Annotated in this window: 111 protein-coding genes and 4 tRNA genes (2 of these 115 cut by a window edge); 38 read left to right on the top strand and 77 right to left on the bottom strand. The window is 44.0% G+C overall.

All coding sequences use genetic code 11. The annotated features are described in order from the left end of the window. Window positions 1-388 carry the 3' end of a polyprenyl synthetase family protein gene (locus QNI24_RS10730; protein WP_283708708.1) on the top strand. 563 nt of this gene lie to the left of the window's left edge, so only the last 388 of its 951 coding nucleotides appear in the window; its start codon lies beyond the left edge, outside the window; the stop codon is at window positions 386-388. A gap of 66 nt (window positions 389-454) precedes the next feature. Here the strand turns inward: QNI24_RS10730 and QNI24_RS10725 are convergent. From QNI24_RS10725 to fur, 5 genes are all read right to left on the bottom strand, one after another. Further along, window positions 455-530, bottom strand: a tRNA-Glu gene (locus tag QNI24_RS10725). Window positions 531-594: 64 nt separating this feature from the next. Continuing rightward, window positions 595-670, bottom strand: a tRNA-Glu gene (locus QNI24_RS10720). A gap of 60 nt (window positions 671-730) precedes the next feature. Further along, a tRNA-Ala gene (locus QNI24_RS10715) sits at window positions 731-806 on the bottom strand. Window positions 807-980: 174 nt separating this feature from the next. Continuing rightward, entirely contained in the window at window positions 981-1,334 is a 354-nt protein-coding gene (gene queD, locus QNI24_RS10710; RefSeq protein ID WP_267177127.1) for a 6-carboxytetrahydropterin synthase QueD, read from the bottom strand. After that, window positions 1,335-1,733 (bottom strand): ferric iron uptake transcriptional regulator, encoded by a 399-nt coding sequence (gene fur / locus QNI24_RS10705; protein WP_267177126.1) that lies wholly within the window; start codon window positions 1,731-1,733, stop codon window positions 1,335-1,337. It lies immediately after the preceding gene. A gap of 71 nt (window positions 1,734-1,804) precedes the next feature. On the opposite strand from fur, the gene QNI24_RS10700 reads away from it, so the two are divergent. Next, window positions 1,805-2,137, top strand: coding sequence for an outer membrane protein assembly factor BamE (locus QNI24_RS10700; RefSeq protein ID WP_267177125.1), 333 nt, complete (start codon window positions 1,805-1,807; stop codon window positions 2,135-2,137). Here the strand turns inward: QNI24_RS10700 and QNI24_RS10695 are convergent, their stop codons facing one another. Both QNI24_RS10695 and QNI24_RS10690 read right to left on the bottom strand, forming a co-directional pair. Then, a complete protein-coding gene (locus QNI24_RS10695) occupies window positions 2,138-2,416 on the bottom strand; it encodes an RnfH family protein (protein WP_267177124.1) in 279 nt (92 codons plus the stop codon). Beyond that, window positions 2,409-2,849 carry a type II toxin-antitoxin system RatA family toxin gene (locus tag QNI24_RS10690; RefSeq protein ID WP_267177123.1) on the bottom strand — a complete coding sequence of 147 codons (441 nt, stop codon included), beginning with the start codon at window positions 2,847-2,849 and terminating at the stop codon, window positions 2,409-2,411. The genes QNI24_RS10695 and QNI24_RS10690 overlap by 8 nt, the downstream gene beginning before the upstream one ends. A 103-nt stretch (window positions 2,850-2,952) precedes the next feature. Between QNI24_RS10690 and smpB the strand changes: the two genes are divergently transcribed. Further along, a complete protein-coding gene (smpB, locus tag QNI24_RS10685) occupies window positions 2,953-3,426 on the top strand; it encodes an SsrA-binding protein SmpB (protein WP_267177122.1) in 474 nt (157 codons plus the stop codon). Between the two features lie 6 nt (window positions 3,427-3,432). Here the strand turns inward: smpB and QNI24_RS10680 are convergent, their stop codons facing one another. The 12 genes from QNI24_RS10680 to murJ form a co-directional block, all read right to left on the bottom strand. Then, window positions 3,433-3,828: a type IV pilin protein gene (locus QNI24_RS10680; protein WP_283708707.1), complete on the bottom strand. Its 396-nt coding sequence runs from the start codon at window positions 3,826-3,828 to the stop codon at window positions 3,433-3,435. Window positions 3,829-3,830: 2 nt separating this feature from the next. Further along, window positions 3,831-4,184, bottom strand: coding sequence for a hypothetical protein (locus QNI24_RS10675; RefSeq protein ID WP_267177120.1), 354 nt, complete (start codon window positions 4,182-4,184; stop codon window positions 3,831-3,833). A gap of 13 nt (window positions 4,185-4,197) precedes the next feature. Further along, window positions 4,198-7,779 carry a pilus assembly protein gene (locus QNI24_RS10670; RefSeq protein WP_267177119.1) on the bottom strand — a complete coding sequence of 1,194 codons (3,582 nt, stop codon included), beginning with the start codon at window positions 7,777-7,779 and terminating at the stop codon, window positions 4,198-4,200. Window positions 7,780-7,792: 13 nt separating this feature from the next. Beyond that, window positions 7,793-8,416 carry a pilus assembly PilX family protein gene (locus tag QNI24_RS10665; protein WP_267177118.1) on the bottom strand — a complete coding sequence of 208 codons (624 nt, stop codon included), beginning with the start codon at window positions 8,414-8,416 and terminating at the stop codon, window positions 7,793-7,795. Then, the gene (locus QNI24_RS10660; protein WP_283708706.1) at window positions 8,413-9,726 is read right to left on the bottom strand and encodes a prepilin-type N-terminal cleavage/methylation domain-containing protein; all 1,314 of its coding nucleotides are present in this window, start codon (window positions 9,724-9,726) and stop codon (window positions 8,413-8,415) included. Before QNI24_RS10660 ends, QNI24_RS10665 begins: the two co-directional genes overlap by 4 nt. Beyond that, window positions 9,726-10,250, bottom strand: coding sequence for a type IV pilus modification protein PilV (pilV, locus tag QNI24_RS10655; protein WP_267177116.1), 525 nt, complete (start codon window positions 10,248-10,250; stop codon window positions 9,726-9,728). Before pilV ends, QNI24_RS10660 begins: the two co-directional genes overlap by 1 nt. Beyond that, a complete protein-coding gene (locus QNI24_RS10650; RefSeq protein ID WP_267177115.1) occupies window positions 10,247-10,732 on the bottom strand; it encodes a GspH/FimT family pseudopilin in 486 nt (161 codons plus the stop codon). The genes pilV and QNI24_RS10650 overlap by 4 nt, the downstream gene beginning before the upstream one ends. Before the next feature lie 108 nt (window positions 10,733-10,840). After that, window positions 10,841-11,791 (bottom strand): 4-hydroxy-3-methylbut-2-enyl diphosphate reductase, encoded by a 951-nt coding sequence (gene ispH / locus QNI24_RS10645; protein WP_267177114.1) that lies wholly within the window; start codon window positions 11,789-11,791, stop codon window positions 10,841-10,843. After that, complete coding sequence (lspA, locus tag QNI24_RS10640) at window positions 11,788-12,291, bottom strand: signal peptidase II (RefSeq protein WP_267177163.1); 504 nt, start codon at window positions 12,289-12,291, stop codon at window positions 11,788-11,790. Before lspA ends, ispH begins: the two co-directional genes overlap by 4 nt. A 5-nt stretch (window positions 12,292-12,296) precedes the next feature. Next, window positions 12,297-15,098: an isoleucine--tRNA ligase gene (gene ileS, locus QNI24_RS10635; RefSeq protein WP_458368008.1), complete on the bottom strand. Its 2,802-nt coding sequence runs from the start codon at window positions 15,096-15,098 to the stop codon at window positions 12,297-12,299. Beyond that, a complete protein-coding gene (locus QNI24_RS10630; protein ID WP_267177113.1) occupies window positions 15,095-16,033 on the bottom strand; it encodes a bifunctional riboflavin kinase/FAD synthetase in 939 nt (312 codons plus the stop codon). Before QNI24_RS10630 ends, ileS begins: the two co-directional genes overlap by 4 nt. After that, the gene (murJ, locus tag QNI24_RS10625; RefSeq protein ID WP_267177112.1) at window positions 16,024-17,574 is read right to left on the bottom strand and encodes a murein biosynthesis integral membrane protein MurJ; all 1,551 of its coding nucleotides are present in this window, start codon (window positions 17,572-17,574) and stop codon (window positions 16,024-16,026) included. The genes QNI24_RS10630 and murJ overlap by 10 nt, the downstream gene beginning before the upstream one ends. Before the next feature lie 93 nt (window positions 17,575-17,667). Here murJ and rpsT point away from each other — a divergent pair, with 93 nt between their 5' ends. The 4 genes from rpsT (at window position 17,668) to QNI24_RS10605 (ending at window position 20,820) form a co-directional block, all read left to right on the top strand. Continuing rightward, window positions 17,668-17,931, top strand: a complete 264-nt coding sequence (gene rpsT, locus QNI24_RS10620) for a 30S ribosomal protein S20 (protein ID WP_267177111.1) — start codon at window positions 17,668-17,670, stop codon at window positions 17,929-17,931. A 231-nt stretch (window positions 17,932-18,162) separates the two neighbouring features. Continuing rightward, window positions 18,163-19,467, top strand: coding sequence for a cyclic di-GMP phosphodiesterase (locus QNI24_RS10615; protein ID WP_267177110.1), 1,305 nt, complete (start codon window positions 18,163-18,165; stop codon window positions 19,465-19,467). Window positions 19,468-19,537: 70 nt separating this feature from the next. Then, on the top strand, window positions 19,538-20,332 hold the full coding sequence (locus QNI24_RS10610) for a thymidylate synthase (RefSeq protein WP_283708705.1): 795 nt from the start codon (window positions 19,538-19,540) through the stop codon (window positions 20,330-20,332). After that, window positions 20,329-20,820 (top strand): dihydrofolate reductase, encoded by a 492-nt coding sequence (locus tag QNI24_RS10605; protein ID WP_267177108.1) that lies wholly within the window; start codon window positions 20,329-20,331, stop codon window positions 20,818-20,820. Before QNI24_RS10610 ends, QNI24_RS10605 begins: the two co-directional genes overlap by 4 nt. On the opposite strand, the gene rapZ is transcribed toward QNI24_RS10605, so the two are convergent. The 9 genes from rapZ to QNI24_RS10560 form a co-directional block, all read right to left on the bottom strand. After that, window positions 20,813-21,673 (bottom strand): RNase adapter RapZ, encoded by an 861-nt coding sequence (gene rapZ, locus QNI24_RS10600; protein ID WP_267177107.1) that lies wholly within the window; start codon window positions 21,671-21,673, stop codon window positions 20,813-20,815. The two genes, QNI24_RS10605 and rapZ, sit on opposite strands and share 8 nt — an antisense overlap. After that, a complete protein-coding gene (locus QNI24_RS10595; protein ID WP_267177106.1) occupies window positions 21,655-22,122 on the bottom strand; it encodes a PTS sugar transporter subunit IIA in 468 nt (155 codons plus the stop codon). The genes rapZ and QNI24_RS10595 overlap by 19 nt, the downstream gene beginning before the upstream one ends. Window positions 22,123-22,189: 67 nt before the next feature. Continuing rightward, window positions 22,190-22,516, bottom strand: a complete 327-nt coding sequence (gene hpf / locus QNI24_RS10590) for a ribosome hibernation-promoting factor, HPF/YfiA family (RefSeq protein ID WP_267177105.1) — start codon at window positions 22,514-22,516, stop codon at window positions 22,190-22,192. Between the two features lie 300 nt (window positions 22,517-22,816). Further along, window positions 22,817-23,536 carry an LPS export ABC transporter ATP-binding protein gene (lptB, locus tag QNI24_RS10585; RefSeq protein WP_267177104.1) on the bottom strand — a complete coding sequence of 240 codons (720 nt, stop codon included), beginning with the start codon at window positions 23,534-23,536 and terminating at the stop codon, window positions 22,817-22,819. After that, window positions 23,529-24,014 carry an LptA/OstA family protein gene (locus QNI24_RS10580; protein WP_267177103.1) on the bottom strand — a complete coding sequence of 162 codons (486 nt, stop codon included), beginning with the start codon at window positions 24,012-24,014 and terminating at the stop codon, window positions 23,529-23,531. The genes lptB and QNI24_RS10580 overlap by 8 nt, the downstream gene beginning before the upstream one ends. Then, window positions 23,995-24,555: an LPS export ABC transporter periplasmic protein LptC gene (lptC, locus tag QNI24_RS10575; protein WP_267177102.1), complete on the bottom strand. Its 561-nt coding sequence runs from the start codon at window positions 24,553-24,555 to the stop codon at window positions 23,995-23,997. Before lptC ends, QNI24_RS10580 begins: the two co-directional genes overlap by 20 nt. Continuing rightward, window positions 24,552-25,082, bottom strand: a complete 531-nt coding sequence (locus QNI24_RS10570; RefSeq protein WP_267177101.1) for a KdsC family phosphatase — start codon at window positions 25,080-25,082, stop codon at window positions 24,552-24,554. The genes lptC and QNI24_RS10570 overlap by 4 nt, the downstream gene beginning before the upstream one ends. Continuing rightward, window positions 25,082-26,062: a KpsF/GutQ family sugar-phosphate isomerase gene (locus tag QNI24_RS10565; RefSeq protein WP_267177100.1), complete on the bottom strand. Its 981-nt coding sequence runs from the start codon at window positions 26,060-26,062 to the stop codon at window positions 25,082-25,084. The genes QNI24_RS10570 and QNI24_RS10565 overlap by 1 nt, the downstream gene beginning before the upstream one ends. After that, window positions 26,059-27,027, bottom strand: a complete 969-nt coding sequence (locus tag QNI24_RS10560) for a calcium/sodium antiporter (protein WP_267177099.1) — start codon at window positions 27,025-27,027, stop codon at window positions 26,059-26,061. Before QNI24_RS10560 ends, QNI24_RS10565 begins: the two co-directional genes overlap by 4 nt. A 114-nt stretch (window positions 27,028-27,141) precedes the next feature. Between QNI24_RS10560 and QNI24_RS10555 the strand changes: the two genes are divergently transcribed. The 3 genes from QNI24_RS10555 (at window position 27,142) to QNI24_RS10545 (ending at window position 31,026) form a co-directional block, all read left to right on the top strand. After that, window positions 27,142-27,384 (top strand): BolA family protein, encoded by a 243-nt coding sequence (locus QNI24_RS10555; protein ID WP_267177161.1) that lies wholly within the window; start codon window positions 27,142-27,144, stop codon window positions 27,382-27,384. A gap of 18 nt (window positions 27,385-27,402) precedes the next feature. Beyond that, complete coding sequence (murA, locus tag QNI24_RS10550; protein ID WP_267177098.1) at window positions 27,403-28,656, top strand: UDP-N-acetylglucosamine 1-carboxyvinyltransferase; 1,254 nt, start codon at window positions 27,403-27,405, stop codon at window positions 28,654-28,656. A gap of 90 nt (window positions 28,657-28,746) precedes the next feature. Beyond that, window positions 28,747-31,026, top strand: a complete 2,280-nt coding sequence (locus tag QNI24_RS10545; RefSeq protein WP_267177097.1) for a M20/M25/M40 family metallo-hydrolase — start codon at window positions 28,747-28,749, stop codon at window positions 31,024-31,026. Here QNI24_RS10545 and QNI24_RS10540 read toward each other — a convergent pair. The 7 genes from QNI24_RS10540 to QNI24_RS10510 form a co-directional block, all read right to left on the bottom strand. Beyond that, a complete protein-coding gene (locus tag QNI24_RS10540) occupies window positions 31,003-31,902 on the bottom strand; it encodes an SdiA-regulated domain-containing protein (RefSeq protein ID WP_267177096.1) in 900 nt (299 codons plus the stop codon). The two genes, QNI24_RS10545 and QNI24_RS10540, sit on opposite strands and share 24 nt — an antisense overlap. A 13-nt stretch (window positions 31,903-31,915) precedes the next feature. Continuing rightward, on the bottom strand, window positions 31,916-34,480 hold the full coding sequence (locus tag QNI24_RS10535; protein ID WP_267177095.1) for a M14 family zinc carboxypeptidase: 2,565 nt from the start codon (window positions 34,478-34,480) through the stop codon (window positions 31,916-31,918). Window positions 34,481-34,508: 28 nt separating this feature from the next. Beyond that, entirely contained in the window at window positions 34,509-35,603 is a 1,095-nt protein-coding gene (locus QNI24_RS10530; protein ID WP_267177094.1) for a Kelch repeat-containing protein, read from the bottom strand. Then, window positions 35,596-36,090: a GNAT family N-acetyltransferase gene (locus QNI24_RS10525; RefSeq protein WP_267177093.1), complete on the bottom strand. Its 495-nt coding sequence runs from the start codon at window positions 36,088-36,090 to the stop codon at window positions 35,596-35,598. Before QNI24_RS10525 ends, QNI24_RS10530 begins: the two co-directional genes overlap by 8 nt. Before the next feature lie 13 nt (window positions 36,091-36,103). Next, window positions 36,104-37,300: a pyridoxal phosphate-dependent aminotransferase gene (locus tag QNI24_RS10520; protein ID WP_267177092.1), complete on the bottom strand. Its 1,197-nt coding sequence runs from the start codon at window positions 37,298-37,300 to the stop codon at window positions 36,104-36,106. A gap of 88 nt (window positions 37,301-37,388) precedes the next feature. Continuing rightward, entirely contained in the window at window positions 37,389-37,940 is a 552-nt protein-coding gene (locus tag QNI24_RS10515; RefSeq protein WP_267177091.1) for a PadR family transcriptional regulator, read from the bottom strand. Window positions 37,941-37,949: 9 nt separating this feature from the next. Next, window positions 37,950-38,678, bottom strand: coding sequence for a hypothetical protein (locus tag QNI24_RS10510; protein WP_267177090.1), 729 nt, complete (start codon window positions 38,676-38,678; stop codon window positions 37,950-37,952). Window positions 38,679-39,145: 467 nt separating this feature from the next. Between QNI24_RS10510 and uvrB the strand changes: the two genes are divergently transcribed. Then, entirely contained in the window at window positions 39,146-41,167 is a 2,022-nt protein-coding gene (gene uvrB / locus QNI24_RS10505) for an excinuclease ABC subunit UvrB (protein WP_267177089.1), read from the top strand. 276 nt (window positions 41,168-41,443) lie between these two features. On the opposite strand, the gene QNI24_RS10500 is transcribed toward uvrB, so the two are convergent. Continuing rightward, entirely contained in the window at window positions 41,444-41,908 is a 465-nt protein-coding gene (locus QNI24_RS10500) for a hypothetical protein (protein WP_267177684.1), read from the bottom strand. A 452-nt stretch (window positions 41,909-42,360) separates the two neighbouring features. On the opposite strand from QNI24_RS10500, the gene QNI24_RS10495 reads away from it, so the two are divergent. Beyond that, complete coding sequence (locus tag QNI24_RS10495) at window positions 42,361-44,316, top strand: RecQ family ATP-dependent DNA helicase (protein ID WP_267177002.1); 1,956 nt, start codon at window positions 42,361-42,363, stop codon at window positions 44,314-44,316. Between the two features lie 9 nt (window positions 44,317-44,325). Here the strand turns inward: QNI24_RS10495 and QNI24_RS10490 are convergent, their stop codons facing one another. The 7 genes from QNI24_RS10490 to QNI24_RS10460 all read right to left on the bottom strand — a co-directional run bounded on the left by QNI24_RS10490 (window position 44,326) and on the right by QNI24_RS10460 (window position 55,947). Further along, window positions 44,326-47,901, bottom strand: a complete 3,576-nt coding sequence (locus QNI24_RS10490; protein WP_267177001.1) for a fibronectin type III domain-containing protein — start codon at window positions 47,899-47,901, stop codon at window positions 44,326-44,328. Between the two features lie 147 nt (window positions 47,902-48,048). Further along, window positions 48,049-51,303, bottom strand: a complete 3,255-nt coding sequence (locus QNI24_RS10485) for a S41 family peptidase (protein WP_267177000.1) — start codon at window positions 51,301-51,303, stop codon at window positions 48,049-48,051. A 58-nt stretch (window positions 51,304-51,361) separates the two neighbouring features. Beyond that, window positions 51,362-51,679, bottom strand: coding sequence for an EthD family reductase (locus QNI24_RS10480; protein WP_267176999.1), 318 nt, complete (start codon window positions 51,677-51,679; stop codon window positions 51,362-51,364). Between the two features lie 143 nt (window positions 51,680-51,822). Beyond that, window positions 51,823-52,500 carry a type 1 glutamine amidotransferase domain-containing protein gene (locus QNI24_RS10475; RefSeq protein WP_267176998.1) on the bottom strand — a complete coding sequence of 226 codons (678 nt, stop codon included), beginning with the start codon at window positions 52,498-52,500 and terminating at the stop codon, window positions 51,823-51,825. Between the two features lie 91 nt (window positions 52,501-52,591). Continuing rightward, entirely contained in the window at window positions 52,592-54,766 is a 2,175-nt protein-coding gene (locus QNI24_RS10470) for an AsmA family protein (RefSeq protein WP_267176997.1), read from the bottom strand. A 103-nt stretch (window positions 54,767-54,869) separates the two neighbouring features. Then, window positions 54,870-55,568: a Sir2 family NAD+-dependent deacetylase gene (gene cobB / locus QNI24_RS10465; protein ID WP_267176996.1), complete on the bottom strand. Its 699-nt coding sequence runs from the start codon at window positions 55,566-55,568 to the stop codon at window positions 54,870-54,872. Further along, window positions 55,558-55,947, bottom strand: a complete 390-nt coding sequence (locus QNI24_RS10460) for a GFA family protein (protein ID WP_267176995.1) — start codon at window positions 55,945-55,947, stop codon at window positions 55,558-55,560. Before QNI24_RS10460 ends, cobB begins: the two co-directional genes overlap by 11 nt. A 203-nt stretch (window positions 55,948-56,150) precedes the next feature. Here QNI24_RS10460 and ccmA point away from each other — a divergent pair, with 203 nt between their 5' ends. The 11 genes from ccmA (at window position 56,151) to QNI24_RS10405 (ending at window position 64,305) form a co-directional block, all read left to right on the top strand. Further along, window positions 56,151-56,789: a heme ABC exporter ATP-binding protein CcmA gene (gene ccmA, locus QNI24_RS10455; RefSeq protein ID WP_267176994.1), complete on the top strand. Its 639-nt coding sequence runs from the start codon at window positions 56,151-56,153 to the stop codon at window positions 56,787-56,789. Then, window positions 56,786-57,451 carry a heme exporter protein CcmB gene (gene ccmB / locus QNI24_RS10450; protein ID WP_267176993.1) on the top strand — a complete coding sequence of 222 codons (666 nt, stop codon included), beginning with the start codon at window positions 56,786-56,788 and terminating at the stop codon, window positions 57,449-57,451. Before ccmA ends, ccmB begins: the two co-directional genes overlap by 4 nt. Window positions 57,452-57,463: 12 nt before the next feature. Beyond that, window positions 57,464-58,234, top strand: a complete 771-nt coding sequence (gene ccmC / locus QNI24_RS10445; RefSeq protein ID WP_267176992.1) for a heme ABC transporter permease CcmC — start codon at window positions 57,464-57,466, stop codon at window positions 58,232-58,234. Further along, the gene (gene ccmD / locus QNI24_RS10440) at window positions 58,231-58,386 is read left to right on the top strand and encodes a heme exporter protein CcmD (RefSeq protein ID WP_267176991.1); all 156 of its coding nucleotides are present in this window, start codon (window positions 58,231-58,233) and stop codon (window positions 58,384-58,386) included. Before ccmC ends, ccmD begins: the two co-directional genes overlap by 4 nt. Further along, complete coding sequence (ccmE, locus tag QNI24_RS10435; RefSeq protein ID WP_267176990.1) at window positions 58,383-58,853, top strand: cytochrome c maturation protein CcmE; 471 nt, start codon at window positions 58,383-58,385, stop codon at window positions 58,851-58,853. The genes ccmD and ccmE overlap by 4 nt, the downstream gene beginning before the upstream one ends. A gap of 2 nt (window positions 58,854-58,855) precedes the next feature. Next, window positions 58,856-60,799: a heme lyase CcmF/NrfE family subunit gene (locus tag QNI24_RS10430; protein ID WP_267176989.1), complete on the top strand. Its 1,944-nt coding sequence runs from the start codon at window positions 58,856-58,858 to the stop codon at window positions 60,797-60,799. Further along, a complete protein-coding gene (locus tag QNI24_RS10425; RefSeq protein ID WP_267176988.1) occupies window positions 60,796-61,326 on the top strand; it encodes a DsbE family thiol:disulfide interchange protein in 531 nt (176 codons plus the stop codon). Before QNI24_RS10430 ends, QNI24_RS10425 begins: the two co-directional genes overlap by 4 nt. Beyond that, window positions 61,323-61,709 carry a cytochrome c-type biogenesis protein gene (locus tag QNI24_RS10420; RefSeq protein WP_267176987.1) on the top strand — a complete coding sequence of 129 codons (387 nt, stop codon included), beginning with the start codon at window positions 61,323-61,325 and terminating at the stop codon, window positions 61,707-61,709. Before QNI24_RS10425 ends, QNI24_RS10420 begins: the two co-directional genes overlap by 4 nt. Then, window positions 61,702-62,838 (top strand): tetratricopeptide repeat protein, encoded by a 1,137-nt coding sequence (locus tag QNI24_RS10415; protein WP_267176986.1) that lies wholly within the window; start codon window positions 61,702-61,704, stop codon window positions 62,836-62,838. The genes QNI24_RS10420 and QNI24_RS10415 overlap by 8 nt, the downstream gene beginning before the upstream one ends. A 1-nt stretch (window position 62,839) precedes the next feature. After that, window positions 62,840-63,784, top strand: a complete 945-nt coding sequence (locus tag QNI24_RS10410) for an isopenicillin N synthase family dioxygenase (RefSeq protein ID WP_267176985.1) — start codon at window positions 62,840-62,842, stop codon at window positions 63,782-63,784. A gap of 158 nt (window positions 63,785-63,942) precedes the next feature. Next, complete coding sequence (locus tag QNI24_RS10405; RefSeq protein ID WP_267176984.1) at window positions 63,943-64,305, top strand: response regulator; 363 nt, start codon at window positions 63,943-63,945, stop codon at window positions 64,303-64,305. Between the two features lie 35 nt (window positions 64,306-64,340). Here QNI24_RS10405 and orn read toward each other — a convergent pair whose 3' ends face one another. Next, complete coding sequence (gene orn / locus QNI24_RS10400; protein ID WP_267176983.1) at window positions 64,341-64,919, bottom strand: oligoribonuclease; 579 nt, start codon at window positions 64,917-64,919, stop codon at window positions 64,341-64,343. A 100-nt stretch (window positions 64,920-65,019) separates the two neighbouring features. On the opposite strand from orn, the gene rsgA reads away from it, so the two are divergent. The 5 genes from rsgA to QNI24_RS10375 all read left to right on the top strand — a co-directional run bounded on the left by rsgA (window position 65,020) and on the right by QNI24_RS10375 (window position 68,385). After that, window positions 65,020-65,898 (top strand): ribosome small subunit-dependent GTPase A, encoded by an 879-nt coding sequence (gene rsgA, locus QNI24_RS10395; protein ID WP_267176982.1) that lies wholly within the window; start codon window positions 65,020-65,022, stop codon window positions 65,896-65,898. A gap of 14 nt (window positions 65,899-65,912) precedes the next feature. Then, the gene (locus QNI24_RS10390) at window positions 65,913-66,482 is read left to right on the top strand and encodes an NUDIX hydrolase (RefSeq protein ID WP_267176981.1); all 570 of its coding nucleotides are present in this window, start codon (window positions 65,913-65,915) and stop codon (window positions 66,480-66,482) included. Beyond that, a complete protein-coding gene (locus QNI24_RS10385) occupies window positions 66,479-66,697 on the top strand; it encodes an RNA-binding S4 domain-containing protein (RefSeq protein WP_267176980.1) in 219 nt (72 codons plus the stop codon). The genes QNI24_RS10390 and QNI24_RS10385 overlap by 4 nt, the downstream gene beginning before the upstream one ends. A gap of 10 nt (window positions 66,698-66,707) precedes the next feature. Then, window positions 66,708-67,616 (top strand): histone deacetylase family protein, encoded by a 909-nt coding sequence (locus tag QNI24_RS10380; protein WP_267176979.1) that lies wholly within the window; start codon window positions 66,708-66,710, stop codon window positions 67,614-67,616. Window positions 67,617-67,701: 85 nt separating this feature from the next. Then, the gene (locus tag QNI24_RS10375) at window positions 67,702-68,385 is read left to right on the top strand and encodes a spondin domain-containing protein (protein WP_267176978.1); all 684 of its coding nucleotides are present in this window, start codon (window positions 67,702-67,704) and stop codon (window positions 68,383-68,385) included. Here the strand turns inward: QNI24_RS10375 and QNI24_RS10370 are convergent. From QNI24_RS10370 to grpE, 5 genes are all read right to left on the bottom strand, one after another. Continuing rightward, the gene (locus QNI24_RS10370; protein WP_267176977.1) at window positions 68,369-69,478 is read right to left on the bottom strand and encodes an ADP-ribosylglycohydrolase family protein; all 1,110 of its coding nucleotides are present in this window, start codon (window positions 69,476-69,478) and stop codon (window positions 68,369-68,371) included. The genes QNI24_RS10375 and QNI24_RS10370 overlap by 17 nt on opposite strands. 179 nt (window positions 69,479-69,657) lie before the next feature. Then, window positions 69,658-70,431: a 4-hydroxy-tetrahydrodipicolinate reductase gene (gene dapB, locus QNI24_RS10365; RefSeq protein ID WP_267176976.1), complete on the bottom strand. Its 774-nt coding sequence runs from the start codon at window positions 70,429-70,431 to the stop codon at window positions 69,658-69,660. Window positions 70,432-70,440: 9 nt separating this feature from the next. Beyond that, window positions 70,441-71,592 (bottom strand): molecular chaperone DnaJ, encoded by a 1,152-nt coding sequence (gene dnaJ / locus QNI24_RS10360; RefSeq protein ID WP_267176975.1) that lies wholly within the window; start codon window positions 71,590-71,592, stop codon window positions 70,441-70,443. A 166-nt stretch (window positions 71,593-71,758) separates the two neighbouring features. Further along, window positions 71,759-73,687, bottom strand: a complete 1,929-nt coding sequence (gene dnaK, locus QNI24_RS10355; RefSeq protein WP_267176974.1) for a molecular chaperone DnaK — start codon at window positions 73,685-73,687, stop codon at window positions 71,759-71,761. A 69-nt stretch (window positions 73,688-73,756) separates the two neighbouring features. Further along, the gene (gene grpE, locus QNI24_RS10350) at window positions 73,757-74,392 is read right to left on the bottom strand and encodes a nucleotide exchange factor GrpE (protein ID WP_267176973.1); all 636 of its coding nucleotides are present in this window, start codon (window positions 74,390-74,392) and stop codon (window positions 73,757-73,759) included. 98 nt (window positions 74,393-74,490) lie between these two features. Here grpE and recN point away from each other — a divergent pair, with 98 nt between their 5' ends. The 3 genes from recN (at window position 74,491) to katG (ending at window position 79,733) form a co-directional block, all read left to right on the top strand. Beyond that, complete coding sequence (gene recN, locus QNI24_RS10345) at window positions 74,491-76,158, top strand: DNA repair protein RecN (RefSeq protein WP_267176972.1); 1,668 nt, start codon at window positions 74,491-74,493, stop codon at window positions 76,156-76,158. An 8-nt stretch (window positions 76,159-76,166) separates the two neighbouring features. Beyond that, window positions 76,167-77,384, top strand: coding sequence for a hypothetical protein (locus tag QNI24_RS10340; protein WP_267176971.1), 1,218 nt, complete (start codon window positions 76,167-76,169; stop codon window positions 77,382-77,384). A 186-nt stretch (window positions 77,385-77,570) separates the two neighbouring features. Continuing rightward, on the top strand, window positions 77,571-79,733 hold the full coding sequence (gene katG, locus QNI24_RS10335) for a catalase/peroxidase HPI (RefSeq protein WP_267176970.1): 2,163 nt from the start codon (window positions 77,571-77,573) through the stop codon (window positions 79,731-79,733). Window positions 79,734-79,861: 128 nt separating this feature from the next. Here the strand turns inward: katG and QNI24_RS10330 are convergent. The 5 genes from QNI24_RS10330 to lolA all read right to left on the bottom strand — a co-directional run bounded on the left by QNI24_RS10330 (window position 79,862) and on the right by lolA (window position 83,247). Beyond that, a tRNA-Arg gene (locus QNI24_RS10330) sits at window positions 79,862-79,938 on the bottom strand. Window positions 79,939-79,950: 12 nt separating this feature from the next. After that, entirely contained in the window at window positions 79,951-80,868 is a 918-nt protein-coding gene (locus QNI24_RS10325) for a hypothetical protein (protein ID WP_267176969.1), read from the bottom strand. Further along, complete coding sequence (gene crcB, locus QNI24_RS10320) at window positions 80,865-81,227, bottom strand: fluoride efflux transporter CrcB (protein ID WP_267176968.1); 363 nt, start codon at window positions 81,225-81,227, stop codon at window positions 80,865-80,867. The genes QNI24_RS10325 and crcB overlap by 4 nt, the downstream gene beginning before the upstream one ends. Next, entirely contained in the window at window positions 81,224-82,537 is a 1,314-nt protein-coding gene (locus QNI24_RS10315) for a replication-associated recombination protein A (protein ID WP_283708704.1), read from the bottom strand. Before QNI24_RS10315 ends, crcB begins: the two co-directional genes overlap by 4 nt. A 5-nt stretch (window positions 82,538-82,542) precedes the next feature. Beyond that, a complete protein-coding gene (lolA, locus tag QNI24_RS10310; RefSeq protein ID WP_283708703.1) occupies window positions 82,543-83,247 on the bottom strand; it encodes an outer membrane lipoprotein periplasmic chaperone LolA in 705 nt (234 codons plus the stop codon). A gap of 249 nt (window positions 83,248-83,496) precedes the next feature. On the opposite strand from lolA, the gene QNI24_RS10305 reads away from it, so the two are divergent. Genes QNI24_RS10305 through QNI24_RS10285 form a run of 5 tightly spaced genes read left to right on the top strand, consistent with a single transcriptional unit; the run spans window position 83,497 to window position 85,915 of the window. Then, a complete protein-coding gene (locus tag QNI24_RS10305) occupies window positions 83,497-83,997 on the top strand; it encodes a phage tail protein (RefSeq protein WP_267176965.1) in 501 nt (166 codons plus the stop codon). A gap of 9 nt (window positions 83,998-84,006) precedes the next feature. Then, complete coding sequence (locus QNI24_RS10300; RefSeq protein WP_267176964.1) at window positions 84,007-84,525, top strand: phage tail protein; 519 nt, start codon at window positions 84,007-84,009, stop codon at window positions 84,523-84,525. A gap of 11 nt (window positions 84,526-84,536) precedes the next feature. Continuing rightward, window positions 84,537-85,049: a phage tail protein gene (locus QNI24_RS10295; RefSeq protein ID WP_267176963.1), complete on the top strand. Its 513-nt coding sequence runs from the start codon at window positions 84,537-84,539 to the stop codon at window positions 85,047-85,049. A 1-nt stretch (window position 85,050) separates the two neighbouring features. Further along, on the top strand, window positions 85,051-85,398 hold the full coding sequence (locus QNI24_RS10290) for a hypothetical protein (RefSeq protein WP_267176962.1): 348 nt from the start codon (window positions 85,051-85,053) through the stop codon (window positions 85,396-85,398). Next, the gene (locus QNI24_RS10285) at window positions 85,391-85,915 is read left to right on the top strand and encodes a GNAT family N-acetyltransferase (RefSeq protein WP_267176961.1); all 525 of its coding nucleotides are present in this window, start codon (window positions 85,391-85,393) and stop codon (window positions 85,913-85,915) included. Before QNI24_RS10290 ends, QNI24_RS10285 begins: the two co-directional genes overlap by 8 nt. A gap of 11 nt (window positions 85,916-85,926) precedes the next feature. Here the strand turns inward: QNI24_RS10285 and QNI24_RS10280 are convergent, their stop codons facing one another. From QNI24_RS10280 to ald, 4 genes are all read right to left on the bottom strand, one after another. Next, on the bottom strand, window positions 85,927-86,202 hold the full coding sequence (locus QNI24_RS10280; RefSeq protein ID WP_267176960.1) for a DUF6916 family protein: 276 nt from the start codon (window positions 86,200-86,202) through the stop codon (window positions 85,927-85,929). Window positions 86,203-86,241: 39 nt separating this feature from the next. After that, window positions 86,242-86,793, bottom strand: a complete 552-nt coding sequence (locus tag QNI24_RS10275; protein ID WP_267176959.1) for a DsrE family protein — start codon at window positions 86,791-86,793, stop codon at window positions 86,242-86,244. A 5-nt stretch (window positions 86,794-86,798) separates the two neighbouring features. Further along, window positions 86,799-89,096: a DNA translocase FtsK gene (locus tag QNI24_RS10270; RefSeq protein WP_267176958.1), complete on the bottom strand. Its 2,298-nt coding sequence runs from the start codon at window positions 89,094-89,096 to the stop codon at window positions 86,799-86,801. 72 nt (window positions 89,097-89,168) lie between these two features. Next, on the bottom strand, window positions 89,169-90,230 hold the full coding sequence (gene ald, locus QNI24_RS10265) for an alanine dehydrogenase (protein ID WP_267176957.1): 1,062 nt from the start codon (window positions 90,228-90,230) through the stop codon (window positions 89,169-89,171). A 521-nt stretch (window positions 90,231-90,751) separates the two neighbouring features. Between ald and trxB the strand changes: the two genes are divergently transcribed. After that, the gene (gene trxB / locus QNI24_RS10260; protein WP_267176956.1) at window positions 90,752-91,708 is read left to right on the top strand and encodes a thioredoxin-disulfide reductase; all 957 of its coding nucleotides are present in this window, start codon (window positions 90,752-90,754) and stop codon (window positions 91,706-91,708) included. A gap of 57 nt (window positions 91,709-91,765) precedes the next feature. After that, on the top strand, window positions 91,766-92,419 hold the full coding sequence (gene aat / locus QNI24_RS10255) for a leucyl/phenylalanyl-tRNA--protein transferase (protein ID WP_267176955.1): 654 nt from the start codon (window positions 91,766-91,768) through the stop codon (window positions 92,417-92,419). Here aat and QNI24_RS10250 read toward each other — a convergent pair. From QNI24_RS10250 to sdhC, 19 genes are all read right to left on the bottom strand, one after another. After that, a complete protein-coding gene (locus QNI24_RS10250; protein WP_267176954.1) occupies window positions 92,404-93,336 on the bottom strand; it encodes a peptidylprolyl isomerase in 933 nt (310 codons plus the stop codon). The genes aat and QNI24_RS10250 overlap by 16 nt on opposite strands. 46 nt (window positions 93,337-93,382) lie before the next feature. After that, entirely contained in the window at window positions 93,383-93,889 is a 507-nt protein-coding gene (locus QNI24_RS10245) for a hypothetical protein (protein ID WP_267176953.1), read from the bottom strand. A 107-nt stretch (window positions 93,890-93,996) separates the two neighbouring features. After that, window positions 93,997-94,602, bottom strand: a complete 606-nt coding sequence (locus QNI24_RS10240) for a peroxiredoxin (protein ID WP_267176952.1) — start codon at window positions 94,600-94,602, stop codon at window positions 93,997-93,999. Window positions 94,603-94,706: 104 nt separating this feature from the next. Then, entirely contained in the window at window positions 94,707-97,982 is a 3,276-nt protein-coding gene (locus QNI24_RS10235) for an efflux RND transporter permease subunit (protein ID WP_267176951.1), read from the bottom strand. 2 nt (window positions 97,983-97,984) lie between these two features. Continuing rightward, window positions 97,985-101,212: an efflux RND transporter permease subunit gene (locus QNI24_RS10230; protein ID WP_267176950.1), complete on the bottom strand. Its 3,228-nt coding sequence runs from the start codon at window positions 101,210-101,212 to the stop codon at window positions 97,985-97,987. Then, window positions 101,209-102,276: an efflux RND transporter periplasmic adaptor subunit gene (locus tag QNI24_RS10225; protein WP_267176949.1), complete on the bottom strand. Its 1,068-nt coding sequence runs from the start codon at window positions 102,274-102,276 to the stop codon at window positions 101,209-101,211. Before QNI24_RS10225 ends, QNI24_RS10230 begins: the two co-directional genes overlap by 4 nt. 124 nt (window positions 102,277-102,400) lie before the next feature. Next, window positions 102,401-105,115 carry a hypothetical protein gene (locus QNI24_RS10220; RefSeq protein WP_267176948.1) on the bottom strand — a complete coding sequence of 905 codons (2,715 nt, stop codon included), beginning with the start codon at window positions 105,113-105,115 and terminating at the stop codon, window positions 102,401-102,403. A gap of 15 nt (window positions 105,116-105,130) precedes the next feature. Continuing rightward, on the bottom strand, window positions 105,131-107,296 hold the full coding sequence (locus QNI24_RS10215; RefSeq protein ID WP_283708702.1) for a type IV pilus secretin PilQ: 2,166 nt from the start codon (window positions 107,294-107,296) through the stop codon (window positions 105,131-105,133). Window positions 107,297-107,310: 14 nt separating this feature from the next. Further along, window positions 107,311-107,835, bottom strand: coding sequence for a pilus assembly protein PilP (locus QNI24_RS10210; RefSeq protein ID WP_267176946.1), 525 nt, complete (start codon window positions 107,833-107,835; stop codon window positions 107,311-107,313). Further along, window positions 107,832-108,470 carry a type IV pilus inner membrane component PilO gene (locus tag QNI24_RS10205; protein WP_267176945.1) on the bottom strand — a complete coding sequence of 213 codons (639 nt, stop codon included), beginning with the start codon at window positions 108,468-108,470 and terminating at the stop codon, window positions 107,832-107,834. The genes QNI24_RS10210 and QNI24_RS10205 overlap by 4 nt, the downstream gene beginning before the upstream one ends. Further along, window positions 108,467-109,051, bottom strand: a complete 585-nt coding sequence (locus QNI24_RS10200; RefSeq protein WP_267176944.1) for a PilN domain-containing protein — start codon at window positions 109,049-109,051, stop codon at window positions 108,467-108,469. The genes QNI24_RS10205 and QNI24_RS10200 overlap by 4 nt, the downstream gene beginning before the upstream one ends. 1 nt (window position 109,052) lies before the next feature. Further along, window positions 109,053-110,111, bottom strand: a complete 1,059-nt coding sequence (locus QNI24_RS10195) for a pilus assembly protein PilM (RefSeq protein ID WP_267176943.1) — start codon at window positions 110,109-110,111, stop codon at window positions 109,053-109,055. Between the two features lie 329 nt (window positions 110,112-110,440). After that, on the bottom strand, window positions 110,441-111,649 hold the full coding sequence (ispG, locus tag QNI24_RS10190; RefSeq protein ID WP_267176942.1) for a flavodoxin-dependent (E)-4-hydroxy-3-methylbut-2-enyl-diphosphate synthase: 1,209 nt from the start codon (window positions 111,647-111,649) through the stop codon (window positions 110,441-110,443). Continuing rightward, on the bottom strand, window positions 111,642-112,106 hold the full coding sequence (locus QNI24_RS10185; RefSeq protein ID WP_267176941.1) for a hypothetical protein: 465 nt from the start codon (window positions 112,104-112,106) through the stop codon (window positions 111,642-111,644). Before QNI24_RS10185 ends, ispG begins: the two co-directional genes overlap by 8 nt. After that, window positions 112,060-112,332, bottom strand: coding sequence for an FAD assembly factor SdhE (locus QNI24_RS10180; RefSeq protein ID WP_267176940.1), 273 nt, complete (start codon window positions 112,330-112,332; stop codon window positions 112,060-112,062). The genes QNI24_RS10185 and QNI24_RS10180 overlap by 47 nt, the downstream gene beginning before the upstream one ends. Further along, window positions 112,332-113,120 (bottom strand): succinate dehydrogenase iron-sulfur subunit, encoded by a 789-nt coding sequence (locus QNI24_RS10175; RefSeq protein WP_267176939.1) that lies wholly within the window; start codon window positions 113,118-113,120, stop codon window positions 112,332-112,334. Before QNI24_RS10175 ends, QNI24_RS10180 begins: the two co-directional genes overlap by 1 nt. Window positions 113,121-113,128: 8 nt before the next feature. Then, complete coding sequence (sdhA, locus tag QNI24_RS10170) at window positions 113,129-114,916, bottom strand: succinate dehydrogenase flavoprotein subunit (protein ID WP_267176938.1); 1,788 nt, start codon at window positions 114,914-114,916, stop codon at window positions 113,129-113,131. Window positions 114,917-114,920: 4 nt separating this feature from the next. Next, complete coding sequence (sdhD, locus tag QNI24_RS10165; RefSeq protein ID WP_267176937.1) at window positions 114,921-115,298, bottom strand: succinate dehydrogenase, hydrophobic membrane anchor protein; 378 nt, start codon at window positions 115,296-115,298, stop codon at window positions 114,921-114,923. 10 nt (window positions 115,299-115,308) lie between these two features. After that, window positions 115,309-115,343, bottom strand: partial view of a succinate dehydrogenase, cytochrome b556 subunit gene (gene sdhC / locus QNI24_RS10160; RefSeq protein ID WP_267176936.1) — the 3' end only. Its footprint extends 343 nt past the window's final position; only the last 35 of its 378 coding nucleotides appear in the window; its start codon lies beyond the right edge, outside the window — the gene reads right to left on this strand; its stop codon occupies window positions 115,309-115,311.

Genomic DNA, 115,343 nt, shown 5'->3' with positions numbered 1-115,343 from the left:
GCAACTGGGTGATTTTGGCATGTTGCTAGGAACGGCCTTTCAGATTGCTGATGATGTATTAGATTACACCGCTGACGATGCAGCTTTGGGAAAAAATTTAGGCGATGATTTCAGCGAGGGCAAATTAACATTGCCTCTGATTTACTTGCTCAAACACGGTAATGACGGTGAAAAATCAGCCATTATCAATGCCATCAAAAACCCAGATAAGACTGACTTTATGGTTATCAGGAATTTAGTAACCGATTCAAATGCCATTGAATACACCATGAAACAAGCCCAAATCAAAGCTGAGGAAGCCAAAAACAAACTATCAGGGCTGCCCACATCAGAAGCCAAAGAAGCACTTATGTTTTTGTGTGATTATGCGTGGAAGAGAGGCCAATAAGCGACAAACTTGAAGCAAAAAAACTGTCTTTGCTGACTTGATTGATCAATTTTGGCATAAAGATAATGGCGTCCCATAGGGGACTCGAACCCCTGTTGCCGCCGTGAAAGGGCGGAGTCCTAGGCCACTAGACGAATGGGACGCAAAGGACATTACTTGATCATGGTAACTCTTGCCTGACTCATGCTTCTGATCAACAGCATGAATGGCGTCCCATAGGGGACTCGAACCCCTGTTGCCGCCGTGAAAGGGCGGAGTCCTAGGCCACTAGACGAATGGGACGCAAGGACATTTCACTTTCTTTGCTTGAACAAGTTATTTGCCTGAACAAAGCCTCTTTGTTGGTGGAGCTAAGCGGGATCGAACCGCTGACCTCAACACTGCCAGTGTTGCGCTCTCCCAGCTGAGCTATAGCCCCACAAAGAGGATGCGTATTATCGGCATTTATGCAGTCATAGTCAAATAGTTTTTGTTACAAAAACACAAGATTTAGACTGACTGTGCTTTTGCTTACAGAAATAAGCGGGCGATGGATATATTTATCATTAAAGCCAGGTTTGAATGATATTCATTACACGCTATTTTACTCTGTCTAGCCACGATAAACGCAACCGGAGGTACAGGTTTCACAGATTTCTATTTCCGATAACAGTGGTAATTCCGGCTTAAGCTTCTGCCAAATCCAAATGGCTAAATTTTCACTGGTTGGATTTTCTAGACCAGCCACTTCATTCAGGCAGTGGTGATCCAATTGCTTATAAATAGGTTGAAAGGCTGCTTTTATCTCTGCAAAATCAATGATCCAGCCAGTGGTGGCATCAGGTTCCCCGGTCACTTTGATAATCACTTTGAAGGAATGGCCATGCAGATTACCACATTTGTGACCGTCTGGCACATTGGGTAACCAGTGAGCGGACTCTAAATAAAACTCTTTGTAAATATCCATTTATTTCTTTTTCACGTACAAGACCATTTTATGGTCAATCAACTCAAAACCATGCTGCTCGGCTATCTTCAATTGCAATTGCTCTAACTCCTCATCATAGAACTCCATGACTTTACCACTGTCAACATCAACCATGTGATCGTGATGCTCACCAGTGTCTAGTTCATAGACAGCCTGAGTGTTTTCAAATTGATTTTTACTGACCAATCCAGCAGTCTCAAATTGGTTTAATACTCGGTATATAGTTGCCAGTCCAATGTCATGGTCGGCACTCTTCATTTCATCGTATAACTCTTCAGCGGTGAAGTGTTTACCTTTGTTTTTACTTAAAAATTCAAGAATTTGTAAGCGCGGTAAAGTGACTTTAAGGCCCGCTTCTTTGATTTCTTTTTTACTCATCTGAAGAATTAACTGTTATTTAATAAAATTTATTGTATCATTCTGGCTTCAATTTTAAACACCTTATTAGAATGAAAATTGTTGTAATTGCAATATTTGCTTTGTCGCTGAGTTTATCTGGATGCTATAAAGTTCCGGTCCAGCAAGGAAACATCCTTAAACAAGAGGACATCGATGAAATCAAACCAGGTATGACCAAACAGCAAGTGGCTATCGTACTGGGAACACCCACCATCGCTGACCCATTTAATCAGGACAGATGGGATTACATCAATACCACCAAGAGCAAAGGCGAATTTAAAAAACTGAAAAAATTCAGTTTGTATTTCGAAGACAATAAATTGGTTAGAACCGAGGGCAATTACTTTCCCGATAAAGGTGACGGCACCACAGAAGTAGAATAATTATTTTTTCAACTGCTCTGCTCGCTTGCGCCTTACTGCTTTTGGATCAGCAATCAACGGGCGGTAAATTTCTATACGGTCTCCGTCTCTGACCTCAAAATCAAGGGTTTTAACTTGGCTGAAAATACCTACTTTCATGGTCGCCAAATCTATCTCTGGATAATCTGACAAAATATCGGACTGCTCAATGCATGTTTGGATGGTGGCTCCCTCTTCAACCTGTATGCAATACAATTTTTGAGACTCTGGCGTGGCAAAAATCACTTCTAAACTAAGCATAAACAACCCCTGCCCTGGTGACAAAATCATTGACTAAATGACCAGCAATTTGATCAAAACTCTTGGTAAACATGCGTCCCAGCACCTGGGATTTAACTTCATACTGCAATTGCAACTCAACTTTAGAGCCAAACTCAGGAAACTGTAAAAAATGCCATTCACCAGTCATGCGCCTGAAAGGGCCTGAGACCAATGACATGTACATAATTGTTAAATCACCGTCACGCTCTATGGTATTTTTGGTAGCAAATTCCACTTTGATACCGCTGACTTTTATTTTCATTCCTGCCACGTACTGTTGATCAGAACGTTCAGACACATAGCCATGTTTACACCACTTGAGAAACTCAGGATAGCGCTCAACGTCATTGACCAGGTTAAGCATTTGCTCACTGGCATGAGGGACTATGGCGGACTTGATGATTTCAGACATGATTAGGGCGGCCCTCTAACTGAGCATATTTAGGCTGATTGCTTGGTGCAATTTGCAGAGAAATTACATAAAATTCAGACTCTGGTAAATGATTCACTGATAAATGGCTAAAACAAAGAAAAAGGATAATACCATTGTCGTCAATAAAAAAGCATCCCATGAATATCATTTTATTGAAGATTTTGAAGCTGGCATTGAATTACAAGGCTGGGAAGTTAAATCTATTCGTGAAGGCAAAGTTAATTTGGCTGAAAGTTATGTGTTCATCAAAGATGGGGAAATTTATCTGACCAACTGCCACATCACACCGCTGAATACCGCATCAACTCACATCACAGCTGAGCCCAATCGGTTGAAAAAGCTGTTGTTGCACCGCCATCAAATCAATTACCTAATTGGTGCCGTTGAAAGAAAGGGTTTAACCTTGGTGGCCAGAAGCCTCTATTGGATCAAAGGCAAAGTTAAACTCAAAGTCATACTGGCACAAGGCAAAAAGCTGCACGACAAGCGCGCAGCTTCTAAAGAAAAGGATTGGAATCGTCAAAAACAACGCATCCTTAAATCCGGACAACTTTAACTATTTTTATTCCCAGCACTGAGCCGGTGTCTTATTACCTAAATTGTCTATTCTGATTCTTGTACATGCCGTATCACTGGTGGCTTGACCACCACGCGCATTGGCCTGTAAACGCCACCCATTGTTGGGCCTGTCCTGATGCACAATGCGGTAATCATCCCAACGCAAGAATGCATTGGTTAAACTCAGTGCAGAACCGCCACCAGTTACATTGGTTGGATAGGTGTTGGTGTTGGCATAGAATTTTTCATACATGCCAGCCACCTCTAAAAGTTTAGCATGTGCCTCAGCCCGTTTGCTTTCAACCACATATTGTCGATAACTAGGCAGCGCAAAAGATGCCAGTAGGGCAATGATTGCAATGACCACCAGAAGCTCAATTAAAGTAAAACCTCTATTCATTCTCATTCTATCTCCATCGGTTTTGTGTCTGTTATAAAAGTGATCTCCCTAAATTTAGGGTTGGCACTTTTCATATCAAAACTTATCTTATCAAAATAATAATTTTCACCAACCTTTAATTGATTGATCTTCAAGGGTTGTGGCTCGGACTCATCGATGGCTAAAGTACTGGCTTTGGTATTCAATACGTATTTGTATTTGATGCCATTAAACACCACTGAATCATCTGCAGTAACCACAGCATCCAACACACCTGAACCGGTTTCAGTCACAAACGCACCATTTTGGGCTTGAAGCGCCAAGGTTGTTGACATCATGATTAACAAAAATACACTTTTACTGATTCTATTTTTCATATTCATTTCTCAATTATTCAGTTAATAAGTTAGTCCAGTTTCTGCGACGCCAAGTAAATTTCTGGATAGAGGTAGTTATGACTTGATTCACACCCTCTGTGTTGATGTCCAAAGTACCACCACCTGGTGATTCGGTGAACGTCGGTGAACTGATCACAAAGTCCGAAATAAATGTACCTACGCCATCATCAAATATAGATTGAGGTACACCGTCTATGATAACTTCAGGGTTCTCAAAAATTTCACCCACATTTGGGATGCCGCCTGTGAGCGGATTAAGCGCCATCAACCAGCTTCTACCACCCGCTTCACAGGGGTCAGTACCAGCAGTGATATTAGAAGTCACAAACAAGGCTTCTCGTCCAATTAAAGATAAAGGGTTAAACACACGTTCACCATTTTCAATCAATTTGACTTTCCAACCGCTGTCAACGGCATGATTGACTTCATTGGCAGTAATGTCTCTCAAAAAGCCACCGCCTGCTAAAGTCAAGTTCTGCTCAACAAAATCACCCGTTTCAATATTTTGGCTGATTTCTGTAGAAGCCAAACCATCAATCACACCGACTACATATTGATCAGCTGGCAGAGTTATAGAACGATCAGAAGGCTCTAAATATTTACCTGTGGCATACATCACAATCACGTCGTTTTCAGCCGATTGAATACCATCAGGCACTGCAATCACTCTTGGTTTAACAGTGATGGGACGTTCTTTGGTGCCGTTGGCATTGATCAATTTTGTGGCTGACCAATTGGCATAATTTGTGTCTGAAAAGTCGAAGCGCCATAAATTACCATACAAATCACCGGCATACCCGTAATCTGCACCGTAATCGACCCTTGGGTTTGATTCGCCTGGTGGTACCTGGAACTCTGAATCAACAGCCACAATACTGCCTAAACCATTGGGCGTACCTACACTGCCCACGCCGGTATCAATTTTCGTTAACAATTGACCATCACTGAGGCGAACCACATAAAGCACGGCATTACCAGATGTACTGATTCGATTGCGTGGATCTGCTAATAATTCAAAGTCTTGTTCTGAATTATTATAGCCATTAGGTAACAACGCCACCCACTCACCGGTACTGGAAATTCGAATGATGGTTGCTTCACCATAACTGAAACCCATATCAGCATCATCAGTATCAGAGAATTCCCACAATACAGTCGGCTCCGTGCTGTCACCATCGGTCACATCCAAGGCGAAGAAAGATTGGCCGCCATAGCGCATGCCTGAAACCAAAACACTGCGCCAACTGCCATTAATAAATGCGTCTCTAACCACAGGTGTGTTATCCACATATGACCAATGGTCAGCGGTTGGATCAGGTAATCGGTGGATGTTATTCAATGCTTTAGATGGCATAAAACCCCAGCGCTCCTTGCCTTCATCTGCACCTTCAGCATTGAACGCATGTAACATGCCACCATTAGATCCTACATATACGGTGTTATTGCGGTCTTTTTGTGCTATCTGAAATTCCAAATAACCATTATCAGCATCCGCAGCATCTCGCTCATCTGTGCCCTCGGCCCACAATGAGTCTTCATAACCAGCACTTGGCCCCCTAACAATGTAAGGGCTGGCGTGTACGATGTCAGCCAATACACTGACCCGATCTTTGAGCACACCAGAATTGGCTTGTTCTAAGCCTTGATCACCAATCACATAATTAATGATGTCATTGGTGGTAACGCTCAGATTAGTGATTAACTCTTCTGCGTTGAGTTCGATGATACTTTTCAGTGCTGTGCTTAAACTGGTATCGAACCGTTCTTTGGTTTTTGATAACGGGTTGTAAGTGTAGATATTACGATTGGTTTGCTTGGGCACTGTTTCTCCAGTGGCCTCACAATTACCGCCAGTAAGGATACACGAGGCATCCCAAACAGGGTCACCAAAGGTTCGATCATCATTGATCTCTCTGGCAATTAAATTACCCGACCAAGTGGATGAATCAAAAGCAGGCGAGTAAGCCCTGGTATTGTCTGTGATCACACCTGATGAAATGGTCGATGAGGCACCTCTGGAAACACGCTCCAGAATGTTATTGACCACGTTATTCAAGGCATTAACCAACTCATTGGGGTTGTTGGCGCTGAAGAACTGTCCTCTGCTGTTAATCGATGAATGCCACACATCGTCTATTCGTCTGTTTTCGTTACTGGCATCAGGCCAGCCACAATCGCCGGTTCTTAAACCCAAATAAACGGCTTCTTTGGCATCTGTGATGGTGGGTTGCTCGGAGCAGTTATCCCCGTCAAAGTCACCAGCTTCATAGGCCTGTACCCTTGTCGCCTCCAAGCCCATTCCCACATTATAAGTGACCAAATGCTGCCAGTAGGCCGGATCATTTTTTGGGTTCCAAACAAATTCAGGACTTTCCCACTCATCATCAAACGGTGTCATATCAATCAGTGTACCGTCGCTTTTGCGGTAGTCTTTTTTAAACCGCTTGACGTTATTATTGAGGTTTGGGTTAAGATCTCTGGCCCAAGCATCAAATGCAATGTCTGACAATGAGGTCCGGCCCTCTGTTTTTGAGTAAATTTCTTGCTCACCGTTACCGGTGTAGTTGGTATACAGGCCCATATCATCACCTGGTAGGCCGTTACCGTTTTCATCTAAAAGTACTGTACCGCCGCCCCAAGCACCGTTCCAACCACCGTCTGAGATGGCGATGTGAAAGTTCTGCTGACAAGAAAGGTTGGTGTTAAAGTCTTCGTTAAAATAACTGTCGTCATCTTCAAACAACTCACCTGCACGATTAAAAGCGTTCCTCAAAGGTGTGCCGCCTGATGTGGGCGCCCTGAACAACCAATTAAAAAAGTCATTGCGGTGGTTACCATCAAACTTGCTTAAGTCACTGTAAGTAGTCAATCGATTCAATTCTTGCCACGCAATTTTAAAATCGGGACCAAAACCAGAAAAAGCCCGACTGATGGCAGCTCTGGATAATTTGGCTCGCGAGTTATAATAGGAGTACCAGTTAGCAAAATTATCTAAATCATCGCCGAAAAGAAACACAGTGTCCCAACCGGTGTCGGTTGCATTGCGCACACTGTAATAAGCACGGTCACCTTCCCAGTCAGGATGGAAATTTTGATACAAAGCATTGATGTTACCAATATCTCTCTCTTGGGTATCGACAAAACCAATCCGTACGTTGTTATCAAAACGGTTGTATACGATGCGCCTGATGGCAATGTAGTCATCGGTTAAATCAACCGTATCGTTCATGTTATTGGGGTAGCCATCTACCCAAGCATTCTCAGGGTCGGCATCAGGCATTTGTGAACCATCAGCGCGTAAAGGCGGCGAATAAGTGATACTGGGATCGAAATACAAGGTATTCAATGTTGGGTCGGTAAAATCCGTACCATTGGATCCCGATGGACCCATGAACGACCAAAACATACTGCCAGAATCATCCAAAGTCACCGCGATCGCTGGTGGCACTGACTGATCTAGAAACAAGGGATCATGCGACAATTGCAGCAAAGATGCCTTACTGGAGCCTGAAAAACCTGCCACAAAAACAAAAGCAGCAGTGATCAGAAATTGGGGACTTTTACTTATATTCATAATATATACTCTATCAATTGGTAGCATCGCTACCAGTAACAACTGTAAACATGGATTGTGCCAAAGAAATGGTATTACCATCACCACTCTGGCTTTTACCGGTGACCATAAATGACCTTTGTTTGTTTTGGCTGCCCGCTTTGGCAGGCGCCTCGGCATCTCCAGAATCGTTGGTCTCATTACCATAAACCACTTCGTGAATCAGGTACTGGGGTCTTTGTTTCAAACCCGCATTACCGGTCAAACCGGTAAAATCATATTCGTGTTCGGTGCCATCGGTACTGTTCCAATTGCGTCTAAAGAAATCTTCAAGCACTGGATTTTTCGCCGAATTGGGATCATCAGGGTCAAGTAATAACGTGTATAGGTCATTGAATTCGCCGGTCGGTGTGCCTCTGACGTTGACACCGTTGGTGACCTCGACCAAGTTATAAAGAAAGAACTCGCCTTGTCGGATGGCGCTGTTGGCACCGGAATTGGCTAGGTTTCTGTTGTGCAGACCTGCAGCCATTTTTTCTTGTAAGATGGTGCCTTTCATACCGGCATACCCCATCAAAGTAATGATAACCAGCAAAATAAGGCCGATGGCCAAGGCGGCACCTTGTTGCTTGTTCATTGGGGAAAATTGATTTCTCATAACGTGTAACTCCTTACTGGAACTATGGCGGTGAACTCTCTGCGGTACATGCGTTCAGCCGGCAGACCTGAGGGCAGCGCCGCGCCTGGGGTCTGTGGCGTCATGCCATCGGGGGAATAAATGTATGGTTCGGTTTCATTGGATGCGCTGTTATTCACAGTATTCAATAACAAATGAACTTCCATAGCGTAAATTGAACGCCACAAACAACCAGCGCCATTGGCCAATGAAACATTGCCACCTAAATAATCTATGCTGGGAGGGATGATGCATCCTTGGATGGCATCAACAGCACCGTTGCCATCAACATCACCGCCACCTTGAATGCTTTGGACTTCATCGGCAGTCATGCGAACCACATGACCGGTCTGAAGTTGTGCCAAATAAAACACATCAAAACGCTCCACCCCTTCAACCAACTGCTGTACCAAACCATTTTCAGAACGGTAAAGCGAACTGATTAATCGTGATGGATTACTGGGATCTTGATCGACTCCTACAAAGTAAGTCACATTGACCAATTCCTCATCCAGATTATAAACCCGCGTGTCACCATTTAAATTAAACCCGGGCAACGGCGTGGTCGAATTGACTGCATTGCCAGCCCAATTAGCTGGCGTAACATAAGAGGTGTTACAGTCAGCAACCACTGCGTCACCGGTGGTGAAAGGTGAGATCTCTGCCAATGTCAGATTATTACCTGCAATGGCCGTGACGCGGTTACCGCCACGCAAGTACCTAACAGTGACTATGTCCGTGTTGTCGGCCCTGCTGTCATCGGCAGTGCCTATGGCTGGAATCACAAAAGAAGCGTCTGTACCTGGTGTGGACAAAGCAGGCAAACAACTGCCGGATGCACACTCATAACCTCGAATAAAGAAGCTGGGATCCAGTGGATAACTGTTGAAGGCTGATATGTCAACAGTATCAGGTAGTTGATCAGGATCGGCCAAAGTATCCAACTCGATTTGACCACGGGCAGGTAAACCGTTGGTGAAGTTCACATTGTTCGAAACTCGCCATGCACTCATCTCATACCCTTGATTCCATTTGGTGGTGAATTCATTAGGCATGGTTAAGGTGGCACAATGTTTGCGTCCTGCTGATTCAAAGTCCATCTTCAACCTGGAAATGGCATAACGGCCATTTTCTTGCAATATTGCTAAACCAGTCTGAGCTCGGTTCAATGAACTGGAAGCTGTGAACAGCGATATCATCCCCGTAAGTATGATCAAGCCTATGACCAAAGCGACCATCAACTCAATCAATGAAAAGCCTTTTTGGTTATTTATTCTGTATTTATTAGTCATCATGGCTGTCCTACCAATGTCATAGTTTGTTGGTCTCTTGCCGATTCTCGGTTGGACTCATCCCAGTTAACGGTGATGGTACAAACGCCATCATAGGGCGGCGCCGGAAACCAAATAGAAGGCGCTTGAGCAGTGGTAATCCCGGCTGGAATTGCACTGTTAGCTACACAAGCCACAGTGCCAATACCGTTGGGCAATGACACTTGAATGGAATTGGCCCATTCCTGCATGTCGAAAGCGGCTAAGTTTTGAAAATCGCAAGGATTGGTTAAGTCACAGATGAGGGTTCCGGGTGCAGCCTGACCAGCATACCAGCCGTTCCACAGTGCGGTGGGATTGGCTCGCATCCTGTCCATCATGTTTTCTACCAAGAAACTGGCTTGTGAACGTAAATAACCGTTGTGATTGTTTTTCACTGAAATGGTCATCATGCCAGCAATGCCCAGTAGACCAAATGAGAAGACCAACACTGCAACCAAAACTTCAAGCAAGGTAAAACCCTGTTTTTTATTGTATGCGTTCATAATTCAACCACCCTACTCGAGCCTGTTAAACTGATATTGACTGCTCTGTCAAAGCCAGTGACTGTATCGTTTTTTATTTCAAAGCGACCAGCAACAGGGCCATCAAGTCCGCCAAATGGCGTAAAAACCAGGTCGCCGGCCAAAGGCCCGACTTGTTCGAAAGTCAAATTATCATCAATGGCCGCCTCTTGAGCCAATAACACATTGGCATTGCCATCAATACCGATGGATGTGATGGTCCAGCCATTTTGCCAATCACCACCAACCGGCCGCACTCTGACGTCGGTTCCATACCTAACAGCTTCGGCGCGAGCCAAAGTCATGCTGTAAACGACCTCATTGGCCACGTCAACGATTTGCTTGCGTATTTTGAAATCTCGGTAATTAGGTAGTCCCCAAGCCAAAAGGATTGAACCAATCAATAAGGTGATTATTAATTCAAGGAGAGAAAATCCTCTGTTTTTATTGTGTAATTTTTTCACTTACATTCTTTGCGATTTAAATCACGCTAAATAATAAGTGGGGTCGTGGTCAAACACAAGTTTGGCCTTAAGCTGACCGATTAGCGGTGGAATTTCAGTGATAAACGGTTACTTTTGTACCAATCGCAATTCTTTAGGCAAGGCAAAAACCATATTTTCAGGCTCTCCTTCGAGCTCTTGCACCACCAAATCAGGTGATATGGCTTGCACGGCATCAATCACATCCCTGACCAATTTTTCTGGTGCAGAGGCACCTGCCGTCAGACCGATGGTGCTGACACCCTCGAACCAATTTTGTTGTAAATCTGCAGCGCCATCTATTAGATAAGAGGGCACACCTTGTCTTTCTGCTAATTCCTTCAGGCGATTAGAGTTTGAACTATTAACACTGCCCACCACCAACACCAAATCAGCCTGTTCTGCCAAGTGCCTGACAGCAACCTGACGGTTTTGTGTGGCATAACAAATGTCATCATGTTTTGGACCCTCAACCTTGGGAAAACGTTGGCGCAATTCATTGATGATGTCACGGGTGTCATCCATCGACAAGGTGGTTTGTGTGACATAGGCAATTTTTTCTGGCTGATTGACCTCAATGGCATTGGCCTCTGCCACTGAATCAACCAAATAGATTGACCCTGTTCCTTTCAATTGATCCCATTGACCCAACGTACCCTCAACTTCAGGGTGACCATGATGGCCAATCAGAATCAAATCAAAACCTTGTTTACAATAACGAAATACTTCTATATGCACTTTTGTCACCAGCGGACAAGTGGCATCGAACACTTTGAGCTTTCGATCTGCAGCTTCTTTGCGCACTGCTTTTGATACACCGTGTGCTGAAAAAATCACAATCTGATCATCAGGCACTTCCTCAAGTTCATCTACAAACACCGCACCACGATCACGCAACTTATCAACCACATACTGGTTGTGAACCACTTCATGACGAACATAAATAGGCGCGCCGAATGAGTCCAGCGCCCTGTTGACAATATCTATGGCGCGATCAACACCAGCACAAAATCCCCGTGGATTAGCTAATAAAATTTTCATGATTTTCCACCAACTGCTGTATTGTCTTTGCTTTCTTTATTTTTAAATGTATCTATGATCAATAAAATCGCACCCAATGTAATGGCAGAGTCTGCCAAATTAAATGCTGGCCAGTAATAACTCTTATAGTGTAATTCAATAAAATCAACCACATAGCCCAAAACAATACGGTCATATATATTACCCAGAGCACCACCAACCACCAGCACCAACGCAGTGTTTTGTAATTTCATACTGCGGGCATTTTGGCGCAACCAATACAACAACCAAATCACAATAAGACTGGCCACCACTGCAATAAAATAACGTTGCCAGCCGGACTGATCAGCCAAAATACTAAATGCAACCCCTTCATTATGCATCAGGGTCAGGTTAAAAAATTCTGTCACTTTATTTGGCACGTAGAGATCCAATCGAGCTGATGCCATTGATTTAGTCAACTGATCAAGTACAAATACCACCAAACTGACCCACAAATACACCCAACCTGACTGTTTCATATGCTTCAAGCGAAATGCCTCACTTCACCGTGTCCATCCACATTTTCAACACACCTACCACAGATAGTGGGGTGGTTTTCATTGATTCCTACGTCCGTGCGTATGTGCCAACAACGCTCACATTTCTCACCATCGGCCACACTCACTGCCAAAGCAATAGAGCCCACCTCGGGCAATTCAATCACCTCAGCGTCACCGCGCTCATCCCAAGGTAAAATAATGGCCTCTGAAGTAATCAGTATGAAACGCATTTCAGCATTCATGGCTGATAACTGTTGGTACAAATCATCTGGCAGGAACAGTTTTACTTCGGCATCTAAAGATGAACCAATTTGGCCGGCCACCCTTAAAATCTCGAGTTGTTTAGAGACCGCTTGCCTGATGCCCGCTATGCGTTGCCATTTGTTGGCTTGATCATTGAAAGGCACTTCAGGAAACTCATACCAACGTGCAAATAAAATGTGTTCATCTTGCTTTCTTGATTGTCTTATTTCATCCGCCGTGAAAGTCAGAATCGGCGCAATCAAGCGTTGCAGCGCACTCAAGATATGAAACATGGCAGTCTGCGCTGATTTTCTGGCAGCACTTTCTTCATGACACGTATAAAGGCGGTCTTTAATAACATCCAAGTAAAACGCACCCATGTCTTGGGAACAAAAGTGATGCACTTTTTGATAAACCAAATGCAATTGATACGCATCATAGTATTGAATCACTTCTTGCTGCAATTGTTGCGCCTTATCTATGGCCCACAAATCAATTTCTGCACATTGATCCAGTGGTAACAAGTCATTGGCAGTGAACTCATTTAAATTACCCAGCATGAAACGCGCGGTGTTTCTGATGCGACGATAACCATCGGCAGCCCGGTTAAGGATTTCATCAGAAATCGTCATTTCACCACGGTAATCAGCGGAGGAAACCCACAAACGCAAAATATCAGCGCCCAGTGTGTTGACCACGTCTTTGGGCGAAATCACGTTACCCATAGATTTAGACATTTTTTTACCGTCTTTATCGACCACAAAACCATGGGTTAACACTTGTTTATAAGGGGCTCTTTGATTGATAGCAACTCCTGTCAACAACGAAGAATGGAACCACCCACGGTGTTGATCAGAACCCTCTAAATACAAGTCCGCTGGTTCCTGCAAAGCTGGATTTTGTTTCAATACACAGTAATGCGTCACACCTGAATCAAACCACACATCCAGAACGTCGGTTACTTTTTCATAATCCTCTACATCGCCGCCAATCAAATCGGCATCATCCAAGTCATACCAGATGTCCAAGCCTTTTTGTTCAACCAAATCAGCCACTTGGGCCATGATTTGCGGTGTATCAGGGTGCAATTCACCGCTTTGTTTGTGTACATACAGTGTGATGGGCACACCCCAAGTCCTTTGTCTGGAAATACACCATTCAGGGCGATTCTCAATCATTTTGTAAATGCGTTCTTCGCCCCACTCTGGAATCCATTCAACTTGTTTAATTTCAGCCAATGCACCTTGGCGCAAGCCTTGTTTATCCATGCTGATGAACCATTGTGGTGTGGTGCGGAAAGCTGTTGGGGTTTTGTGACGCCAACAATGCGGATAACTGTGTCTGATGTTCTCATGATGCAGTAATTGACCAGCCTCTGACAATGCCTCTGTCACTGTTTTGTTGGCTTGCCACACGTGTTGACCTGCGAACAATTCAGTATCAGGCAAATAAACACCGTCGGAATCAACCGGATTATATACTTCTAAATCATAGGTTTTACCCACATTGAAATCATCCACACCATGCCCAGGAGCCGTATGCACTGCACCCGTACCAGCTTCAGTATTGACATGTTCACCCATGATAACCGGTACTTGTTTGTCATACAGCGGATGTTTCAATTGTAACAATTCCAAGTCTTGACCACTCACCTCTGCCAAAACCTCATGATCATCCACTTCCAATCTGGCCATGACCGCATCAACCATTTCGGCTGCAATCACCAAATCATGGGTGGGATGACCTGTTACCAACGCATACTTGAGTTCTGGGTGTAATGATACCGCTTGGTTGGCAGGAATGGTCCAAGGTGTGGTGGTCCAAATTGGTAAAGCAATGGACTTAGAAGCTTTTTGTACCGCAAATTTCTGCGAAACTGCCTCACCATCAACAAAATTAAAAGCCACATCAATGGCAGGCGAAGTCTTGTCTTGGTACTCAATTTCAGCCTCAGCCAAGGCAGAGCCACAGTCAAAACACCAATTCACCGGTTTGACACCTTTTTCAATGTGGTCATTGGCTGCAATTTCAGCCAAAGCACGTATCATATTCGCTTCGTAATCAAACGACTTGGTCAAATAAGGCCGCTCCCAATCACCCAGAACACCCAAACGAATGAAATCTTGTTTTTGTATGTTGACTTGATTCTCCGCGTAATCACGGCATTTCTGTCTGAACGTTTTGGCATCGACTTTTTTGCCCACTTTGCCGACTTTTTTCTCAACTTGGACTTCAATAGGTAACCCATGGCAATCCCAACCAGGCACATAAGGCGCTCGATAACCCGAAAGCATCTTTGATTTAACTATGATGTCTTTCAATATCTTATTTACAGCATGACCAATATGAATCGCACCATTGGCGTACGGAGGCCCATCATGCAGTATAAAAGGCTCACTGTTTTCGTGGTGCTTTTGTAGGGCATCATACAAACCATCCTTGTTCCATTGTTTGATCCACTGTGGTTCTTTGGTGGCCAATGACGCCTTCATTTTAAAATTGGTTTTGGGTAAATTCAGTGTTTTTTTGTAGTCTTGACTCAAACCGGTTCTCCTTGCAAATCGGCAAAATATTTTCTGGTTTTATGAACATCGTCTTCGATGCCCGCAATTAAATCGTTTAAGGTATCAAATTTTACTTCATTTCTGAGCTTTTTATAAAACAAAACTTCAACACATTGGCCATATACTTGTTGCTTGAAGTCAAGCACATAAACTTCAACACGCTTGGCGTTACCACCTACACTGGGGTTAAAACCAACTGATGCAACCCCTTGATACCATTGCTCATTGATGTTGATTTCACATACATATATGCCATACAAGGGAAATGCGCGTTGTTTGAGCTCTAGGTTAATGGTCGGATAACCCAACTCACGCCCTAGTTTTTTGCCATGTGCAACCCGCCCTATGAGGTTAAAATCTCGACCCAATAGTTTTTTTGCCGCTTCAAATTCACCGGCATTGAGCAATTGTCTGATGGCAGTGGAACTGACTCTTTGGCCTTGTATCAGGACTGAGGCAATTTTTTCAACCGAAACATCACTTGCCACAGCGGCATTTTGCAGAAAATTGAAATCACCCTGCCTATTGGCACCAAATTTAAAATCATCACCAATGACGACATAACCCGCTTTCAGTCCGTGAATCAAAACTTTTTCGAAAAATGCCGTGGCTGTCATGCTTGCCAATTCGGCATTGAAGTTCAAATTACAAAAAACATCAACACCCATTTGTTTTAAAAGCCTGTGCTTTAATCTAAAAGATGTCAGTAATTCAATGGCATCAAAGCCATTGAAATGCTGCAACGGCAATGGCTGCATTGAAACCACCACTGACTGATTTCCATGTGCTTTGGCATGTTCAATCGTTTTTCTAATCAACGCTTGATGCCCGACGTGCACACCATCAAAATTACCAATGGTTACACTGGAATTAGTCGATAGTGGATTGTGATGTGGGTATCTGATTATTTCCATGTGACCTTGCGTTGCATACCCATAGACCACATGGCGATGAAATAAGTCAAAGCGCCCACTGATATGATTATCATTAAATTAATAAACCTCATGATTGCAGTTAGTTCTTGCCACTGGGGCATATACCGGCCAACTCCTTTGATCGCCAACACCATCAACAACAACGCCAATCCGACTTTGAACAAAAAGCCAATCGTCACCAGCGGTTGAATGATGACTTCAGTGACGCGCAATTTGCGGTACAACCAAAAACACTGTAGCCAAGCAGAACTGACCCCTGCCATGGCTAATCCCACATGCAATGAGACCACATTGTAATGATAAAGCAACGCAACGAAAGCGAAGTTAAGTACCACATTGATGGCCATGGCTTTGAGGGCAATTTTAACAGGCGTTTTGGTGTCTTTTCGTGAATAAAATGCAGGCAATAACACTTTGTTGGCAACAAAAGCCGGCAAGCCGAACATAAATACCATCAAACTGTATGAGGTGAAAGCGGCATTCTGGACAGTAAATTCACCGTAAACAAATAATGTAATGATCACCGGTTCAGCCAATACAAACAATCCCACCGCTGATGGCAAAGCAATGATCATGGCCAATGACATCGCCCATTGCAGGGTTTTTTGGTAGTCATCTTGATCAAGATCCGCAAAAGAGGCGGACAGCTTGGGCAATATGACGGTAGAAATAGCAATACCAAATAAGCCTAACGGGAATTCCACCAGCCTATCCGTTAAGTATAAATAGGTCGGACTGCCTTGTAATGGCAACATAGTTGCCAGTGCCGTGTCCACCAAAAGATTGATTTGCGCAGCAGATGAACCTATCAATGTAGGTACCATCAAAGTCATCACTTTTTTGACCTCAGGGTCGTTGAATTTAATCACTGGTTTTGGCAACACCCCAAGTCGAATCAGAGCAGGAATTTGCATCAACAATTGTGACAGTCCTGCCAGCAAGACACCCCAAGCCATCACTTCAACTGGTATTGTGAAGTAATCCCTGGCAGTTAGCATCACCCCAATCAACACCACATTCAACATGATTGGGGTGGCTGCAGCAATGGCAAATTTACCAAAGCTGTTGAGGATGCCTGCACTGAATGAAACCAATGAAATAAATAACAAATACGGCAACATGATTTGCAGCATTTTAACGGCCTGATCAAACACTGGCTTGTCATCCAAAAAGCCCACACCAAAAATGGCAATGACACCTGGTGCAATCAACTCAAACAAACCCACAACCACCAACAAAACCGCCAACAAACAACCAAAAACATGATTGATGAACGCTTGTAAATAGGCTTTATCGTGTTTGGCTTTGACTTCGTTCAACACCGGAATGAAAGCCAAAGTAAAAGACCCCTCAGCGAATAACCTGCGCATAAAATTTGGTATCTTAAAAGCCACCACAAAAGCATCAGTCATGGGGCTGACACCAAAAAAGCGGGTGAACAGCACATCCCTGAGAAAACCTGAGATTCTAGATAGCAGGGTGAAAAAACTGACTGTAGCCGTTGATTTAATCAAATTCATAGAATTAATAACCTATCCATGTTGACTATTCATAATATTAGTGGGAAAATGCGCCGTTTTTTAAAATTCTTGTATAACTAAGGAGAAATAGGTTTGGCAAATTCAGCATCTGCAAGAAAACGCGTTAGACAAGCTGTCAAAAACAGGCAGCATAACATGAGCTTACGCTCAAAAGCACGCACATCAATCAAAAAAGTAATCACTGCCATTGAAAGCGGTGACAAAAAAACAGCTCAAGAACTTTTCAATGAAATGGTTCCTGTTGTTGATGGCGTGGCGAGAAAAGGTTTGTACCACAAAAACAAGATCTCACGTCACAAAAGCCGTTTGAATGCAAAAATCAAGGCAATGTCCTAAAAAGTAAAAAACTTGGTCGCGTTTGGTTCAATTCAACGAGTCGAACGCGCTCAAAGTTCACAGTGCAACACTGTGAGTGACAAAAATTGTCACACTACAGCAAAAAAATATTCTAAAACTTCAAAAAACACTCAAATTTTTCATTTTTTGTGACGCCATTCACTGTTTATATGACATTTAACGTGTTATTATTCAGATTGGGCATAATAATAAATTAACGTTTGAGTAGTCATGAAAATCGAAAAAGAACAAATATCCGTCAAATTCTTGAAAATAGGCATGTATGTCTGCAAGCTTGACAGATCATGGTTGGAAACGCCGTTTCCATTCCAAGGTTTCTACATCCGCAGCAAAAATGAGATTAATGATTTACGCGCTTTTTGTGAATACGTCTACATTGACGTTGAAAAAGGTAAGTCATTGGCAAGCGAGCCAGAAATTTCAAAACCTTCTCCACTGCTGCGCAAGAAGAAAACCGACAACAAATACCGTGGTCGAATTAAGCCACTGGTAGTCAAACACGATTATTACACACACACCCTTAAGCCCATTAAGAAAGAATTCGGTCCTGCACAAACATTGATGTTGGATCTTGATAGTGCAATCGAAGAAACCAGTTTCAACTTGAGGGTTGGAAAGGGTCTTAACATCAAGAAAACTAAGCAGATAGCCACGCAAGTAGTTAATTCTGTTATCCGCAACCCAAACACATTGGTTTGGTTGACCCAGCTTAAAGAAAAAGGCCAGTATGTTTATGGACATTCACTGAGATCAGCCGTATTGTCAGCCGTGTTCGGTCGTCATTTGGGTATCAAAGAAAATGAATTAGAAGTTCTTGTCACCGGTGTCTTACTGGCTGACATTGGTAAAACCAAGCTCAGCAGAAAATTATTAAACAAATCTGAAGAGTTAACCGCCGAAGAGAAAAAGACTTTCGAGTCACATGTAGAGCTTGGCGTTGAAATTTTAGCTAAGGACAACTCACTGGACCATAACATCCTAACAATAGCTGAAACGCATCATGAAAGATTTGATGGCAGTGGTTATCCATATGGTCTGGTTGGTGATGAAATACCAGCCTTTGGACAAATTGCCGGAATCGTAGATACATTCGACGCAATGACCAGCAAAAAACCTTACGGCGCAGTTTATACTTCATCGCATGCGATGGAGTGGTTGTTTAAACAACGCAATAAACTCTTCAGCGCTAAACTAGTCGATGAGTTTATTCAAGCCATTGGTTTGTATCCAGCAGGCTCGACAGTAGAGTTATCTGATGGTTCAGTCGGCGTCGTGTTGTCACATAACAAGACCAAGCGACTCAAGCCTGAAGTACTTTTGGTTAAAGATGCTCAAGGGAAATCTCTTGAAAAACCAAAATTCATGGATTTGTCAAAAAAAGCAGTATTTTCTAACAAAGACAGGCCTTGTATCATCGGCGCATTGAAAGCTGACGCATTAAGCGTTGATGTTGATGAACTGATTAATGCATTCCACAGCAGAAACATTGTGAAGAAACTTTTAACAGCTTCATAAACGCAACAATTCAAGCTTAAAATAAAACCAAGCCTTGTTATAATAAACAATTTATAACAAGGCTTTTTTAATGCAACAGTACCTAGACTTTGCACAACATATCCTAGACAATGGCAGCATCAAATCAGACCGAACTGGCACCGGAACCACCAGTGTTTTCGGTTACCAAATGCGATTTGATCTAAAACAAGGCTTCCCAGTACTGACCACAAAGAAGCTGCACTTGAAATCCATCATCCATGAGTTGTTGTGGTTTATCGCAGGTGATACCAACATCAAATACTTACAAGATAATGGCGTAAAAATATGGGATGAATGGGCTGATGAAAAAGGTGACTTGGGCCCCGTATATGGACACCAATGGCGATCATGGCCAACACCCAATGGTGATACAGTCGATCAAATAAAAAACCTCATAAAACAAATCAAAAACAATCCAGATTCCAGACGACACATTGTCAGCGCTTGGAATGTGGCTGATGTTGATCACATGGCCCTACCCCCTTGTCACTGCCTGTTTCAGTTTTACGTTGCGGATAACAAGCTCTCATGTCAGCTTTACCAAAGAAGTGCGGATGTCTTCTTGGGCGTGCCATTTAACATTGCTTCTTATGCTTTATTGACCATGATGATGGCACAAGTGTGTGATCTTGAGCCAGGTGAGTTCATTCACACCTTTGGTGATGCACATATTTATAGCAACCACCTTGAACAAATCAAAACCCAACTAAACAGAACGCCTTATCCTTTGCCTGAAATGAAAATAAACCCAAATGTAAAAGACCTGTTTGCTTTCAAATTCGAAGACTTTGAACTGATTAATTACCAAGCTCACCCTCACATCAAAGGCAAAGTGGCGGTATGAAGGTCACTTTAATCGCTGCCATGGACACCAACCAACTGATAGGTGCTAACAATGACCTGCCATGGCGACTGTCGGCAGATTTACAATTCTTCAAGCGACAAACCACTGATAAAACCATATTGATGGGTCGTAAAACTTGCGAATCACTGCCTTTTGCCTTACCTAATAGAAAAAATTTAGTACTTACCAGAAACCCTTCATTTGAGCGCAAGGGTTTTGAAACCATTAATGACCTAGATTTACTCAAACAACAAGAATTGGATGAGGTGATGATAATCGGAGGAGCTAAGATTTATGAGCTTTTAATGCCCCATGCCACCCACATGATTATCACTCACATCAATGCGACTTTTGATGGTGACACATATTTTCCAGATATTGACTGGAACCAATGGCATAAAACTCGGGTAACCAACAATCCAGTATCTTCAGAAAATCCGGATTTTAGTTTTGATTTTGTGTTTTATGAAAGGGTTGATGTCAGTTAAGTTCACGATGTTGCTTCATGTTCTTGATTGATTTTTTTTCTAAATATTTGTGTAGAGCTTCAACCAAATAGACCGACCGATGCTGCCCGCCGGTGCAACCAATTGCTATGGTAATGTAACTGCGGTCGTTGGCTTCAAATTTTTTAATCCATTTCTTGGCAAAATAACTCAGATCATCTAAATATTCATTCACTACATCTTCTGTTGCCAAATAATCTTGAACCGCTTCATCTAGACCAGTCAATGAGCGTAATTCAGCTTGCCAATAGGGATTCGGCAAACAACGTGCATCAAATACAAAATCAGCATCAAAAGGTACACCTCTTTTGAAAGCAAAAGATTTTATGATCACAGCAACGTCATCATTGCGTTCACTCATGATCTGCCAAATTTGCTGTTTCAGTTGTTGCGCTTTGAGTTGTGTGGTGTCGATAATCAAATCAGCTTCTTGCTTAATTTCCTCCATTAAATCACTTTCTAGCTTGATGGCTTCAGTTAAACTGAAGTTGTGTTGATCAGTCGATAATGGGTGCCTCCTGCGGGTTTCCGAATACCTTTTAAGTACGGTATTCTTATCTGCCGATAAAAAGATAATTTTTATGATAATTTGGCTTTGGTCAATACTTTTTATAAGGTCTTTGAATGCCACTAAATCTTGATTCTTGCTTCTTATATCAATACCAACAGCCACTTTTGGATAAAACTCTTTGTCGGCAATGACATTTTCTGCCAATTGCTCGAGCATGTTGATGGGTAAATTATCAACACAATAAAACTCCATATCCTCTAACGACCTCAGTACCACTGTCTTACCTGCGCCTGACAGACCCGTTATTATGACCAGTTGTTGCATAGCTGAAAACCTTTCAAAATTTCTTCTGTCATTTGTTTTTTATTCTCTGCCAATAACATGTTTTTGTACAGACGATGCTGGCGAAAAAGAAACGCAGTTTCTTTCATCAAAACCTGGTGCATTTCATTGGTTTCATAGGGAAACGCAATCCCAACTACCACATGCACTGGAATGTCATCAACTGCTTCATAGTCAGCAGCTTGTGCCATTCTTATGACACAGGCCCTGATTTCATTGGCTGCCAGGCATTTCCCATGTGGTAGCGCCACTCCGTTGCCCAAAGAGGTATTGCCTAATTTTTCACGATTAACGATACTGTGGTAGATGCGTAAAGCCTCTGCACTGTCATCACTCAACAAATTAGCCATAGTCTCAAACAACCGTTTTTTACTGATAAAATGATGATTTAAAATCATTTTATCTTCTTCTAAAATATCAATTATTTTCATTTATTATCATTAAAAAAGGCTTAACTCTTTAACAAGCTAAGCCCTCATTTCAATTAGACTGGTGTAATCAGTAACCAGCTTGATTCATTTTAATGGCTTCACCGCGGTGATGATCAGTTATTTTATCTTTGTGCCTGCGGATTTGCTTGTCCAATTTATCAACCAACAAGTCTATTGATTTATATAAGTGATCCTCTGTTGATTCAGCAAAAAAATCTTTACCACCGATATGCATCGTGGCTTCTGATTTGTGTCTGACTTTTTCTACACTGATGATAACATGAACATTCAATACTTGATCAAAATGCCGTTTGATTCGTTCAAATTTAGTATCAATGTAATCTTTGATTGGATCTGTAACCTCTAATTGATGACCTGTGATAGTTAATTGCATATGGTTATCCTCATTTTTTGAACCTGTGGCTCAAGTGATTAGAACATTTATCGCGCATTAAGACAGCACTGCAAAAACCATCGTATCTCAGGTTTTTGAGATGTGCCTCTGCGGCAAATAGGGAAAAAACATTGTATGTGTAAAAAAGTTTTTTAAAAGAAATTATACTGACGCGAGAGAAAGACTTGTTAACTGTAAGATTGGTAAAGGCAAAAAAGTTTATTATTTTCATTGTTCTCCCGTTAGATTAATATAACCAACAGCGTCACAAATTACAAGAAGCCTGTGCTCGATTTACCATTACATAGAAAAATCTTGGCCCAGATAGACTTTTTTTACGTCTGCATTTGAAATAATTTGTTCAGGCTTGCCCTCTGTTAACATTTTGCCATCATTGAGGATATAGGCCCTGTCACAGATTCCAAGTGTTTCTCTGACATTGTGGTCGGTGATTAAAACCCCTATTTTCTTGCTTTTTAAGTGCTGCACAATCTTTTGAATATCAATCACTGAAACTGGATCAACTCCAGCAAAAGGTTCATCCAGTAGAATGTATTTCGGCTCAAGAGCCAAACAACGTGCAATCTCAACCCGTCGCCGTTCGCCACCAGAAAGACTGACACCCAATTGATTTTTAACATGCTCTACATTTAATTCTTCGAGTAACTCAAGGCAGCGGTTTTTGCGTTGCTCGACACTGAGGTCTTTGCGTAATTCTAAAACCGCCATGACGTTGTCTTTGACTGATAATTTTCGAAATACAGAAGCTTCCTGCGGTAAGTATCCCAAGCCTAATTTAGCTCTTTCATGCATGCCATATTTGGTGGCATCAAAACCATCGATATTAATCTGTCCTTGATCAACCCCAATCAAGCCCACAACCATATAAAAGCAAGTGGTTTTGCCCGCACCATTGGGGCCCAGTAAACCAACCACTTCGCCTTGGTTAACCTGAAAAGAAACAGATTGAATCACAGTCCTTTTCTGATAAGTTTTAGCAATATCAATCGCTTCAATCATTGTTTTGGTCTATTTCCATTCTGAACTGTTGCTCACCTTCACCCGTTGAAATGATTTCTTGTGTTTTCAAATCAAATTCAATGTTCTCACCAGTGGTGACGCCAATTGAGCTTTTGATGCTGACATTGCCAACTAAATAAACTTTGTCTTCGCTTTTGCGATAGTCCATTTCATTGGCTTTGATCACCATTTTATCGCCGTCTTCCATCATTTGTTCCATGTAGACTTGTTCACCCCTCATCAAAACGTTTCCGATGCCTTGGTCTTTGTGGTTAATCAAACCATAGGTTGACTCAATCAACAAACTGCCTTGAACAATCTTCAAGCCTTTTTTACATTCAGTCTGGCTGTCCTTTAATTTGGTTAAGCAGCCTGGTCCTTCAATCACTATTTTAGCCGTACGGTCACTGTCCAGCGCCATCACAGGTAAGGCACATAGCAACAACATGCCGGCTGTTTTAATTTTTAAATTCTGCATACATCTCACTTAATATTTCAATTTCCTGTCGATTAAAGTCGACCACTGCACCCTTCCCCTTCATGGCTGCGCCCAATTGTTTCATGTTGATTAAAGCAGCTGTTTTACCCACTTTATCGTTCAGGTTAACCAGCAGTTGGCTGGTTTCAATGGTCATTTCATTGGCATTAATGTCAGACTCATTGAGCTCAAGAAAAACCTGTTCTGGAAAATAAATTTCTGTTTGGTTGGGGTTGATCTCACCCACTGCTGATTGAAACACCCAATCCCCATCATTTTCATGCAAAGTGATATTGGGTTGTCGGATCAAGGTCTTCTTACTGTCAGCATAGTGAATAACCGCAGGTGATTTGATGGTGGTAACTATTTGACCTTGTTCATCAGAGGTTTCTATAACCACCTGTTGTAACGAGTAACCTTTGGTAAAGGGCTGAAACAATGGGCTTTCTTTGTCAGCAAAGAAATTATCATAAACAGCAAAAGTAACAACTGCTAATAGTCCAAACAGCAGCAATTGTTTTATTCGAGCAAATTCAATCATTGATGACCTTCAGTGAAATCATGATACAAGCCTTGGGCGTCCATAATCAGGTCACACACGTCTCTGGCTGCTCCCATTCCGCCACACTTATCCAAAACCAGTGCTGCTTGCTTAATCACATCCTGGTGCGCATCAGCCACAGCCACTGACAAGGAACAACGCTGCATGATGGGTAAATCAATGATGTCATCGCCAACAAACGCCACTTCCTCATCGGTGATGTTCATCGCAACTTTCAGGTTTTCATAGGTTTCTAGTTTGTTCATCCTGCCTTGATAGACATGATTAACGCCCAAAGATTTCATTCTTTCTGCCACAATCACAGAACTGCGACCGGTGATAACAGCTACTTCAATGCCTTTTTTCACCAAAATAGAGATGCCCATGCCATCTTTGACGTTGAATTTTTTAATTTCTCGACCATCATCCGTAAAGTACAGGCCGCCATCAGTCAGCACCCCATCCACATCAAAAATGACCAGCTTGATTTTTTTTGCCTTTGCTATGTGTATATCACTGTAATCCATCAAACCACTCCTGCCCTAAGTAAATCATGAATATTCAATGCACCTACCAATTGATCCGATGCATCAACCACCAATAAAGCATGGATTTTATGCTGCTCCATTATTTGGGCCGCCTCTACAGCCATTTTATTGGCTCTGATCATTACTGGGTTTTTGGTAGCCAACTCAGCTATGGGGCGCTCTTTGTCACGATCAAATTGATTGATGGTACGGCGTAAATCACCATCGGTAAACACGCCAATCACGGCACCTTTGTCATCCACCACTGCCGTCATTCCTAAGCCCTTGAGGTTCATCTCAACCAGTGCCTCGCTGAATGTAGCTTGCTGTGTCACAGTTGGCATATCCGCACCGGTTCGCATCACATCTTTGATGCCCAACAACAGTTTCTTGCCCAATGAACCCGCGGGATGCGACCTGGCAAAATCTTCTTTGGTGAAGCCACGCAGCTCCAGCAACGTCACTGCCAATGCATCACCCATCACCAAGGTTGCGGTGGTACTTGCAGTGGGTGCTAAACCCAAGGGACAAGCTTCCTCCGGCACTGAGATTTCTAAGTGTATATCGGCATTTTTTGCCAATGATGAATTGACATTCCCCGTCATGGAAATCAACTTGGCGCCCATTCGTTTGATCACCGGCAAAATGGTCAGTACTTCTTCTGTCTCACCTGAATTTGAAATCGCCAAGACCACATCACCAGCGGTTATCATACCCAAGTCACCGTGACTGGCTTCACCTGGATGCACAAAAAAAGCCGGGGTACCAGTTGAGGCCAAAGTGGCAGATATTTTATTGCCAATGTGGCCTGATTTGCCCATACCTATTACCACCACATGCCCACGACAGGTCATGATGGCGTTGACAGCAGCCACAAAGTCGGCACCCAAGTTTGCTTCAATGGCTTTGATTCCAGCCAACTCAATCGCAAAGACCGACTGTGCTTGCTGCAGTATTTGTTTGCTATCGTAAGTTGTCATATGCCTTCACTCAGGTACAACCAAATCATGTAACTGACATACATCACCAATAAGATGACGCCAATGATGCGCGAAATAAACCGGTCTTTTAAAACAAAATAAACCGATGCCAGAAACAGAAACACGGTCAACATCAGCATGTAAAAATAATCATACTTAATGAAATGGGCGGTGAATTCATACTCGCGAATCAAACCCGATATTCCAATCACACCCAATAAATTAAACATATTGGAACCAACAATGTTACCAATGGCCAAATCATGTTCTTTTTTCATGGCACTGGCCACTGTCGCCGCCAATTCAGGTAAAGAAGTACCCAAGGCCACAATAGTTAATCCAATCACCATGTCAGAAACACCAAAAATCAATGCGATATCCGTAGCACCTTTGACCATCAGTTGTGAGGCCACCGGTAACATGATGATACCAAAAATCAAAAACAGGATGGCTTTCTTTAAATCGATATCCAAATCAAATTCAGCTTCTAATTCATCACTGAACTCATCTTTATCAGTTTTTATACCAATATAAAGTAAAAACCCAGTCACCACGAACATGCCAGTGATTAAGATCACGCCATCGACAAATGTCAACTTTAAGTCAATCAACAAAAACAGTACCAACAAAGTCACCAACAACAATATCGGCATTTCTCTTTTGATGGTTTGGGATTTGATGCTCATTGGCACGATCATCAGGCCAACACCCAAAACCAAGGCGATGTTGGTGATGTTTGAACCCACAGCATTGCCCAAAGCCAAACCTGAGTTGCCTTTGAATGATGCGATGGCCGAAACCACCATTTCAGGGGCTGAGGTACCAAAGCCAACAATAATCAAACCCACCAACATGGTAGAAACACCCATGTGTTTAGCAGTTGACGCGGCACCTAAAACAAATTTATCGGCGGCATAAATAAGCATGACCAGGCCGAGTATCAGAAAACTCAATGATTCAATCATATGTTAGTTTTTTCCAGTAAATGGGCAATGAATGCAATTATTTAATCGCAATCTCTTTATAAACGTACTATTTTACAATATCATGCGCCCTCAACAAACAAACAATTACCATTGATGCACCCAAACGAAGTTAAAAAATTACTATCGACACATATAGACTGTCAGCACCTTGAAGTTTACGGTGAGGATCAACGCCATTATGAAGCCATCGTTGTGGCCCAAGCTTTTGAAGGCATGATGAAAATCAAACGCCACCGAATGATTTATAATGCTTTGGGTGAACACATGATAGCAGACATTCATGCCTTGAGCATAAAAGCTTACACCCCCACAGAATACGCGCAACTTTCGCAATAATTTCAATAGGATATCAGCATGAACCAAATCACCATAACTGGCGGTCAAACCATTCAAGGAACCATTGCAGCCTCAGGCGCAAAAAATGCCGTGTTACCGATTTTGGCAGCCACCATAGTGGGCCAAGGTGAGTCACACATCAAGCATGTCCCTCATTTGCATGATGTCACTACAATGAATGAATTATTGGCACAATTAGGGGCAAAATTAACGGTTGACCACCACGCTGACATCACCATCAACACCGACACAATCAACAACCAAACAGCGCCCTATGAGACGGTTAAAACCATGCGCGCTTCAATTCTTGCCTTGGGCCCACTGGTGGCTCGTTATGGCCGTGCTAAGGTTTCTTTACCGGGTGGTTGTCAAATTGGTGCACGCCCCGTGGACTTACACATCAAAGGGCTACAAGCCATGGGCGCCAAAATCGAAGTACAGGATGGCTATATATTAGCCAATTGTGAGCGACTCAAAGGCAACCGAATCATGATGGAAAAAGTTACCGTCACAGGTACTGAGAACATTTTGATAGCAGCCACACTGGCCAAAGGCGAAACCTTGATCGAAAACGCTGCGATTGAGCCAGAAGTGGTAGATTTGGCCAAATACCTCAAAGCCATGGGTGCTGAGATAACGGGTGAAGGGACCTCCAAGATTTATGTGCAGGGCAAAGACCAACTGCAAGGTACGACATATTCAGTGATGCCCGACCGCATCGAAATTGGCACTTTCCTGGTGGCCGCAGCCATCACCGGCGGTTCCATAACCATCAACAACAGTTGTAACGATGACTTAGACGCTGTCTTCGCTAAATTGGTTGAAGCGGGTGCAGAAATAACCACCACCGCAGACAGTGTAACATTGAACATGCACGGCAAAAGGCCGACACCTGTGGACATCCGCACCGCGCCACATCCGGCTTTCCCAACTGACATGCAAGCCCAATTTTGTGCCTTGAATGCCATCGCTGATGGTACCAGTCACATCACCGAAACTTTGTTCGAAAACCGCTTCATGCATGTTGAGGAACTCAATCGCATGGGCGCCAACATTCAAGTAGAAGGAAACCAAGCCATGATCAAAGGCGTGGACACACTCAGTGGCGCTCCAGTCACTGCTACAGACCTCAGGGCATCTGCCTCGCTGGTGCTCGCCGGACTGGCGGCAACAGGGCAAACCACTGTGCACGACATCCACTACATTGATCGCGGTTACGAAGCCATTGAAGAAAAACTCAATCAATTGGGCGCTGTGATTGTCAGAAGCTGATCAAGGCAAGTTGAAAAACCTGATGGACGAAACAAACCATCGGCAAAATATGTGTTAAAGTCATGGTGCTTTTTTTGATTCAATTGGTCCATGCTGAAAAACATTCTCTATACCATTTTGTTCACCCTCATCTGTTGGGGAGGCTATCAACTGAGCTACCCTTCCAACACCCCACCAGATTTGTTTTACGATGGACTGTTTTTAGAAAACACCCTTGAACATATAGAATATATGACCCGCGGCCCGCGCGGTGTGGGTCAGTATTACCATGATGACACCCAGCGGTATTTGGTCAGAAAACTCAATGCCATGGGTTTTCAAGTGTCGAGACAAAAATCAGTGGCTTTCAACCCCAAAAGTCGCAACGCCGCACCAATCAGAAATATCATTGCAAAATACCCGGGCAGTGATCCAGACGCCAAAGACCTGTTGTTATTGGCGCATTATGACGCCGCTGTTTACTCTGGTACTGGCGCTGGGGATGATGCCTCTGGTGTCGCGGTGATACTGGAAACCATCAACGCTTTCATCAAAACCCAAGCAAAACCCAAGAACAACCTACTCGTGGTGTTTACTGATGCCGAAGAAATCGGTCTGTTAGGCGCGCACGCTTTTATCAATGAACAATTGAATAACCATGATGTTGGTTTAATCATCAATCTTGAAGCCAGGGGTTCAAGCGGGCCAGGCATGATGTGGCCTGAAACGGTGGGTGGTAACCGCGCCATGATTGAAGCTTTTCAAGCAGCGGCAGTGCCGATGCCGGTGACCACTTCGTTGACCTATGAAATCTATAAAATGCTACCGAATGACACCGACCTCACGCCTTTCAATCAAATCGGTCAAATCAATGGATTTAATCTGGCTTTTATTGACGATCATTTCAACTATCACACCCAACTGGATACACTGAGTCGCTTATCATTAAACACCCTCGCGCATCAAAGCATCCAAACCTTGGCTTTGTTGAGGCACTTTGCCCAAGCGGATTTAAGTGACATGAAATCCGCTGAATCATTGGTCTACTTCAGCCTACCTAATGTAGGTATCATCGCCTATCCAACTTGGCTGAATTGGCTTATTGTTGGCTTCATTGGCCTTGTGACTTTTTTGTTGTTTATGCAGGCCAGAAAAAAACAGCTGTTGCCGGCCAAACATTTACTGATGGCTTTCATTTGGCTGCTGTCTGCTGCTGGCTTGGCATACTTGGGGTGCTGGCTTTTGTTGCTGTTGGTTGCCGCTGTGGATCCTGCATCTAAAGACATCCTTCAAGGGTTTTCCTACCAAGGACACCTTATTATGGCTGTGTCTTTGATTGGTTCATGTCTTATTGCTATGACTGTACTGGGTCGCAGTAAGGCGCTTTCAGGCTCGTTTATCAGCATTGCTGTTTCTTTGTTATTGCTTATTCCTGTGGTTTATTACCTGCCCGGCAGCGGACTCCTGTTACTGCCCGTGTTAACTGCCACAATATTGTTGCTGTTTCAAGTTCATCGAGAAAAGTGGGCCGAACAACTGGCGCCGATTGTAGCGGTGGTAAACTTCATACTGGCCGGTACCTTATTGGTTAATTTACCGATTGCGCTGGGCCTGTCAGCCTTGCCCATCACCGCAGTGATTTTGACCTGGGTATTGTCTCTGTCATGGCCTGTAATCAGCCCAGTCAAACGCATCTCACTGCTGCTTATATTGTTGCTGCTTGCTGCGCTCGCACTGGCTTACCACTTAAATAAAAACCCCAGCATGACAAGCACACAACCTCACCCTACCAGCTTGTCATATCTGTATGACGCCGACAAACAACAAGCTTATTATTTTCACTATGATCGCCATCAATCTGAGTGGCATCAAGGCCTTTTTGAACAGCGCTTGAACAACCAGGAAACCTTGGCATTTCGACAGCACTACAGAAAACCAGTGAGGCAGTTGTCACGAGCCGTTGAGACCATAGAATTAATGCCAACAACCGTGACTGTTACCAAGCCTTTGCTCAGGCCCAACAGCGCTGAATTATTGGTTGACATACAAGCCAATAACAACACCGACATCATTGAAATATATCCTCAACAAGACATAACTATTACCACCATTAGCATTGATGGGCGCAAGGCAGTATTGACTGAACCCTTGGTGATAGGTGCGGGTAATCGCATGTTGAGGTATTATTTCAATGGCAAGAAAAACATCAGAATCACACTCGAAACATCAGAGAATAAGCCGTTTGTTTGGCAGGTTCAAAGTATCAGCAATGATTTATTAAAACAGCCAGAATTCGCGCTTGATAACAGGCCTGAGAACCAAATTCCTAAACCATTTATCCAGTCAGATAATGTTGTTGTGGTGCAATCAGTCGCGTTTGGCTCTGATTAACAAAGGCCGCTTGTCGTTGGGGTTTTTGGCGTTTGGGTTCTTGTTGTTATCGATGATGAGGTAAAAATAGTCATCATCCATAGCCAAACCCTCAGCATGACCAAATTGCATGTCTTGGTAAGCGTATTTTGCATCTCGAACGATGTGTTCATAACTCCAAGCTTTGCCTGTTTGGTACAGCCCATCAGCACCTTTGCTTATTTCTTGAATCAAATAAGCATTACGATGCAGGCCAAAAATCTTGCCACCAAAACTGAACAACCCTGTTAGATCGGGTTGTCTTGCAGCGCTTGGATCGTTGATGTCTTCAGCAAAGCGTTGATTGGTTTGTTTAATAATGTGAGTGTACTGTTGGTCAAAAGTGACTTCAATCAACCCCCTCGGCTCCCGCTCAACTGCCAACAGGAATGTCTGGTTGCCTAAGTAGGTAGCGGCTTCCAAACCGGCATTATAAACTTGGAAAAGACCTGCTTCATGGGCTTTGGCATAAACACCACCTAATTCTGGCACCCACTTGATTTCATCACCGACAACACGCACCAACTTATGATGGGTTTCACTCACCACAAAGAAATCATCTCCCACTGCGGTAATGCCCTCTAAATCCAAATTCATGGCTGCCAGTTGAGTCACATCTAACTTTTGATCAACCACCGCATCCACCAAAGAATCTTGTTTGAAAGACAATCGATAGATGTTATTGGCATCATCACAAACCGTATACAAAACACCGTCCTTTATGTGTAAACCCGAAGGTTCAATTTCTTCAGGCGAGTTGACTTTGAACACCTCAAAGTCACTCAAACGCTCGGTCTCAGCAACAGCAATGGTGCTAAAAACCAACAAAAGGCAATAAAAATTAAACCGATGATTCATTAGTTTTCCTGTTTCAATCAGAACCATCAAAACCATCAGCAAAAATGAGATCATCTGGGCCTTTGCAGCTCCTAGGAGCCAACACACTGATGTCATCTATTTTCCAATCCCCTGCGCTGGTTGAGTTATCGGTACCCAGGCGCCATCTGACTTTGGCATTTTGACCAGCAAAGGCAGATAAATCGACCTTAACTTCAGTAAAAGTGCCCAAGTTACCAACAAAAGCTGGCACCGCACCCAAGGGTTGACTGAAGCCACCATTGAGCGTGCCATTGTAGCCATTTTGGGTTATGAATTGACCTAAATCAGTCCAGCTAGAGCCATTGTTGGTGGTAATTTCGAGCACCCCACCATCGTAATTGTCGTTGTTCGATTCAAAATCATGTTTGTGCCAGAACACCAATTCGGTATCTGCCACGACTGCCAATTCTGGTGTGACCAAGCTTTTATCTGAGACCGTGGCCACATCAGCCGCCACAAAGGATTTGCTGTTTCCCGTGGTCTGATCATCACCGTTGACAACGTCCCAGTCGTTGTTACCTGCTCCCGTCACTCGCGACCAACCGGCGACCTCAGCATCAGCGATGCTGTTATAGCTTTCGACATCTGTGTTCAATAATTCAACATCACAACTGAGAGTCAGTTGCACATCCTGAGTTGTGGTTTGACCACCAATGGTTGCTACATCGTTCAAAGTTGTATTGAGGTAACCTAATTTGCTGACGGACAAATCACTGGTGGTAGCTGCCGTTTGAATGCTATAAGACCCACTGGCATCAGTCATCACTGTGATGCCATCATAACTGACAGTTGCCGCTTCAATCGCTGCACTGGTGTCGCCATCGGTGACAGTTCCTGACAAAGTAGCGATGTTACCCGGGTCTAAGACATCAACAAAAACTGCATGAGGAACACCAGTGACTCCGGCTGAGTCAGTGGCTTCAAACCACACGATGTGGCGACCTTCACTCAAACCACTGGAATCTAAAACGCCATTGAATGCCTCGGTTTTGCTATCGAAAACACCATCACTGGCAACCATATCAACCGCTGTGGCACCATTTGACCACGACGGGGTGCCCAGGTAAGCTTTGATACCACTGATGTTTTGCGTTGATTCAAGACCATTTGAGTTATTGAACTGTAAATCAGTGGCCGTTCCTGAAACATTAAATGTTTGCCCCGATGAGACTTTGATCGGCTGTGGCGGTAAGTTAATCACATCTGGGCCTGAAGCCATCACGTAGGGCATGCGAGCCGCTTTGGCTGCATAAATCATGGCGGGGCGATTGTCCGGCCAGATGGTATTATCAAATGAGCTGCAAGAAGAGTAAAAGCCGCCTTCTCCAAGCTCAATGGTATAGGCAGCAACACCCAAAGTACCATATGCATTGTCGTCTGAAGCGCCGTCAGCACCACCCAAAGAAGCGTTTGACTGTTCAGGTCTGTAACCAGTGAAAAATGACATCTTCCTGGCCAATGTTTGTAATTGAACGTGGTTAGGTGATTGCCCCGCATTGTCAGCATAACCCCATGGAAATAAAGTCAGTTCAGCCACATTGTGGATATCCAGGTAAACACCTGGTTTAGTCAATGGTGCAGCCGTGACCAAATCATCAGGCCGGTCATCAGGAAATAAAGTTTGGATGTAATTATTGATGGCCTGTGTTTCAGGTTCACTGGCAGCGGTATCACCACGGAAAGCCGATGAACAATCATTACCACTTGAACCGGTTCCTTGATTCCACAGAAACTCAAAGTTCCTGTTCATATCAACACCCTGCATGTCGCCGAAACCACCGCCGCCTTCACAATGATTGGCGTTGTAGTTTTTGCGCTGAAAAGCTGTGGCCTCACCTTCAGAAACGATGCGACCATCTGGGTTGCCCTGTAACAACAGATGAATCTCATGGTGATCGACCAGCCAAGTAACATCTGCGTCGTCGCCGTATTCACTCAATAGGTACTCAGCGAATCGCGTGACCAGTTCTGCCGGTGGGTACTCACGTGAATGGATTGAACCCATGGCATAAAGAATGGGTTTATCGGCGGTGGTGATAGCCGAATTGGTGATTTTAACCACTTGCATGTCATGGCCTTGGCTGGCATTTTGGGTTTTTTCCCATGAATCGCCTATATCAACCAAAGTAACCAAGCCAGGGTAGTCCAAAAGCATTTGATCCATAGCCGCAAAAGTTTCGGTAACCGTGCGATAACAAGCAAAACCATCAATGGTTTTTAAGCCCATCAAGCTTTTATTTTTAAGCTGCTGTTGTTGGCGCATCAATGCTTCATGTAAAACCAACGAAAAACCGGCCTCTGCCAACTCTTGAAAGTCGGCGACGTTTTCAACTGCCATCAAAACAGTTTTGTTCTTCTCATCAATTTTCCATAGGTCATAGTAAGGTTTGAGGCCCAAAACAGCTTGTTTGTCTTGATAGTGTGCCAGTACAATCCAAGGCCCACTTCCCTTGGGCAGTTTATTTGGCGTGACAGGCTGTGCCCCAGCAAAGGTGCTGACAGCAAAAACCAACATCAAAATCATCAGTGAGGTTTGTTGTTTCAATTTTAAAATCATCTGTTTATTGCTCTCTTTTTGTGTTTTATTATTTTAGGTATTTTATCTCGTTGGTTACCTGTTGCGGATCTTTCATGCCGCCCATGATAACCAGCCCATACCATGTACTCAGTGCTGCTCGGTGATCCATTGAAGCGGCAAAATCAGAATCACTTAATGTCCATTGCTGTTGATTGAAATCATAGATTCTGAGCACGTTACTGGCTTTTGATGGCTGGCCATTGTAGCCGATGCCATCATAATTATACGGATTGTTACTGCCACCAAAGAAGTGGATTTGTGACTTTTTGTGACTTGATGCAGCCATGCGGTAATGCGCCACACCACTGTGATGCTCAATCACTTGCCAATCAATCAAATGATGATCATTGGCATCGATGGTGCCCACGGCACATGCTGGTGATGGCAGGAAATTTCGTTGTTCTCCAGCCACAACCAATTTCACCCCATCACACACCAATATCTTATTATCAACAATGCCACCGGCATGACCGAACACCGGCGGTAACGGCAGTGGTGTAGCCTGCTGCCAAGTTTGGCTTTGGGTGTCAAAAACCTGAACCAATTCAACGTTGGCCACATCATGCCAACCGCTGATTAAATAGATGAATCTGTCCTGATAGACCAAGGCCACGGTGTCATCTACCGGCGTAGGCATGGGCGGCAAGGCCAGCCATTGGTCTGTTACTGCATCAATGCGCCACACATTGGGTACTGATTTTTCGCTGTGATCCGCTGCCACGGTATAACCACCCATCAAATAAACTGCTCCGGCTGCCGATACTGCTGTGGCTGCTAAAACACGTGGCTGTGCTGACGGCACACTCAATGCCTGCCATTCACCATGGCGCCAGACCCAAGCTTGATTGGTGATGTCTTGGTGGGTTTTTCCTGCCAACAAACCATTGAAACTATAAAATTGATCCTGGCCATCAACCTGAAGGTAAGCCACGGCATTGTTTGCCACTGCTTTTGGTAATTGAGTTGGCAGCTGAGTTGACAGTTGATGGGCTGCTTGAAAGTTTTGTTGATCGGGTTTTAGCAGTCTTTGTTTTGCAACATCAGGGTTTTGACAAGCAGTCAAAGCCCAAGTGATGAACAACAGTAAAAAAGCCTTAACCATGCAGTGTTTTTGCCATACACACGTGGCAGTTGTGGTGACCGGTATCGCCCAACCTTTCACTCAGGTATTCAAAACCATTTTTTTGATAAAGTGCTTGGGCTGCTTCCATGGCTGGCACGGTTTCTAAATACATTTTTTTAAAACCCTTGTCGGTGGCGTCAGCGATGCACAGCTCAATCAACCTCTGCCCCATCCCCTGGCCCCTTAATACCGGTGATAAGTACATTTTTCTGAGTTCAGCAATGCCCGCTGCTGCCGCGCCCTCCAATGGAGCAAAACCACCCACACCTTGTACTTGGCCGTCAGTCTCAATCACATAATATGCACTGAATTCATTGTCGTAGGCTTGGTACATGTCATCGAGTTCAGCATCAACACCAGCAAACCCAGCGCCATGCAATCCAAATTCACGCAAAGTATCCAAAACCAATTGCTTGACCGCTTGGTTGTCTTTGGGCTGTATCAGTCTGATGCTTGCTGGACTCACTGACAATCCATCATCATTCAAAATGCGGCCGCAAAGCAGCGTCCATTCGCGCCACAGCCGATTGCAACACATCAATTGAGGTGGCAAAGGACAAACGCACAAACCCGGGGGCACCAAATGGTGTGCCTGGTACCACGGCGACACCTGCCTCTTCTAACAACCACGTGGCCAATGCCACATCATCATTGACCCCATCTAACTGCGCCACTACCGCAGTGACATCAGGAAAAGCATAAAAAGCACCATTACCCGCACCACAAGTCATGCCCGGCAGTTCATTCAATGCCTTGACCAAATAATCATGGCGTTGTTTAAAGGCCTTTTGCATGGTTACCAGACAATCTTGTGGGCCATTCAATGCAGCCGCAGCGGCAGCCTGTGAAATAGAGCAAGGGTTTGATGTGCTTTGTGATTGGATTTTACGCATAGCGGTAATAATCGCCTCTGGACCAGCGGCATAACCAATGCGCCATCCAGTCATGGCATAAGCCTTTGAAACCCCATTGATGATGATGGTCCGATCCCTTAATTCTGGGATCAAGGCAACCATATTAGCCAACGGCTCATGCCCCCAGTAAATGTGTTCATAAATGTCATCGGTGGCGACCAATACGTGTGGGTTTTCAGCTATGACTTCACCCAATGCTTGCAGTTCATCTGGGGTGTAAGCTTTACCGGTTGGGTTGCTGGGTGAATTCAACATCACCAGGCGGGTCTTGCTGGTGATGGCCTTCGCCAACTGGCTTGGAGTGAGTTTAAAATCGTTGTCACTGTTGGTCTCCACAATCACCGATTCACCACCTGCCAGTAAAGTCATGTCAGGGTATGAAACCCAATAAGGTGTTGGGATGATGACTTCATCACCGGGGTTAATCACCGCACTGAGTAAGTTTGAAATACTGTGTTTGGCACCACAAGAAACGATGATTTCGTTGGCCTGATAGGCAACATGATTTTCACGCAGTAACTTATCTGAGATGGCTTGTTTCAACTCAGGCGTGCCATCCACCGCGGTGTATTTGGTTTGGCCGTTGTTTATGGCCTCAATCGCAGCCGCTTTGATATGATCAGGCGTATCAAAATCCGGTTCACCAGCACCCAAACCTATGACGTCTTTGCCGGCCCGTTTTAATTCGGCAGCTTTCATGCTCACAGCTATGGTTGCAGAAGGTTTGACTCGCTTAACTAAATTGGCTACAAAATCACTCATATCAAAGGCTTAATGATAAAAAAGGCCTATCTTAAAAGGTTGAAATCATATCGCAACCTTTTTTCCAACAAAACGATGATTTTATCCGTTACATACGTGCTTTAAGTAACTCAATCGATTCCTGAGCCCATTCAACTTTGGCACCCACTTTCTTGACCCCCAGCATCAAGGTCAGATTGGGGTAAAACTCCTCATCGGGTAAACCGTGAGGATAATCAGGAAAATGTTGCCTCATGTCTTGTTGCACATCGAGCAATGTTTGGTGCCATATTTTCAGGTGCTCTAACAGGTCTTCCAGAAACTCCAAGCGCTGTTGATTATTATCTAAACTGCCCAAGAAATAGGTTTGGGCCAAATAAGCCAGCTTCTCGGTGTTGGTCACTGGGCCAGATAATAACCACTGCACCAGTTCTTCTTTTCCAGCTGGGGTGGTGTGGTAAATTTTTTTATTGGGGCCTTTGTCTGAGGGCTCCTCCTGCACTGTTAGCATGTTGGCATCGGTTAATTTGCGCAATTGGGGATATATTTGCGACAATTCAGCGCCCCAGAAGTTATTGAACACCTGATCAAACATTTTCTTGATGTCATAACCGCTTTTGGGTTGTTGCAGTATACCCAGCAGGATGTGTCTTAAACTCAAACGATCCTCCTATGCCGGTATTTCATTGAATTTTTTCTGGTAATGACGGCGCCAAATGATTGAGGCTGGAATCCCAATTGCTGCTGGCAGAATCCACGGTATCACCGCCACCCAACCGTTCAACCCAATGTCGAATAAACGGGTCATTCCGAATACCGCGAAGGCGGTGTGAAAAGCAATACCCGCACCAATCATCGAGCCGAGGTGTTCATACAACCAAGCCCGTTTGCTGGTGTGCTTGCCTTTCATGTATTGCAGCATGCCCCAACCGGTGCTCAAGCCCACAGGACTCAATGCCAGTAAAACGATTTTTGCATCGGGTTGGTAAGCCAAGGCGTAAAAAATAATCCACACACTCAATAATATACTGATGTAGGCCATCGACTGCATAAAAGGCGTGGCCAATTGCGTGGCATCGGCTTTGTATTTCAGCACCGATACCGCAAAGACCGTCACCACATAGGTCACCACTGATAAGTAACCCAGAAACATGATGAATGCGTAGCTATTAGGGTGAGTAAACAAGTACTTATCCGCCGCAATCAGCTTGGGCACATACAACAACACACCCAAAAAAGCCGTAATCAAAACCACCCTGGCCAACCAAACCCAAAACAACCCCACTTTTTTATGCAAAGGACTGCCTTTTTTACTCAGTATCGGTATCCAATATAAAAACAAACCAATAAAACCACCTGCCACATGTATGTTCCTAAAAATATCATGTATCCAATCCATCACCCACCTCATTATTTAAAAAATTAATACCCACAAGCACCCTTGTCGCTACTTGTCCAAAAACCTCTTAATGCAATAAACAATTATCAAAACAGGTAAACCCACCTGCACTGCTGTCTGCAAACCTGACCTGATGTGATCACGTATTGACGCCCTTATTTCTGGCTGTGAAACATCTGGTTTGATGAAGTCATAAGTTGTCCACCCCAACCACAAAAAAACAGCCAAAATAATTAATAAAGTAATATAAATGAATGTTCTATTGCTTGCTGTGTTTTTCATGGATTCAACTCAATCAGTGTTCATGCGCTGATGGTTTCAACGAAGCACCATCACCTATATCAGTAATTATATAGTTTACTATGTAAATAATTACATAGTCAAGACAACAAGCCCAAAACGTGACCAATGGCATGGCTGCGGCTGATTCACACAAATTTATCTTAATTAAGTTATCATTACCGCCCATGGAAACAGTCAATTTACAAATCAAAAAGTCAGCCAAGCCATTTGACATACAAAGCCCGTTCACGCCCGCAGGAGACCAACCCCAAGCGATTGAAAAATTATCACAGGGATTTGAAGATGGCTTGAAAGCACAAACCCTACTCGGTGTGACTGGTTCAGGTAAAACATTCACCATCGCTCACATGATCAACAAGGTACAAAAAACCACCATGATCATGGCCCACAACAAAACCCTGGCAGCCCAATTGTATTCAGAGTTCAAAGAATTTTTCCCTAACAATGCGGTGGAATATTTTGTTTCCTATTATGATTACTACCAGCCTGAGGCTTATGTACCTGCCACTGACTTGTACATAGAAAAAGACGCATCGATCAATGAATACATCGAACAAATGCGCCTCTCTGCGACCAAATCTTTGATGGAAAGACAAGACGTCATCATTGTGGCAACAGTATCAGCCATTTATGGTTTGGGTGATCCACAGTCCTACTTACAAATGCTGGTTTCTTTGAATGTTGGTGAACGCATTGACCAAAGAACCTTGCTGCGACGCCTGGCTGAATTACAGTACACCCGCAATGACATTGTGCTAGAACGCAGTACATTTCGTGTACGTGGTGAGGTGATTGATGTGTTTCCAGCAGATTCAGAGAAAGCCGCGGTGCGCATCGAGATGTTCGATGATGAAATTGAATCATTGAGTTACTTTGATCCATTGACCGGTAAAAAAATCAGTGAAGAGGCTCAAATTAATATCTTCCCCACTTCACACTACGCCACACCCAGAGAACGCATACTCAACGCCATCAATAACATCCGTGAAGAGCTCAAGGACCGTTTGAAAGTCCTATATGACGACAACCGCTTGGTCGAAGCACAACGCCTTGAACAACGCACCATGTATGATTTGGAAATGATGCAAGAATTGGGCTACTGCAATGGCATCGAGAACTACTCCAGACACCTCACCGGTTTACCACCGGGACATCCACCGCCGTGTTTGTTCGACTATTTACCCAGCGATGCGCTGCTGGTAGTGGATGAATCACACGTTTCCATCCCCCAAATTGGTGCGATGTACAAAGGTGATCGATCGCGTAAGGAAAACCTGGTGCGATTCGGCTTTCGTCTGCCCTGTGCTTTAGATAACCGACCACTTAAATTTGAAGAATGGGAACAGCGCACTCCTCGCATGGTTTTTGTCTCTGCCACACCAAGTAAATACGAAGCCGAACACCAAGCCCAAGTGGTGGAACAAATCGTCAGACCCACGGGTTTGATTGATCCCACCATCGAAGTGCGGCCAGTGGCTACTCAGGTAGATGACCTACTCTCAGAAATCAATAAAAGAGTGAAGCTACAAGAGCGGGTATTGGTCACCACTCTCACCAAGCGCATGAGTGAAGATTTGACCGATTATTTGGCTGATAAAGGCATCAAGGTCCGGTACTTACACTCTGAAATTGATACCGTAGAACGGGTTGAAATCATCCGTGATCTGCGCAAAGGCGTATTTGATGTATTGGTGGGTATTAACCTGCTGCGTGAGGGCTTAGACATGCCTGAGGTGTCCTTGGTGGCCATCTTAGATGCCGACAAACAAGGCTTCTTACGCTCTACCAGCTCATTGATACAAACCATAGGTCGGGCCAGTCGGAACCTCAACGGTAAAGCCATTTTATACGGCGACAAAATCACCAACGCCATGGAAATAGCCATTGGCGAAACTGAAAGAAGACGCCAAAAACAAATCGACCACAACACCGAACACGGCATCACACCGAAATCGGTGGTGCGTAAGATTCATGATTTACAAGATGCCTACGACCAGGAAGACCGCAAACAGCTGGTTAAAGTCGCTGAAGGCGGCGGTGCCTATGCCGGTAAAAAAGCCAAAGAATTGGGCACCTTGCTGAAGAAGCTAGAAAAACAAATGAAACAGCACGCTGCCGACCTGGAGTTTGAAAAAGCCGCAGACTTAAGGGATGAGATTGAACGGATCAAAGAAGCGGTTTTTTGAATATGTATCAAACATAAATAAATCTTAACATAGCTAATCCAAAACCGTCATCCTCGGGCTTGACCCGGGGATCCATTTTTAAGTACCGTAAGATGGGCTCCACCCATCATTTTGATGATTTAACAACAAAGTCATGAACAGCAAACTGATTATTTATTTTAAGTTTTAAAAAAAACAGTGCTGCTAAATTTTTAAACTTTGACGCTGTTAGATGGCATTTCGATGGGCAAAGCCCATCCTACTTGGCTTTTTATTTTTGTCCGCTTCAAAATATTGTTATTTACCTAATAAAATTTGATTAGCGATATTTGTAATCTCAAGCTTTCCGCTATCAATGGCAGTTGGAGAACCTATAACTATAACGAAGCTTATTTTTTTAGACTTAGCCATGTAAATATACACAAATATGCTCCCTTCATCTATTTCCTCAACGGCATTACCAGTTAAACTAACGCAATCAGTACCACAATTACTTTCTAATAATTCATAACCGAGTTCTTCTAACATCTCACTTGTATCCTCAGAAATAGATTGATACTGTTCGGTTATACCCTTTCCGTATTCGATAACTACAAATGGTTTCATACTTGGGCCAGATGCAATTATTCTTCTTAAATTATCATTTTCAACGTGTAGTTCCTCTGGAAGGTCTATAGAGAAAAACTCAGTTTCTATTCTCTGAGCATTCACTGAAAAGGGAACGATTGTAAATATAAGTAAAAAATACCTGATAAGTTTCATGGGTCAATAACATTTATTAATAGTGCCTCATTGCCTTCTATCAAGATATAGGCTTAAATTCGTGCACGCTTTTTTTATGGAATTCATTGTAAGTCATTGTTTTCTCAGTTTGAAGTAATATTTTGAATGCATCATTATCAGGAAATATACGGTTAGTATTGTAGGATGGGCTCCGCCCATCATTTTGATGATTTGACAACAAAATCATGAACAGCAAACTGATTATTTATTTTAAGTTTTAAAAAAAACAGTGCTGCTAAATTTTTAAACTTTGACGCTGTTAGATGGCATTTCGATGGGCAGAGCCCATCCTACTTGGCTATGCTGGAGCTTGGGAACGAAATTAAACGGCTATTTTTTCCCACAAACCATCAGAAAATATGGACTGGACTTGATGTGGTCATGTGGCACAATGAGCACCATTGTAAATCACACACAAAGGATTACTTAATATGGACTTGATCGCTTTACTCAAACAACAATTTGGCTTTGATGGATTCAAAACCGGTCAGCGTGAGGTGATCGAGAAATTATTGAGTGGCCGCTCTGCCAGTGCCATTTTTCCCACTGGCTCAGGCAAGTCTTTGTGCTACCAATTAACCGCGACTCAATTGCCCAATTTGACCTTGGTGGTCTCGCCATTGTTGTCGCTGATGAAAGACCAGCTGGATTTTCTGTTATCGCATCGGATCAAAGCCGCACGTTTGGACTCAACCCTGGAGCGCAGTGAATACAACCAGGTGTTACAACAAGCCAAGTCTGGCAGCCTTAAGGTTTTGATGATTTCTGTTGAGCGATTTAAAAACGAACGTTTCCGTGCCCAACTTCAACAAATGAACATTTCACTGATGGTAATTGATGAGGCGCATTGCATTTCTGAATGGGGCCATAACTTCAGACCTGATTACCTCAAACTGCCACAGTACCAAAAGCAATTCAACATCAAACAAACGCTGCTTCTGACGGCAACCGCAACCCCACAAGTCATTCAGGACATGCGAAATAAATTTAACATTGCTACCGATGATGTTGTTATCACTGGATTTTATCGCAGTAACTTAAAGTTGGTTATGAAACCCACAGCGGCCAATAAACGCTCAGCAACACTGCTAGAGGATTTAACAAAAACCACCAATAAGCCAAGTATTGTTTATGTCACTCTACAAAAAACCGCAGAGGAAGTGGCTGAGTTTTTGCACCAAAACCAACTGCCCGCACAACATTATCATGCGGGCATGAAAGCCGACGAACGTGAACACATTCAAAACCAATTCATGGGTGGAGAGATCAATTGTATCGTCGCCACCATCGCTTTTGGTATGGGCATAGATAAAACCAATGTCCGCCAAGTGTTTCATTATGACTTACCCAAATCAATTGAAAACTACGCACAGGAAATTGGCCGCGCTGGGCGAGATGGGCTGCCGTCCAGATGCACCATCCTTGCCAACAATGAAAACCTGCAAGTACAAGAGAACTTTGTATATGGCGACACACCGGAAGAAGCGGCCATAGCCAATCTATTAGAACAAATAAAAAACTGCCAAAGTCAAAACAGCCATGAAAGCTTCTGGGAGACCAAACTCACCAGTTTATCCAATGAATTAAACATTCGACCATTGCCATTAAAAACCCTGTTGGTTTATTTAGAGCTTGAAGGCATCATCACGCCCAAATTCACTTATTTTGAAGAATACGCTTTTAAAAGCATCGACAACACCGAACAAATCATTAACCTGTTTCAAGGTGAGAGAAAAGCATTCATCCAAGCCCTGTTCGACAACTGTGTGGTCAAGAAAACATGGACCTATGTTGATATACAAGGCATATTGGACAATGACACTACAGGTGGCAACAGGATCAATCGCAGCAGGATCCTTACTGCTTTGGAGTGGCTGGAAGATCAAGGTCACTTGGAGCTACAAGCCAAACTGGCCGTTGAGCGTTTTGATGTGACCAGTGAAAATTTCGATGTGACGCCATTAACGCAAAAGTTATACCAACTGTTTTTAAACAAAGAACACAATGAAATCAACCGCATACACAACATGATAGCGATGTTTGAATCTGATCAATGCCTGAGTAAACAAATGGCGAATTACTTCGGCGATCAAAACGCGCCTAATAATTGTGGCCATTGTTCAGTTTGTGAAAATGGCGCTGTCTGTTTTCAAAGCAATCAACAATTACCTGAACTGAACACCATGGATTGTGACTCATTGCTGCATGCTTGCAAAACCACCATGGCATCTGCCATGTCCACCCACAACGCCACCAAATTCCTTTGTGGCATCCACACACCCATTTTTACGCGGCTTAAAGTCAGATCCCTGCCAAACTTTGGGGCGCTGGAAAAATACCCTTTTCAGGCCGTTAAGCATTGGCTGCACAGTGAGCTAGATTGTTGATCTGAATTGCTATTTTTCAAATCCATTGGCGAATATGTAGTCTTGATTCAATGCATAATTAATTGATTCAATCTGCATTTCACCACTCAAAACAACCAAGGTTAAGGCCCTTGGACCCTCAGTCAGATAAACTGCGGGCAAAGTAAACTGATTCCCGCCTGCTGCCGTGAAAGCATAAACAGTTGGCAAGGCTCTACCGTCTACCTCTAGTTGTATTTCAATATTTTGAGCCAATGCTTCGGTTAAAACCACATGGACGTCATAATGATTGGTCTTGGCATTCTCAAAGGTCACATGAATAAATTCTGTCGCCTGTAAATGGGGTTTTTCATGCAACAAGCTTATCGGAGCAGTTGATGCACTGAGCCCGTTTCTATCAATTGCTTTGATGTAGTATTCATAAGACTGTCCCAGTTGAACGGCTGCGTCACTGAAATACAGGGTGTCGCTGTTGTTTACTGCTGTTTGAATCAATTCAAATTCAGCACCAGAGTTGGCGCTGCGCCGATACAACTCAAAACCTTGCAAATCAATATCTGGTACACCAAAACCACCCACTTCAATTTGGTTGATACCATTAATGGCCCAAATCTCCGCCGGTATGTGTGTGGCGGTGATGTCTGGCAAGGTGACAGTCACTTCATTTGAAAAATTGGATTCGTTCCCCGATTCATCAACAGACGTGACTTCATAAATATAAGTCACACCTGGCACAACCGATTCATCATTGATGGCATTGAGCGATTTAACCACAACGCCATTGCCTAGTAATTTTCGCGCTGAAGCTGCCGCTGTGGCATCTCTTCGATACAAACGATAACCCAACAAGTCAGCCTCATCCAGACTGTTCCAATACATGCGCACGAAAGGCCGATCGGGTCGAGCCAAGATGTCATCGCGGACATTTAATTGTGGGACAGGTGGTGCTTGGGTGTCATTGGCTTCATTCACCACTGGTATCACCACCACATTATCAACATAGAGATCCCCTTGCACATTGTTGAGGTTCAAAGCTCTGATAAAAACTTCTTGTAATGCCGTGCTAGAATTATTGGGTTCAAAAATGACCTCAATGGTTTGGAATTTTTCAGCCAAAATACCCAGATTAATTGGTAGCGCGCTTGAAACTCTGGATTCTGCATTGCTGATGAAACCCAGACGCAAATCAGGCATGCCCTCACCCCCACCTGACTTAACAAAGGCCACCCTTGCTCTGATTTTAAATGCGCTTAAACCACTGATGTCACCAGATAAAGCAGCTGTCATGGTTGGTGTACCACCACCAATATATCGGTGTCCCACATAGTAACTACCACCATTTTTAGGTACAGCTGTTAAGTTCACCCCATTTGAATCTTTGATGGGAACCGGAGTCAGGCCAGAAAAAATTGAATTATTCTCAAAATTTTCCGCCAATAAACTCACCGATGTGATCAGTTCATGCCAAGAAGGCACACTGCCCCAACGATTGGCATCATAAGGCCACATGCGATTAAACCAATTGGCCAAATCCGTTAAAGTCAGTTCATCAATGCCCTGTTGTTGTAACAGCGGTAACAAGCGATAGAAATTATTGATGTGCTGTTTTTCTCTGGGGCCATGAAAACCAGAGAAGCCCACACCAGGCTCAGGGACTGTCTGACTGGTTTCGTAATAGTACTGGCTTAAATCATCTCTGGGGATAGCGGCTTCGTCATTCACAGCATACGATTCGTGCATATCCAACCACTCATGCAGGTAGGCCTCAAATGACATGCGCCACATATCGGGACTCAGGGTATCCAAATAACTGAATGAACGGCGGTCATAATCATCATAAGAAAAACGTTTGTTTAATTGCATCGCATGCGCCACGTAGCCATCTCGAGTCATACCAGCGCCGGTGTCTCGCGCTTGTAATACTTTGGCTAAAGTAGCCACTCGGGTCACTGAGTTGTAACTTCCGGTGCGTTGGTAAGCCCGTTCGTAATGTTCAAATATATAGTTCCAGTCCATCGGTACATTTTGATTGGCTTGGACGCGATGTCCTGAAGTGACCAATGATGCCAGGTGATACCATTGGTTTGATTCCATGGTACCAGTTCGATCCCATTGTCCTTCAAAATGGCGTATGTTATTACTTATGATGTGTGGTGCCAATGCCCAAATATTGGCTCGTGGCCTATTACCTGGAATCGCCAACAACTCATTGGTAAACTCAGTGTCACCACGCTGATGCCAAACCGACTCATCATCATGAATGTCTTCCAATCCATATTTTCGCACCAAATCATATATTTTGATTGACTTCCATCGCTGTAATGCCTGGATATGAGTTTCTCGAGAAAATTCTGGATTGCGTCTTAATCCCACTTCAGATTCTGGGCCTGCGCCGCCACGTATGTCTCCATGCCATCCATCTAAATCCCAATTGAACCTGCCAAATAAATTTTGTAACTGAGCCGATGCTGCCAGCGCTGCTGGCCCCTCATTTGCAAGCGCATCAGCCACCACGTTGAACAGTGTCCATGGTACCTCGTAATCACTGGCATCTGGCCATATGTCTTCAGGGGCAGCTTTGGGTAACCACATATTCCAGTCAGGCATTTGTTGGGCCACTGGCAATACCCTCAGACTCAAAACTTTATTGCGGTCATACAAAGCAGACATATTGCCCCAAGTCACACCATCAGGAAACATATGCGCCATCACTTGGGCTTCATCATCCAAAGCCCAGTGCAAACCGGCACCAGCCATCCAGTGATCGGCTTTTTGTTGTTTGATTTGATCTGTATCAGTTGGTAAAGGGTCTAAGCCCGGCCCAGGCTGAAACGGCGGATTCCATGGACGACCTGGCGCCGGAGTTTCTAAGGCTCTGATGTACGAGGCAATACGCACACCATCGGCATAACTCAGACCGTGAAACTGCGCCCTGGTGATGATGGATTGGTCAGAGTAGTTAAAGTACTTGAGGTCACTGCCATCTTCAAAATGACAAGAGCTGCACTTGGCTTTCAAAGTTCGCTTGGTGATTGGGTTGTTGTATAAATTGGCTGAATGCCATAATTCTTCACCAGCAGATAAACTGATTGGGTCGTTGAGTATGGGTTGCCATGAACTGGGATCATCTTGAAGAAAGTCAGCTTCTTCCAGTAACATCGAACCATCAGCAGCCATCACGTTTAATGCAATCATCCGTATCGCACTGGTCTCGCCGTTGGTACCATTCAGACGAATGTGCAAATGATTTTCACCTCCAGACACAAAATCATCGTTCAAAGCATTGGCAATGAGACGGATGGTGGCATTGATTCCGCCGATGCCATCTTGCAAGGCTTCGTTTTCAAACACTTCAACAGTATCGTTATTAACATGATGCCAGCCACCCTCGTTGAGTCGGACAGACAATTGATTAGCAAATTTGAGGTTATGAATACGCAAATAAAGACCTGAAATTTGCTTGATCTCTGAACCAATGGGTAACTTGATGGTGGCGACAGTTGGGTGGATGGTCCACGAAGTCAGTTCAATAGGTAATTTTATGGTGGCTTTGGCAGTTGAAGAAATTAACAACACACACCAGAAATACATTCTCAATTTATACATAAACTCACTGACTTTTATTTTTTAATTAGATTCAATTAAGGCGCACCTACTCGCACAGCCCATGGGGTATTTTCATATAAAAGTGCACTGAGTTTCTGTAACTCAGTGCTCAAAATAATTAATTTGAAGATTAACAGTTAAAAACCATTAATTGTCCCTGAACAAACCGTGACGATCTGGATAAGCTGGACGCTCAATGACTTTTGGTGTGTAATCTTCCAACTGCTGTTGGATGATTTCAATCGCCTTGTCTAATTGTGGATCGCCACCACTAATCACTGCTTTAGGCCATTGTTCGACTTCGATATCTGGCGCGACGCCCTCATTTTCAATTCCAAACCCTTGTTCATTATAAAATGCCACATTCGGTGCGCTGACCGATCCACCATCAATGAACTGTGGATACCCCAGTACGCCAACCAAGCCGCCCCATGTGGTTTTGCCGACAATGGTACCCAAGTTATTGCGACGGAATAAATAAGGCAGGTAATCACCACCAGAACCGGCATTTTCATCAGCCAGCATCACTTTGGGTCCTTGGATAGAAGCACTCGGTGCTTTCAAGTCATTGCCATAACGGAAATTCCAATAGGCATCCACTTTCGGCTCAAGCAAGTCAATCACGTAGTCGGCCAAAAAGCCACCGCCATTGTATCGCTCATCAACAATAATGGCTTTTTTATGTACTTGCGGATAGAAATAACGTTTGAAGTATTCATGGCCTGCTTGTGCTGTGTTAGGCACATAAACATAAGCCACTTGACCATTTGTGGCCGCATCGACTTTTTCGATGTTACCCTCAACCCATGCCCTATTGCGAAGAGCGTATTCAGAATCTACCGGTGTGACTGTGACCGTGCGGCTGTTTTTGCCTTTGGCATTATCAGCGACTTTCAAGCTGACTACTTGCTCTGCTGTGTTTTCAAAAAACCGAAACAAGTTGTCTGCCGCGGTGACTTCCTGGCCATTCACCGCCAAAATATAATCACCTTCTGAAACTTGCACCCCAGGTTCGGTCAGTGGTGAACGCAGTCCGGGATTCCAATTTAAGCCACCGTAGATGGTTTTGATACGGTAGCGGCCATTTACCTGCTCATAATCAGCGCCCAATAAGCCGCCTTTGATGGATTTGGATTGGTGGAATGAATCGCCCATGCTGTTGAAACGATGGTGACCCACCGCCAATTCGCTGAACATCCATTGCATCACCCGATACAAGTCATTCTTAGAGGTCAAGTCAGCCAAAAATGGTTGGTATTTAGACTTCATCGCTGACCAATCGGCACCGTGCATACCGGGGTCATAAAAATAGTCTCTGTTGACTTGCCAAGCTTCATCGAAAATATTTTGCCACTCCATTTTCGGCACCGATTGAACGGTGACCGCATCAACATTCAACGGTGTGCCTTTTTTCGGGTCTTTGCTCAGATCGATCGTACCCCAAGCACCCTTGCTCAAGTACAGCACATGGTTGTTATCGGCGGCAAGTTCAAACGCATCTGCTGCCAATAAAACTTCTTCTTTTTGTGCTGAAATATCGTATTTGTGAATACTGGGCTCGCCTTCGTTATTGGGCTTCAAATAATACAAGACACCCGATTCACCAACCCGTAAGTTACTGTATTCAGATGCTTTTAAGGGTACATCGACGATTCGCTGGTTCAAACCTTTGAAATCAATTTCGACTGATTTTGTGTTTTTATCTTCATCATCTGAATCTTTCTTGTCAGCGTTTTTTTCGTCCTTTTGGATGATTTCCTGTTGGTCATTTTGTCTTTTGAATGGCGATTCAACTTCATCTTGTAGCGTCACCAGATAGATTAAATTGGTGCTGTTCATGTCCAACGTGGATTGATCAAACCAGTTTTGCAGTGGGCCTGCATCGGTCGATGCCAGCATATATAAATATTGACCATTGGGATCGAATTTGGGTTCAGTTAAATTCGACAAGCCATTAGATAAGGGGTAAGAGCGTTTTTGTTGCAATGAATAAACAAAGGCGTTCTCAAAATTATTCTCAGAAATCAAGGTATAACTCAGCCAGTTAGAATCAGGCGACCAATCACCCACCAGATTTCGATAAACACCAGGAATGTACAAATAATCAGAGGCTACTTTTTCGGTCTTTTTGGTGGTCACATCAGTCACATAAAGGCTTCTGCCGTTATCAACAAAACTGACTTTTTTACTGTCTGGCGACCATTTAATGTGGGCGTAAAAACCAGCACCATCGAGTTCGATGGCGTTGATTGATTGTTGTTTCAAATCATGTACATGCAGCTGATATTCACCCGTCGTGTTGGAGAAGTAAGCAACGTATCGTCCATCAGGTGACCATTGTGGCTGGTTTTCATGCGCACCCGGTGAGTTGGTGAGGTTGTTTGGGTCGCCTTTATCTACTGGCACAGTCACCACTTCACCCCTGAAATCCACAACAACCCGTGTGCCACTGGGAGATATGGCCGCGCTGCGGACATACTCTTTGCCGCTGATATAACGTGTCCTGAGTTCCGGTAAATCTGTTTTGATATCTATTTTAAGTGTCTCGATGGCACCCGTCTTGCTGTTTAATGTGTGGAGCAAGCCTGCTTGTTCGAAAATGACCGTATCAGCATACACATCCAATTCCATCACGGGAAAGTCATCAAAATCAGTCAATTGTTTGATGCTTTTGGTTAGGGTGTTGAACTCAAATAAATTGAATTCACCATGGCGGTCACTGCGGAAATAAACCACATCACCCGACCATTTGGGGCTGCTGTCATTGGCACCAGTCGCTGGTTTGGCTATTTCCTCTACTTCATGGGTTTCCTGATCGTACAACCAAATCCTCGACTGAGTGCCGCCACGGTAGTTTTTCCATTGCCTGAAGGCTGATCGATTCGGGGTGTAAGCCAATTGAGAACCATCGTCGTTGTATGAAGCATAAAATGCCGTAGGAATCGGCAATGTTTTAACTGGACCACCGTTTACTGGAACAGTATGCAGTTGTGAGAATCGATTGGTGTGAGAAAATCTTCTGGAACCAATCAACACGGCTGAACCGTCTGGCGTGAAATCAACCACCGCATCAGCATAGGGGTGCCAAGTCAGGCGTTTAGGCACACCGCCAGTGACCGCAACCACAAATACATCATCATTGCCATCATACTGACCCTCAAAGGCCAGCATTGAACCATCAGGTGAAAACACCGGATAACTTTCTTGACCTGGGTTAACAGTCAAACGCCTGGGCTGAGAACCGTCTCTGTTAGCAACCCATAAATCATTGGCATAAATAAAAGCAATGTGTTTTTCGCTGATGGCTGGTTGGGTCATTAAGCGAGTGGCTGTGACCGATGTGGTGATCAAAGCGCTACTAAAAAGCACCATAACCAATGGTCTGAAGTATGAAAATGACATAAGAAATCCTATATGAGAAAAGTGTGTGAATTAGAGAACGAAGTTGGGTGGTTTGAGGTCAATTATCCTTACCAATCAAAACAACTGGCTCGCCACCCGAGGAAATACGAGAAGCATCGGCTGCAACAACTTGCATGGCATCGGAACTGAGTACTGCTTTGAGGGTTTCAATATCCGGAAATGGCATGCTGAACATTTGATAAAAAGGTGCAGTCCCTGCTGGGCCAGCCATCATCTTGGTGACTGAGTAAGGTTTGTCACTGGTGGGAATATCCATCTGCTCATGCAGCAAGGCAATATGAGCTTGGTAATCCTGTTCGAATTGAGCAACATTTTTGGGTTGTGGGTACAACACCATGAGTTTAACAGCCGACATACATATCTCCCTTTAATTGGTATGATTAATTGACAATTATCTTACCCGGGAAGAGACGTCACATCAACTGATTAAGTTCTTCAGAATGGCTTAATTGGTTGCAAGCCAGAGTAAACTGGCTCGCAAGTTTTGAGGGTATCTTATTACTTCAACAAATCAAGTAAGTTGTATGCAACAGCTGCTGAGGATCCTGGATTTTGACCTGTTATTAACAAACCATCGGTGATGGCTAACTCTTGCCAGTCATCGACTTTTTCATAGTGGCCACCAGCGGCCTTCAATTCATCTTCCAACATATAAGGCACCACATTGCTCAAGCCCACTGCATCTTCTTCGGTGTTACTGAAACCAGTGACACGCTTGCCGGCGACCAAAGCTTCACCATTTGCTTTTTTGGCTTTCAGCAAAACGGCAGGTGCATGACAGACTGAGGCCACGGGCTTGCCTGCTGCTGCAAACTGCTCAATCAGTTTGATGGAGTTTTCATCATTGTGTAAGTCCCACAAAGGACCATGCCCACCAGGATAAAAGATGGCATCATAATCAGCTGCATTCACTTCGCTTAACTTCATGGTGTGAGCGAGCTCTTGTTGTGCTGTGCTGTCGCCATTGAAGCGGTGCGTGGCATCAGTTTGCGCATCTGTCATGGCACTTTTGGGGTCTTTGGGGGGCTGGCCGCCTGCAGGTGATGACAAAGTAACTTCAGCGCCTGCATCTTTCATCACATAATAAGGCGCAGCAAACTCTTCCAACCAAAAACCAGTCTTTTCGCCGGTTTCACCCAAATCATCATGTGAAGTTAAAACAAACAATACTTTCATGCTTTCAATCCTTGTTTAAAACACGATAGGTTAAACCAGTCAGGATAAAGATTGTGTCAATATTTTGTTGTGGCTGGCGTCTTAGACAACATCAATTTCCACCGCCATCATCTTCCTTTTCAACAGTCTTGTCTTTTTTCTTTGATGATTCAAACAAGCCCTGCAACAAATCCCTCTTCATCTGATCTTTTTCAGCCCGCTTGCGTTCTTTCTCTGTCATTTCGGAGTTGGCTTTTTTGCTGTTATCTTTGTCCTTGTCCTTGTCTTTGCCTAACAAAGCATCAAATAAGTCTTCTTTCAGCTCATCTTTCTTTTCATCGATTTTGGCTTTCTGCGTGGCCAGAATCAATGCCGCAACATCAATATTGATGGAGGGCTCTAATAAGTTGCCTTTCAGACTCACAGGTATTCTGGTATCAATCAGTTTTTCAAAACGGGCATCCAACACCCCTTCAGGGATGTTGGTTAACATGGGACTGATGCGACCATTGATGGTTTGCGCAGCCAGGTCAATCTCCACTTCACCTTTGACATCAAAATAAGGAGAGTTCAAACGCAACTTGTTGGTTTTCAAAACGCCATTGTTGATGTTGGCATCTATCTCCATCAAACCAAAAGCCGTTTTCAATTCCTCATTATTCGCTGCTGCTTCGGCTTTATTCAACAAACTCAAACTCTGCTGTATGATTTGAAACACATCTATACCAACAATATCACCATCGGTAAGGCGGTATGAGACGCGGCCATTGGCAGTTTTCAATGGCTCAGCACTGAAAGGTTGGTCAATTTTTACATCCGCATTCAATTGGCCTAACCCAGTTAAATAATCAGTCCCAATCAGGTCGGTGAGCAAGTTACCTGCTTGAAAATCTTGCATGCTGTGGGTGACTTGTAATTTGCCTGTGGGTTGATCAGGCATCAATTTCAGTTCAGTCTGAATCAGACCCTGGTAAAAACCGGCTTTCAACGGCTCTACCGTGAGGTTTTTTCCATTGGTTGTTATGTTCAAAGTGATGTCGTTGAGGTTCACGCCAGCAGCCGTTAATTGCTGCATCTTGATTTGACCTGACAAGCGTCCTAAATCGAAATCATCACTTTCAGGTGCTGATGAGCTGCCATCACTGCTGTCGGCGGGCAAGTACTGATCTAAATTCAATTGGTCAATGCTGAGGTTGAATTGACCGCGTAACTGACTGAGTTGGTTCAAATCTATGTCTCCTGCAATGACCGAATCATCTAACTTGAAGTCCATACCATTGAGCTTTAATCGATCGCCTTGCAATGACCAATTGGCTGTTCCAGAAACCGCATTGTCCGCTTGGTTATCGAGTGACGTACCCATCTCATTGAGCAATTCAGCCATTGAGAATTCAGCCACATTGAGTTGACCATTCAGATTCATATTGGTGCTTAATTGTTTACCGTTGAGGTTGGTGGTCAGTTTCATGGCACCCAATTCCAGCTTTATTTGCTCAGCCAGCAGCGTGTCTTGGGCTAAATCCAAGGTGGTTTGAGGCGATACTTCGAATTCCAATGGCAACGATGACTGTGAGCCGTTGAAACTCAAATCACTGAATACCAACACCATACCACTGCCCTCTCCCAACCCGCTGGCCAGCCATTGCGCATTTAATTGGCCTGATAAATCATTGGCAGGCATTTCAATCTTGGTTTCGATTGACATCGGTGTGGACTGGTTGCTTTTGATTGAGTCGCTTGCAAAGTTCAATGCCGTCAATCTGATCTCCATTCCAGCACTGGCATCCTTGTAGTTTAATTCACCGTCGGTGATGGCGATGCCCCTAACTTCAAGGTCTGCGCTCGAGCCTGATGTCTCTGTAGCATCTTGACCGCTGCCCATGTGATCGATAATGGATTGCCAGTTGCTGTTACCCGATTGAGCCATTTGTAAGTTGATTTTGGGTTGTTGCAGCTCAACTTGGCCCACTTTGATTTGTTTTTTCAACAAAGGCAACAACTGCACTCCGACCGCAATGCGCTCCACTTCAGCCAAAGTCTCACCGCGAAAACCTGCAGCATTTTTGACAGTGACTTGATTGAGGTTAATCGCAATTGAAGGGAATACCGACCATTCAATCTCGCCGTTGAGCTCGACGTCTCGACCCAATTGAGTCGCAATTGCTTGTTGTATCTGAGGTTTGTGTTGATTCGGGTCAAACACCATAGGCAAAATAATGATGGCCAGCACCACCAATCCCACCAACACAGCAGCCACCCCAAATATCCATTTAATCAATTTTTTCATCACTTCAACACGTTTTAATTCAAAGCACTAATTTAACATTCAATGGTTTAATATATTGTGAAACAGTGTGGCAATTGGTATTAACGTCATTAATTTATTTTAATTACATGAATGGCGCAAAGAATGCCGGCACTATTTCACTGGCTGGACCATGAATGGACTGTTTGAATTGGTTATTTTGATCACTGGGCTCTAGATTAAGCTCGACCGTATGGGCACCTGACTGATTGGCCACTTCAACAAAGCCAGCTGCCGGATAGACTGAACCAGAAGTTCCGATTGAAACAAATAAATCACACTGCATCAAAGCGCTCATGATGGTGTCCATGTACAGCGGCATTTCGCCAAACCACACGATATGAGGTCGCAATGAACCCTTTGACTGACATGACTCACAAACATCCTCCGCATCCAAATCACCGGTAATTGGGTGTATCTGATGACATTGAACACAGCGCTTTTTCAACAGTTCGCCATGCATGTGTAACAGCTGTTTACTGCCAGCCCTTTCGTGCAAGTCATCCACATTTTGTGTGACCAGCAAAAACGACTTGAAATGATTTTCCGCTGTCGCCAAAGCCATATGCGCTGGATTAGGACTGACTGTTTTCAACGAGGCCCTGCGCATGTTATAAAAGCGTTGCACCAATTCTGGGTCGCGGTCAAAAGCCTCAGGTGTGGCCACATCTTCCACCCGATGGTTTTCCCACAAGCCATCATTATCGCGAAAAGTCGATAAGCCACTCTCAGCCGAAGTGCCAGCACCGGTTAAAACCACCACCTTGTTGAATTCAGTGCTCATTCTGTGGCACTCCGTCGTTGATTTCATAATAACTGCCCTTCTCAGCAACAAAAATATGTAACTCTAACTGTTTTTTTGTATCACTATCAAAAGCACCCATGGCCACGCCCAACCAGTCATGTTTGACTTGATCAGTTGGATCAAAAAATAATGAGGAACCACATTGACCACAGAAACCACGCCTGACTTTCTCAGACGAATGGTACCACTTCAGTGTGGCCTTCGATTGCATCACCAATGCTGAGCGCTTGACCTCTACACTGGGCAAAAAGTGACCGGTCCATTTCCGGCATTGAACACAGTGACATGCGTCTGCCCGACCTAACGATCCTTCAATGCTGAATTTAATGGCGCCACAAAGGCAAGAACCTTGATACATGCTATGTTCTCCTTATTCTTTGCTTGAGTTTAATACAAAGAATTCCATCACTGCAACACCTGCCTCGGGCTGCACTGAACTCACCACTTGATTCAGGTCAATGAAATGCACTGAAAGACCCAGCAAAATGCCTGTTATTGTTTACTTTCAACGCCATTTTTAATAAAATTAAGGACATAATCAAACTGTCCTAACCTAACCCTTTGACCACACTCAACTTACAAGTCAAGCATGTTCAGTGCCAGCGTTCAGGCGAGCCTTTGTTTGCACCGATATCTTTGCATCTGCGACCGGGTGAACTGGCCGTAGTAGCAGGACCCAATGGCTCCGGCAAAACCACCTTGATGGAAGCCATAGCGGGTCTGGGGCTTTTGGCTGAAGGCAGCATCCAATTCAATGATGCTGATGTTGATGAACAGTGGTTGTATCACAGTCATTATTTAGGTCACAAACTGGGCAACAAAGGCAACTTAACCTGCGAGGAAAATTTGCGTTTCGTTTGTCACATCAATCAAATCCAAGCCACAAACCAAGAGATTGAGCAAGTGTTGGACCAAGTCGGTTTGTCTGGTTACGATTACCATTTTGCCAGTGATTTGTCGGCTGGACAAAAAAAACGCTTGGCACTGGGACGTTTGTTGTTGTTAAAAAAAACCTATTGGCTGCTCGATGAACCCTTTGTTAACTTAGATCAAGCCGGTTGTGAATGGCTGTATCAGACCATCAAATACCACATCGACCATGATGGGGCAGTATTACTCACCGCGCATGATCAAAAAAAGATTCACCAACTGGCTGACCACCATGTCACCCTCTGCGAACCGGAAGAGGCAATATCATGATGCCATTTTGGGCTTTGTTCAAAAGAGACGTCTTGGTGGCATGGCGACGCAAAGCCAATGTTTACCAACCACTGGTTTTTCAATTATTGATCGTCACTATGTTCCCGTTGGGCTTAGGCGCAGGTGCTGCAACTTTGACTAAAATCGCGCCAGCAGTGGTTTGGATATTGGCACTGCTCAGCACCCTAATTACTTTAGAGAACATCTTCAAGGACGATTATGAAGATGGCAGTTTAGCTGTTTATGCGCTCTCAGGAATGAATTTACCGCTGGCTGTGATCAGTAAAGCTGCTGCGCACTGGTGCACCACAGGCATACCGGTCATTTTATTTGCACCAGTAATTGGCATGTTATTGCATTTACCAACACATGCATATGCTGTTTTGCTGTTGTCATTGACCATTGCAACCCCCATATTCAGCCTGTTAGGCACGGTTGGCTCGGCGCTGATAATGAACATCAAAAGCGGTGGTATGTTGTTGAGTGTATTGATTATGCCATTGTTGGCACCCGTACTGATTTTTGGCGCAGGTGCGGTGTTGGAAACTGCTTTGAGCAATTCAGCTTCAACCCACCTGATGTTACTCAGTGGGTCATTGGTGCTGTGTTTGACTTTGGCGCCATTGGCAGCTGCGGCTGCCATTAAAATTAACCTTGAATAGTGAAAACATAAAATGAATCGCATTGTTAAGTTTTATCATGAAATGGGCTCTCCACCGAGCTTTTACCGCATCACCCAGCATTGGTTGATGCCGATGTTGTTGTTGGCCTTGGGCTTGACAGCTTACGGCTTGATTGAAGGTTTATTTTTTGCCCCGAAAGATTACCAACAAGGAGATTCTTACCGCATCATTTTTGTGCATGTTCCCGCTGCCTGGATGAGCATGTTCATTTATGCCATCATAGGTATTTGTGGCATCATTACCTTTGTCTGGCGCATGAAAGTGGCTGAAGCGGTGATGATGGCCAGTGTACCAATCGGCGCCCTATTCACAGCCGTCACCTTACTCACTGGCATGCTGTGGGGCAAACCCATGTGGGGTACCTACTGGGACTGGGATGCGCGCATGACCTCACAACTGATTCTGTTGTTTTTATACATTGGTGTGGCTGGCATGTATGCAGCCTATGAAGAAGATCCCCGCAAAGCAGCGCGTTTGGCAGCTTTGGTGGCCATCATAGGTTTGGTTAATCTACCGATCATTCGCTATTCAGTGTATTGGTGGACCAGCATCCACCAAACATCCTCCATCACTTTAACCGGTGGCTCCGAGGGCATCCACTCGTGGGACATGCTCAGACCACTGTTGGTGATGGCATTGGCAACAAAATTTTATTACATCTATTCCATGCTGACCCGCGCCCATACCTACCTGCTGAAAACAGAAGCCAAGAAACAATGGGTGGCACAAGCGGTGAGTAAAAAATCAGGAGCAAAACCATGATGGAATTATTTGATATGGGCAAGTACGACTTTTTCGTGTGGGGATCCATAGGCGTATTTGTGGTGGCTTTGGTGCTAGATTTAAGCACCGCCAAAAGTAGCCAAAAACAAGTGATCAAACAAATAAAAGCTAAAATTCGGAGAAAACAATGACCCCCACCCGCAAGAAAAGATTGATATTGGTGCTGATGGTTGCTTTAGGCGTCTCAGTGGCAGTGGCCATATTCTTGACCGCTTTCAGAGACAACATCATGTTCTTTAAAAGCCCAACTGAAGTGGCAGCACAGGATTACCCTGAAAACCGCAACTTCAGACTCGGCGGCATGGTCAAGGATGGCAGCATGAGCCGCATCCCAAATAGCTTGAAAGTACAATTTGTGGTAACCGATTTTGCTGAGGAAGTGAAAGTTGAATTTGAAGGCATATTGCCTGATTTGTTCAGAGAAGGCCAAGGTGTGGTGACCATCGGCAAAATGCGCAACGATGATTTATTTGTGGCTGAAGAAGTACTGGCCAAACACGATGAAAACTACATGCCGCCTGAGGTGGCAGATGCCCTAGAGGCTGCCAAGAAACAACAATCAAACTACGGCAATTACAAACAAGAGGAGTCTGAATAATCATGTTGGCATCTATTGGACAGTTCTTATTGATTCTCTCTTTTGTGGTCGCCACCGTTCTGATGCTGGTGCCGATGGCAGGGTATTTCAAAAACAATGACAGCATGATGCGCACCGCCCGACCGTTGTCGTATTTGTTGTTCGCTATCACCCTGGCTTGTTTCTTGATATTAGTCAGCTTGTTTGTGATGCAAGACTTTTCAGTCACCTACGTGTGGCAACACTCCAGTCTAGAATTGCCGCTGCGCTATCGCATCACTGCCACATGGGGCGCACACGAAGGTTCAGTCTTGATGTGGGTTACAGTACAAGCACTGTGGATTGCGGCTGTGGCTAAATACTCGCGTTCATTGACCTTGAGCCAAGTTTCTAGGGTGTTATCGGTGCTCGGCATCATCGCCACTGGTTTCATCGCATTTGTGTTGTTTGCATCAAACCCCTTTGAAATCACCAACCCAGCGCCACTGGATGGGCGTGACTTAAACCCTTTGTTACAAGACTTTGGCATGATCATTCATCCGCCCTTGTTGTATTTTGGTTATGTGGGTTTATCGGTTGCTTTTGCGTTGGCTGTTTCGGCCTTGATTGGTGGCCAAATTGATGAAAAATGGATACGCTGGTCAAGACGCTGGACCAACATCGCTTGGGCCTTTCTGACCATTGGTATCGTACTGGGCAGTTGGTGGGCCTATTATGAGCTGGGCTGGGGCGGATGGTGGTTCTGGGACCCAGTAGAAAACGCATCTTTCCTGCCTTGGCTGGCTGGTACTGCTTTGATTCATGTCCAAGCCGTCAGTGAACGAAAGAATGCATTTCGAGGGTGGACTGTGCTGTTGGCCATCATCGCCTTCAGTTTATGTGTATTAGGCACCTTCTTGGTTCGTTCCGGCAGCATCACTTCCGTGCACTCCTTTGCCGCTGACCCTTTCCGTGGTATCTTTATCCTGGTGTTATTGGGCATTTATGCCGGTGGTGCGCTGACTTTGTATGCCCTGCGCGTGAATCAGTTGCGCTCTAAAGATGCCATTAATCTGGAATCCAGAGAAACCATGTTGCTGGCCAATTCAGTGATCTTCATCACGTCGACTTTTACCATTTTGCTGGGCACCCTGTTCCCGATGATTTTCGAAGCCTTCGGTAAGAAAATTTCAGTCGGTGAACCGTATTTTGGTTTGATGTTCTTCTTACTGATGATACCCATGGCCGTGTTGTTGCCGTTGGGTGCACAAATGAAATGGCACAAAGATCAATTCAGTGCGGCAGTGAGACAGCTGATGCCCCACTTCTTCATTGCAGCGGCATTAACAGTGGTTACCTACTGGCTGGTTGGCGGTATGAATGTTCGCGCCACGGCCGGTGTGTTTGGTGGTTTATGGATTGTTTCCACCTCGATTGCCCAAGTGGTCAAATTCCCAGGCAAACTCAATGCCGGCTTTGTTGGTATGACCGTGGCTCATTTGGGCGTTGGATTGTTTCTTTTCGCGATGTCTATGACCGAGCACAAAGACATTGAGAAAGACGTTTTATTGATGCCTGGCCAAACCACCCAAGTGGCCGGCTATGACTTCACTTTCAATGGCGTCAAACAAGTCAAAATAGAGAATTACCAAGCACAACAAGGCTCAATTCTGGTCAGTCAAAACGGTCAAGAGATTGTTGAATTGAACCCGCAAAAACGCTTTTACCCGAAACAACAACAGCCCATGACCGAAGCCGATATCTACCCCATGGTGATGCGCGACATTTACGTTTCGATGGGCGAACAAATCACCGATGACGGCGGCTGGGCCGTGCGGATTTACATCAAACCCATGATTCGTTGGATGTGGTTCGGTGCCCTGATGATGATGGCTGGAGCGGTGATTGCTTTGTTCTCTAAACGCAGCAAAAGACAAGAACATCAACAAGTCAACCAAGTGATGCAAGAGAGGCTAGAAATATCATGAAGAAAGCATTGATTGCACTGATTCCATTGGCTGTATTTTTCAGTCTGATTGCTTTGCTTTACATCAACATGGGCAACCACTCAGAAGTACTGCCTTCGCCTTTGATTGGTAAACCGGTGCCTGAATTTGAGCACCAGACTTTATATTCAAAAGAAACCCTCACCCAAGCTGATTTCATCGGTGAACCTTGGTTACTGAATGTTTTTGGCAGTTGGTGTCCCAGTTGCCAGGTGGAACATCCTTTGGTTGCTGCACTGGCCAATACCGGAAAAATTAAAGTGGTTGGCTTAAACTGGAAAGATGAGGAACAGGATGCCAAAGCTTGGTTACAAAAATGGGGCGACCCATACCATGAAGTTTTGGTTGATTACGAGGGTGACACAGCCATTAACTTGGGTGTGTATGGTGCGCCGGAAACATTTTTAATCGATGCCCAAGGCATCATTCGCTATAAAATTGCTGGGGTTTTAACTTCACAAATCATCCGTGATGAATTGTTGCCCTTGATTGAAGAGGTGTCTTTATGATCAAAAAAATCAGCCTACTGCTCATGCTCATTGCTACTCCTGTATGGGCCATCGAGGTGTATGACTTTGAAACACCTGAACAAGAAGCACTGTACCAACAATTGGCCAAGGACTTGCGTTGTTTGGTTTGTCAAAACCAAAATCTGGCTGACTCAGAAGCTGGTCTGGCCAAAGATTTAAAAGACCAGGTGGCAGAGTTTGTGATGGCAGGTCAAGATGCCGAAACCATCAAACAATACATGATTGAACGATACGGTGATTTCGTGACCTACAATCCACCCATGAATCTGGGCACAGCCTTCTTGTGGTTTTCACCCTTGGTGGTTTTTCTGATTGGCTCATTGGTGTTGTTCCTTAACATCAGGAGAAAACAACATGACTGAATTTTTAATTTATTTGGGCATCACCCTGTTCAGCTTGTTGCTGTTTTACTGGTGGTACAAAAAAACCGATACCAAAGCAGAAAAGAAATGGTTGCTACAACAGCTTAATTCCGCCGAGTCTGAGGAACAGGTGAAATATGCCAACGCACTGAAATCACTGGAACAACAAAGCAAAGCCAGCCAAAAAGGCTTATCCACCACTCTGTGGATGGCTTTGATGATTGCACCGGCAACTTTTGCCATCGATTACATCTGGTTCCAAACCATTCCTCTGGATGAACGAATTTCTGTTGCTGATTTACAAAACAACCAACAAGAGCCGCCCGATTTGGCCACAGCCATCGCTCAGCTCGAGAGCAAATTAGCAGAAAATCCCAATGATTTAGAGGGTCAAATGCTTTACGGCATTGCCATGATGCAACTACAACGTTACGAAAATGCGGTGGGAGCCTACCGCAAAGCCAATGAAATAGAACCCAACAACGCCCACATATTGACCGAATTGGCTGAAGCCATTGCCTTCAAAAACAACACCGGTAGTTTTTTGGGTGAACCCGAACCTTTCTTGGAACAAGCCATCAGCATCAACCCCTCGCACCAAAAAGCCATGTGGTTGCAGGGCATTGTGCTTTATGAAAAACTTGAGTACGCCCAAGCGGAAGCCATTTGGTCAGAGCTGTTAGAACAGGTTGAGAGCCCTAACATCCGCCAAACCATCACCACTCAGATCAACCAAGCACGTGCTGCATTAGATAAACAGCCTTTGGATGAACTGATCAGTGCCCAATCACTTAATTATCTGGTGGTTATTGATGCCGATGAAGCAGTAAAACAAATTGATTTACCGCCAACTGCTAGAATATTTGTTTATGCCAAAGAACTCAATGGCATGCCCATGCCCATAGCAGCCACCCCCATCACCCAACCATTCAATTGGCCACTATCGGTGCGCCTGAGCGATCGCCAAAACTTGAATCCAGCACGCAAACTGAGTGACTTCGAACAAGTTGAATTCTCCGCCAAACTCAGCTTATCTGGTAATGCCACACCGAGCGCAGATGACATCAACAGTGATTTGGTTGTAGGTGATCAAGACTCAACAAACATCAAACTAACACTTGAGGAATAAGATGACGACAAACACCCGCCAAGTACCAGAACTAAACCTTGAAGATTACATCGCTGGTACCGATTTAGAAAAACAAAGATTTGTTGATAATTTTTTTGCTGGTCTCAAAGACTATGGGTTTATCGTTTTGAATCCTTATCAGTTTGATTTTGCATTGGTTGATGAATGTTATGCAGTGTTCAAGTCTTTCTTTCAGTTGCCGTTGGCCACCAAACAAAATTACAACATCCACGACGGCGGCAAACGCGGCTACGTACCACGCCTACAAGAACACGCCAAAAACAGCACCAACCCAGACTTAAAAGAATTCTGGCATGTGGGCCGTGAAGTCAATTCTGACCATCATTTGGCCAAAGAATACCCGAATAACTTATGGCCCAATGAAATACCAGGTTTCAAACAAAAAACCTATGCGCTTTATGAACAGCTTGACCAAACGGCTTTGGTGATGTTTCGCTCATTAGCCACCGCCTTGGATGTACCGAAAGATTATTTTGAAAAACTAACGCATGATGGTAATTCAATCTTAAGGGCCATTCACTACCCGCCGATGAAAGACTTTGAGTTACCCGGCTCGGTTCGCGCTGCAGCCCATGAAGACATCAACCTAATCACGCTTTTGGTGGGCGCCACGGACAGTGGTTTGGAACTGCTTGATCGTGACGGACAATGGCTGGCTGTGGACAGTACCCCTGGCCAAATCGTAGTTGATTCAGGTGACATGTTATCGCGCATTGCCAACGAAGTGATTCCAGCCACCACTCACCGTGTAGTTAACCCCAGTGATGACACATCTGATCGATACTCAATGCCGTTTTTCTGTCACCCCCACCCAGATGCGGTGCTCAGTTGCATCCCATCGTGTGAAGGCCAAGGTGCTAAGTACCCTGACATCACGGCACGTGACTTCCTCAATCAAAGACTGAAAGAAATTGGATTGAGTTAATCCATGAGCCAAATATTTAGTGACAAAATTTGTTGATGGGACGTTATTTTTAATACCAATGTTGAATTCCGCTGCCATTACCAGACAAATGGCACATTTTTTTGCATTTAACCGGATTATTCATTAAGATATTAAACAGTTAAAAAGATTGAAAAATTATGGCAAGAATATTAATTATTGATGATTCACCTTCTCAATTGTATGGCATGCAAAAGATTGTTGAAAAACTGGGTCATGAAACATTGCTGACTGAAGATGGCAAGGAAGGTATCCAAATAGCCAGAGAACAGTTGCCTGATTTGATTTTGATGGATGTGGTCATGCCTGACTTAAATGGTTTCCAAGCCACCAGAAAAATTTCAAAGGACGAACGCACGGCTCACATACCCATCATTATCGTTACCACTAAAAAATTGGAAACAGATCGTGTTTGGGGATTGCGTCAGGGCGCCAAAGAATATTTGGTTAAGCCAGTTACTGAGAAAGCACTGAAAGATGTTTTAAATAACCACCTTTCTTAAACTGTTTCTACAAAAACCTAAAAACCACCAGCCGGTTAAAACTCAGTCAGGCCTGGTGGTTTTTTTTGTCCGCTGATTTCACCCATGAATTGGCGGTAATACTGTAATTCCTTAATAGATTCTTGTACATCAGCCAAAGCCAAGTGCTGACCTGTCTTGGTAAAACCATCCAATAATTTTGGGTTCCAGCGTTTGATCAGTTCTTTGATTGAGCTGACATCAATTTGGCGGTAATGAAAATAATTTTCCAGTTTAGGCATTGATTTGGCTAAAAACCTGCGGTCCTGACAGATACTGTTACCACACATGGGCGACGCATGAATATCAACATGTTCCTGCAAAAACTCAATGGTTAATCTCTCGGCATCACGCACCGAAATATCCGAAGCCAATACCCTATCCCACAAACCAGAATCTGTGTGGTGTTCGGTGTTCCATTCATCCATAGCCAATAAAATCTTCTCATCCTGATGCACCGCCAGTTCAGGCCCCTCAGCTATGACTTCTAATTCTTGGTTAGTCACAATGGTGGCAATTTCAATGATGCGGTCTTTGATTGGGTCCAAGCCAGTCATTTCTAAGTCAATCCAAATTAAATTGGTTTTGTTGCTCATACAGATGTCCCTTGATGTAATTAATAATGTTTGGTCTATATTTTAACCGCTGATTCAGTGCATTGTTGGATAAAAGCACTATTTAAGTTACCATAGCAGCATGACAGAATTATACCGCGTGGCATCCACCCAAAAAACCACCGCGACACTTTTGAACAATGAAACCCATGAAAAATCTCATGCGTTTTTTGCCCGCAAACTGAAGCCGATTTGTGGTGACTTGGTTGAAGTCACTGAGAACAAAGCGGAATCCATCATCAACAAAATCAGTAAGAGGTTCAACACCTTCAGTCGGGCCGATAACAAAGGTCGCAAACAACACATCGCTGCCAACGTCGACCAGATCATGATTGTCATGGCCGTCAAACCAGAACCCACCCGTGACATCTTGAATCGCTATTTAGTCACCGCCGAACACGAAGGCATTGAGCCGATCTTGGTGTTCAACAAATCAGACATCGATTCACAGGTTTTCATTAACCTCATCAACCAATACGAACAGCTGGGTTATCAAGTTTTTAAAACCAGCAAACACGATACCGCATCAATTAACTGCATCAAACCGCTGTTAAAAGATAAAACCACAGTGATAGTGGGCCAATCGGGTGTGGGGAAATCATCGATCACGCGGGTGATGATGCCCGGTATTGAACTGAAAACCGGTAAATTATCAGATAAAACTGGCAAAGGCGCACACACCACCAGCGTCACACAGATGTATTACGATCAAGGGCTGAATGCCAACATCATTGACTCCCCCGGCGTCTGGGAATATGGCCTGTGGGACATGAGCGCTCATCAAGTGGCCAGTGGCTTTCGCGAATTTCAACAACATTTAGGCATGTGCAAATTCAGTAACTGCACCCACATCCATGAGCCACAATGTGCCATCATGCAGGCAGTCAAGGACAAAACCATCCGTGAAAACAGATACCAATCTTATTTACGCATCGTTGACAGTATGAAGTACTGGGGTTGAGGTAGAATAGCCCCATGAGTATTAAATTTTGTAACCAATGCGGCCATTCGGTCAAGTACCGAATCCCTGAGGGCGACGACAAGCCGCGCGCCAAATGCCAAAGCTGTGATTTCATCCAATATGAAAATCCTAAAATAGTTAATGCCTGTATCGTTGAACATGAAGGCAAAATATTACTGGGTAAACGCACCATCGAGCCTCGCAAAGGCTGTTGGAACGTGCCAGCAGGCTTTATGGAAAACGGTGAGGCCACACGCACTGGCGCCATCCGAGAAGTGAAAGAAGAAGTGCTGGCTGATTTAAAAAATGTGACCTTGTTTGGGGTCTATAACATCATTCAGCGCAATCAAGTTCATGTCTATTTCCGCGGTCAATTAGCCCATAATCATTACGGTGCAGGCGCAGAAACCTCGGAGGCGAAGTTTTTTGCACCCGAACACATCCCATGGGACGAGCTGGCCTTTCCGGTCGGTATCACTGCCTTAGAGCGATACATCAAAGAAATGAAAACCGGTGATTTTTCCATCAAAGAGGAAGACATCATTATCGATTACGATTTACTGAAACAATACGACATGCCATGAGCCAAATCATCATCATCAACAAAGAGCCCGTTGAGCTTTATAAAATTCTTAAATTTGAAGGACTGGTTGGCACCGGTGGCGAAGCCAAGATCGTTATCGATGAAGGACTGGTCAAAGTCAACGGCGCAGTGGAAACCCGTCGCCGCAATAAAATCAAAGACGGTTTCGTGATCGAATTCAACGGTGAAACCTACACCGTAAAACTACAACAATAGACATCACCCAATGACGTCTATTCCATTGGTGTACAGTCCGTTTTATTCGTACAGCTTCCCTGCCAATCACCGCTTCCCGATGAGCAAGTTTCATCACCTATACCAGTGCCTGGATGCACAAGGTGTGATCAAAAACAACAACGTATTCAGACCAGGTAGAGTCAAAGCTGAGGTGCTGGCATTGGCGCATGATGACGATTACATCAACCGCTTTGAAAATAACCTCCTGAGCACCAAAGAATTGCGCAAGATGGGCCTGCCTTGGAGCGAACCTTTGGTCAAAAGATCGATGATTTCACCCAACGGCACTTTGATGACTGGATCCATTGCCTTGAACCACGGCATTGCCTGTCACCTCGCCGGTGGCACCCACCATGCCAATTATGACCACGGTCGCGGTTATTGTATTTTTAATGATTTGGCAGTGGCCGCCAAATCATTGATTGCCCAAAACAAGGCCAAGCGCATACTCATCTTTGATTGTGATGTACACCAAGGCGATGGTACCGCATCTATACTGTCTGATGATGAACACATCTTTACCTGCTCGATTCATTGTGAGAAAAATTTTCCACACCACAAAGCCACCAGCGATTTAGACGTCGGCCTACCCAAAGGGATGAATGATGCTGAGTACCTAATCGTGGTCGAAGAAACCCTGTATCAGGCCATTCAGTTATCACAACCCGATCTGGTGTTTTATGATGCCGGTGTTGACATCTATGCCAATGACGGCTTGGGCTATTTGAATATCAGCACCGATGGCATCCTGGCTCGTGAACGGTTGGTCCTTTCAACACTGAAACAACACAACCTGCCAGTCGCCACAGTCATCGGTGGCGGATACGACAAGGACACCCCTGCACTGGCTAAAAGGCATGCATTGGTGTTTCAGGCCGCCCAAGAAATTTATAGCTAACGAATAAATTTTTGTGATTCTTTTGTGAGGATTTTCCTCGTGCTCATGTCCTATGATTGTACTTAATCTGATTTGAGTGAATTAAATGCTAACCAAAACCATTATCTTGACACTGTTTTTACTGCTGATTCAAAATGTTGTAGCACAAGAATATGCCGCCACATACAGGGTCACCTTCATCAGCGAGTGGAGCAGCGAATCCCACCCCACAGATTTCCCAATTGGTGCACATTTTTCAACTTGGGTTGGGGCCACTCATGACTCCCAAATTCAAATTTGGTCTCCTGACGAATTGGCAACTGCAGGAATCAAAGACGTTGCTGAATTTGGTTTTGTCGGCACACTTCGTAGCGAAGTCATCAGCCATATCAACAATGGTTTCGCTGAAAATTACTTGATTGAGTCAGATTTAGGTACCACAGGAATGACAAACATTGAATTCAATGTCAGTTACTCACATGCACAAGTCAGCTTGGTTTCCATGATTGCACCCAGTCCAGATTGGTTCGTCGGCGTCCATGGCATTGATTTATTGGACAACGAGGTTTGGGTAGAGGAAGCCATATATGATTTACAGCCTTATGATTCAGGCACAGACAGTGGCACCACCTATACCAGCAGTAATCAGATCACCAGTCCGGCCGAACCAATCTCTCGAATCACCACAGCGCCTTTAGATAATGGCGTGCCATTGGGCGCCTTATTATTCGAAAGATTATCAGTCACAGGCACATCACCCGATGTGGTGTTTATCAGTTCGTTTGATTGATTGAGAACAATTGCTCAACGCTTTGATTGATGCGCTTTTGATTCAAAAGCACGCCGTATGTGTCACCTAAATCCACAGGATTCGCCACCCCCAAAATAAAGCCCAAAACACTGCCACGGTGAACATTGTCACCACCCACGTTCACATTACTGATTAAAGCCGCCTTTGGGTCACGGTGGTATTTCAACGCCAAATACAGCACGGCCGGCCACGAGTCGCTGATGTAACAAGCGGTTGAATAAACCTGCCCCACCACATACTCATCGGCTAAACGGCTGACCTGCTCTGGTTGGATCTTCAGGGAGGTGTTGGTTTTGAAGGCCTCATATAAAATCCGCTCAACCGCGTCCACATCATCATTGTGGTACAAGGCCGCAATCAAATCCACATAACGGCTACAGACGCGCTTCAGGTTTTCATCCGGGTGCGTCAGTAGCAAGTGTTCGGTACTGAGCTTCTTGACCTCATCAACGTCACGCCCCTGATGCAGCAACAACAAAGCGAAAGGCCCTATCCTCACCAATCCACCCACTGAAGCTGTGTCATGTGTCACTGCGCCACAAGCATTGGGCGATTTACCAGCGGCGTAATTGGCAAAGAAGCCACGGTGATATGATTCAGCATAAGTATCAGGATGTTGCGGAGAATTTGCTGTCATGTTGTTGATATAAAGCTGTAAAAATTCAGCTTCATCATAAGCACCACCGTTATTGATGATCGACTGCAACAGCCACAATACAGTATAAGCATTCAGGGTATTCTCTCCTGCAGGCATGCCATGGTGGTAATGTACGTTGGCTTGGTTCCAATACCTGGCCTTGCCCTTTAGGATGACTTCTCCCACTATCTGCTTGTTTGCTTTCGCACTGCCTTTTCTTCCTCCGTGATTGGTGGAGTGCAGGTTCATTATGGACGAGGGATGGTTGGCGGGTGCCGCAACAAACTTATTAACACCATCTGGGAAGGCTTTATAAATATCAGCCACCCGATAATACCAATGCACTGGCATGGCTAAAGCATCCGCTATGAAGGTATTGCGTATCGCAGCTTGTGCTTTTTTTTGTATGTATGGGGTCTTTTTCTGGGTATTCATTCAGGTGGGTTACAATGATTTAAAGTGATAAATAATGAACCAATCTCAGTGAATATCAGATGAAGTTATGGTGAATGTATGGCTTGTTATGAAATCAATCTAGCTGCAAAGATTTAGGGCGGTTAATAAAATATTGTTTTGATATAAGAACAAATAAAACAGCAGATATTGAAATTTAATCAACCCATCAATACCGCATTCAAATCATAAAAACCAACGGGTTTGCCAGTGATCCATTTGGCCGCACCGAGGGCGCCTTGGGCGAAGATAGTGGGGTCGTGGGCTTCGTGTTTGAAGATGAAGGTTTCATCGGCCAATTTGACGGTAACTTCGTGAGTACCAGGAACTTCACCCTGCCGAATGGCGTGGATGTCGACGTCCCCGAGTTTGAATGAAGCGGTGTCGGTTTTGGTCATGTTACTTTGGGCATCGACGGCTTGTGCCAGCGAAATGGCAGTGCCTGATGGCATGTCTTTTTTATGGATGTGGTGGGTTTCAGTAATGCTGAACTGGGCTTTGGGGTTCACTTGTTTGACCATTTGCAGTAAATTTTTCATGATCTGGATGTTCAGTGAAAAATTAGATGTCCACATGATGGGGATGTACTTTGCAGCCTGTCCTATGCGGTCAAAACTGTCTTGATTCAGGCCAGTGGTGCCGCTGATCAAGGCAGTCTGCTGTAACACACAGTAATCCACCAGCTCATCAAAGCCCTCAGGCTGGGCGAAATCAATCACCACATCGGCTTTCACCTCGGCCAAGGATTCAATCGCTTGAATGCCGGTGGCGTTACTTTGAATCAAATCACCTAAATCTCGACCCAAGTGGCGGCTGCCGGGTGAGACCAAGCCAGCCACCAGCTGAAAGTTTTTATCGGCCAATACCAATTTCAGTAAACGGCGTCCAATGCGGCCTGATACGCCTGAGATAATGACTTTGATGGGTGTGTTCATGCTGTTACTTTAACCCGTCATGCGATCCAAAAACGATTTCACATTATCAAACCAGCCTTTGCGTTTGGGGTTGTTTTTATCGCCGGCATCTTTTACAGTCTGGGCGAATTTTTCTAATAAGTCTTTCTGCTCAGATGACAGGTTAACTGGTGTTTCGACATTGACCTTACAGTACAAGTCACCAGTGCTGTGTGAACGCACTGATTTCACACCTTTTCCGCGCAAACGGAACTGTTTACCCGATTGGGTTTCTGCCGGTACTTTTAATTTCACTTCACCTGACAGGGTCGGCACTTTGATCTCGCCACCCAAGCAAGCTGTGGTGAAGTCAATCGGCATCTCACAAAACAGTGAATCACCCTCACGCACAAAAATATCATGTGGCAACACGCGGATATCAACGTACAAATCACCAGCGGGTCCACCTTTCGGTCCCGCCTCGCCTTTACCAGATAATCGAATGCGATCACCTTGGTCGACGCCAGCTGGAATCTTCACATTGAGTTTTTTCGATTCTTGGCGTCTGCCTTGGCCACCACAGTTGCCGCAAGGGTTACTGATGATGGTGCCTTGACCCTGACAGTCTGGACAGGCCTGTTGTACTGAGAACATGCCTTGTTGCATGCGCACCTGACCGATGCCGTTACAAGTTTGGCAGGTTTTGGTTTCGCCGTCTTTTGAGCCCGTGCCTTTACAGGGATCACATGAAACCATAGTTGGGATGTTGATTTCTTTGTTGACGCCATTGATGGCTTCTTCCAGCTCAACTGTCATTTCGATTTGTACATCGCGTCCACGCTGTGGCCCAGCAGAACGACCACCACCTCCGCGACGGCCACCGCCACCGAAGATGTCACTGAAAATGTCACCAAAAATATCACCGACATCGCCCTGGAAACCACCGCCGCCAAAGCCACCTTGACCACCGCCTTGGCCGCTGACCGCGTCAAATCCATATTGGTCATAGGTTTGGCGCTTGGTTTCATCTTTTAAAATTTCATACGCCATTTGCGCTTCTTTGAATTTATCTTGCGCAGTGGGATCATCGGCATTCCGATCGGGATGGTACTTCATCGCGGTGCGTTTGAATGCTTTCTTGATTTCAGCCTTGGTGGCTGATTTTTGGATACCCAATATTTCGTATAAGTCTTTCTGTGCCATAACTCTTTTTATATGTTATTTATAGAGGCTTTTTTCAACCTCTTGTTAATGAAATACCGCCTGAGGCTGTAGGCCTAAGACGGTATTTAGATTGATAGGTCATCAACTGGCCGTTTTTAACGCTACCAGCTGATAACTTATCCAATGAATCGCGCTCTCGCTGCGATTACTTCTTCTCTTCGTCGTTGACTTCTTCAAACTCAGCATCAACCACATCATCGTCGTTACCTGATGAGGCTTCAGCATCAGCACCAGCTTCACCGCCTTGTTGTGCTTGAGCCGCTTGTGCGACTTTTTGCATCACTGGCTGGGTGGCTGTTTGCAGTGCTTCAGTGGCTGCTTCAATCGCTGCTTTGTCATCGCCTTTGGCCGCTGTTTCAAGCGCTTCAATCGCTGATTCGATGGCTGATTTCTCGCCTTCATCAATGATTTCTTTGTGCTCTTCCAGCATTTGCTTGGCTGAATGAGTCATCGCATCTGCACCGTTTCTGGCTTGTGACAATTCTTTGAACTCTTTGTCTTTATCAGCGTTCAACTCAGCATCTTTGATCATGTTTTCAATTTCTTCATCCGACAAACCTGAACCCGCTTTGATTTCAATGCGTTGCTCTTTACCTGTGGCTTTGTCTTTGGCCGAAACATGGATGATACCGTTGGCATCAATATCAAAGGTTACTTCAATTTGTGGCATGCCACGTGGCGCTGCTGAAATACCTTCTAAGTTGAACTGACCCAATGATTTGTTGGCATGTGCCACTTCACGCTCACCTTGTAAGACATGAACCGTTACTGCTGACTGGTTGTCCTCTGCGGTTGAGAATACCTGTGATGCCTTGGTTGGAATCGTGGTGTTTTTCTCAATCAACTTGGTCATCACACCACCCAAAGTTTCGATACCCAATGACAAAGGAGTTACATCAAGCAACAACACGTCTTTCACATCCCCAGATAATACGCCACCTTGAACTGCTGCACCCATGGCCACAGCCTCATCTGGGTTCACGTCTTTACGTGGTTTCTTACCGAAAGTTTGTTCAACAATGGTTTGTACCGCTGGCATACGCGTCTGACCACCGACCAAGATTACGTCAGAGATTTCGCTCAATGACACACCGGCGTCTTTGATTGCGGTTTCACAAGGGGCAACAGTGCGTTTCACTAAGTCTTCTACCAAAGATTCCAACTTAGAACGGGTGATTTTCACGTTCATGTGTTTAGGACCTGAGGCATCAGCTGTGATGTAAGGCAAGTTCACTTCAGTTTGATCCAAAGTTGATAATTCAATTTTGGCTTTCTCAGCGGCTTCTTTCAAGCGCTGTAAAGCCAATGGATCATTTTTCAGATCGACACCTTGGTCTTTCTTGAACTCATCAACCAAGTAATCCATCACGCGGTTATCGAAATCTTCACCGCCCAAGAAGGTATCACCGTTGGTGGCCAACACTTCAAACTGTTGTTCGCCATCAATATCAGCAATCTCAATGATTGAGATATCGAATGTACCACCACCTAAGTCATAGACAGCGATGGTGCGATCACCACCTTTTTTATCCATACCATAGGCCAATGCGGCAGCCGTTGGCTCGTTGATGATGCGCTTGACATCCAAACCAGCAATTTTACCAGCATCTTTGGTGGCTTGGCGTTGTGAGTCGTTGAAATAAGCAGGTACTGTAATAACCGCTTGAGTCACGTCTTGACCCAAGTAGTCTTCAGCCGTTTGTTTCATTTTCTCTAAAATACGCGCCGAGACTTCTTGTGGCGCCATTTTTTTACCGCGCACTTCAACCCAAGCGTCGCCGTTATCGGCGCCGATGATTTTGTATGGCACGATGTCTTTGTCTTTTTTCACCACGTCTTCGTTGACCTTACGACCAATCAGACGCTTGATGGCGAATAATGTATTCTCTGGGTTGGTCACAGCTTGTCTTTTAGCTGATTGTCCAACCAATGTTTTACCTTCTTCAGTGAAAGCCACGATTGAAGGTGTGGTTCTGTCGCCTTCAGAATTTTCAATAACTTTGATGTCATTGCCTTCCATAATAGCGACGCAGGAATTAGTTGTTCCTAAATCTATTCCGATTACTTTTGACATTTTTTTAACCTCTAAAAATTTGTTCTTAAATGATGACCACTATCTATGGTCTTTAAAATATTTTTCAAGCTACGCAGCAACCACCACCATGGCGGCACGAATCACGCGCCCATGCAATAAATAACCTTTCTGAAAGACATTAATGATGGTGTTTTTTTCATGCTCAGGTGATGGCACCATAGACATGGCTTCATGTAACTCTGGGTCGAACGCCTCACCCACTGGGTCAACGATTTCAATGCCGTTATCGGCCAGCACCTTGGCAAAGATTTTTTGCGTGTTTTGGGTGCCCTCAATCATGGCTTCTGTGGTGACTTCACAAGACTCATCATCAATCACTTCCAAAGCTTTATCAAAACTGTCCATCACTGGAATCATCGCTTTGATGATTTTGTCGTTTGAAAACTTTCGGGTGTTGTCCAAATCTCTTTGCAACCGGCGCTGCAAGTTTTGTGCCTCAGCCGCCACGCGCAACACTTCATCTTCTTTACTGCCAATGATTTCGTCCTTTTCAGCCAACTGTGCTTCCAAATCTTCTATTTTTCTTTGCATCTGTTCCAGTGCAGACAATTCATTGTCATCCAATTCAGCAATGATTTCTTCATCGGCATCAAGTCCATCATTTTCAATGGTGGCATCATTTTCTGCGATTTCTTCTTGGTTTAATTCAGAATCTACCTCTTGATTTACATTTTCCTCAGTCATAATCACTTGTAGTTGTTTTATAATGGCAGTGATATGGAGGTGTCACATAACAATTCAAGGCATCTGAAGTAAATTTAAACAACTAATAATAGTGGAATATGCTGCAATCGCTGTACATTGAAAATTTCGTTTTGATTGACCAATTGGAAATTGACTTTCACCCCAGAATGTCTGTCTTTACGGGCGAAACCGGCGCAGGTAAATCAATCATCATTGGCGCCCTGTCGCTGGCCTTGGGCAACCGTGCTGATACCCAAGCCATAGGGCCGTTTGCGGAACAGGCCGAGATCATTGCGGCTTTTGATGTGACACAAAATCCCCCTGCCTCATCCTGGTTAAAACAACAAGACCTGATGCCCAATGAAGATGGCGAACTGATCATTCGCAGAACCACCAATAAACAAGGTCGCAGCAAACAATGGATCAACGGTAAGCCAACCCCCTCTGGCATGGTGAAAGAACTGAGTCAGTTCTTGGTACAAATCCATGGTCAGCATGACCAAATCAGATTACTCAATAACCACAATCAGCTGCAAATCCTCGATCAATCCGCCGATCATCCCTTGTTACTGAAACAGGTGCAAGAAGCAGTTAAACAAGTGCACGAACTGGAACAACAAAAACAGCAGCTGTTAGCGGCCGGCTCGATGAGCCATGAACAAGCGCAGCTGTTACAGTATCAATACGATGAGTTAGAACAACTGGCCCTTCAAGAAAAAGAATACGATGAATTGCATGAGGCCCTGAAGACCGCCTCACATGCGCAAGAGTTAATCACCACCATAGACGCCTCTTTGAACAGCATCAGCGAAACCGATGGCAGTGTGGAGGCACAGTTGGGACTGGTGATCAACCAGTTACAACAAGCCAAAGGGCATGATTTCAGCGACATCATTAAAATGCTCGATGAAGCTTTAATCAACACCAATGAGGCTCAATTGGAATTAAAAGCTGTGGCTGAAGGCATCGACAGTGACCCAGCTCATTTAACGCAGATCGAACAGCGACTGGACCAAATCACTCACATCGCTCGCAAACAAAAAGTGATGCCTGAATTGCTCTATCAACACCATCAAGATTTAGCCAGCACATTAAATACCCATGCTGATTTGGCCAGCAACCAACAAAAGTTGGAACAACAAATCATCAGCGCTTCTGAACATTACCAGGAGGTTGCTGAGAAACTCTCGAAACAACGCCAACAAGCAGCCACCAAACTGGCCCAAGACATCACTGGCATGATTCGTGATTTGGGCTTGCCTGAGGCGGATTTCAGCATACAAGTCAGCCACAAAAAAGACACCAAACCCAGCGCTTCAGGGATCAACCACGTCGAATTCATGATTGCTGCCAACAAAGGCCAATCACCACAACCACTGAATAAAACCGCATCAGGCGGTGAATTATCAAGAATTTCTCTGGCTATTGAGGTTTGTACCCAACAAAAGCAGCAGCACCAAGCCTTTGTGTTTGATGAGGTGGACACCGGAATCGGCGGCGGGACCGCAGAGAAAGTGGGTCACATCATGCAACAATTAAGTGCCCATAACCAGGTTTTCGCAGTCACTCACCTGCCCCAAGTGGCAGGACATGCCCACGACCACTTATTGGTCAGCAAATCCACCCAAGGTGAATACACCACCTCAAAAATCAGCCATTTAACAGAATCACAGCGAATTGAAGAGTTGGCCCGCATGTCAGGTGGCCAAACCATCACCGCTGCCACTCTGGCCCAGGCCAAAGAGTTTTTAAAAACCGGATCGTAAATAAGCCCATGCAAAAACACACAATAATAATGGCACTTGGCTTGTTTGGCTTGAGCGCTTTGAGTGCCAACGCCGATGAGAGCCTCTCAGATGACAGCAACAACCCTGCTTTGAAAAATGACATGGGAGTGGTGTTTGGCCCCAAAGACCAAGACCAATTAGCCGCTGCCAAAGATTACAGCCAATGGGTCAATGAGTTGTATCGTTATTTGGTGGCGTCCGATGATTCATTTGCCATTGCCATGACCTTGGCTGCGCGATTATCTTCAGCGCAAAACGCCAGCCTCATAGTCAATATTAATCAAGATGAATCCGCACAAGATAAACTGCAAAACCTCAGTTACCAGCCAATTGCTGATGCGCTTAACTTATTGCTTACCCAGGACAACTTGACACCAGAGGCCATGAACATCCTGTCAGGATTGTGCTTCAATGAAAAGTTGAAAGACTACTGTCATGCCAATGTCTTGATTGAAAAGCGCTTGCAACTCGATAGTGAAAACTTGCAATCCTACTTACAGTCTTTTGCCCTGGCCAGTGAGGCCAACAACCAACAAGCCATGGCCAAGTTAATCGCTTTAATGGCCAACAGCCAATTCAGCCACACCGTGTTGTTCATCACCCCAGAAATGAATCAAATGATAGACCAATTCATGGCCAACAACCCAGTGCCTGAATCGTTCATCGAAAGCATGATCAGAGATTACCAGCAGTTATCAGGTTTATCACCGGCGGCCAAAACCCAACTGCCTCAACTCATGCCCGCTTACATGCCGCATTATGTCAAATATTCTTTCGGATTCTTGAATGAGTTTCCGCCCTATCGACCGGTCTTGAATTATTGTAAATCCAATCGAATCAAAGTGGACCAATGCAGCAAAATTGCTCAAATTATGATTCAAAAAAGTAACTCAATGATAGACAAGGCACTGGGGCACAGCTTATTGATTGCGACTTATGAAGTCCAAGGTGACAACCAAGGTGTGGCTGCTGCCAACAAAATGAACGATCAATTCAGGGCCAGTTATGAATGCTTGCAAGACCTGGCCAAAGCTGAATATTTTATGGATGACTACTTCGATTCTCAATACCACAAGATTCAACAACAGGCCAATGACGAGTACAGCCGATTGATTGCAATGGCTGAATACCGTTACCAAAAATTTTCTGCGCAAGGGCATAAAGGGATGACTAACCCAACGACATGCCTCAACAGCCAAATGTAAACACCAAACCACAAGGTGTTTTGCAGATGTTTATAGCCTGAAACCAATCAGGTGTGGTCAGTTGGTCATCAACAGAAAAACCATGATCATCTATTTTTCATATCGTTGCAACCCAATAATCCTATTTTACCAATCATTCTTTATCGGCTATATTAACCTCATTAACTAATTAATGAGGAATCAAACATGTCCGAACAAGGTAAATGCCCCGTCATGCACGGCGCCAACAAAGCAGTAGCCACTGGCAGCACCGCCAACCAACACTGGTGGCCCAATCAATTAAACTTAAAGATATTGAACCAAAATGCACCACAAGTTGGGCCCTTGGGCGAATCGTTTGATTATGCAGAGGCTTTTAAACAGCTTGATTTAAAAGCGTTGAAAAAAGATTTAACTGATTTAATGACCGACTCCCAAGATTGGTGGCCTGCAGACTATGGCCATTATGGTGGCTTGTTTATCAGAATGGCATGGCACAGTGCGGGCACCTACAGAACCTATGACGGTCGTGGCGGTGCCCGTTCCGGATCACAACGCTTTGCACCTTTGAACAGCTGGCCAGATAATGGCAACCTCGACAAAGCCCGCCGCTTACTCTGGCCAATCAAACAAAAATACGGCAACAACATTTCATGGGCTGATTTAATGGTGTTGGCAGGCAATGTGGCCATGGAATCTATGGGCTTTAAAACCTTTGGTTTCGGTGGCGGTCGCGCTGATGTGTTTGAACCTGAAGAGGATATTTATTGGGGCCCTGAAACTGAATGGCTGGATGACCAACGTTACAGTGGCGAACGCCAATTGGCCGATCCACTGGGTGCGGTTCAAATGGGCTTAATATATGTTAACCCAGAGGGCCCCAATGGTAACCCCGACCCTTTGAAATCAGCTTTCGATGTGCGTGATACATTTGCTCGCATGGCGATGAATGATTATGAGACGGTTGCATTGGTGGCAGGCGGACATACCTTTGGTAAAGGTCATGGTGCTGGACTTGAGGAAAAGTTAGGACCAGAACCTGAAGGTGCTGAAATGGAAGAAATGGGCTTTGGATGGACCAACAGCCATGGCTCAGGCAAGGGCGGCGACACCACCACCAGTGGTTTTGAGGGTGCTTGGACTGTGAACCCCACCCAGTGGGACATGGGTTATTTCGAAGCTTTACTGAATTACGATTGGGAACAAGTGAAAACGCCCACAGGTAAAGTGGTCTGGAACCCAACCGCAGAATCGCAAGCCGCTCAACCCAAAGCAGCTCACGATCCGTCGCGCACCGAACCATTGATGATGACCACTGCTGATATGGCGCTGAAATTGGATCCAGAATACGCCAAAATCTCCAAGCACTTTCATCAAAACCCTGAAGAATTCGCTGATGCCTATGCCAAGGCTTGGTTCAAGCTGACTCACCGTGATATGGGGCCCATTGATAATTACTTGGGCGAGGAAGTGCCTTCAGAAGAATTGATTTGGCAAGATCCTGTGCCTAAGCATGAGGGCCCTGTATTAACAGACGCAGAGGTTGCTACACTTAAAGCACATATTCTGGACAGTGGACTGACCGTCCCTCAATTGGTCAATACAGCATGGGCTTCCGCCTCAACTTTCCGCGGCTCTGACTTGCGTGGTGGTGCCAATGGTGCTCGCATCAATTTAGCACCGCAGAAAAATTGGGAGATCAATGTTTCATCAGGGGTTCCAGAAGTGGTGGCTCAGTTGGAAAAAATACAAGCAGAAACTGCCATCAACGCCTCCTTGGCTGATTTGATTGTGCTGGGTGGTTGTGCGGCCATTGAACAAGCCAGTGGTGCCCAAGTGCCCTTCTCACCTGGCCGCACAGATGCGACCCAGGAACAAACAGATGTGGAAGCATTTGAAGTTTTAGAGCCTACTTTTGATGGTTTTCGGAACTACAAAAACACCCGCGACCCCAGATCAACTGAAACGCTGTTGGTGGATAAAGCACAATTGCTGGGGTTAACCGCACCTGAGATGACAGTACTGGTCGGAGGCTTGCGGGTACTCGGTGCCAATGCGGCAGATTCAAACCATGGCGTCTTAACCAATCAAGTCGGAAAACTGAGTAATGATTTTTTTGTCAATATACTGGACATGAGCAACGAGTGGCATGCCACTGATGAGGACAAAGAGATTTTTGCAGGACAGAACCGCGAAACGGGTGAGGTGAAATTCACTGGCACCCGGGCTGATCTGGTATTTGGCTCGAACTCAATTTTGCGTGGTATTGCTGAAGTGTATGCACAAGATGATGCGCAAGATAAATTCACCCAAGACTTTATTGCAGCTTGGGACAAAGTCATGAATCTGGACCGTTTTGATTTGAAATAGTCACAAAACAGCTTCAAAGAAAAAGCAGGGTTTTAATCCTGCTTTTTTTATGTTCAATCTGTTCACGTAGCAACTTTATTTCAGTGTTTTATTGTGGCGCCATTGTTTGACAGATGAATTGATGGAATTGGCGCGCTCGGAGGGAATCGAACCCCCGACCTATTGCTTAGGAGGCAACCGCTCTATCCTACTGAGCTACGAGCGCGTGTATCAAATTTTACTCGGTGATTTTTTCAGCAAAAACAACCGCAATCTTATCGGCTTGCGGGTTGGTGGTCAAGCGTGTGATTTGATGCAATTCAGGCTGATCAAACTCAGCAATGATAAACCAACGCTTTTGATCGGTACTGACATACAGGGTGTTACCACGACCGGCCCAAAAACGACCAGCACTGTCTAATGTAAAATCTTCAACGCCCATTGGCAATGGCATCACATCTTCAAACAAACCGGCGCTGTTGCGCTTGTGTATGCGCCAAGGTTGGGTGTTTTTATCCACATAATATAAGTCCATGCCAGCGCTGTCTGTCACCAATGCCCTACCAATGTTGGCAGTGAGTTTGGCGGCTTGCGCCCCTTTTTTCTGTAAGTACAAATCACCACCGTCCGAATCATTCAAGACAAAACTCCACAAACCACCATCAGCCGTCCAATTAAAGTACCCCACTTGTTTCAAATCGCTGGTGCGACGGAACTGTTGATCCGCAGCAGCTGATTGATTCAAAATGACCACGTACTGATCACCTACCTCATCTACTTGTACCACACTTAAATGGGGGCTGTTGCGCATCGGCGTGGCAGAATACTCACTGCGTGTGGTTATCATGTAGGCTTGGGTTTGGCCGGTGGCAACATCGTATTGGTAAATGTCCATCTGTATGCCATCACCGCTGCTAACTGCGCGGGTGTAGTACAACAAGCCACCCAGGTCTGAAAATTTGGGTTGATTGTCGTAGCCAATTCGCCCAGTGATGTTTTTACCAACGGATAAAGCCAAAACGCCATGGGCATTTTGTTCAATATCAAACAACAGTATTTCGTGACCAGGAAGTTGTGTCTCTGCTGGTTCTGCATCTTGGCCTTGTGCTACCATAACCATGCTTATCATGGCGATGAAAATAACTATTCTATTCAAGTTCTTACTCCCAGCCAAAAGGCCAAAAAACAAAAGAATGTGGTGATGACGGTGTAGGAAATTGCTTTGATGATTTCATCATTCTGAATCATCAAAACCGTTTCCATTGAAAATGTCGACCATGTGGTCAAGGCACCTAAAAAACCAACACTGACAAACAGCCGCAATGGCTCGCTGATGGCCGCATGGTTACTGAAAAAGGCAAAAGCTTTACCCATCAGAAAACAACCCACAACATTCACCAACAAAGTGGCCCAAAACAAAGGCAAACTCAATACTTGAGTGGTTAATTGATTGACGCCATAGCGCATTGATGCGCCCAACGCACCACCCAAAGCAACAGCCAATAAGGCCATCATGATGATTGCTCCTGGCTGTCGGTGGCAGATTGTTTGGTTTGCGCCCGTTGGCGTTCATTGCGGATGTGCTGTAATTTTTCCGCAATTTTTATCTCTAAGCCTTGTGCCGCTGGCTGGTAATAAACTTGTTCACCCATGGCATCTGGAAATCCTGTTTGCGAATAAGCAACACCACCGGCGGCATCATGATCGTATTGGTAACCTTTGCCATAACCTGTTGATTTCATCAATGCGGTCGGCGCATTGCGCAGGTGCATGGGAACCGGCAATGTGCCGCGTCTTTGCGCATCTGCTTGGGCCGATTTAAAAGCACTGTAAACGGCATTGCTTTTCGGGCAGCTGGCCAAGTAAGTCACGGCTTGGGCCAAGGCCAAATCACCCTCTGGATAACCCAAACGCTCATAAGTTTGCCATGCATCCAAACACAAACTCAAGGCCCTGGGATCGGCGTTACCAATATCCTCAGTGGCCATGCGCAGGATCCTGCGCGCCAGGTAATAAGGATCACAGCCACCATCCAACATGCGGGCCAACCAATACAAAGCCGCATCAGGGTTAGATGATCGAACGCATTTGTGTAAGGCTGATATTTGTTCGTAAAATTCATCACCACCTTTATCAAATCGCCTGGTTTGACCGACTGTAACCAGTTCAATATCAGCGTCTTTTACAACGTTTTCGGTCACATAATCAGTCAATATTTCCAACAAACTCAGCAGCTTGCGACCATCACCATCAGCCGCCCTCACCAAGGCCATTTGTTGTTGTTCTGACATCAGCAGTTTTAACTTGGCTTGTTTGATACCCTGGTTGAGTAATTTGATCAAAGCCTCGTCATCTAAACTTTTAAGGATGTAGACCTTCAACCGTGACAACAGGGCATTATTCAGGGCGAAAGATGGGTTTTCTGTGGTGGCGCCAATCAAGGTGATTAAACCACTTTCCAGATGGGGCAAAAAGGCGTCTTGTTGGGATTTGTTAAATCGATGGATTTCATCAACGAACAGCAGGGTACTCTGTGGTAGTGCCTCTTCCGCTTTTTTGATGGCATCCCTGATGTCTTTTACTCCAGATAAAACCGCCGATAAATTAATTAAATTGGCATCTATGGTGCGGCTGAGTATTCTGGCTAAAGTGGTTTTACCAGTACCTGGAGGGCCCCAAAACACCATCGCATGCATGTGGCGATTTTGCACCAATAAAGACAACGGCTTGCCTTCACCAATCAAGTGTTGCTGACCAACCACTTGATCCAAGGTCTGTGGCCGCAGCACATCTGCCAAAGGTTGGTGCTGGATGGTTTTGACCAAACTGACTACTCGGTTGGGTTCTGATTCATGGCCCTGATCACATCCACCCCTTCAGGCGGCACAAACTGAAACAAACCTTCAGTAAATTCAGGGTTTCTTTTGATGTCATTGAACTCGAAGACCATGGTTTGTTCAAATTGATTTTCTACCTTGATTTGCTTAACTAAATTATCAGCCACGGCCAACCAAACCGTTTTCACTTCATCATTGGGTTGTTTCGGTGTTAATGAGACCCAGTCAGTGCCATCGTTGTGTGATTCATGCTTTAATTCGTAGTGCTGTTGAGACATTTCATCATTGATGATGACATAAATAGGGTTGAGCTGATTGTCTTGGATTTTTACCGTCACTTGTTCCAAGTCTTCATCATAAATCCAAACATTTTCGCCATCAGCAACTATCAACTGTTCAACCGGCTGTTGATATTGCCAACGGAACTGGGCCGGGCTTTGCATATAAACCTGTCCTGTATTGATGTCAGATTTTTGGTTGTTTTCTAACAGCTCATACTGGGTGAATTCAGCCTGTAAACCTGATAAGTCGGCTCTGAGCTCAGCCAGGATAGCTTGAGGATTGGTGTTTCTATCAACATGCTTTTGTTCTGCTTCAGAGACTTTGTTGCCTGAGTTTTGTGCTGCCACTGATTGAGTCATCAGCACCAACAAAATAATTATTTGTTTCATATGAATCATGAACTTCAAATCAATCATTTTACTCAATCAAACTGAATTTGAGCTAAATAATTTTATTTATTGCGGCTTTGTAGCAGCACCTCATCTTCTAATTATACTTAACTTTTGTACAAGGCTGGACATTTAATAAAAATTCAGTCATAATATTTTGTGATGTTGATGGGGGGTTCAACATTGAGTATTACATTCTTAGTGCCAACTCGATGCCATTTCTCCCTACATTTATTTAAAGACTGGCTGATTGCCAACAACTACAGGAGTATTTCGATGTCAGAACCATTTTTGGCTGAAATTCGCATGGTTGGTTTTAACTTTGCCCCGAGGGGCTGGGCTTTTTGTGATGGACAGATCCTGCCCATCAACCAAAACCAATCACTTTACTCTCTGCTGGGTACCGTCTATGGCGGCGATGGCAGAACTTCATTTGCACTACCAGACATTCGTGGCAGAGCACCGGTTCATGTCGGGCCGGGGTACAGTCAAGGTTCAAAGTCAGGCGAAGAGACCCATACCCTCAATACCAGCGAGATGCCACAGCACCAACACAACTTGACAGGCAGCAGCGATGATGCCGTTGAAGCAGAAGGCGCTGGCAATTACCTGGCACAATCCCCCGATGAAAATTACTCTAACACCACAGCCAATGCTGCGTTGGGTGCTGCTTCGATGAGTAATGCAGGCGGCGGCCAGGCCCATGAAAACATGCAACCTTTTATTGCAGTGAATTATTGTATTGCTTTACAGGGTCTTTTCCCATCAAGAAATTAGGAGCGTAATATGTCAGAACCATTTGTTGGAGAAATCAGGATGTTTGCGGGAAACTTTGCACCTCGAGGTTGGGCGTTTTGTGACGGTCAGCTATTGGCAGTTTCTCAAAATGATGCTTTATTCAGTTTACTAGGCACCATCTATGGTGGTGATGGAAGAACCACATTCGGTTTACCCGATATGCGGGGCAGGTTGTCCCTGCACGCCGGTCAAGGGCCAGGACTCAGCAACCGTCGATTGGGTGCAAAAGCCGGTGCCGAAAACGTTACCCTAACAGTCAATCAGCTGCCTTCTCACCGACATGCCATCAACGCCACAACAACGGGTGGTGATAACGCCAACCCATTAGGTAATAAGCTGGCTGAATCGAGTGAGGACATCTACACCGATGAGCTAGATAACCCAAGTCAAATGAACAGCAGCAGCCTATCAAACACCGGTGGTTCGCAAAGTCACACCAACATCATGCCATTTTTATGTATCAATTACATCATTGCATTGGTTGGTATTTACCCGTCCAGACAGTAAGGAGATAGCACATGTCAGAACCATTTATAGCAGAAATAAGAATTTTCGCTGGTAACTTCGCTCCCAGAGGCTGGGCATTTTGCAACGGCCAGTTGTTACCCATAGCCCAGAACACGGCTTTATTCTCTTTGATTGGCACCATTTATGGTGGCGATGGCAGGACCACCACGGCACTGCCAGATTTACAAGGCCGGGCTGCCATGCACCCAGGCCGGGGGCCAGGCTTGACTGATCGGCGCTTGGGTGAGCGAGGCGGTGTTACCGAAGTCACCCTCACCGAAGCACAAATACCACAACACAACCACACTGTGGTGGTTGAAAATGACAACGAAGGTATGGAAACCAATCCAGACGAGCAGTTCTTGGCCAACAAAGAAATTTATAACGACGGCGGTGGTTTAGTTGCTATGTCAACAGATGCGATAGGACCTCAAGGCGGCAGCCAACCTCACAACAACATGCAGCCATACATTGCAATCAATTACATCATTGCATTGGTGGGCCTGTACCCTTCCAGGAGTTGATATGAACAGAAGAAATTTCACCCAAGCAGCCATAGGTACAGTTGGCGTTTCATTGGCCGTAGGGCCGCTGGTAGCGAAAACAAAAAACCGTTGTGAAAAGTATCAAAAAGGCATGAAAATGCGCTCAGATGATGGTTTGAACTTGGTTTTGAAAAGCCGCGATCATGCCACCATCAAGCCAGATGATAAACAATTCATCCTCACTTTTGAGGTAAATAATCCTCCCGAGCAATTGGATGAAAAAATCTATCATTTAATTGATGAAGCTGGTAAAAAGCATCAAATTCACATGAAACCGGTTTCACCACAACAATTACAAGCAAATTTCAATTGGCGCACTTATGGCTGATGCTTGGCTGGCGTTTAATGGCCAAACCAAACACATAACAACTCAAGTTCAATTCAAGCCTGTGTCAGAAGATGACATGGGCTTTTTATCTGATTTGTATCGCAGCACCCGCTGGCAAGAAGTTTTACAAGCGCCTTGGACTGACCAACAGCGCAAGGATTTCTTGCAGCAACAATTTCTGGCACAACATGACCACTACCTAAAACATTATCCCAAGGCAGAGAAACTTGTCATCAAACTTAATGATGAAGCCATTGGCAGAATTTACCTAGATCGAGACGATGTGTCGATTTGTTTGATTGATGTCTCAATACTGAGCAACCACCGAGGAAACGGATTAGGTACACAGCTGTTAAAAGAACTGATTGATGAAGCCCAATTGACGCAAAAAAAGATTGTTATTCATGTTGAAAATTTCAATCCAGCCTATCAGTGGTATGTTCGTCATGGATTCAAACAAATGGAGGACAAAGGGGTTTATCAATATTTAGAATGGCACCCAAAACCAACTGAGTGAAGCAACCGTGCTCAGGTAAAAACCGCCTCATAATTAACCGCCTCATCATCACCAGAAACTGGCACCATAAAAATGTCTAAGGTACCCAGTGCTTCATGCTTGACGCGATACACACCCTGAGGCTGTATTTGTGGGTTTGCTTGTGAGAATATCACTGAAAACTGATCATTGGCTGCTGATTGATTCACTTCAGTGATTTCACACTCTTGGTGGCAATCCTCAGAAAACTCAATGCGACACTTGCTGTTGAGGTTGTTTTGAAAATCTTCAAACTTAGGTATGTTCATTGGTGCTCCGATCACTCTGTGGCTGATTCAGCCATTGGATTAAAATGGGTTCAATGTATAGCCTTCACTTTGTAACAGTGCATGGGCTGTCATCGCTGATAACGACAAGGTGACACCAGGCAGTAAGTCTTCAGCTTTGATGCCATAATAAACCGCACTCTGACCACAAACGGTCAACTTAACACCATGTTCTTGTAAAGTTTTAATTAACCCTGCATTGCTGTTGCTGGCTTGTTTTTCATTGTCATTTAACTGACGGTAGGTGTTGTTTTTGACCATGTCTTTTACTGCACCACCATGTATCACCAAGGCCAGCTTGATGTTATTCTCATCAATCCCGTTAGCCACGTGCATGTTAATAAAGCGTGCCGCCGTATCCAAGCCCCTATTGATACCGCCCCACTGTGCTTTTTGCGCCAAATCAAAACTGATTTTAAACACACTATCTGAGGCTACCTCAACCATTCCAGGTACCGCAGCAATCATGCCGTGGTCTTTGATAACGGGGCCAGGTTTGAATTGATCAGACTGTGCATACAACGGCAAGCTGAACAGAAAAAGCAGTACAAACTGAATTGAAATTCTCATCATTTTCATCACTCTACTGAAGGTGGCGGTGGTGCCAAAACCTCTCTGGCACCATTGTGTGCTGGTGCTGAAACCACACCATTGGCTTCTAACTGCTCAACGATGGTGGCAGCACGGTTATAACCCACTCGAAGGCGCCTCTGGACATATGAGATCGAGGCTTTGCGACTCTCAGTAACCACAAAAACGGCTTTGTCATACAACTCATCAACGTCTGATTCTGGAGCCTCAGGCAAACCGGTTTCACTCAGCATTTGGCCATCATCGGTTAATTGAACATTGTCTAAAATGCCCTCTTGGTAATCCGCCTCATAATGGCTGGTCAGGTAATTAACCACAGAGTGCACCTCATGGTCATCAACAAAGGCACCATGTACACGTTCTGGCTGGGCTTTGCCTGGTGGCAGATAGAGCATATCACCATGTCCCAACAACATTTCAGCACCGCCTTGATCCAAAATGGTTCGCGAATCAATGCGCGAGGAAACTTGGAATGCCATTCGTGTAGGGATATTGGCTTTGATCAGTCCGGTTATGACATCTACAGATGGCCTTTGCGTGGCCAACACCAAATGCACCCCAGCAGCGCGGGCTTTCTGCGCCAAACGGGCAATCAGCTCCTCTACTTTTTTCCCCACAATCATCATCATATCGGCAAATTCATCGATGATAACCACAATGAATGGCATCGGTTTCAGCGCTTCTTGTTCTGAACCAAAAGGTGCTGTGGCTTCATCCCAAAAGGGATCCATGATCGGTTCACCGGCATCCAAGGCTTTTTGTATTTTTTTATTGAAGCCAGCCAAGTTCCTCACACCCATGGCTGCCATTAATTTATATCGTCGTTCCATTTCAGCCACACACCAACGTAACGCATTGGCCGCTTCCTTCATGTCTGTAACCACCGGTGCCAGCAGATGCGGAATGCCTTCATAAATTGATAATTCAAGCATCTTCGGGTCGACCATAATCATTTTTACTTGTTCAGGGCTGGCTTTGTACAGCAATGAAATAATCATAGAGTTGACTGCCACTGACTTACCTGAACCGGTGGTGCCTGCTACCAACAAGTGAGGCATTTTAGCAATGTCAGCAATCACTGGATTGCCACCAATGCTTTTACCCATGGCCAAAGTCAATGGTGACTTGGACTTATCAAAACTGACTGATCGCAGGATTTCACTTAAATAAACAATTTCACGGCTGGCATTGGGAATTTCGATACCAATGTAGGGTTTGCCAGGTATTACATCCACAATACGAACACTGGTAATGGATAAACCACGAGCCAAATCTTTGGCCAACCCAACAATCTTACTGGCCTTGATGCCTGCCGAAGGGTTCACCTCAAAACGGGTGACCACAGGTCCAGGATACACTCCAACCACTTCGGCCTTCACCTTGTAATCAGCTAACTTCAATTCAAGCTGTCGCGAAAGCACTTCTAATTCTTCATTGGTGTACCCGAAGACTTGATCTTGGGGGTTGTCAAGTAATGACAGCGGAGGCAGTTTTCCAGCCGGTAAAGAATGAAACAAATTCATCTGTTTCTCTTTGTTTGAGCGCTTACTTTCCTTGACTTCCGGCTCAAACTGCTCAATCACTATCGGCTCGCGTTGTTGTTGAATTTTCTGATCAATTTTACGAACTTCCTCTCGCTCCTCGCGGGCTTTTTTGCCGGCACGCCAATCCTTAAAGTGTTCGTATTTAAGCTTTAACCAATGAATGAATTTGATCGTCAATTGACCCACTTTATCTGCCAATCCAATCCAGGAAAGCCCAGTAAACAAGGTGATGCCTGCCAGAAAAGTGGCTGATAAAATCAAGGTGGCGCCAATGCCACCAAAGCCAGCATAGACAGAGCTGCCAACCACATCACCAATGATGCCACCGCCAGAAAAAGGCATGCCACCCGTATCGGCATGTAAATGTGACAAGCCACACCCAGTTAACAAAGTAGCCACGAAGCCCAAAAACTTGATGGTGGTGTCTAACCAACTTTCATCATCTTCATCTTTACCATGAAATAATCGCCAAGCCACGTACAACAAGCCAAGGGGAATAAAATAAGCAAAATAACCCAGAAAGTGCAATAAGAAATCAGCGATGTAAGCGCCAGTTACGCCACCCAAGTTGTTGACGTGCGTCACATCTGAGGTAGCAAAAGAGCCTGGATCTTGCGGGTGATAGGTTATCAAAGAAAGTAAAAAATAGGCAGCGACAGGCACGATAATAAAAACCATGCTTTCTTTGATGCGATTTTTGACTTGTTTAGAAACTTGATTCAATGGCTTTTGAATGTGCAATGAGAATAAGGCATTAGGATAAGCCCTAATGCCTTATTATTCAATTCATCCTTGCGGCTATTTTCAATTGCTTTATGAATCCAACAGCGCTGGGTGAACAATCTGGCCACCTTGCACGTTGATGCCTTTTTGCAGTGATGGAACCGCAGCCCAATCGATGTGGGTGAGTCTTTGTACATACGGCAAAATGGCTGCAGAAATGGCATGAGTGGATGTTCTTGGAACCGCACCAGGCATGTTAGTCACTGAAAAGTGAACCACACCATGTTCTACAAATGTGGGATCGGCCCAGGTGGTTGGTCTGGTGGTGGCCACACAGCCGCCTTGATCAACTGAAATATCGGCGATCACTGAACCTGGTTCCATGCCTTTGACCATCTCTTCGGTAATAACATGCGGCGCCTTGGCACCAGTGACCAATACCGCACCAATCACCAAATCCGCATTGGAAATTTCTGCTGCCACCAATTCCTGATAAGGATACAGTGCGGTGACATTAGAACCCATAGCCATCATTTCTGCCAAACGATCTTGGCGTTTATCGAAGACCACCACATTGGCACCACTGGCGGCAGCCAGCGCCGCTGAATTACCACCAGCTGCGCCGCCACCCAAAACCACGACCTTACCGCGCTCTGTTGATGGCAGACCGCCCAATAACAAACCTTTACCACCCATTGGGTGATGTAAGGTGGTGGTACCAACCTGTGTTGCAATTTTCCCAGCAATGATACTCATCGGTGCTAACAAAGGCAGTGAACCATCGGCCTCTTCAACCGTTTCAAAAGCCACACCTGTTAAACCAATATCCAACAATGACTGGGTCAATGCCGGTTCAGCAGCTAAATGCAGGTAACAAAACAATAAATGATCCTCTCGCAAATATTGTAAATCACCAGCAATCGGTTCTTTGACTTTAACAATCATTTCAGCAACGCCATAGAGACTCTCGGCATCAGGCTCAATTTTAGCCCCAGCACGGATGTAATCATCGTCTGAAAAGCCGCTCATCAATCCGGCACTTGACTGGATATAAACTTCATTGCCTGCCCTGACTAAATCAGCAGCAGCAGCTGGAACCAATGCCACTCTACCTTCGAGTGTTTTGGTTTCTTTTGGAATACCTATTTTCATCTTTATGCGTCCCCACAAAAGCTCACTTAGTGATTGAATCATCAGCTGATATTCAACCATTGAAATAACATGAATGAATTCATGCCTTGATTTAACCTGGGGTTTAAGTTGATTCAAAAGAACGAATTGAGATTAATAAATTTTCATTACTACCTCAATCATTCGGTCTCAACACAACCTACCCAATGGTCATTCATCGCACCAACAATCAGTGCGCCAAAGAGCGCCTATTTTATCTTAATAAAAGCACCGAGAACAAACGATTTATTGTTGCCATTGAGTAAATTAATATTGGCATCAGCGCATAGTTAAACAACCGCTTCGATATACAAGAGATTGGCGGCTCATGACCCTTCAATTTCACGGTCTGCTAGCCTTCTGAATCATCGTGGCCATGTGCTGCAGCGAATGTTACTTGGCAGCCATCTAGAAAACCAATCGTTATGACTTATTTATTCTAATTTACAAAGCTGTTAACAAGGTTTATCATGCTTGTTTTGTTGTATTGATGGAATTATTAGATGAAACAAGAACACCACAAACTCATCATTGTCGGCTCAGGCCCGGCCGGTTACTCTGCAGCTGTTTATGCAGCCCGAGCTAACTTAAACCCTGTCATCATCACAGGCTTGGAACAAGGTGGCCAGCTGATGACCACCACTGAAGTCGAAAATTGGCCAGGTGACCCAGGTGATTTACAAGGTCCTGAGTTAATGGCCCGTATGTTACAACACGCTGAAAAATTTGATACAAGCGTGGTTTTTGACTACATCAACAGCGTTGACTTAAAACAACGCCCATTCACTTTGAATGGCGATCAAGCTCAATACACTTGTGACTCACTGATCATTGCAACTGGAGCCAGTGCCATGTATTTGGGCCTTGAGTCTGAGGAAGCATTCAAAGGCAAAGGCGTTTCAGCTTGTGCCACATGTGACGGTTTTTTCTATCGCGATCAGCCTGTGGCCGTGGTCGGTGGTGGAAACACTGCTGTCGAGGAAGCCTTATACCTCTCTAACATAGCATCCAAGGTGTATTTGGTTCACCGCCGCGATGAATTGCGTTCAGAGAAAATCCTGCAAGATCGGTTGTTTGAAAAAGCCAAAAACGGTAACGTTGAGTTGGTTTGGGATCACGTGGTTGATGAAGTTTTGGGGGATGATGCAGGTGTGAATGCATTGCGGGTTAAAAACGTTAAAGACGAAACCACCAAAAATTTAGAGGTCCAAGGTGTTTTTATCGCCATTGGTCACAAACCCAACACACAAATCTTTGAAGGTCAACTTGAGATGGAACATGGTTACATCACGGTTGAGTCTGGCCAACAAGGCAACGCCACCCAAACATCAGTCGAAGGCGTCTTTGCTTCAGGTGATGTGATGGATCATATCTATCGCCAAGCCATCACATCAGCAGGTTCAGGCTGTATGGCTGCTCTGGATGCAGAACGTTATTTGGATGCACAAGAAAAAGCATAACACGCGTACCGAGTGTGCTGATTTAATCATCAGCACACTCATCATTCACAATCGCCAATGATACTCCCATGCATCGACGGTGGTGCTGAATTTCCAGCCACGAATAATGCTTGCAAAGAGCCCGATGGCCTATTGTGTTATGGTGGTGATTTATCTACTGACAGGTTGGTGACTGCCTATCGCAAAGGCATTTTTCCCTGGTATGCACAAGGGGAGCCTATCCTCTGGTGGAGCCCATGGCAACGAATGGTATTGTATCCAGATAAATTACATGTCAGTAAAAGCCTCAAAAAAGCCATCAAGCGCACCCAGCCGAAATTTTATATGAACCGCAATTTTTCAGCCGTCATTCAACTGTGCGCAGAGGTACCACGCAGTGATAATGGCACCTGGATTCATCCAGAGATGGTCACAGCATATGAGGCTTTGTTTGCCGCAGGTCATGCTTTTTGTATTGAAGTGGAAATCAATCAACAATTGGTTGGTGGCATGTATGGCGTCACATTAGACCGCGTTTATTGTGGAGAGTCGATGTTCTCCCTGGCAAGCAACGGCTCAAAATATGCCATGTACGGCCTGTGTCAGCACATGCTAAATAATGGTATAGAATTGTTAGACTGCCAAATTCACAACCCACATTTAGCCAGCATGGGTGCTGAATTAATTAACAGCGAACAATTCCAAATGTTTCTGCCTCACTCTAACGGTTGAAGACGGGTTGGAATAGGTACGCCACAAGCATCCATGTAGTCAGCCTGATGGACAAACCAATCACCTGTGCGGTTTTTCCTGGCCGCCAACAATTGCTTAAAACTCGTTGAATCACTCCGCATCACCTCAATCATCTTGCGCTCACTCACAGGTATGTCAGCTGCCACCTGAAGACTTTCAATGCCATTTAATCCGGTTAAATCAACAGACCCACTGAGGTTCTGTCCACGTTTTAAATGCTGAATGTGCTCCATACCATCAATGACTCGCCCAAAGACGGTGACATTGCGATCTAGGTAGCGTTGTGCAGGCCCGTTGACCACATACAAAGCAGTCCCTCCAGAATCTAAATTATTGCCCCTGCCCATCCCCAGTGCGCCATAGCAGTGCAACAGCCAACTTTCATTACTGCTCAAATCACGGCCCACTGCGAATGATCGATAAAAACCAGTCTCATCAGCATAACCATCATTCGTGTCGAACCTGAGGTATGCTTCACCCATGTCGTAATCTGAAGTTAATTCACTCACTACACTGTAATCACCGGCTTTTAATTGGGGCAAATCATCTGTAGATTCATACAGCGGCCCACCTTGGGCCACAAAGCCATCAATCACCCGATAAAAATGAGTGCCATCAAAAACACCTTGTCTGACCAATGCCTTGGTATTTTTGACATGCTCTGGCGCCAATGCTGGCAACAGTTCTATGACCACTGTGCCACCTGCAGACAGTTTCATGTAGAGGGTATTTTCCACATCAAGTAAACGCCACTCATCTGCTGAAGCTGCGGCAACTATGGCAGTTGGTGTGGGTGCACTATTTGCTGTTGCCTTAACAGCATTTACTCTGCTTTGACAAGCAGATAAGAACATAACAGTGTTGGTGATAGTGATTAATAACAACAGTTTTATCATCTGAAATCCTGAGTGATTGAACTTCATTATCATACATTTTTTTCAGTTATTCATATCTGAAACTTAGAACTTTTTGCCCTTTGATGGTCAAGTAACTGAAAAACTTAGGTTTGTAATTCAGGTATTTCGCATGTTTGCGATGAACCGTTTTGAATAAAATCTCTTGTTGGTTTTCTAAGCGGGCGAATAACTTGTATTTGAATCCAATGGCTTCATTAATCGCTTGGGTTTGAGTTTTCAAATGTTGGCCAAAATTGGCTTTGAACAACCTAGCGCATGATTTGAAATGGGCGTTGTGGCCTTGATCAATGCCAACACACAGGTGGGCCAATTCATGCCTGATGGTCACATCTAATAGCCCATCAGCCTCGCTGCCAATAAACGCCTGATTGATGTATACCACACCCTTGATGTCTGCCATACCATATTTGGTTTTGTGCTGGGTCAATTGAATCAGTTGTGGTTGTGTTTGCCACTTATCAGTTGGCACCAACGCCTGCAGTTCACGTAAGGTGCGCTGATAACATTGCTGGATATCTTGCCAGGTTATCAAGCCAGGGTCCGTCTGAAAAAAAACGGCCTGTTGGCTTTCACCAGCAGGCCGTTTGATTCACTGTAATGGGTCATTGACTACAGCTTTTTGTAGGTAAGCGTCATTTCTTACAGTTTATCTGATTCAGTTGACAGGTACTCTGCCACACCGTCAGGTGATGCATTCATGCCTTTGTCACCGTCTTGCCAACCAGCTGGGCAAACTTCACCATGTTCTTCATGGAAAATCAAAGCATCTACCATACGCAACATTTCGTCTACGTTTCTACCTAACGGCAGGTCATTGACCACTTGATGACGTACCACGTTATCCTTATCAATCAAAAACGAAGCACGGAAAGCCACGGCACCATCTGGGGTCTCTACATCATACTTTTTGCATGCTTTGTGAGTCACATCAGCAAACATGGTGTATTTGACTGGGCCAATACCACCTTGATTAATCGGTGTGTTGCGCCATGCATTGTGCGTGAATTGTGAATCGATAGAGACAGCAACCACCTCCACACCACGCTTCTCAAACTCAGCCATACGCTTGTCAAAAGCGATTAATTCTGAAGGACAAACGAAGGTAAAATCCAATGGGTAGAAAAACACGACTTTGATTTTGTCGCCGGTATCTCGTTTGAAATTGTAATCTTCAACAATTTCACCGTTGCCTAATACTGCTGCACCTTTAAGGTTTGGTGCTTTTCTTCCTACTAATACGCCCATTTATATCTCCTGAATAATTAAATAAAACACACATTTTAAGCTTTACATGTCAATTCTGCGTTAGAAAAATCAAATTGTTACCATCGATTTTTTCAATCGAAAAATTATGTTTGTTGTAAACTGGCCAATCTTTTTTGTTTGATGCGTCTGAAACGCTCTTGACCCCATAAGCGCAGATCATCCAACCAACAGTAAATACAAGGCAGTAGAATCAATGAAATGATGGTTGAGAATGTCAAGCCACCTATGATGGCGCGTGCCATTGGGAAATAACTTGGACCGTTACCACCACCGACAGCTGAGACACTGACACTCAAAGGCAGTAGACCAACAACTGTGGTTGAAACGGTCATCAACACCGGGCGGATGCGGTCAAGACCGCCTTGTACCACAGCATCAAAACGACTCATGCCCTCTTTTCTTAAATTATTGATGTGGTCAATCAAGACAATGCCATTGTTCACTACCACACCAACTAAAATCATCGCCCCAATACCTGCCATGATATTGAATGTGGTGCCTGTGATGGCAAAAAACAGGAAAATACCAAGAATAGAGAACAATATGGTGGTGTAGACACAAATTGGAAACAGCAACGACTCAAACATGGCCGCCATGACCATGAATATGATCAGTAAGGCGATGAAAAAAGGCATCACCAAATCCACCAAGGAAATGTTGGCGCCACCGCCTTCTAAATTAAACGTCCATGAGTAACCGGTGGGCATGTTGACTTGAGCCAGGGCTTGTGTGATTTTTTCTCGCACTTCTTTGACATTGCTGTCATCTGCGACATCTAAATCAATCTGTATCGAGTTCTGTCGGCCCAGCCTGAACAGCCGTTGTGGCGAACTTGTAGTTACAATTTCCGCAACATTATTCAATGGCACAGAAACACCGTCGGCATTTTTTATCGGTAAATTTCGCAATTGTTCAATTTCAAATTCACCTTTTTGATAAAAACGCATTTTAACTGGAATCTCACCTTGCTCAGAGACATATTCACGCAGGTTCATACCGCGCATGGCAATAGACACAGACTGAGCGACTTGAGTTGGGTTCAAGCCCAAATTCAAGGCCCTTTCTCGGTTTACGTTGACCTGTAATTCTTCGCGGTTGTTCCTTTGTTCAACTTGCACATTGGTGACATTCTCAACATTACGTAAAATAAACATCACTTCATCCAATAATTCATCACGCATGAACTGTGCCGACTCACCCTGTAAATACAGCTTGATGCCTTGAGAACCCAAATTACTGCGCCACTGAAATGAAGGTTTACCGACTGTAATGTCTGGCATATCAGCTAAAATTTCTTGCTTCACTTGCGCCACTGTTTTGGTCGCATCAGCCTCATCAATCAAAGTAATCATTGAAGTGGCGTTGCCATTTTCATTGTAGTAAGTGTATACCGAGTCTATTTCAAGGCGCTCCTTATTGGCATACAAATAGTCTTCGACTCGATCCACATCTTTTTTCATGCGATCTAAGGTGTAATTGCCGTTGACATGGTAAGGCATCCAAAAACTTCGACTCACCGATTGACCTGTGCCGTCGTCTTGTTTCATTGAAAAATAAAACCCCAAACAAACCAAAATCAAACTCAAAGCACTGCCAAATGTCAGCCAACGATGACGCATGAAAAAGGTCAACATGCGTTGGTAATTTTTCACCAAAAACAGACTGAATAAGAAAAACAAAGAAACATAAGCAAAGACCGTGAAATTTTCTGCTGGCATGTTCAATTGTTGAGACAACTTATATGCCAATCCATAGAATAATACCAACCCCACAAACTTGTAGCGCTTCTTAATACGTCCCAATCGCTGCAACAACCGCAGCTCAAGTCCACCTGTTTTACTGTGTTGTTTTTTCACAAATAAACTGATTGCCATGGGAACCACAGAAATTGATAACATCAATGAGATCACCAAAGAAGCAATGATGGCCACAGCCACATGGGTCAAAAATATAGCCAATAAATTACCATCACCCACAATCACTGGTAAAAACACACAAATGGTTGTCAAGGTACCTGCTATGACCGGTTTGATCACCAACTTTACGCCTTTAATCAAGGCATCCCGCGGATTCTCTGGGTCGAGTTTTTGTTGGGTGTAAACACTCTCAGTAATTACCACGGAATTGTCTACCAACATCCCAACGGCTAGCATCAGGCCCATCAGAGAAAGGTTATTCAGGCTGATACCAGTAAAATAAAGAACGCCTAGAGTGATGATGATTGAAATTGGAATTGACATCGAAATAATCAATGTCATGGGCAGGTTCCTTAAAAAAACGTACAACACAAACAAAGACAATATAGAGCCGGTGATACCAGCGGTAATAACATCTCTGAGAGAATTGGTCACACCTTCGGCTTGGTTATCCAGAAAAACCATTTCAATGCCACTCATTTGTTTTGATTGGCTGATGGCTTCTATGGTATTTAAGACTTCTTCACCCACTTCGACTAAATTGGCGGTTGATTCTTTGAATATTTCAAGCCCAACTGAATATTTTTTGTTGAGGTGTCTGGCATAATCTCTTTCACCATTTACCAGTTCGATGGTAGCAATGTCTTTGAGTCGCACGTTGCGGTCATTCAGAACCAAGTTTTTATAAGCATCGATGTCATTGGCTTGAGATTTCGGGGTGATTCGAATCACTTCATTGTCAGTGATCATGTTACCGGATCGAATACTGAAATTCAGGTTGCTCAATTTGCTTTGTAGTTCATTGAACCCCACACCATATCGTTTCATCCGTTGATTATCCAACTTGATGCTGATTTCCAGTGGTTCAATACCTTCCAGCTCAACCCTGGCAACACCTGGTATGCGCTGAACGGGTTTAACCAAGTATTGATTAAGGACATCGTAGGCGCCTTCTAAGTTACGCTCGCCAATTAACCTGATGTTCATCATCGACTCGTTACCAGGCTCCTCCTTTCGCACAAAAATTTGCCGAACATCTGAGGGCAGATCACCGCGAATCAAATCCAATTGTTCGTTGACCAGCATGATCTTCTCATCGATATCAACATCTAAATTGAACAGCATAAAAACAGTGCTGGAATTGGTGGTTGAGTTTGAGTTCATTTGCACCACATCGCCAATCGTAGCCAAGACCTCCTCCACTGGCCGGGTGATGTTTCTCTCAACTTCTTGTGGCGTTCCTGCGTCATAAGGTACCACTACAATCAAAAATGGCAGTTTGATCTCTGGCCAACTTTCCAGCGGCAGTAATCGAGAGGAAATTAAGCCAAAGGTTACCAGTGACAAAAACATCATGCTGATGGTGACTGGTCTGGCCAATGAAAAACTGGCTAATTTTGCTATGCCGGTTGCTTCGCTACTGACTTCGTGTGCCTGTTTCATGTTCAATCCTCTGTACTTAGGTTTTGCTGCTCTCTGGTCAACAATGAAAACATCACTGGAATCACAATCAACGTCAATAAAGTTGAAACCAATAAACCACCTATCACCGTAATGGCCATGGGTGCCCTGATTTCGGTACCTGCGGTTGACGAACCAAAGGTTATCACCATGGGTAACAAGCCCAACACCGTAGTCATTGTGGTCATGATGATGGGGCGGATTCTGGATTGACCCGCCTCGATAATGGCTTGGGTTTTTGACACGCCCTTATCAATCGATTGCTTAATGATATCAATCAAAACAATGGCGTTGTTAACCACGATTCCTGCCAGCATGATCAGACCGATAAACACCACCACTGAAATACTGGTGCCACTGATGTACAGCGCCCACACGGCTCCAATGAAAGCCAACGGCACAGAAAAAAGGATCACAAAAGGGTGTATGAAAGATTCAAATTGTGATGCCAAAATCATATAAACCAGGAAAACCGCCAGTGATAATGCAAAAATCATCGATTGATTGGATGACTCTAAATCTTCGTTTTGACCTGTTACCTTGGTCATCACCAATGGATGAATGTCTGATTCATTGAGTAATTTTCGGACCTGTTGAACCGCATCGCCCAATGCCGCGCCGCTGACATCTGCAGACACCACAACCGTTCTGTCTTGGTTCCTGCGTAAAATAAACCCTGGCCCTTCAGCCACACGCACCTCTGCCACATCACTCAATCGAATCGAAGCGTCACTTTCGGGGTTGATGATGAGGTTTCTGATGTCCTCTATCGAATCCCTTTGGGTCTCAGTGGCCCTGACCCTTAAATCCATCTTCTGGTCTTGCCAATTGACTGTTGTTTCAACTTTACCCAACACCTTATCAACCACGGTATTGGCCACAACAGAAACATTCATTCCTAAAGCTGAAATTTTTTCATGGTCGAAGTACAACTGCACTTCTGGATTGCCTACCTCTACTCCATCATCAATATTGATTAAATAAGATTTCTGTTTCAGTGCTTTGGCAAATTTTTGCGCGTTCTCCTTTAACAGTTCCAAGTCATTGCCGATGAACTCGACTTCAATAGGTTTGGCCAAATCAAAGAACTGTCCTGCTTTCAGCTCGCTCTGCAAGCCTGGTGTGGCATTAATGCTTTCAAGTACCTGCGATTGAACCCGTTGTTTATCCGCTGTGGACTTTAGCTTCAAGGTAATTTGGCCGGTGTTCTCACCACCAGATAAAGCAGAAGTATCCAATAAATTACCTTCCCCACTGTAACCATAAACCAATGTGACTGATTCAAAGCCTTCTACTTCTTTACTGATTTTTTTGAAGAAAGCATCAGTTGACTCCAAGGTTTCACCTTCAGGTAATTTGAAGTTTATCTTTACGGTGTTCGCATCCATGTCTGGAATCAATTCTACCCCTAGTTTGGGCAAAACCCACAAACCTGAAGCAAAACAAGCTGTCGCCAACAACATCACAATCAGGCGGTTATTCAGTGCCCAAGGGAGCGCTTTGCGGTAAATAGCTGCCAGGGCATTGAACAATGAATTGACTACAGCTGCTGGAACCGCCAAGATGAATTTCAATACTTTTGCAATCAGCGCAAAAGGAAACACCAAGAGGTAAATAAAAACATCAAGAAATACGTTGAAGAAACGCTTTCTACCAGCCTGTACTTTACTGCCTATTTTGGTTCTGGGTTGATAATCACCCTCACCCCTGTCAGCGCTATAACCACCTTTACGGTGTTTCAAGCTTGAAAGCATGGGAATCATTATTAAAGCAAAAACCAATGAAACTATTAAAGTAAAAGTCACTGTCAATGCTTGGTCTCTGAATAATTGACCAGAAATCCCTTCAACAAAAACCAAAGGCAAAAATACCGCGATGGTGGTCAAAGTAGATGCCGTAATCGCCCCACCTACCTCTGCAGTGCCCTCGCGAATGGCAGCGATTGAATTACTTTTTAACTTCAATTTCGAGGCAATGTTTTCCAACACCACAATGCCATTATCAACCAACAGACCAACAGCCAGTGCAATACCGCCAAGTGACATGATATTGAAACTCACACCCGCTCTGTACATGAAGAAAAATCCTGTTATCACTGAGATGGGAATTAAAACAGCAATGATGGCAGTGGCTAAGGCATCTTTCAAAAACAAATAAATGATAAGTACCGCCAATATGCCACCAATCATTGCTGCGCTGATAACATTATCAATGGCATCCTCAATAAAAGCAGATTGATCATCAATCACCTCAATGCTGGCACCTTCAGGCAAACCATCCCTGATTACTTTGAGTCTATCTTCAACTGCATTGGCCACCTCAACGGTGTTGCCATCACCCTCTTTGTAAATAGCAATCTCAATGGCCTCTTTTCCATTCAGTCGGTTGATAGACTTCCTGTCCTTGTGACCCAATTTCACCTCTGCCACATCTTTGATTTTTATGATGCGATCATTGGCATTAGAAATGATTAACTCTTTGATGGCTGCAATATTTTCAAATTGGTTAACAGTTCTGACCAAAAACATTTTACTGCCTTGTTTGATAGCGCCACCTGATAGATTGATATTATCTTGGCGTAATCGCGCTGATATATCTGAAATACTCAATCCCAATTGAGATAATTTGAATTGGTCTGGTAGTATTTCAATTTCTTTCTCATAGCCACCACTGATTTTGACCGCAGCCACGCCTGCCACAGGATCAAGTTTCTTTTTTAAATCATTATCAGCAAAAGTCCTGAGGCGCTTTAACTCTTCTGGAGTACCTGAACCGTCTAAGCTCAATGACAGCTGCAATATGGGATCTGTAGACGGGTTAAATCGCAACAGAATGGGTGAATCGACATCTAATGGCAACTGCACAGCATCCATGCGGTCTCTCACATCATAGGCAGCCTGTTTCATGTCAGCGTCCCAGTTGAACTGTAGCTTCACATCAGAACGGCCAGTTGTTGATGTAGAATAAATTTTGTTTAAACCTTTAACCACACCGACGCTTTCTTCAAGCGGTTTGGTGATTAATAACTCCATTTCTTCAGGACCTGTGTTGTCGTATTCAGTTCTGATGGTTAATGTCGGATATTCTAGGTTAGGCAGCAAAGTAACAGGCATTTTACTCATGGCAATAAAACCAAAAAGAACAAAACCAATTGCCAGCATGGCAACTGTTACCCTGCGATTGGTAGCAAAGCGAGTGACTGATTCAATCATAAACTGATATCTTGTTCGTAATTAACCACATTGATTTCTACATCAGGGGTTAAGTTATTTTTACCCGTTGTTACCACCTGCTGCTGGGGAGAAAGTCCAGACTTAATTTCATAAACATCAGGCATTTCATAGCCTAACTCAACGGCTTGTTTTTTCACTTGGTTTTCATTCTCAACGATATAAATGTAAGACGAATCATCCTCTCTGATGATTGCATCCTTATTAACTAAGACCACATCATTGCGCTCATCAAAAACAATATTGGCCTTAGCGAACAATCCAGGTCTCAATATCCCTGCCGAATTATCAACAGCAACCGTAACCTCAAATGTGCCTGAATTAGAATCAATAATAGGACTGACTCTGATTATTTCGCCAGTAATTAACTGATCGGGTATGGCATCGAAATCAAACTCAACTTTTAAACCAGACTTCATGATATGCCATTGGTGTTCAGGCACGTCAATCTTTGCTTGCAGGGAATTAAAGTCGACCACTTCAAATACTGCGGTCGCAGCTTGAATTAAATTGCCAATTTTAATCAGTCTTTGGGTGACCAATCCATCAAAAGGTGCGCGAATTTGAGTAAAGGACAAATTCATTTTTGCTTGATCCATACTGGCTTTTAATGATTTTGTCTCAAATTTTAGGTTGTCAATTTGTTCTTTATTAGTCAACCCTTTTTCGACCAACTGTTCTGCTCTTTGTAAGTTGTTGAGACTCTTTTCATAATTAGCCGTTGCTGATTTAAGTGCCAATCTTTGTTCGTCAGACTCCAGCACCATCAACAAATCACCCTTTTCCACTGAATCTCCTTCTTCAACTTTGATATCAAGGATTATACCGGCAGTTTTAGTAGTAACCATTGCTGCTTTGTCTGCGGCTAGTACCGCGGTGGATTTAAATGTGGCTTTGGCTTCTCCTAAATAGGACTCAGAAGTTTCAACATTGATGATAATCTTATCTTTTTCTTCCTTTGAATTTTTATCTTCATTGTTGGTAGGATTATTTCTTTGACAGCCTACCAACAACATCAAAACACCTAATGTAATTATAATTCTCATAACGCTCAATTTTTTATAATGGTGTTATTTTATCCATAAGACGTGAAGATTCATGTGCTTTTAGTCACCAAAAAAAAAGCCTATCATGTGATAGGCTTTTTGAAACTTACAAAATTATTGAAATTTAGGGCCCACACAAAGGATTCGGTGATACGCCTAAAGTACATAAATCTCTTCCTGTGAAATCAACAGTTGCAACAGGAGAACCCTCACCAGTTGTGAATTCACAAGAACCTGTACTGAAATCATTAAAACCATCTAATACTGCTGTGACCTGAGCCACTGCTTGTCCATTTTCATCAGTTAATGGAATGCTTCCAATGATATCAATTGAACCACCACTTGAAGTACATGAGCCAAATAATGGCACATTAGATATGCCTTGACCGTTGCCACCAAATAATGTCAACAGAATATTAAATGTACCACTGGTACTGAAATTACTGGGTGATGCATTCAGGAATATACTTCCAGGACTGGCTATTCGGATGCAAACATCAGTATTATCTTCATCTAAACATGATATCGAACCCACGTTAAAGATGAAGCCTGTTTGATCGTCAACAGCAGTCACTCCACTGGCTTGCGCTATACCAACAGCACAACCATCAGAACCTGTTCTGTTTTGCATGATGCCTGTTCCACTGATACCATCAATGATTCCAATACCAGAACCACCAACAAACCCCCATTGAACATCAGCACCTTGGATCGGGCTTCTGGCAGCATCATACACACAGACTTGAACTGGTGTTTCTATATTGGCTGGAATTAAACTTGGTGCAACAGTAATAATTGGCGCCAAATCAGATGAACCCACAGAACCGGCTCCTGGGTACAGAATCATCTCAACATCTGTAACCGCTCGGCCATTTGATCCTTGACCCTTGGCGTATATTCCAGCAATTTTACCTAATTTAGATACCGGATAATTCACTTGAGTTGATGCCACACCATTTTCATCAATGGTGGCTGTTGCATTGATGTTACCATCAACAGCACGACCAATCATGTAAGGGAAAATATCTCCATCATTGATGACCGCACCTGACAAATCATTGCGGTTAAATTGTTCAGCTATATTCAATGAAGTATCAGACAGGATCGACTGAACAGTCACCGCACTTTCTAAATCTTCATTCCTTAGTATTTCTTCACCGAAGACCAATAATGTGTCTCCAGGCTGAACTTCAGCAGTACCATTGATGAAATCACCAGAGGCTGATAAGAAACTGTTACCACCTTCTTGAGGATTACCATCATTGCCTGAGTTCACAAATGTGCCAGGACCATCATTGGGAAATCCAATGACCGGACTGTCTATCAAACCAAACTGTATGGTTTGTGGTAAAGCTGGGTTACCACCTTTGTCAGTACCAATTGCACTGATGGTGATTGAGTAACTACCATCTAAATTACCTATACCATCTTCATTCACAACACCATCATCAACCCTATTGATAAATAAGCCATTAATTTCTGGTGAAGTTATATCAAGACCAAACAATACACCGTCACTGATAACAAAGTTATTTTGGGCTGTTATTGGATCTTGTAAGCCGTTATCAACATTGTTATCAGCTCTGTCAGTAGTTACCGTAACAATAGCTGTATTGGGATTGTTACCACTGAGCAATTGGAATGAGGCAACACCATTATTAGACTTAATGCTGATAGATTGGCCCTGAACATTCAAGCCTTGGGCATTAACACCGGTTAAACGTTCACCACTGTTTTGCGCATCAGTAGCCAGTGTTGCAATGACGTTATTAAAACCATTTGGATCATTAACTGGAACATCAGTTGAAGAATCAACAAATGCTTGTAAAGTTTGTGACTGGTTACCACCAGATCCATTGACATAACTTGCACCTGTACCTGTCAATGAAATAGAGTTTGGCAACCCTGGATCAGTACCTGCATCAACAACAATATCAAGCTGCTGCGAAATAATCTCACCCGTAAACGGATCTAATGCGTTGGCAGTCAAAGTAACAACGCCGGGATTTGCTGCCCAAACAAATACCTTCCCTTTACCTGCGACCATGTCAACTGGGCCTTGGCCTAGTAATACGAATATTTCGTTGACATCATCAGTTTCTGGATCATCCAAAGTTGAAAATGCTGCGACTGACAAAGGATTAATTGCAACGCCAACAGATGCTTCTTCACCGTCGTTAGATGCAGGATTTACAAAATTACCTAAAGGATCTCTAAAACTGATTTCAACTTCTGTCATATAAACAGTGCCGAATGCTTCAGCAGGAGATAGATTAAATATATTTGCAGGTAAAGTAGTGGCTTCAGGCACCAATGTTAATCGATCAAACACATCTGGACCTTCTACAACAGTGTAATTGAATCTTGCACTTGAAGTTCTGTTCGTCTGAGGATCAACTGCAGAAGCAGTTAAAGTTACAGTACCAGGTGACTGGCCGTGAATAAAAAATGTTGCATTACCACCGCTGGATTCATCACCAACTGTACCGAATAAGGTTGTGAATTCGTTGATTTCAGTAGTTTCAGGATCATCCAATCGTGAAATAGGAGCAACCGCTACATTGGACGTAGTTAATTGAATATTCGTTCCATCTGGTATGGCTGTTCCATTATCAAATGTTACATTAACAGTGAGTTGTGTTAAAAATGGAGAATTACCTGAAACAGGAAAATTATTGTTATTGGCAGGTATATTAGCATCCACAGGAGTGAAGGTAATCTTTAAATTAGATACTGCAGGTCCTGGTGATGTACCACCACTGTCACTGCTTCCACCACAGGCAGATAAAACCAGGGCAAATAAAACGGATACAACAATATGTTTTGTAAATTTATTCATGTTAAACCTTCAACCTTATAAACTTTCTTTAATTATAGTAGGAGTTACAAATATCAATAACTCAGCTTTTTCATCTTGAATTGACCTGTTTCTGAATAAATTCCCAACACCAGGAATGTCACCCAAAAAAGGAACCTTTGATTTTGTGGTTCTTCTGACCTGTTCGTAAATACCACCAAGAACAACTGTTTGACCATTATTTACTAATACCCTAGTCTCGACAGATCTGGTATCAATTGATGGAACGCTGCCACCCAATGAAGTAGAAACTTCTTCACCAATAGCATCTTGATCAACCTTTAATGTTAAATCGATCCTATCGTCAGGTGTGATTAAGGGAACAACGTTCAATGCCAATACAGCATCTTTGAATGAAATTGATGTTGCACCACTTGAAGTCGCCTGTTCAAAAGGAATTTGTACACCTTGTTTAATTACCGCTTGTGATTGATTGGCAGTAATGACTCTTGGAGATGAAATCACTTCTCCTCTGTCTTCTGTTTCTAGCGCAGATAATTCAAGATCTAATAAAAAGTCAGCAGCAAGTATACTTGCGGCCCATCGACCAGCATTAGTAGCTGCTGTTGGCAAATTAACATTTAATCGTTCACCCAAAGGTGGACCTGCTATTGGAGCTTCGAGCTGAGAGTCAGGTGTTACTGTGGGCAGACCAGAGCCACTGGGCGAAGTATATCTGCGGTTTAGAGCAGCATTGTTCATTCTATCAACTGCAGCTGCACTACCACCGGTACTGATGATATTACCGTATTTATCTTCGTGTGATCCAGTCACTCCGAAGCGCACGCCCAGTTCATCACCAAATCGCTCAGTAGCTACTACAATTCGTGATTCTATTTGGACTTGTTGCACAGAACGGTCTAAAGTTTCAACCAGATCTTGTATAACCAATAATCTATCTGGCACATCAGTGACTAATAAAGTGTTTGTTCTTTCATCAAAAGTAACAGAGCCTCTGTCAGATAGCAGTGAATTACCACCACTTGAAGACTCTCCACCAGAATCACCATTGATTAACATCGCTAAATCTTCTGCTTTGGCATAGTTAACTTGTAAAAAGATATTATCTAAAGGTTCTAACTCCTGTTTTTTGCTTATGGCTTCAAGCGCTTCTTCTTCACGCTTAGCGATTTCTGCTGCAGGTGCAACCCATATAACATCGCCTCTGCGACGTTGATCAAGTTGTTTGCTTTGTAAGACTATATCCAGTGCTTGATCCCAAGGTACTTCGTTTAACCTCAAGGTAACATTACCATCTACATTATCAGCAACTACAATATTTAACTGAGAAGCATCAGCAATCAATTGAATGACTGACCTGACTGGAATATCCTGAAAGTTGAATGAAACCTTATTGCCTGAATAAACGGGTTCATCATCAAGCAGCTTTGAGGCATTAACCAAATCTTCTTGCTGTTCTTTAATTTCTATGGTGTATTGTTGTCCAGTTTGATACACAACCTTTTCGTAAGGCCCATTGATATCAATTTCGACTTTCACATCAGTGCCTTTTTGTCTGACATCAACAAAAGTGACAGGAGTGGCAAAATCAATGACATCAAGTTTCTTACCCATATTCTCTTCAAGCTGTGCATTGGCAATTTCAACACTGATTTTTCCTAAAGATTCAGAATAGTTGATGACTGCATCCGAACTAGACAAACCCAACTGAATAATACCTTCACCATCTTTACCTCTTCTAAAGTCAACCATATCTATTGTGGTGTCTTTTGAAGCTGTTAATCGTGCTTGTCTGTTTGCATTCATGATGCTCACTGAAACAGTATTCCCTGCTGCAGTCACTTCGTGTTGCACCTGATTGAGCAAATCTATTACCACACGAGTTTTATCATTGCTTGAAACAACCCTTAGACCTTTAGCACTGCCTGTTCCAATGGCCATGTTGCGCTTGTTGGTTGAGTTTTCAGTTTGTGAAAAATCTAGCGCCAACCTGGGTGGCAAATTGGTTGAAAAAACTTCAGGAGCAACAGCATCACCGCTGAATTTAAAATCAATCACAACGGCACCCATCTCGCCGGTACGAACTGAAATGTCATCAATAGATGAATTGGCTAATGATTGACCAGTAGCAACAACACAAAACAGAGCCGCTAAAACACTCTTTTTGTTAATCGCACTAATTAATAAACTCTTCATTTTCATAAATTCACTCTCATTCACTCTTCTTTCAAAGCCATTGAAGCATCACGTTCACGCCATGCGCCTAAGCCATCATTAATCCATTCTTGCAACAGAACTTCATTTTCATATATTGTTGTCACCACACCATAATTGTGTCCTAAATAGTTACCTTCAGAAACCCTGTGAATGACACCCTCTGGATCAACAACCAAAGCCCAATAGCTCTCGTCTTGCTGGTAAGTTCCAACCATTAATAGACTGTCTAAAGGGTATGATTCTAAATATTCTTTTCGTCGGCTTAAGTCTGGCCCTTCGCCACCTTCACTGACTTGCAAATTAACCTGGTTTTCTTCCGCTGCCACCTCTAGGTCATTAGAAAATGGATCACGCATTGTGGTTGCATTGTACTCAAAAACCTCTTGCGGCCTGATCTGCGGCAGAGGATCTATGGGCTTAACTGGCCTGTTTTTTTGCTGCTCAATGAATTCATTCAAATCATTGACGTCATTGTTACAGCCGACAAGAAAAACAAATAAAAGAATGCTTATGTTTTTAATCATTGAGCACCCCCTGCAGGCAAAGCTTGTTCATCCATCTCTTCATCATCCAAGTAGCGATAAGTTCTTGCCGTTCCCTCAAGCAACAATCGACCGCCCTGAATTGAGTCGCCAATGGGTTTCAAGGAAATATCATGCATGGTAAGAATAACTACTCTGGGCAGTGATGCAACACCACTGACAAAGTCTCCAAATTCATGGTAATTACCTTTCATTCTTAAACTGATTGGTTTCTCCGCGTAAAAGTCTTTTATTGACTCTGCACCGGGCTCAAACAATTCGTTCTCGATGCCACTTGCTAGTGCTGTTTGAGAAACATCAACAATTAAATCGGACATTTCATTTTTAGATGGTAACTGTCTTAACATAGACTGCAAAATTATTTGCATTTCTTCAAGTTGCTCTTTATAAGCGTCTAGTTGAGCTGCCTTTTGATATTTAAAAGAGTATGTATTCTTAAGTTCGGTTTCTTTCTTCTTTAGAGTTTCCAGACTTGCTTGCATGTCTTTCACAAAAAACCAATAGCCACCGAATAAAATCAATACAACTAAAAAAACCAATGAGGCTATTTTTACTGAACCGGGCCATCCCCCAGGGTTTTCAGTATCTAAGCTTTGTATTTCATCAATAAAACTCATGAGACTTCTTCCTCATCTACATCATCGTCTTTCTTTCTGTTAGGGTTCACCAACTTAACACTGAGTTTGAACTTTTGTTCATGCGTACCCAACGTATCGTCTGCTTTGATGTAATCTAACTCGATCTTATTAAACCATTCAGATTCATCTAGCCTGCGCATATAATCTGAAACCCTTGAGTGTGACTGAGAATATCCCTCCATCGAAATAGAGGTGCCCTGCTGTGTGATTTTCTCAAGAAAAACACCATTAGGAATAGTCTGAACCAACTCATCAAATAAATGAACCATTTGAGTTCTGTTGGCTTGTAATTCTTCGATAACTTGCTGCCTGGCAATCAAACCAGCTTTTTGTTTCTCAAGCTGTTTAATCTCTTCTATTTGTTTATCTAATTTAGTGATTTCACCTGTCATGTATGCGTTTCTTTTATTTTGAAACTTAATTGACTGATCAAAGTAGTAATATGCTAAGCCAAACAGCAACAGTGCTAAACCTGCAGCCAAGCCCAACATTATGAAATACTCGTTGGTTTGTTGTTGGCGTCTTTCTTCACGCCACGGTAATAAATTAATCTTAGCCATCTTAATCAAAATTCCTCATTGCTAATCCAACCACCGACATCATTGCTGGCGCATCTGCCTCAAGTGCATCTGCACTGACTTTAGATGACGTTCGGAAATTTTCGACTGGATTAATTACTTCAGTAGGCACACCAACTTGGTCTTCAACCAAAACATCTATTTCGGGTATAGCAGCACAACCACCACCCAACAATATCCGGTCAACATTTCCAAACTCTGTTGCTGAAAAGAAAAACTGTAGCGCTCTGCTGACTTGTTGTACCAAAGTGTCTTTAAAGGACTGCAATACTTCTGACTCATAACTTTCAGGCAAACCACCCTGCCTCTTGGCCAATCCGGCCTCTTCATAAGAAAGTCCGTACCGCTGCATAATTTCTTCAGTCAGTTGTTTGCCACCAAAAGATTGTTCACGGCTGTATATACCTGTGCGTTTGTGCATGGCATGCATGGTCATTGTGTTGGCACCAATATCAAACAAAGCCACTACTTCTTCATCATTGATGTCGTATTGTTTTCGCACCAAATTAAAACACCGCTCAATGGCGAACGCTTCAACATCAACCACTTTCAAATCAAGTCCGGCTCCTTCAAAAGCTTCAATGAATACATCAACATTTTCAGAACGAGAACTGGCAATCAGTACATTATTTACTTCCTCATTACCCTCTACTGGCCCTAAGACGCAGAAATCCAAACTCACTTCATCAATGGGATACGGGATATATTGAGTGGCATCCATTTCAAGCTGAACTTCCAGCTCATCTTCAGACAGCTCACTGGGCATTTGGATGATTTTAGTAATGACTGCTGAGCCAGATATGGCTGTTGCGGCGCCTTTGACTTTAATGCCTGCTTTATTCACTGCCTTACTGATCGCAGCTGACACCAGGTCAACTTCGGCAATGTTATTATCGACAACTGCATTGACAGATAAGGGTTCAACCGCATACCTTTCAACTTTCATGTTATCCAAACTACCAGAAAGTTGTAATATTTTGACTGCAGATGAACTGACATCAACCCCAATTAATTGAACTTTTTTACGACCTAACAACTGCAAAACATTTCTCTCTTTATTAATTGCAAAAACTACTTGCGACCATTAAACATCATTAAATATAGTTATTTCTGTGTCTCTAATCACAAATTATGTCAATACTTTACTTTTTTTAAGAAGACAATGCAAGAATAACCTTTAAATCACTGAATAATCAAGATATATTTGAATTTTATTGTGTCTTGAGTGGTTTTAAGCAAACAGCCATAATTGTCCACATCTACTCACCTTATCTGCGCAAGTTAGAGCTGTTTCACAATCCGCTATTAAGTTGTTATTAAGAAAATAATAATGATTTAAACCACAAACAAAACCAGCAAGTGGGAGCAAGATCAGTAATTAGTGGTTACAAAATCATCCAATATTTTGATAAATTGTTGGGCGATGTCATCACCCCTTAAAGTGTGAGTTTTCTCGCCTTTAATGAAGATGGGGGCAGATGGCGCCTCACCGGTGCCAGGTAATGAGATACCTATGTCAGCATGTTTAGATTCACCAGGACCATTAACAATACAGCCCATAACTGCCACGTTCATCTCTTTTACACCGGGATGGGAGACGCGCCATTCAGGCATTTTGGCATCCATATGCTCGGTTACTTGTTTGGCCAAAACCTGAAAAAACTCACTGGTGGTTCTGCCACAACCAGGACAAGCCGTAACTTCTGGTTTAAAAGATTGTAACTCTAAACTTTGCAATATTTGTTGGGCCACTTTGACTTCAGCAGTTCTGGCCTGGTTAGGTTCTGGCGTCAATGAAACCCTGATGGTGTCACCTATGCCTTGTTGCAGCAAAATTGACAAAGCTGCTGTTGAAGCCACTATACCCTTATTACCCATACCAGCTTCTGTCAAACCTAAATGCAGCGCGTACTGACATGAGCGATACAACTCCTGATAAATCCTCACCAATGACTGCACGCCGCTGACTTTACAGCTAACGATTATTTTATCAGCGCCCAAGCCGAATGATTCGGCTTGCTCTGCACTATTGAGCACAGAGTCTATCAACGCCTTTTCAATCAAAGCGCCACTGGATAATGGTTGTTGAGCCTTGGCGTTCTCATCCATCATTTTTGCCATCAGCTTTTGGTCTAAACTACCCCAATTACCACCTATTCTCACTGGTTTGTCCAAATCTTTAGCCACTGCGATGATGGATTCAAATTGCTGATCTCTTTTTTTGCCAAAACCAACGTTCCCTGGGTTGATCCTATATTTTGCCAACTTTTCTGCACATTGAGGATAATCGTTCAACAAGCGGTGACCGTTGTAATGAAAATCACCAATCACTGGAACATGGCAATAGGCCGCACGCAGCCTGTCTATGATTTCAGGTACTGCCGCAGCTGACTCTTCATTGTTTACCGTAATGCGAACCAGTTCAGAACCCGCTTGGTGCAACTCATATATCTGTTGCGCAGTACCTTTGGCGTCTGCTGTATCGGTGTTGGTCATAGACTGAATCACAACATGTCTTTTACCTGGTTGATCCTCGCCAACGGTTACACCGCCAACATTGACTGATAAACGATTATTCATGACACGATTCCTGTTGATTTTGCTGGACAAATGTTGCGATTAGCATTGAATAATTTTCTGCACCAATTTTGTTACGGGAAAAACACAAATATAAAACTTTCGAAGCGTTATGCTGCTTGAATTTTACAAACAGTACCCACGGCAGTTGCCAGCACGCAATTATCAATAACTGGATTGGTTGATTTTGCTGAATCTCAGAATTGACTTGATGCAAATAAACGCCATTTTCTGAAACATTAATGTAGCCGTACTCATCATTAACAAGACTTTTCAAATACCAAACCAAAGTCACAATCAACAAAACAAAAACAAACGCATGTGATTGGCTGATTGAAACAACTGGTATGAGCGACGCAATAAAAATAAATGTCACCACAACCACCATCGAAATGGGCTGAATCAATTGAGTTTTATTTATGATAACCGGCTGCACATATTCGCTCCACCAAATTTGCATAGTCACGATGCTCGTTTTGAGGTTTTTGCTTACCACTGAGCCAATACCAAAGCAACATATCTTCCTCGTCCAACAGCTGGTCAAACAAGGTCAAATCTACAGCTGTAAGCACCGTATATTCAGCATCAACGAACCGATTAAGAATAAAATCAAGCTCTTTCATGCCACGGCGGCATCGCCATTTAAAATACCCTTCAGTCAAATGATTGACTGAATCATCAGACATTATAAGGCATGCCTCTTGGCTATCATTTTCTTAATCTCGCCAATCGCTTTACCAGGGTTTAAACCTTTGGGACATGTGTTAGCACAATTCATGATGGTGTGACAGCGGTAGACTTTAAACGGATCTTCTAAATCCTCCAGTCTTTCACCAGTATATTCATCACGAGAATCAGCCAACCAGCGATAAGATTGAAGCAACACTGCAGGTCCTAAATAACGGTCACCATTCCACCAATAACTGGGACAAGAAGTTTGACAACATGCACACAAAATGCACTCATACAATCCATCAAGTTTTTCACGGTCTTCAATTGATTGTAAACGCTCTTTATCCGGCAATGGTACTGAATCGGTCTGCATCCACGGCTTTATTGATGCGTACTGTGCATAGAAGTGCGTTAAATCAGGCACCAAATCTTTGATCACTTCCATATGGGGCAAAGGATAAATGGCAATGTCTTTACCTTTGAATTGTTTGATTGAAGTGGTACATGCCAGTGTATTTGTGCCGTTGATATTCATCGCACAGGAACCACAAATGCCCTCTCTGCACGACCGCCTGAATGTGACCGTAGAATCAATTTCGTCTTTGATTTTAATCAGGGCATCTAATACCATTGGACCACAGCTGTCTAAATCAACTTCGTAAGTGTCGGTTCTCGGATTTTCCGAATCATCTGGCGACCACCTATATATTTTAAATGTGGTGGTGTTTGAAGCCGAACCATTTGCTTTGTGGTGGTTGCCTTTTTGTACTTTTGAATTTTTGGGTAATCTAAATTCTGCCATATTATTTCTCAGTAAACGCGCTGTTTGGGTGGAATAACTTCACACTCGTCAGTCAAAGTATTCATGTGGACTGGTCTGTACTCAAAAGTCACTTCACCCTGCTCATTGATATAAGACAAGGTGTGTTTCATCCACTCTTCATCATTCCTTTCAGGAAAATCTTCTCGGGCATGGGCGCCTCTGGATTCTTTCCGATTGGCGGCGGAGAAAATGGTTGCTTTGGCTTGCAACATCAAATTTTGCAATTCCAAGGTTTCCACTAAATCTGTATTCCAAATCATTGATTTGTCTGCGACTTTAAGATTATCCATTTTGGCAGCAGTAGCCGTGATTTTGTCACAACCTTCTTGCAATACCTCTCCAGACCTAAAAACAGCTGCATTGCTTTGCATGATTTTTTGCATCTCCAAGCGCAAATCAGCAGTTCTGACGTCACCATCTGCATGTCTGGTTTTGTCTAAGTTATCCAAAGACTTATCCAGAACCCCTGCTGACAACTCTCTGTGATTGGTGTTGGGCTTGATGATTTCTGCACAACGATTAGCTACCGCTCTGCCAAATACAATCAAGTCAAGTAACGAATTTGAACCCAATCGGTTGGCACCATGAACTGACACACAAGCTGCCTCACCAATGGCAAACAACCCAGGAACAACTTGGTCTGGATCATCACCCACTTTATTCACCACTTCGCCATGGTAATTTGTTGGGATACCCCCCATGTTGTAGTGCACAGTGGGCAACACTGGAATGGGCTCCTTGGCCACGTCCACACCAGCGAAAATTTCAGCTGATTCAGCAATGCCCGGCAAACGTTTGTTGATAACATCTGCGCCTAAATGTTGCAGATTCAAATGAATATGATCACCCTCTTCGCCAACTCCTCTGCCTTCTCTGATCTCAATGGTCATTGATCTTGATACGACATCTCTTGAAGCCAAATCTTTGGCATTGGGTGCATACCTTTCCATGAAGCGCTCGCCTTTGGAGTTAGTCAAGAAACCGCCCTCTCCCCTGACGCCCTCGGTGATGAGGCAACCAGCGCCATAAATACCTGTTGGATGAAACTGAACAAACTCCATATCTTGCAGTGGTAAACCCGCACGCAGCACCATGGCATTGCCATCGCCTGTACACGTATGCGCAGAGGTGGCTGAGAAATAGGCCCTACCGTATCCACCAGTTGCTAAAATAACCGCATGACCACGGAATAAGTGCAGCGTGCCATCAGCTAAATTCCAAGCCAACACACCTTTGCATTCACCGTCTTCCATCACCAAGTCAATGGCAAAGTATTCAATGAAAAAAGAAGCATCGTGCTTAAGCGACTGTTGATAAAGAGTATGCAAGATGGCATGACCGGTACGGTCAGCCGCAGCACAGGTTCTTTGTGCGGTACCTTCGCCGTAGTTGGTGGTCATGCCACCGAAAGGACGTTGATAAATTTTACCTTCTTCAGTGCGTGAAAAAGGCACGCCATAGTGTTCCAATTCAATCACTGATGGCACTGCTTCGCGACACATGTATTCAATCGCGTCTTGATCGCCCAGCCAGTCAGATCCTTTGATGGTGTCATACATGTGCCAACGCCAATCGTCCTCACCCATGTTACCTAATGAAGCCGACATGCCGCCTTGAGCTGCCACCGTGTGTGAGCGGGTTGGAAAAACTTTTGAGATACAAGCAGTTGATAAGCCCTTGGTTGCAAGACCCATTGTAGCCCTGAGACCAGCACCGCCAGCACCCACTACAATTGCATCGAATTTATGTTCTGTTATTTTGTATTTATCATTCATGTAATTATCCTAATAAGATTGAGGCTATGGCGTAAACAGTTGCCATAATCATCACAATCATAAGAATTTTGGTCAAATATTGTAATATCAGGTTAATGGCGTGGTTGTGGACATAATCTTCTAACACCACCTGAATACCCAGAGCGCCGTGGTAACTACCTGTCACAGCAAATAATAATGTGATGGCTGCATTGAGCGGACTGCTAAGCCATGCAACCACTGCGGCCGCATTAAAAACATCTAGCTGTGCCAGACTGAATAACACGTACAGGCCAGTGGGAACAAGCAATATCGCAGACATCCTTTGCATCCACCAATGACCAAAGCCGTGTTTTGATGAACCCAATCCTTTCACCTTACCTAAATCAGTTTCGTAACTCATCTTTTATCTCCTATCTGGCCAGTAAAAAAATCAAGGCTGTCAAAA

Source organism: Marinicella marina (assembly GCF_030065545.1).
GTDB classification, from domain to species: Bacteria; Pseudomonadota; Gammaproteobacteria; order Xanthomonadales; family Marinicellaceae; genus Marinicella; species Marinicella marina.
This window is presented reverse-complemented; position numbering and strand designations above follow the sequence as displayed.

Bases quoted from the DNA above. Each gene is read 5' to 3' on its own strand.
- QNI24_RS10290 (WP_267176962.1), top strand. From the start codon at position 85,051: ATGAACAGAAGAAATTTCACCCAAGCAGCCATAGGTACAGTTGGCGTT.
- QNI24_RS10420 (WP_267176987.1), top strand. From the start codon at position 61,323: ATGATCAAAAAAATCAGCCTACTGCTCATGCTCATTGCTACTCCTGTA.
- dnaJ (WP_267176975.1), bottom strand. From the start codon at position 71,592: ATGGCACAGAAAGACTTATACGAAATATTGGGTATCCAAAAATCAGCC.
- QNI24_RS10480 (WP_267176999.1), bottom strand. From the start codon at position 51,679: ATGTCGGCTGTTAAACTCATGGTGTTGTACCCACAACCCAAAAATGTT.
- QNI24_RS10500 (WP_267177684.1), bottom strand. From the start codon at position 41,908: ATGAAACTTATCAGGTATTTTTTACTTATATTTACAATCGTTCCCTTT.
- orn (WP_267176983.1), bottom strand. From the start codon at position 64,919: ATGAGCAACAAAACCAATTTAATTTGGATTGACTTAGAAATGACTGGC.
- rapZ (WP_267177107.1), bottom strand. From the start codon at position 21,673: ATGCAACAACTGGTCATAATAACGGGTCTGTCAGGCGCAGGTAAGACA.
- QNI24_RS10490 (WP_267177001.1), bottom strand. From the start codon at position 47,901: ATGTATAAATTGAGAATGTATTTCTGGTGTGTGTTGTTAATTTCTTCA.
- QNI24_RS10275 (WP_267176959.1), bottom strand. From the start codon at position 86,793: ATGATGAGAATTTCAATTCAGTTTGTACTGCTTTTTCTGTTCAGCTTG.
- QNI24_RS10280 (WP_267176960.1), bottom strand. From the start codon at position 86,202: ATGAACATACCTAAGTTTGAAGATTTTCAAAACAACCTCAACAGCAAG.
- QNI24_RS10580 (WP_267177103.1), bottom strand. From the start codon at position 24,014: ATGCAGAATTTAAAAATTAAAACAGCCGGCATGTTGTTGCTATGTGCC.
- ccmB (WP_267176993.1), top strand. From the start codon at position 56,786: ATGATGCCATTTTGGGCTTTGTTCAAAAGAGACGTCTTGGTGGCATGG.
- QNI24_RS10460 (WP_267176995.1), bottom strand. From the start codon at position 55,947: ATGTATCAAGGTTCTTGCCTTTGTGGCGCCATTAAATTCAGCATTGAA.
- ispH (WP_267177114.1), bottom strand. From the start codon at position 11,791: ATGAAAATTTTATTAGCTAATCCACGGGGATTTTGTGCTGGTGTTGAT.
- QNI24_RS10630 (WP_267177113.1), bottom strand. From the start codon at position 16,033: ATGGAAATAATCAGATACCCACATCACAATCCACTATCGACTAATTCC.
- QNI24_RS10180 (WP_267176940.1), bottom strand. From the start codon at position 112,332: ATGTCTGATGATTCAGTCAATCATTTGACTGAAGGGTATTTTAAATGG.
- ccmD (WP_267176991.1), top strand. From the start codon at position 58,231: ATGATGGAATTATTTGATATGGGCAAGTACGACTTTTTCGTGTGGGGA.
- QNI24_RS10700 (WP_267177125.1), top strand. From the start codon at position 1,805: ATGAAAATTGTTGTAATTGCAATATTTGCTTTGTCGCTGAGTTTATCT.
- QNI24_RS10240 (WP_267176952.1), bottom strand. From the start codon at position 94,602: ATGGGCGTATTAGTAGGAAGAAAAGCACCAAACCTTAAAGGTGCAGCA.
- QNI24_RS10375 (WP_267176978.1), top strand. From the start codon at position 67,702: ATGCTAACCAAAACCATTATCTTGACACTGTTTTTACTGCTGATTCAA.
- aat (WP_267176955.1), top strand. From the start codon at position 91,766: ATGATACTCCCATGCATCGACGGTGGTGCTGAATTTCCAGCCACGAAT.
- QNI24_RS10340 (WP_267176971.1), top strand. From the start codon at position 76,167: ATGCAAAAACACACAATAATAATGGCACTTGGCTTGTTTGGCTTGAGC.
- queD (WP_267177127.1), bottom strand. From the start codon at position 1,334: ATGGATATTTACAAAGAGTTTTATTTAGAGTCCGCTCACTGGTTACCC.
- QNI24_RS10660 (WP_283708706.1), bottom strand. From the start codon at position 9,726: ATGACTAATAAATACAGAATAAATAACCAAAAAGGCTTTTCATTGATT.
- QNI24_RS10225 (WP_267176949.1), bottom strand. From the start codon at position 102,276: ATGAGAATTATAATTACATTAGGTGTTTTGATGTTGTTGGTAGGCTGT.
- murJ (WP_267177112.1), bottom strand. From the start codon at position 17,574: ATGAATTTGATTAAATCAACGGCTACAGTCAGTTTTTTCACCCTGCTA.
- lolA (WP_283708703.1), bottom strand. From the start codon at position 83,247: ATGATTGATTTGAAGTTCATGATTCATATGAAACAAATAATTATTTTG.
- ccmC (WP_267176992.1), top strand. From the start codon at position 57,464: ATGAATCGCATTGTTAAGTTTTATCATGAAATGGGCTCTCCACCGAGC.
- QNI24_RS10235 (WP_267176951.1), bottom strand. From the start codon at position 97,982: ATGAAACAGGCACACGAAGTCAGTAGCGAAGCAACCGGCATAGCAAAA.
- crcB (WP_267176968.1), bottom strand. From the start codon at position 81,227: ATGATGGCCTTATTGGCTGTTGCTTTGGGTGGTGCGTTGGGCGCATCA.
- QNI24_RS10370 (WP_267176977.1), bottom strand. From the start codon at position 69,478: ATGAATACCCAGAAAAAGACCCCATACATACAAAAAAAAGCACAAGCT.
- QNI24_RS10680 (WP_283708707.1), bottom strand. From the start codon at position 3,828: ATGAATAGAGGTTTTACTTTAATTGAGCTTCTGGTGGTCATTGCAATC.
- smpB (WP_267177122.1), top strand. From the start codon at position 2,953: ATGGCTAAAACAAAGAAAAAGGATAATACCATTGTCGTCAATAAAAAA.
- QNI24_RS10565 (WP_267177100.1), bottom strand. From the start codon at position 26,062: ATGACAACTTACGATAGCAAACAAATACTGCAGCAAGCACAGTCGGTC.
- QNI24_RS10510 (WP_267177090.1), bottom strand. From the start codon at position 38,678: ATGGATTGGATACATGATATTTTTAGGAACATACATGTGGCAGGTGGT.
- QNI24_RS10675 (WP_267177120.1), bottom strand. From the start codon at position 4,184: ATGAAAAATAGAATCAGTAAAAGTGTATTTTTGTTAATCATGATGTCA.
- QNI24_RS10475 (WP_267176998.1), bottom strand. From the start codon at position 52,500: ATGAAAGTATTGTTTGTTTTAACTTCACATGATGATTTGGGTGAAACC.
- QNI24_RS10670 (WP_267177119.1), bottom strand. From the start codon at position 7,779: ATGAATATAAGTAAAAGTCCCCAATTTCTGATCACTGCTGCTTTTGTT.
- QNI24_RS10210 (WP_267176946.1), bottom strand. From the start codon at position 107,835: ATGATTAAAAACATAAGCATTCTTTTATTTGTTTTTCTTGTCGGCTGT.
- QNI24_RS10695 (WP_267177124.1), bottom strand. From the start codon at position 2,416: ATGCTTAGTTTAGAAGTGATTTTTGCCACGCCAGAGTCTCAAAAATTG.
- QNI24_RS10610 (WP_283708705.1), top strand. From the start codon at position 19,538: ATGCAACAGTACCTAGACTTTGCACAACATATCCTAGACAATGGCAGC.
- katG (WP_267176970.1), top strand. From the start codon at position 77,571: ATGTCCGAACAAGGTAAATGCCCCGTCATGCACGGCGCCAACAAAGCA.
- QNI24_RS10470 (WP_267176997.1), bottom strand. From the start codon at position 54,766: ATGAAAAAATTGATTAAATGGATATTTGGGGTGGCTGCTGTGTTGGTG.
- QNI24_RS10205 (WP_267176945.1), bottom strand. From the start codon at position 108,470: ATGAGTTTTATTGATGAAATACAAAGCTTAGATACTGAAAACCCTGGG.
- QNI24_RS10595 (WP_267177106.1), bottom strand. From the start codon at position 22,122: ATGAAAATAATTGATATTTTAGAAGAAGATAAAATGATTTTAAATCAT.
- QNI24_RS10560 (WP_267177099.1), bottom strand. From the start codon at position 27,027: ATGATTGAATCATTGAGTTTTCTGATACTCGGCCTGGTCATGCTTATT.
- QNI24_RS10665 (WP_267177118.1), bottom strand. From the start codon at position 8,416: ATGAGAAATCAATTTTCCCCAATGAACAAGCAACAAGGTGCCGCCTTG.
- QNI24_RS10520 (WP_267177092.1), bottom strand. From the start codon at position 37,300: ATGAGTGATTTTGTAGCCAATTTAGTTAAGCGAGTCAAACCTTCTGCA.
- QNI24_RS10380 (WP_267176979.1), top strand. From the start codon at position 66,708: ATGACGTCTATTCCATTGGTGTACAGTCCGTTTTATTCGTACAGCTTC.
- cobB (WP_267176996.1), bottom strand. From the start codon at position 55,568: ATGAGCACTGAATTCAACAAGGTGGTGGTTTTAACCGGTGCTGGCACT.
- QNI24_RS10390 (WP_267176981.1), top strand. From the start codon at position 65,913: ATGAGTATTAAATTTTGTAACCAATGCGGCCATTCGGTCAAGTACCGA.
- uvrB (WP_267177089.1), top strand. From the start codon at position 39,146: ATGGAAACAGTCAATTTACAAATCAAAAAGTCAGCCAAGCCATTTGAC.
- lptB (WP_267177104.1), bottom strand. From the start codon at position 23,536: ATGATTGAAGCGATTGATATTGCTAAAACTTATCAGAAAAGGACTGTG.
- ccmE (WP_267176990.1), top strand. From the start codon at position 58,383: ATGACCCCCACCCGCAAGAAAAGATTGATATTGGTGCTGATGGTTGCT.
- sdhA (WP_267176938.1), bottom strand. From the start codon at position 114,916: ATGAATGATAAATACAAAATAACAGAACATAAATTCGATGCAATTGTA.
- QNI24_RS10230 (WP_267176950.1), bottom strand. From the start codon at position 101,212: ATGATTGAATCAGTCACTCGCTTTGCTACCAATCGCAGGGTAACAGTT.
- QNI24_RS10540 (WP_267177096.1), bottom strand. From the start codon at position 31,902: ATGAATCATCGGTTTAATTTTTATTGCCTTTTGTTGGTTTTTAGCACC.
- trxB (WP_267176956.1), top strand. From the start codon at position 90,752: ATGAAACAAGAACACCACAAACTCATCATTGTCGGCTCAGGCCCGGCC.
- QNI24_RS10570 (WP_267177101.1), bottom strand. From the start codon at position 25,082: ATGGATTACAGTGATATACACATAGCAAAGGCAAAAAAAATCAAGCTG.
- ispG (WP_267176942.1), bottom strand. From the start codon at position 111,649: ATGAATAATCGTTTATCAGTCAATGTTGGCGGTGTAACCGTTGGCGAG.
- QNI24_RS10555 (WP_267177161.1), top strand. From the start codon at position 27,142: ATGCACCCAAACGAAGTTAAAAAATTACTATCGACACATATAGACTGT.
- QNI24_RS10175 (WP_267176939.1), bottom strand. From the start codon at position 113,120: ATGGCAGAATTTAGATTACCCAAAAATTCAAAAGTACAAAAAGGCAAC.
- QNI24_RS10535 (WP_267177095.1), bottom strand. From the start codon at position 34,480: ATGATTTTAAAATTGAAACAACAAACCTCACTGATGATTTTGATGTTG.
- QNI24_RS10185 (WP_267176941.1), bottom strand. From the start codon at position 112,106: ATGCAAATTTGGTGGAGCGAATATGTGCAGCCGGTTATCATAAATAAA.
- QNI24_RS10495 (WP_267177002.1), top strand. From the start codon at position 42,361: ATGGACTTGATCGCTTTACTCAAACAACAATTTGGCTTTGATGGATTC.
- sdhD (WP_267176937.1), bottom strand. From the start codon at position 115,298: ATGAGTTACGAAACTGATTTAGGTAAGGTGAAAGGATTGGGTTCATCA.
- QNI24_RS10690 (WP_267177123.1), bottom strand. From the start codon at position 2,849: ATGTCTGAAATCATCAAGTCCGCCATAGTCCCTCATGCCAGTGAGCAA.
- QNI24_RS10405 (WP_267176984.1), top strand. From the start codon at position 63,943: ATGGCAAGAATATTAATTATTGATGATTCACCTTCTCAATTGTATGGC.
- QNI24_RS10485 (WP_267177000.1), bottom strand. From the start codon at position 51,303: ATGTCATTTTCATACTTCAGACCATTGGTTATGGTGCTTTTTAGTAGC.
- recN (WP_267176972.1), top strand. From the start codon at position 74,491: ATGCTGCAATCGCTGTACATTGAAAATTTCGTTTTGATTGACCAATTG.
- hpf (WP_267177105.1), bottom strand. From the start codon at position 22,516: ATGCAATTAACTATCACAGGTCATCAATTAGAGGTTACAGATCCAATC.
- QNI24_RS10250 (WP_267176954.1), bottom strand. From the start codon at position 93,336: ATGATAAAACTGTTGTTATTAATCACTATCACCAACACTGTTATGTTC.
- murA (WP_267177098.1), top strand. From the start codon at position 27,403: ATGAACCAAATCACCATAACTGGCGGTCAAACCATTCAAGGAACCATT.
- fur (WP_267177126.1), bottom strand. From the start codon at position 1,733: ATGAGTAAAAAAGAAATCAAAGAAGCGGGCCTTAAAGTCACTTTACCG.
- QNI24_RS10305 (WP_267176965.1), top strand. From the start codon at position 83,497: ATGTCAGAACCATTTTTGGCTGAAATTCGCATGGTTGGTTTTAACTTT.
- grpE (WP_267176973.1), bottom strand. From the start codon at position 74,392: ATGACTGAGGAAAATGTAAATCAAGAGGTAGATTCTGAATTAAACCAA.
- QNI24_RS10430 (WP_267176989.1), top strand. From the start codon at position 58,856: ATGTTGGCATCTATTGGACAGTTCTTATTGATTCTCTCTTTTGTGGTC.
- QNI24_RS10385 (WP_267176980.1), top strand. From the start codon at position 66,479: ATGAGCCAAATCATCATCATCAACAAAGAGCCCGTTGAGCTTTATAAA.
- dapB (WP_267176976.1), bottom strand. From the start codon at position 70,431: ATGAACACACCCATCAAAGTCATTATCTCAGGCGTATCAGGCCGCATT.
- QNI24_RS10295 (WP_267176963.1), top strand. From the start codon at position 84,537: ATGTCAGAACCATTTATAGCAGAAATAAGAATTTTCGCTGGTAACTTC.
- QNI24_RS10415 (WP_267176986.1), top strand. From the start codon at position 61,702: ATGACTGAATTTTTAATTTATTTGGGCATCACCCTGTTCAGCTTGTTG.
- QNI24_RS10545 (WP_267177097.1), top strand. From the start codon at position 28,747: ATGCTGAAAAACATTCTCTATACCATTTTGTTCACCCTCATCTGTTGG.
- QNI24_RS10215 (WP_283708702.1), bottom strand. From the start codon at position 107,296: ATGAAAATGAAGAGTTTATTAATTAGTGCGATTAACAAAAAGAGTGTT.
- QNI24_RS10285 (WP_267176961.1), top strand. From the start codon at position 85,391: ATGGCTGATGCTTGGCTGGCGTTTAATGGCCAAACCAAACACATAACA.
- QNI24_RS10200 (WP_267176944.1), bottom strand. From the start codon at position 109,051: ATGGCTAAGATTAATTTATTACCGTGGCGTGAAGAAAGACGCCAACAA.
- pilV (WP_267177116.1), bottom strand. From the start codon at position 10,250: ATGAACGCATACAATAAAAAACAGGGTTTTACCTTGCTTGAAGTTTTG.
- QNI24_RS10605 (WP_267177108.1), top strand. From the start codon at position 20,329: ATGAAGGTCACTTTAATCGCTGCCATGGACACCAACCAACTGATAGGT.
- QNI24_RS10425 (WP_267176988.1), top strand. From the start codon at position 60,796: ATGAAGAAAGCATTGATTGCACTGATTCCATTGGCTGTATTTTTCAGT.
- rsgA (WP_267176982.1), top strand. From the start codon at position 65,020: ATGACAGAATTATACCGCGTGGCATCCACCCAAAAAACCACCGCGACA.
- dnaK (WP_267176974.1), bottom strand. From the start codon at position 73,687: ATGTCAAAAGTAATCGGAATAGATTTAGGAACAACTAATTCCTGCGTC.
- QNI24_RS10220 (WP_267176948.1), bottom strand. From the start codon at position 105,115: ATGAATAAATTTACAAAACATATTGTTGTATCCGTTTTATTTGCCCTG.
- QNI24_RS10410 (WP_267176985.1), top strand. From the start codon at position 62,840: ATGACGACAAACACCCGCCAAGTACCAGAACTAAACCTTGAAGATTAC.
- lptC (WP_267177102.1), bottom strand. From the start codon at position 24,555: ATGATTGAATTTGCTCGAATAAAACAATTGCTGCTGTTTGGACTATTA.
- QNI24_RS10300 (WP_267176964.1), top strand. From the start codon at position 84,007: ATGTCAGAACCATTTGTTGGAGAAATCAGGATGTTTGCGGGAAACTTT.
- QNI24_RS10615 (WP_267177110.1), top strand. From the start codon at position 18,163: ATGAAAATCGAAAAAGAACAAATATCCGTCAAATTCTTGAAAATAGGC.
- lspA (WP_267177163.1), bottom strand. From the start codon at position 12,291: ATGAAACAGTCAGGTTGGGTGTATTTGTGGGTCAGTTTGGTGGTATTT.
- ald (WP_267176957.1), bottom strand. From the start codon at position 90,230: ATGAAAATAGGTATTCCAAAAGAAACCAAAACACTCGAAGGTAGAGTG.
- QNI24_RS10530 (WP_267177094.1), bottom strand. From the start codon at position 35,603: ATGGTTAAGGCTTTTTTACTGTTGTTCATCACTTGGGCTTTGACTGCT.